This is a genomic window from Xanthomonas sp. LF07-6 (assembly GCF_034105445.1).
Taxonomy (GTDB): domain Bacteria; phylum Pseudomonadota; class Gammaproteobacteria; order Xanthomonadales; family Xanthomonadaceae; genus Xanthomonas_A; species Xanthomonas_A sontii.
Genome location: NZ_JAXGGI010000002.1, coordinates 225,647 through 339,254 on the forward strand (window position 1 = coordinate 225,647; position 113,608 = coordinate 339,254).

At 70.3% G+C, this 113,608-nt stretch carries 99 protein-coding genes and 2 tRNA genes (1 of these 101 only partly in view); 48 read left to right on the forward strand and 53 right to left on the reverse strand.

What is annotated here, in order from left to right; all coding sequences use genetic code 11:
- From SLW56_RS05535 to SLW56_RS05545, 3 genes are all read right to left on the reverse strand, one after another.
- Nucleotides 1–183 carry the beginning of an HlyD family secretion protein gene (locus SLW56_RS05535; protein WP_295943954.1) on the reverse strand. Its footprint begins 1,086 nt before the window's first position, so 183 of the gene's 1,269 nt are visible here — the first part of the coding sequence; it begins with the start codon at nt 181–183; its stop codon lies beyond the left edge, outside the window.
- Between the two features lie 559 nt (nt 184–742).
- The gene (locus tag SLW56_RS05540; protein ID WP_152236413.1) at nt 743–1,864 is read right to left on the reverse strand and encodes a polyamine ABC transporter substrate-binding protein; all 1,122 of its coding nucleotides are present in this window, start codon (nt 1,862–1,864) and stop codon (nt 743–745) included.
- Nucleotides 1,865–1,955: 91 nt separating this feature from the next.
- On the reverse strand, nt 1,956–3,320 hold the full coding sequence (locus SLW56_RS05545; protein ID WP_267116917.1) for an aspartate aminotransferase family protein: 1,365 nt from the start codon (nt 3,318–3,320) through the stop codon (nt 1,956–1,958).
- Here SLW56_RS05545 and SLW56_RS05550 point away from each other — a divergent pair.
- Nucleotides 3,304–3,831 (forward strand): hypothetical protein, encoded by a 528-nt coding sequence (locus SLW56_RS05550; RefSeq protein ID WP_320694463.1) that lies wholly within the window; start codon nt 3,304–3,306, stop codon nt 3,829–3,831. The two genes, SLW56_RS05545 and SLW56_RS05550, sit on opposite strands and share 17 nt — an antisense overlap.
- A 447-nt stretch (nt 3,832–4,278) precedes the next feature.
- Here the strand turns inward: SLW56_RS05550 and SLW56_RS05555 are convergent, their stop codons facing one another.
- Both SLW56_RS05555 and SLW56_RS05560 read right to left on the reverse strand, forming a co-directional pair.
- Nucleotides 4,279–5,661 (reverse strand): glutamine synthetase family protein, encoded by a 1,383-nt coding sequence (locus tag SLW56_RS05555; protein ID WP_017908479.1) that lies wholly within the window; start codon nt 5,659–5,661, stop codon nt 4,279–4,281.
- A 5-nt stretch (nt 5,662–5,666) separates the two neighbouring features.
- A complete protein-coding gene (locus tag SLW56_RS05560) occupies nt 5,667–6,422 on the reverse strand; it encodes a gamma-glutamyl-gamma-aminobutyrate hydrolase family protein (protein ID WP_152237556.1) in 756 nt (251 codons plus the stop codon).
- Nucleotides 6,423–6,690: 268 nt separating this feature from the next.
- Between SLW56_RS05560 and SLW56_RS05565 the strand changes: the two genes are divergently transcribed.
- The 3 genes from SLW56_RS05565 to SLW56_RS05575 all read left to right on the forward strand — a co-directional run bounded on the left by SLW56_RS05565 (nt 6,691) and on the right by SLW56_RS05575 (nt 10,909).
- Nucleotides 6,691–8,070: a glutamine synthetase family protein gene (locus SLW56_RS05565; RefSeq protein WP_320694464.1), complete on the forward strand. Its 1,380-nt coding sequence runs from the start codon at nt 6,691–6,693 to the stop codon at nt 8,068–8,070.
- A gap of 105 nt (nt 8,071–8,175) precedes the next feature.
- Nucleotides 8,176–9,483, forward strand: a complete 1,308-nt coding sequence (locus SLW56_RS05570) for an FAD-binding oxidoreductase (protein WP_320694465.1) — start codon at nt 8,176–8,178, stop codon at nt 9,481–9,483.
- Between the two features lie 88 nt (nt 9,484–9,571).
- On the forward strand, nt 9,572–10,909 hold the full coding sequence (locus SLW56_RS05575; protein ID WP_267103133.1) for a diguanylate cyclase: 1,338 nt from the start codon (nt 9,572–9,574) through the stop codon (nt 10,907–10,909).
- Here the strand turns inward: SLW56_RS05575 and SLW56_RS05580 are convergent.
- The 4 genes from SLW56_RS05580 to fdhD form a co-directional block, all read right to left on the reverse strand.
- Complete coding sequence (locus tag SLW56_RS05580) at nt 10,890–12,170, reverse strand: MFS transporter (protein ID WP_320694466.1); 1,281 nt, start codon at nt 12,168–12,170, stop codon at nt 10,890–10,892. The two genes, SLW56_RS05575 and SLW56_RS05580, sit on opposite strands and share 20 nt — an antisense overlap.
- A 76-nt stretch (nt 12,171–12,246) precedes the next feature.
- On the reverse strand, nt 12,247–12,495 hold the full coding sequence (locus SLW56_RS05585) for a hypothetical protein (protein WP_320694467.1): 249 nt from the start codon (nt 12,493–12,495) through the stop codon (nt 12,247–12,249).
- Nucleotides 12,485–14,833, reverse strand: a complete 2,349-nt coding sequence (locus tag SLW56_RS05590) for an FdhF/YdeP family oxidoreductase (RefSeq protein WP_017908411.1) — start codon at nt 14,831–14,833, stop codon at nt 12,485–12,487. Before SLW56_RS05590 ends, SLW56_RS05585 begins: the two co-directional genes overlap by 11 nt.
- Entirely contained in the window at nt 14,830–15,669 is an 840-nt protein-coding gene (gene fdhD, locus SLW56_RS05595; protein ID WP_320694468.1) for a formate dehydrogenase accessory sulfurtransferase FdhD, read from the reverse strand. The genes SLW56_RS05590 and fdhD overlap by 4 nt, the downstream gene beginning before the upstream one ends.
- 624 nt (nt 15,670–16,293) lie before the next feature.
- Between fdhD and SLW56_RS05600 the strand changes: the two genes are divergently transcribed.
- Nucleotides 16,294–16,887 (forward strand): hypothetical protein, encoded by a 594-nt coding sequence (locus SLW56_RS05600; protein WP_320694469.1) that lies wholly within the window; start codon nt 16,294–16,296, stop codon nt 16,885–16,887.
- Between the two features lie 170 nt (nt 16,888–17,057).
- Nucleotides 17,058–17,555 (forward strand): DUF1203 domain-containing protein, encoded by a 498-nt coding sequence (locus SLW56_RS05605; protein ID WP_267101391.1) that lies wholly within the window; start codon nt 17,058–17,060, stop codon nt 17,553–17,555.
- Nucleotides 17,556–17,716: 161 nt separating this feature from the next.
- Here the strand turns inward: SLW56_RS05605 and SLW56_RS05610 are convergent, their stop codons facing one another.
- Together SLW56_RS05610 and SLW56_RS05615 are read right to left on the reverse strand one after the other, a co-directional pair.
- Complete coding sequence (locus SLW56_RS05610; RefSeq protein ID WP_320694470.1) at nt 17,717–19,219, reverse strand: aldehyde dehydrogenase; 1,503 nt, start codon at nt 19,217–19,219, stop codon at nt 17,717–17,719.
- Nucleotides 19,220–19,286: 67 nt separating this feature from the next.
- A complete protein-coding gene (locus SLW56_RS05615; protein WP_267111551.1) occupies nt 19,287–19,835 on the reverse strand; it encodes a cupin domain-containing protein in 549 nt (182 codons plus the stop codon).
- A 199-nt stretch (nt 19,836–20,034) separates the two neighbouring features.
- On the opposite strand from SLW56_RS05615, the gene SLW56_RS05620 reads away from it, so the two are divergent.
- From SLW56_RS05620 to SLW56_RS05660, 9 genes are all read left to right on the forward strand, one after another.
- On the forward strand, nt 20,035–21,411 hold the full coding sequence (locus tag SLW56_RS05620; RefSeq protein WP_267103415.1) for an aspartate aminotransferase family protein: 1,377 nt from the start codon (nt 20,035–20,037) through the stop codon (nt 21,409–21,411).
- Nucleotides 21,412–21,475: 64 nt separating this feature from the next.
- Nucleotides 21,476–22,588 carry an alanine dehydrogenase gene (gene ald, locus SLW56_RS05625; protein WP_295967669.1) on the forward strand — a complete coding sequence of 371 codons (1,113 nt, stop codon included), beginning with the start codon at nt 21,476–21,478 and terminating at the stop codon, nt 22,586–22,588.
- 26 nt (nt 22,589–22,614) lie between these two features.
- The gene (locus tag SLW56_RS05630) at nt 22,615–24,123 is read left to right on the forward strand and encodes a CoA-acylating methylmalonate-semialdehyde dehydrogenase (RefSeq protein WP_320694471.1); all 1,509 of its coding nucleotides are present in this window, start codon (nt 22,615–22,617) and stop codon (nt 24,121–24,123) included.
- Between the two features lie 75 nt (nt 24,124–24,198).
- Entirely contained in the window at nt 24,199–24,429 is a 231-nt protein-coding gene (locus SLW56_RS05635) for a hypothetical protein (RefSeq protein ID WP_320694472.1), read from the forward strand.
- Nucleotides 24,426–24,740 (forward strand): EthD family reductase, encoded by a 315-nt coding sequence (locus SLW56_RS05640; RefSeq protein WP_017908811.1) that lies wholly within the window; start codon nt 24,426–24,428, stop codon nt 24,738–24,740. Before SLW56_RS05635 ends, SLW56_RS05640 begins: the two co-directional genes overlap by 4 nt.
- A 162-nt stretch (nt 24,741–24,902) precedes the next feature.
- Nucleotides 24,903–25,748: a plasmid replication/partition related protein gene (locus tag SLW56_RS05645; protein ID WP_152236404.1), complete on the forward strand. Its 846-nt coding sequence runs from the start codon at nt 24,903–24,905 to the stop codon at nt 25,746–25,748.
- A gap of 151 nt (nt 25,749–25,899) precedes the next feature.
- Nucleotides 25,900–27,141 carry a DUF445 family protein gene (locus SLW56_RS05650; protein ID WP_295941721.1) on the forward strand — a complete coding sequence of 414 codons (1,242 nt, stop codon included), beginning with the start codon at nt 25,900–25,902 and terminating at the stop codon, nt 27,139–27,141.
- A 297-nt stretch (nt 27,142–27,438) separates the two neighbouring features.
- On the forward strand, nt 27,439–31,515 hold the full coding sequence (locus SLW56_RS05655; protein WP_320694473.1) for a CHASE domain-containing protein: 4,077 nt from the start codon (nt 27,439–27,441) through the stop codon (nt 31,513–31,515).
- A 45-nt stretch (nt 31,516–31,560) separates the two neighbouring features.
- The gene (locus SLW56_RS05660; protein WP_267117261.1) at nt 31,561–32,604 is read left to right on the forward strand and encodes an HD domain-containing phosphohydrolase; all 1,044 of its coding nucleotides are present in this window, start codon (nt 31,561–31,563) and stop codon (nt 32,602–32,604) included.
- A 226-nt stretch (nt 32,605–32,830) separates the two neighbouring features.
- Here SLW56_RS05660 and rlmKL read toward each other — a convergent pair whose 3' ends face one another.
- The 5 genes from rlmKL to SLW56_RS05685 form a co-directional block, all read right to left on the reverse strand.
- A complete protein-coding gene (gene rlmKL / locus SLW56_RS05665; RefSeq protein WP_320694474.1) occupies nt 32,831–35,005 on the reverse strand; it encodes a bifunctional 23S rRNA (guanine(2069)-N(7))-methyltransferase RlmK/23S rRNA (guanine(2445)-N(2))-methyltransferase RlmL in 2,175 nt (724 codons plus the stop codon).
- Between the two features lie 411 nt (nt 35,006–35,416).
- Nucleotides 35,417–37,030 carry an ABC-F family ATP-binding cassette domain-containing protein gene (locus SLW56_RS05670; protein WP_320694475.1) on the reverse strand — a complete coding sequence of 538 codons (1,614 nt, stop codon included), beginning with the start codon at nt 37,028–37,030 and terminating at the stop codon, nt 35,417–35,419.
- Nucleotides 37,031–37,201: 171 nt separating this feature from the next.
- Complete coding sequence (locus SLW56_RS05675; RefSeq protein ID WP_320694582.1) at nt 37,202–37,705, reverse strand: N-acetyltransferase; 504 nt, start codon at nt 37,703–37,705, stop codon at nt 37,202–37,204.
- 14 nt (nt 37,706–37,719) lie between these two features.
- Nucleotides 37,720–38,247, reverse strand: coding sequence for an alpha/beta fold hydrolase (locus SLW56_RS05680; protein WP_017916756.1), 528 nt, complete (start codon nt 38,245–38,247; stop codon nt 37,720–37,722).
- A complete protein-coding gene (locus SLW56_RS05685; RefSeq protein ID WP_320694476.1) occupies nt 38,244–38,735 on the reverse strand; it encodes an MOSC domain-containing protein in 492 nt (163 codons plus the stop codon). Before SLW56_RS05685 ends, SLW56_RS05680 begins: the two co-directional genes overlap by 4 nt.
- A gap of 22 nt (nt 38,736–38,757) precedes the next feature.
- Here SLW56_RS05685 and SLW56_RS05690 point away from each other — a divergent pair, with 22 nt between their 5' ends.
- Nucleotides 38,758–39,333, forward strand: coding sequence for an N-acetylmuramoyl-L-alanine amidase (locus tag SLW56_RS05690; RefSeq protein ID WP_320694477.1), 576 nt, complete (start codon nt 38,758–38,760; stop codon nt 39,331–39,333).
- Between the two features lie 166 nt (nt 39,334–39,499).
- Here SLW56_RS05690 and SLW56_RS05695 read toward each other — a convergent pair whose 3' ends face one another.
- From SLW56_RS05695 to SLW56_RS05710, 4 genes are all read right to left on the reverse strand, one after another.
- Nucleotides 39,500–40,435 (reverse strand): DUF1684 domain-containing protein, encoded by a 936-nt coding sequence (locus SLW56_RS05695; protein WP_320694583.1) that lies wholly within the window; start codon nt 40,433–40,435, stop codon nt 39,500–39,502.
- Nucleotides 40,436–40,492: 57 nt separating this feature from the next.
- Nucleotides 40,493–41,374: a sulfurtransferase gene (locus SLW56_RS05700; protein ID WP_295945811.1), complete on the reverse strand. Its 882-nt coding sequence runs from the start codon at nt 41,372–41,374 to the stop codon at nt 40,493–40,495.
- Nucleotides 41,371–42,171: a DUF1289 domain-containing protein gene (locus SLW56_RS05705; protein WP_017913753.1), complete on the reverse strand. Its 801-nt coding sequence runs from the start codon at nt 42,169–42,171 to the stop codon at nt 41,371–41,373. Before SLW56_RS05705 ends, SLW56_RS05700 begins: the two co-directional genes overlap by 4 nt.
- A 113-nt stretch (nt 42,172–42,284) precedes the next feature.
- Nucleotides 42,285–42,986 (reverse strand): FKBP-type peptidyl-prolyl cis-trans isomerase, encoded by a 702-nt coding sequence (locus SLW56_RS05710; protein ID WP_017908716.1) that lies wholly within the window; start codon nt 42,984–42,986, stop codon nt 42,285–42,287.
- 160 nt (nt 42,987–43,146) lie between these two features.
- Between SLW56_RS05710 and SLW56_RS05715 the strand changes: the two genes are divergently transcribed.
- From SLW56_RS05715 to nth, 3 genes are read left to right on the forward strand one after another with little or no spacing between them, the layout of a single operon-like run.
- Complete coding sequence (locus SLW56_RS05715) at nt 43,147–43,929, forward strand: enoyl-CoA hydratase-related protein (RefSeq protein ID WP_043095165.1); 783 nt, start codon at nt 43,147–43,149, stop codon at nt 43,927–43,929.
- Between the two features lie 11 nt (nt 43,930–43,940).
- Nucleotides 43,941–44,333, forward strand: a complete 393-nt coding sequence (locus tag SLW56_RS05720; RefSeq protein ID WP_295941876.1) for a hypothetical protein — start codon at nt 43,941–43,943, stop codon at nt 44,331–44,333.
- Entirely contained in the window at nt 44,330–45,019 is a 690-nt protein-coding gene (gene nth / locus SLW56_RS05725) for an endonuclease III (RefSeq protein ID WP_148828067.1), read from the forward strand. The genes SLW56_RS05720 and nth overlap by 4 nt, the downstream gene beginning before the upstream one ends.
- A 287-nt stretch (nt 45,020–45,306) precedes the next feature.
- Here nth and SLW56_RS05730 read toward each other — a convergent pair whose 3' ends face one another.
- Nucleotides 45,307–46,557 carry a porin gene (locus SLW56_RS05730; protein ID WP_017910158.1) on the reverse strand — a complete coding sequence of 417 codons (1,251 nt, stop codon included), beginning with the start codon at nt 46,555–46,557 and terminating at the stop codon, nt 45,307–45,309.
- A 258-nt stretch (nt 46,558–46,815) separates the two neighbouring features.
- Here SLW56_RS05730 and pstS (SLW56_RS05735) point away from each other — a divergent pair, with 258 nt between their 5' ends.
- The 12 genes from pstS (SLW56_RS05735) (at nt 46,816) to SLW56_RS05790 (ending at nt 56,758) form a co-directional block, all read left to right on the forward strand.
- Nucleotides 46,816–47,829: a phosphate ABC transporter substrate-binding protein PstS gene (pstS, locus tag SLW56_RS05735; RefSeq protein ID WP_017910159.1), complete on the forward strand. Its 1,014-nt coding sequence runs from the start codon at nt 46,816–46,818 to the stop codon at nt 47,827–47,829.
- A gap of 283 nt (nt 47,830–48,112) precedes the next feature.
- Nucleotides 48,113–49,210, forward strand: a complete 1,098-nt coding sequence (gene pstS / locus SLW56_RS05740; protein ID WP_043092425.1) for a phosphate ABC transporter substrate-binding protein PstS — start codon at nt 48,113–48,115, stop codon at nt 49,208–49,210.
- A 213-nt stretch (nt 49,211–49,423) separates the two neighbouring features.
- The gene (gene pstC / locus SLW56_RS05745; RefSeq protein WP_267084451.1) at nt 49,424–50,398 is read left to right on the forward strand and encodes a phosphate ABC transporter permease subunit PstC; all 975 of its coding nucleotides are present in this window, start codon (nt 49,424–49,426) and stop codon (nt 50,396–50,398) included.
- Between the two features lies 1 nt (nt 50,399).
- On the forward strand, nt 50,400–51,266 hold the full coding sequence (gene pstA, locus SLW56_RS05750) for a phosphate ABC transporter permease PstA (RefSeq protein ID WP_043092426.1): 867 nt from the start codon (nt 50,400–50,402) through the stop codon (nt 51,264–51,266).
- Between the two features lie 19 nt (nt 51,267–51,285).
- A complete protein-coding gene (pstB, locus tag SLW56_RS05755) occupies nt 51,286–52,113 on the forward strand; it encodes a phosphate ABC transporter ATP-binding protein PstB (protein ID WP_320694478.1) in 828 nt (275 codons plus the stop codon).
- 130 nt (nt 52,114–52,243) lie between these two features.
- Nucleotides 52,244–52,954, forward strand: coding sequence for a phosphate signaling complex protein PhoU (gene phoU, locus SLW56_RS05760; RefSeq protein ID WP_017914020.1), 711 nt, complete (start codon nt 52,244–52,246; stop codon nt 52,952–52,954).
- A 180-nt stretch (nt 52,955–53,134) separates the two neighbouring features.
- Nucleotides 53,135–53,536, forward strand: a complete 402-nt coding sequence (locus tag SLW56_RS05765) for a hypothetical protein (protein WP_320694479.1) — start codon at nt 53,135–53,137, stop codon at nt 53,534–53,536.
- Nucleotides 53,523–54,389 (forward strand): DUF692 domain-containing protein, encoded by an 867-nt coding sequence (locus SLW56_RS05770; protein WP_267099302.1) that lies wholly within the window; start codon nt 53,523–53,525, stop codon nt 54,387–54,389. The genes SLW56_RS05765 and SLW56_RS05770 overlap by 14 nt, the downstream gene beginning before the upstream one ends.
- Entirely contained in the window at nt 54,386–55,132 is a 747-nt protein-coding gene (locus SLW56_RS05775) for a putative DNA-binding domain-containing protein (RefSeq protein WP_267113873.1), read from the forward strand. Before SLW56_RS05770 ends, SLW56_RS05775 begins: the two co-directional genes overlap by 4 nt.
- 41 nt (nt 55,133–55,173) lie before the next feature.
- Nucleotides 55,174–55,827 (forward strand): ribonuclease T, encoded by a 654-nt coding sequence (gene rnt, locus SLW56_RS05780; RefSeq protein ID WP_017911007.1) that lies wholly within the window; start codon nt 55,174–55,176, stop codon nt 55,825–55,827.
- 45 nt (nt 55,828–55,872) lie between these two features.
- On the forward strand, nt 55,873–56,205 hold the full coding sequence (locus tag SLW56_RS05785; RefSeq protein ID WP_267084450.1) for a low molecular weight protein tyrosine phosphatase family protein: 333 nt from the start codon (nt 55,873–55,875) through the stop codon (nt 56,203–56,205).
- Nucleotides 56,206–56,302: 97 nt separating this feature from the next.
- A complete protein-coding gene (locus SLW56_RS05790; protein WP_226980663.1) occupies nt 56,303–56,758 on the forward strand; it encodes a hypothetical protein in 456 nt (151 codons plus the stop codon).
- Nucleotides 56,759–56,824: 66 nt separating this feature from the next.
- Here SLW56_RS05790 and SLW56_RS05795 read toward each other — a convergent pair whose 3' ends face one another.
- The 5 genes from SLW56_RS05795 to SLW56_RS05815 form a co-directional block, all read right to left on the reverse strand.
- Nucleotides 56,825–59,737, reverse strand: a complete 2,913-nt coding sequence (locus SLW56_RS05795) for a ligand-binding sensor domain-containing diguanylate cyclase (protein WP_244150096.1) — start codon at nt 59,735–59,737, stop codon at nt 56,825–56,827.
- Nucleotides 59,738–60,902: 1,165 nt separating this feature from the next.
- Nucleotides 60,903–61,649: a 23S rRNA (guanosine(2251)-2'-O)-methyltransferase RlmB gene (rlmB, locus tag SLW56_RS05800; RefSeq protein WP_017913459.1), complete on the reverse strand. Its 747-nt coding sequence runs from the start codon at nt 61,647–61,649 to the stop codon at nt 60,903–60,905.
- Between the two features lie 340 nt (nt 61,650–61,989).
- On the reverse strand, nt 61,990–62,463 hold the full coding sequence (locus tag SLW56_RS05805; protein WP_320694480.1) for a GFA family protein: 474 nt from the start codon (nt 62,461–62,463) through the stop codon (nt 61,990–61,992).
- Nucleotides 62,464–62,567: 104 nt separating this feature from the next.
- Nucleotides 62,568–64,994 (reverse strand): ribonuclease R, encoded by a 2,427-nt coding sequence (gene rnr / locus SLW56_RS05810; RefSeq protein ID WP_295915600.1) that lies wholly within the window; start codon nt 64,992–64,994, stop codon nt 62,568–62,570.
- A 139-nt stretch (nt 64,995–65,133) separates the two neighbouring features.
- Nucleotides 65,134–65,218 (reverse strand) — tRNA-Leu (locus SLW56_RS05815).
- Between the two features lie 352 nt (nt 65,219–65,570).
- Between SLW56_RS05815 and SLW56_RS05820 the strand changes: the two genes are divergently transcribed.
- On the forward strand, nt 65,571–66,020 hold the full coding sequence (locus SLW56_RS05820; protein WP_043092440.1) for a VirK family protein: 450 nt from the start codon (nt 65,571–65,573) through the stop codon (nt 66,018–66,020).
- A 96-nt stretch (nt 66,021–66,116) separates the two neighbouring features.
- A tRNA-Leu gene (locus SLW56_RS05825) sits at nt 66,117–66,201 on the forward strand.
- A gap of 74 nt (nt 66,202–66,275) precedes the next feature.
- On the opposite strand, the gene SLW56_RS05830 is transcribed toward SLW56_RS05825, so the two are convergent.
- A complete protein-coding gene (locus tag SLW56_RS05830; RefSeq protein ID WP_010343993.1) occupies nt 66,276–66,473 on the reverse strand; it encodes a hypothetical protein in 198 nt (65 codons plus the stop codon).
- Between the two features lie 251 nt (nt 66,474–66,724).
- On the opposite strand from SLW56_RS05830, the gene SLW56_RS05835 reads away from it, so the two are divergent.
- Nucleotides 66,725–67,072 (forward strand): helix-turn-helix transcriptional regulator, encoded by a 348-nt coding sequence (locus SLW56_RS05835; protein WP_017910998.1) that lies wholly within the window; start codon nt 66,725–66,727, stop codon nt 67,070–67,072.
- A 179-nt stretch (nt 67,073–67,251) separates the two neighbouring features.
- On the opposite strand, the gene SLW56_RS05840 is transcribed toward SLW56_RS05835, so the two are convergent.
- From SLW56_RS05840 to SLW56_RS05860, 5 genes are all read right to left on the reverse strand, one after another.
- The gene (locus SLW56_RS05840) at nt 67,252–68,784 is read right to left on the reverse strand and encodes a GDSL-type esterase/lipase family protein (RefSeq protein ID WP_320694481.1); all 1,533 of its coding nucleotides are present in this window, start codon (nt 68,782–68,784) and stop codon (nt 67,252–67,254) included.
- 242 nt (nt 68,785–69,026) lie between these two features.
- Complete coding sequence (locus tag SLW56_RS05845; RefSeq protein WP_320694482.1) at nt 69,027–70,604, reverse strand: DHA2 family efflux MFS transporter permease subunit; 1,578 nt, start codon at nt 70,602–70,604, stop codon at nt 69,027–69,029.
- An 8-nt stretch (nt 70,605–70,612) separates the two neighbouring features.
- Nucleotides 70,613–71,794, reverse strand: a complete 1,182-nt coding sequence (locus SLW56_RS05850) for an efflux RND transporter periplasmic adaptor subunit (protein ID WP_150410789.1) — start codon at nt 71,792–71,794, stop codon at nt 70,613–70,615.
- 10 nt (nt 71,795–71,804) lie between these two features.
- On the reverse strand, nt 71,805–73,292 hold the full coding sequence (locus SLW56_RS05855) for an efflux transporter outer membrane subunit (protein WP_150410788.1): 1,488 nt from the start codon (nt 73,290–73,292) through the stop codon (nt 71,805–71,807).
- 10 nt (nt 73,293–73,302) lie between these two features.
- The gene (locus SLW56_RS05860) at nt 73,303–73,752 is read right to left on the reverse strand and encodes a MarR family transcriptional regulator (protein WP_026144760.1); all 450 of its coding nucleotides are present in this window, start codon (nt 73,750–73,752) and stop codon (nt 73,303–73,305) included.
- Nucleotides 73,753–73,893: 141 nt separating this feature from the next.
- Here SLW56_RS05860 and SLW56_RS05865 point away from each other — a divergent pair, with 141 nt between their 5' ends.
- The 3 genes from SLW56_RS05865 to SLW56_RS05875 all read left to right on the forward strand — a co-directional run bounded on the left by SLW56_RS05865 (nt 73,894) and on the right by SLW56_RS05875 (nt 78,037).
- Nucleotides 73,894–74,778, forward strand: coding sequence for a helix-turn-helix transcriptional regulator (locus SLW56_RS05865; protein WP_295961686.1), 885 nt, complete (start codon nt 73,894–73,896; stop codon nt 74,776–74,778).
- A 57-nt stretch (nt 74,779–74,835) separates the two neighbouring features.
- The gene (parC, locus tag SLW56_RS05870) at nt 74,836–77,079 is read left to right on the forward strand and encodes a DNA topoisomerase IV subunit A (RefSeq protein ID WP_295860881.1); all 2,244 of its coding nucleotides are present in this window, start codon (nt 74,836–74,838) and stop codon (nt 77,077–77,079) included.
- Nucleotides 77,080–77,143: 64 nt separating this feature from the next.
- Nucleotides 77,144–78,037 carry a hypothetical protein gene (locus SLW56_RS05875; RefSeq protein WP_320694483.1) on the forward strand — a complete coding sequence of 298 codons (894 nt, stop codon included), beginning with the start codon at nt 77,144–77,146 and terminating at the stop codon, nt 78,035–78,037.
- Between the two features lie 166 nt (nt 78,038–78,203).
- Here SLW56_RS05875 and SLW56_RS05880 read toward each other — a convergent pair whose 3' ends face one another.
- The 11 genes from SLW56_RS05880 to bfr form a co-directional block, all read right to left on the reverse strand.
- Nucleotides 78,204–78,866, reverse strand: coding sequence for a TetR/AcrR family transcriptional regulator (locus SLW56_RS05880; protein WP_153752875.1), 663 nt, complete (start codon nt 78,864–78,866; stop codon nt 78,204–78,206).
- A gap of 165 nt (nt 78,867–79,031) precedes the next feature.
- Nucleotides 79,032–80,474 carry an aldehyde dehydrogenase family protein gene (locus SLW56_RS05885; RefSeq protein WP_320694484.1) on the reverse strand — a complete coding sequence of 481 codons (1,443 nt, stop codon included), beginning with the start codon at nt 80,472–80,474 and terminating at the stop codon, nt 79,032–79,034.
- A gap of 125 nt (nt 80,475–80,599) precedes the next feature.
- Nucleotides 80,600–81,751: an MFS transporter gene (locus tag SLW56_RS05890; RefSeq protein ID WP_320694485.1), complete on the reverse strand. Its 1,152-nt coding sequence runs from the start codon at nt 81,749–81,751 to the stop codon at nt 80,600–80,602.
- Between the two features lie 84 nt (nt 81,752–81,835).
- Nucleotides 81,836–82,474 carry a hypothetical protein gene (locus tag SLW56_RS05895; protein WP_320694486.1) on the reverse strand — a complete coding sequence of 213 codons (639 nt, stop codon included), beginning with the start codon at nt 82,472–82,474 and terminating at the stop codon, nt 81,836–81,838.
- Nucleotides 82,475–82,477: 3 nt separating this feature from the next.
- Nucleotides 82,478–83,926, reverse strand: coding sequence for an aminotransferase class III-fold pyridoxal phosphate-dependent enzyme (locus tag SLW56_RS05900; protein WP_152237640.1), 1,449 nt, complete (start codon nt 83,924–83,926; stop codon nt 82,478–82,480).
- A gap of 49 nt (nt 83,927–83,975) precedes the next feature.
- Nucleotides 83,976–84,617 carry a class II aldolase/adducin family protein gene (locus SLW56_RS05905; RefSeq protein WP_320694487.1) on the reverse strand — a complete coding sequence of 214 codons (642 nt, stop codon included), beginning with the start codon at nt 84,615–84,617 and terminating at the stop codon, nt 83,976–83,978.
- Entirely contained in the window at nt 84,604–86,247 is a 1,644-nt protein-coding gene (locus SLW56_RS05910) for an FGGY-family carbohydrate kinase (protein ID WP_320694488.1), read from the reverse strand. Before SLW56_RS05910 ends, SLW56_RS05905 begins: the two co-directional genes overlap by 14 nt.
- Before the next feature lie 3 nt (nt 86,248–86,250).
- Nucleotides 86,251–87,144 carry a TorF family putative porin gene (locus tag SLW56_RS05915; RefSeq protein WP_320694584.1) on the reverse strand — a complete coding sequence of 298 codons (894 nt, stop codon included), beginning with the start codon at nt 87,142–87,144 and terminating at the stop codon, nt 86,251–86,253.
- 116 nt (nt 87,145–87,260) lie between these two features.
- Nucleotides 87,261–87,686, reverse strand: a complete 426-nt coding sequence (locus tag SLW56_RS05920; RefSeq protein WP_320694585.1) for a DUF2147 domain-containing protein — start codon at nt 87,684–87,686, stop codon at nt 87,261–87,263.
- A gap of 74 nt (nt 87,687–87,760) precedes the next feature.
- On the reverse strand, nt 87,761–88,105 hold the full coding sequence (locus SLW56_RS05925; protein ID WP_320694489.1) for a hypothetical protein: 345 nt from the start codon (nt 88,103–88,105) through the stop codon (nt 87,761–87,763).
- Nucleotides 88,106–88,269: 164 nt separating this feature from the next.
- Nucleotides 88,270–88,761 (reverse strand): bacterioferritin, encoded by a 492-nt coding sequence (gene bfr / locus SLW56_RS05930; protein WP_026143459.1) that lies wholly within the window; start codon nt 88,759–88,761, stop codon nt 88,270–88,272.
- A 191-nt stretch (nt 88,762–88,952) separates the two neighbouring features.
- On the opposite strand from bfr, the gene SLW56_RS05935 reads away from it, so the two are divergent.
- The 4 genes from SLW56_RS05935 to SLW56_RS05950 all read left to right on the forward strand — a co-directional run bounded on the left by SLW56_RS05935 (nt 88,953) and on the right by SLW56_RS05950 (nt 95,190).
- Nucleotides 88,953–91,337 (forward strand): penicillin acylase family protein, encoded by a 2,385-nt coding sequence (locus tag SLW56_RS05935; protein ID WP_320694490.1) that lies wholly within the window; start codon nt 88,953–88,955, stop codon nt 91,335–91,337.
- 82 nt (nt 91,338–91,419) lie between these two features.
- Entirely contained in the window at nt 91,420–92,466 is a 1,047-nt protein-coding gene (locus tag SLW56_RS05940; RefSeq protein ID WP_295941901.1) for a right-handed parallel beta-helix repeat-containing protein, read from the forward strand.
- Nucleotides 92,467–92,756: 290 nt separating this feature from the next.
- The gene (locus SLW56_RS05945) at nt 92,757–93,833 is read left to right on the forward strand and encodes a GGDEF domain-containing protein (protein ID WP_295941903.1); all 1,077 of its coding nucleotides are present in this window, start codon (nt 92,757–92,759) and stop codon (nt 93,831–93,833) included.
- A gap of 271 nt (nt 93,834–94,104) precedes the next feature.
- Complete coding sequence (locus SLW56_RS05950; RefSeq protein WP_320694491.1) at nt 94,105–95,190, forward strand: GGDEF domain-containing protein; 1,086 nt, start codon at nt 94,105–94,107, stop codon at nt 95,188–95,190.
- Between the two features lie 76 nt (nt 95,191–95,266).
- Here SLW56_RS05950 and SLW56_RS05955 read toward each other — a convergent pair whose 3' ends face one another.
- The 10 genes from SLW56_RS05955 to map all read right to left on the reverse strand — a co-directional run bounded on the left by SLW56_RS05955 (nt 95,267) and on the right by map (nt 106,490).
- Complete coding sequence (locus tag SLW56_RS05955) at nt 95,267–95,830, reverse strand: LysE family transporter (protein ID WP_320694492.1); 564 nt, start codon at nt 95,828–95,830, stop codon at nt 95,267–95,269.
- The gene (gene asnB, locus SLW56_RS05960) at nt 95,827–97,518 is read right to left on the reverse strand and encodes an asparagine synthase B (protein WP_320694493.1); all 1,692 of its coding nucleotides are present in this window, start codon (nt 97,516–97,518) and stop codon (nt 95,827–95,829) included. Before asnB ends, SLW56_RS05955 begins: the two co-directional genes overlap by 4 nt.
- 250 nt (nt 97,519–97,768) lie before the next feature.
- Nucleotides 97,769–98,899, reverse strand: a complete 1,131-nt coding sequence (gene dapE, locus SLW56_RS05965; protein ID WP_320694494.1) for a succinyl-diaminopimelate desuccinylase — start codon at nt 98,897–98,899, stop codon at nt 97,769–97,771.
- 162 nt (nt 98,900–99,061) lie between these two features.
- Entirely contained in the window at nt 99,062–99,520 is a 459-nt protein-coding gene (locus SLW56_RS05970) for a GNAT family N-acetyltransferase (RefSeq protein WP_152245942.1), read from the reverse strand.
- The gene (locus tag SLW56_RS05975) at nt 99,517–99,873 is read right to left on the reverse strand and encodes an arsenate reductase (protein ID WP_150408990.1); all 357 of its coding nucleotides are present in this window, start codon (nt 99,871–99,873) and stop codon (nt 99,517–99,519) included. Before SLW56_RS05975 ends, SLW56_RS05970 begins: the two co-directional genes overlap by 4 nt.
- Nucleotides 99,874–100,104: 231 nt before the next feature.
- Nucleotides 100,105–100,881, reverse strand: coding sequence for a hypothetical protein (locus SLW56_RS05980; protein ID WP_320694495.1), 777 nt, complete (start codon nt 100,879–100,881; stop codon nt 100,105–100,107).
- A gap of 336 nt (nt 100,882–101,217) precedes the next feature.
- A complete protein-coding gene (locus tag SLW56_RS05985) occupies nt 101,218–102,087 on the reverse strand; it encodes a hypothetical protein (protein WP_320694496.1) in 870 nt (289 codons plus the stop codon).
- 1 nt (nt 102,088) lies between these two features.
- Nucleotides 102,089–103,084, reverse strand: coding sequence for a 2,3,4,5-tetrahydropyridine-2,6-dicarboxylate N-succinyltransferase (gene dapD, locus SLW56_RS05990; RefSeq protein WP_320694497.1), 996 nt, complete (start codon nt 103,082–103,084; stop codon nt 102,089–102,091).
- The gene (locus SLW56_RS05995) at nt 103,084–105,684 is read right to left on the reverse strand and encodes a [protein-PII] uridylyltransferase (RefSeq protein WP_295927948.1); all 2,601 of its coding nucleotides are present in this window, start codon (nt 105,682–105,684) and stop codon (nt 103,084–103,086) included. The genes dapD and SLW56_RS05995 overlap by 1 nt, the downstream gene beginning before the upstream one ends.
- A 29-nt stretch (nt 105,685–105,713) precedes the next feature.
- Nucleotides 105,714–106,490 carry a type I methionyl aminopeptidase gene (map, locus tag SLW56_RS06000; RefSeq protein ID WP_017911155.1) on the reverse strand — a complete coding sequence of 259 codons (777 nt, stop codon included), beginning with the start codon at nt 106,488–106,490 and terminating at the stop codon, nt 105,714–105,716.
- A gap of 226 nt (nt 106,491–106,716) precedes the next feature.
- Here map and SLW56_RS06005 point away from each other — a divergent pair, with 226 nt between their 5' ends.
- The 7 genes from SLW56_RS06005 (at nt 106,717) to rpsB (ending at nt 113,511) form a co-directional block, all read left to right on the forward strand.
- Entirely contained in the window at nt 106,717–107,220 is a 504-nt protein-coding gene (locus tag SLW56_RS06005) for a spore coat U domain-containing protein (RefSeq protein ID WP_017912102.1), read from the forward strand.
- 14 nt (nt 107,221–107,234) lie between these two features.
- Nucleotides 107,235–107,975 (forward strand): molecular chaperone, encoded by a 741-nt coding sequence (locus SLW56_RS06010; protein ID WP_320694498.1) that lies wholly within the window; start codon nt 107,235–107,237, stop codon nt 107,973–107,975.
- The gene (locus SLW56_RS06015; RefSeq protein ID WP_320694499.1) at nt 107,926–110,295 is read left to right on the forward strand and encodes a fimbria/pilus outer membrane usher protein; all 2,370 of its coding nucleotides are present in this window, start codon (nt 107,926–107,928) and stop codon (nt 110,293–110,295) included. Before SLW56_RS06010 ends, SLW56_RS06015 begins: the two co-directional genes overlap by 50 nt.
- Nucleotides 110,292–111,314 (forward strand): spore coat U domain-containing protein, encoded by a 1,023-nt coding sequence (locus SLW56_RS06020; RefSeq protein ID WP_320694500.1) that lies wholly within the window; start codon nt 110,292–110,294, stop codon nt 111,312–111,314. Before SLW56_RS06015 ends, SLW56_RS06020 begins: the two co-directional genes overlap by 4 nt.
- Nucleotides 111,315–111,395: 81 nt before the next feature.
- Nucleotides 111,396–111,716: a hypothetical protein gene (locus SLW56_RS06025; RefSeq protein ID WP_017916088.1), complete on the forward strand. Its 321-nt coding sequence runs from the start codon at nt 111,396–111,398 to the stop codon at nt 111,714–111,716.
- Complete coding sequence (locus tag SLW56_RS06030) at nt 111,716–112,438, forward strand: fimbria/pilus periplasmic chaperone (protein WP_320694501.1); 723 nt, start codon at nt 111,716–111,718, stop codon at nt 112,436–112,438. Before SLW56_RS06025 ends, SLW56_RS06030 begins: the two co-directional genes overlap by 1 nt.
- 275 nt (nt 112,439–112,713) lie before the next feature.
- A complete protein-coding gene (gene rpsB, locus SLW56_RS06035) occupies nt 112,714–113,511 on the forward strand; it encodes a 30S ribosomal protein S2 (RefSeq protein WP_017908839.1) in 798 nt (265 codons plus the stop codon).
- Nucleotides 113,512–113,608 lie beyond the last annotated feature (97 nt).

Consider the following 113,608-nt stretch of genomic DNA (forward strand, 5'->3'; position numbering starts at 1 on the left):
GGTCCATTTGACCTTGGGGTTCTTCAGCGGCGACGGCGTGTCGGACTTGCCGTCGTCCTCTTGGCCCTTGCCGTCATGGCCCTTGTCGTCCCGGGGCGAGCCGGACTGGCCCTGGCCGGCATGGGCGTCGCGCGCGGCGGCCTGCCGCGGCGCCTGTGAGGAGTCTGGGTCGTGGTTGCTCAAGTCGCTGATTCCTGGGGAGAGGAAGAACGTCGCCGGGTCGGAACGGCGACGCCACCAAACGGTAGCGTACGCCAGCCGGCGCATTATTTGTACCGGTGAGTACAGAGTGTGTGAGCATCGCGTGGCGGTGGCGCTGCAGCGTCGCCGCGATGGCGGGCGCTGTGCGGCGCCCGACCCGGCCGCTTGGGTCGAGGGAGCGATGTCCCCGGTCTCTCATCCCGATGGGGAAAGCGATGTATCGGGGCGCCCTTCGGCCGCGCGACGGGGCGCGATCGGGAAGGCCCGTCGCGGCTGAAGCCGCTCCTGCGGGAAAAGGTGTTGCCCGCTCCGATCAAACGGGAGAGCGTGCCGGCGCGATACCTGCGTGGACAGGCGAAGAGGTAAGAGCGGCTTCAGCCACGACGAGCGAAGACGCGATGCGTCCCAGGCAGCATCGCGTCTGGACTGAAGTCCCTCCCACAACAGCCGCTTACGCTCCCCCTGGTCGCTCGGGCAAGCGCAGCGCGATAGCGGTCCGGGGGAACCCGCAAAGCCTTACCCTGACCGCAACGCCGGCGGCTCAACGGCCGGTCTTGATCTCCGTCCACAGGCGGGTGTACAGCTTGTCCACTTCGGGCGGGTTGATCGAATAGGTGAACATCTTCGCGGCCACGTCCGGCGGCGGATAGATGGTGGGATCGTTGCGGATCGCCGCGTCCACCAGCGGGGTCGCCTGCGGCACCGGATTGGCGTAGTGGATGAAGTCGGTATTGGCCGCGGCCACCTTGGGCGTCAGCAGGTAGTTGATGAACGCGTAGGCGTTCTCCGGATGCTTGGCGTCCTTGGGAATGGCCAGCATGTCGAACCACTGCGGCGCGCCTTCCTTGGGAATCGAATAGGCCACGTGCACGCCGTTCTTGGCTTCCTCGGCGCGGTCGCGCGCCTGGATGATGTCGCCGGACCAGCCCACCGCCAGGCAGGTACTGCCGTTGGCCAGCGAGGTCACGTACTGCGAGGAGTGGAAGTTCTGCACGTACGGGCGGATGCGCTTGATCAGCGCCGCGGCCTGCTCGATCTTGGCCGGGTCGGTGCTGTGCGGATCCTCGCCCAGGTAGTGCAGCGCGATCGGGATCAGGTCCGAGGGCGTATCCAGCAGGGTCACGCCGCAGTCCTTGAGCTTGGACAAGTTCTCCGGCTTGAACACCAGGTCCCAGCTGTTGGCGATGTCGGTGCTGCCGAACGCGGCCTTGACCTTGTCCACGTTGTAGCCGATGCCGGTGGTGCCGACCATGTACGGCACGCCGTACTTGTTGCCCGGATCCTGCTGCGCGATGCGCTGCATGATCTGCGGATCGAGATTGGCCAGGTTCGGGATCTTGCTCTTGTCCAGCGGCAGGAACACGCCGGCCTGGATCTGCCGGCCGAAGAAGTTCAGCGTCGGCACCACCACGTCGTAGCCGCTGCCACCGGCCAGCAGCTTGGTCTCCACCATCTCGTCGCTGTCGAAGACGTCGTAGGTGACCTTGATCCCGCTCTGCTTCTCGAAGTCGGGAATCGTGTTCTCGGCGATGTAGTCCGAGTAGTTGTACACGTTGAGCACCTTCGCCTCGCCCTGCCCCGCCTTGTCCGCGTCGCCGCCGGAGCCGCCGCAGCCGGCGAGCAGCGCCGTGGCCAGGGAAAGAGTGAGCAGTCGCAAGGTCATGGCAGGTCTCCGCAGGTCCATGGGCAAGAGGGGGAAGATCGGCGCCGCGCGCCGGATCCGGGGTGGACGTTCCAGACTACCCAGCGCCGGGCTATTTGCCCAGCGCCTGGGCCGTATCCTCCAGCGCCAGCCAGGCCTTGTCGAACAGTTCGTCGACCTGGGCACGGCTGAGGATCAGCGGCGGCGACAGCAGCATCGCGTCGTTGGTGGCGCGCAGGATCAGGCCGCGGCGCAGCGCATTGTCGCGGCACAATGCGCCGACCTTGCCGCGCTCGGGGAAGTACTGCCGGCGCGGCTTGTCCGGCACCAGTTCCAGCGCGCCGATCATGCCGACGATGCGCGCCTCGCCCACCAGCCGGTGCTCGCCCAGCTCGGCCCAGCGTTGCGCCAGGTACGGCGCGATCTCGTTGCGCGCGCGTTCGACGATGCCCTCTTCCTGCAGCAGGCGCAGGTTCTCCAGCGCCACCGCCGCGCACACCGGGTGCCCGGAATAGGTGCAGCCATGCGCCAACTCGCCGCCCTGCTCCTTCAGCACCGTGGCCACGCGCGTGCCGAACATCGCCGCGCCGAGCGGGATGTAGCCGGAGGTGATGCCCTTGGCGATGGTCATCACGTCCGGCTGGAAGCCGAAGTGTTGCGACCCGAACCATTCGCCGGTGCGGCCGAAGCCGCAGATCACCTCGTCGGCGACCAGCAGCACGTCGTAGCGGCGGCAGATGCGCTCGATCTCCGGCCAGTAGCTGCGCGGCGGAATGTACACGCCGATCGCGCCCATGATCGGCTCGCCGATGAACGCGGCGACCCGTTCCGGCCCCAGTTCCAGGATCTTGTCTTCGAGCCGGCGTGCGGCAAGCAGCCCGTATTCCTCCGGATCCATGTCGCCGCCGTCGCCAAACCAGTACGGCGGATCGATGTGGTGGATGTCGGGGATCGGCAGGCCGCCCTGGCGGTGCATGCCCTTCATCCCGCCGAGGCTGGCGCCGGCCATGGTGGTGCCGTGGTAGCCGTCGTGGCGGCCGATGAAGATGGTCTTCTGCGGCTGGTCCTGCACGGCCCAGAAGTGCCGCACCAGGCGCAGGATGGTGTCGTTGGCCTCGGAGCCGGAATTGGTGAAGAAGGCATGATCGAGGTCGCCCGGCGCCAGTTCGGCGAGCTTGGCGGCCAGGCGGATGGTGGGTTCGGTGGTGCACTGGAAGAAGCTGTTGTAGTACGCCAGCTGTTCCATCTGCCGCGCGGCGGCCTGGCCGAGTTCCTTGCGCCCGTAACCGACGTTGACGCACCACAGGCCGGCGAAGGCGTCCAGCAACTGGTTGCCGTCGGCATCCCAGACGTAGGCGCCATCGCCGCGGGTGAGGATGCGGGTGCCTTTCTGCGCCAGGGCGGCGTTGTCGTTGAACGGGTGCAGGTGGTGCGCGGCATCCAAGTCCTGCAGGGCGCGCGTGTCGATCGGGTCCATATCCACTCCAATGTCGGTACCAAGGCCGCTACCGCGGCCAGGCTTTGCTGTTGCTGTTGCTCTTGCTCTTGCTCTTGCTGTCTTTGCCCTTGCCCTTGCCCTTGCCTTTGCCCTTGCCTTTGCCCTTGCCCTTGCCCTTGCCCTTGCCTTTGCCTTTGCCTTTGCCGTTGCCGTTGCCGTTGCCGTTGCTTTTGCCTTTGCCGTTGCTTTTGCTTTAACGGGTTCCCTTCCGAAGCGGCGGCCGGCCCGGGGAAAAACCCCGAAGGGGCGGCGCACATGGACGTGCGCCGTTCGCGGCAGGGGCAGGATGCCCCTTCCGCGAATCCCCGGGTTGGACGCGGACCCGGAGCGCGTTAGCGCGGAGGGCGCGAGGCAGGGTGTGCTTTCTTTTGGTTACTTTTCTTTGCACAAGCAAAGAAGTGCTTCTCAGCAGCCGAAGGCTGATCAAAGTGACTCGCCGCCAGGCGAAAGCTTTGCTCTTGAAGATGCTTCCGCCGTGGCTGAACTGTAGGAGCGGCGTCAGCCGCGACCGAGGCGATCAGCCGTGTCTGTCGCGGCTGACGCCGCTCCTACAGTTCTTCTCGTCTGACACTCAAGCTTGAAGCAACAGCAAAAGCTTTAAAGGCTTTCGCCCTTTCGGGCGAGTTACTTTTCTTTGCTCGCGCAAAGAAAAGGTAACCAAAAGAAAGCGCGCCCTGCCTTCGCGCCCTCCGCGCTGCGCGCTCCGGGTCCGCGTCCATCACGGGGATCCGCGGAAGGGGCATCCTGCCCCTGCCGCGGACGGCGTACATCCATGTACGCCGCCCTTCGGGTGTTTCCCCGCGATGGCCGCCGCTACGGAAGGGAACCCGGTAAGTCAAAAGCAACAACCGAAGCAACAGCAAAAGCAACGGCAACGGCAAGATCGAATCTGCTGCAGAGCGTAGGCATCACGCGAGCCACGAAAGGCACCAGGAACTCACACGTTCAACAACAAAAACTCCCGCTCCCACGAACTGATCACCCGGAAGAACGTCTCGTACTCCTTGCGCTTGACCGAAATGTACGCCCGCACGAAACGCGGCCCCAGCAACTCCTGCAACGGCGCACAACGCTCCAGCTCGTCCAGCGCCTCGCCCAGCGAACGCGGCAACTGATAGCCCATCTCCTTGCCGCTACCCGTGGTCGGCTCGGTCGGCTCGAGCTTCTCGCGGATTCCGAGCAAGCCGCAGGCCAGCGTCGCCGCCATCGCCAAGTAGGGATTGGCGTCGGAACCGGCGAAACGACTCTCCACGCGCATGTTCTCGATCGTGTCGATCGGTACGCGCAGGCCGCAGGTGCGGTTGTCGAAGCCCCACAGCACATTGCTCGGCGACACCTCGCCGAACATCAGCCGGCGGTAGGAATTGACGTTGGGCGCGAAGAACGCCATCGCCATCGGCACGTACTTCTGCAGGCCCGCCAGGTAATGGGCGAAGGTGCGGCTGTACTCGCCGGCGCGGCGGCCGCTGAAGACGTTCTTGCCGTGCTTGTCCACCAGGCTCTGGTGGATGTGCATCGCACTGCCCGGCTCGTTCTCCATCGGCTTGGCCAGGAAGGTGGCGTAGACGCCGTGGCGCAGCGCCGCCTCGCGCATGGTGCGCTTGAACAGGAACACCTGGTCGGCGCGCGACAGCGCGTCATCGTGGGTGAAGTTGACCTCCAGCTGCGCCGCGCCGGATTCGTGGATCAGCGTGTCCACGTCCAGCTCCATCGCGTCGCAATAGTCGTACATCAGGTCCAGGATCGGATCGAACTCGTTGACCGCGTCGATCGAGTACGACTGCCGTGCCGTCTCCGGCCGCCCCGAGCGGCCGGCCGGCGGCAGCAACGGAAAGTCCGGGTCGGTGTTCTTCTGCACCAGGAAGAACTCCAGCTCCGGCGCCACCACCGGCTTGCAGCCGATCGCCGCATACGCCTCCAGCACCCCGCGCAGCACGTTGCGCGGCGCCAGTTCGTGCGGCTGACCTTCCTTGGTATAGCAATCGTGGATCACCTGCGCGGTGGGATCGGCGGCCCACGGCACCATGCGCACCGTGTCCGGGTCCGGGCGCAGCTGCATGTCCGAATCCGACGGCGACGTCAGGTCGTAGTAGTCGTCCGGGTAGTCGCCGGTGACGGTGGTGGCGAAGATGCCCTCGGGCAGGCGCGTGCCGTAGTCGTGCGAGAACTTGGCGGCGGGAATGATCTTGCCGCGCGCGTTGCCGGTGATGTCCGGCACCAGGCACTCGACCTCGGTGATGTGGCGTTCCTTGAGCCAGCGCCGCAGCGAGCTTTCCTGCTGTTCCGGGGTGTGCTTGCGCGATCGGGGTCGACTGGCCATGGGAATCAGTGCCTGCGGCTGGCCGCATAGTGGCGACAGGCGTCGCCGAAGGATTGGAAGATACCGAGATAGAACGGGTCGTCGAGGACCCGCCACTCCGGATGCCATTGCACACCGAGCAGGAAACCGGGGCCGATGCCGCGGAAGGCCTCGATCAGCCCGTCCGGCGCCAGCGCCTCGACGATCAGGTCGCCGCCGAGCCGGGCCACGCCCTGGCCGTGCAGCGAGTTGACCCGCACCCGCCCGCGGCCGGCGATCTCCTCCAGCCAGCCGCCTTCGCTCAGCGCCACCTCGTGCGCCGGCGCGTACTGCGCTTCCAGTGGCGCCTGCGGATCCTCGCGGTGATCGGACAGCCCCGGCTGCGCGTGCACCTTCTGGTGCAGGGTGCCGCCGAGGGCGACGTTGACTTCCTGGAAGCCGCGGCAGATCGCCAGGATCGGCAGGCCCAGCGAGATCGCCTGCGGAATCAGGTCCAGCGTGTTGGCGTCGCGCGCCGGGTCATGCAGGTTGCCGAGCCAGCTCGGCTCGTCGCTGTAATGGTGCGGCTCGATATTGCTGACCGCGCCGGTCAGCAGCAGGCCGTCGAGCCGCGTCAGCCAGGCGCGGGCGTCGACCGGCGGTTGCAGCGACGGCAGCAGCACCGGGGTCACCCCGGCCCCATCGACGGCGGCACGCAGATACTTTTCGCCCGCGGCCAGGAACGGATGATGGCCGATGAGCTTGCGGTCGGTCGGCACACCGACCAGGGGCGATACGGCCATGCGAAGAACTCGTGTGGCGTCCTCGCAAGTTACCGCGAGCGTTTTATTTTTACAACACGACACGCAGTGGGACACGGCGCACAACGCACCTGCAGAGGCGCTGACCGGCCTGCACGATGCCGCAAAATCTCCTTCGTCATGCCGCAAAAGCGCAACACGGCCAGCGTGCAGCGCGAGCGAGCGTCGGCACGTCGCCTCCTGCCGCTGTTGAGTATTCTTGACGCCATGGCGCTCTGCTAAGCTCCAAGCACTCCCGCCGTCCGCCGCGATGACCCGCATGCACGACGCCCCGCTGCTGCCCCCGGACGATGCCCAGACCCTGCAGCGTATCGCCGGCTGCGAGCAGATCGACCTGCTGCTGCCGGACTGCAACGGCCTGCTGCGCGGCAAGCGCATCGCCCGCGACGCGTTGTACAAGGTCTACCGCGAAGGGGTGTGCCTGCCGATGTCGCTGATCGCCACCGACATCACCGGCAATACCGTCGAGGAAACCGGGCTGGGCTACGACATCGGCGACGAGGATCGGCTGTGTTTCCCGGTGCCGGGCAGTCTGCGACCGGTGCCGTGGGCGCCGGTGCCCTCGGCGCAACTGCTGCTGGCGATGCAGGACGGCGCCGGCGGCGCGCTCGACTTCGCCCCGCGCCAGGTGCTGGCGCAGGTGCTGGCGCGCCTGCAGGCACGCGGGCTGACCCCGGTGATCGCGGTGGAGCTGGAGTTCTACCTGTTCGATCCGCACGCCGACGCGCACGGCCGCCCGCAGCCGCCGCTGCACGCCCACAGTGGACTGCGCAACGACAGCACCCAGGTCTATTACATGCAGGAACTGGACGACCAGCGCGGCTTCACCGACGCGGTCGCGCAGGCCTGCCGCGCGCAGGGCATCCCGGCCGACACCGCGGTCGCCGAATACGCGCCCGGCCAGTTCGAGATCAACCTCAAGCACCGCGCCGATGCGCTGGCCGCCTGCGACGATGCGGTGCTGCTCAAGCGCGCGATCAAGGCGATCGCGCAGCAGCAGGGCCTGCTCGCCAGCTTCATGGCCAAGCCGTTCGCCGCGCAATCCGGCAGCGGTCTGCACGTGCACGTGAGCCTGCTCGACGATGGCGGCCACAACGTGTTCGCTTGCACCCCGCAGGCGCCGGCTGCGCCGCTGCGCCATGCCATCGGCGGATTGCAGCACAGCGCCGAGGACTGCCTGCTGCTGTTCTCCCCGCACGCCAACAGCTACCGGCGCTTCGTCGCCAATGCCTTCGTCCCGCTCAACGACAGCTGGGGCTTCAACAACCGCACCGTGGCGATGCGGGTGCCGCACAGCGACCCGGCCAACACCCGCATCGAGCACCGCATCGCCGGCGCCGACGCCAACCCCTACCTGGTCGTCGCGGCGGTGCTGGCCGGCATCGAACACGGCCTGGCGCAGGGCCTAGACCCCGGCCCGCCGACCCAGGGCAACGCCTACGCGCAACACGCCGCACGCGAACCGGACTGGCGCAGCGCGATCGCCCGCTTCCTGGACAGCGACTTCGCCGCCACCGCGTTCGGCACGCGCTTCCGGCATATCTACGGCCAGCAGAAGCGCCGCGAGCTGCTGGACTTCCAGGCGCAGGTCAGCGATGTGGACTATCGCTGGTATTTGCGCACGGTTTGAAGGCTGGGAATCGGGCATGGTGAATCGGGAATCGAAAGCAGCGAGCGCGAAAGCGTCTGGAGCCCAGGATACGGTGCGCCTGGGCCATCACTGCAGTTCGCCGCCATGACCGGCGCTTCCCCCATTCCCCATTCCCGAGTCCCCATTCCCGGCGCGTCCTGGTACCTCGACAGCGCCGCACCATTCCCGGAACAGGAACCATTACGAAGCAAGGTACGCGCCGACGTATGCATCCTCGGCGCCGGCTATACCGGACTGAGTGCGGCGCTGGCCCTGGCCGAGGCCGGGTATCGGGTGGTGGTGCTGGAGGCGCAGCGGGTCGGCTGGGGTGCATCCGGGCGCAACGGCGGCCAGGCCATCGTCGGCTACGGCTGCGAGCAGCACACCCTGGAAGCCCTGCTCGGCCAGGACGATGCGCGGCTGCTGTTCGATTTCTCCCGCGACGGCATGCAGTTGCTGCGTACCCGCATCGCCCGCCATGGCATCGCCTGCGACTGGCGCGACGGCCATGCGCACGTGGCGATCAAGCCGCGCCAGGAACGCGCGTTGCGCGCCGGCATCATCGAGATGGCGCAGCGCTACGACTATCCGCTGCAATGGTGGGACCGCGCGCAGTTGCAGTCGCAGTTGCGCAGCCCACGCTACCTGGGGGCGATGTATGACGCGGCCAGCGGCCACCTGCATCCGCTGGACTACGCGCGTGGCCTGGCGCGGGCGGCGCTGGCGGCCGGGGTGCGCATTTACGAGCAGACGCCGGTCACGCAACTGGTTCGCGGCGCGCGACCGATCCTGCGCAGCGCGCACGGCGAGGTCGAGGGCGAGTTCGCCATCCTCGCCGGCAATGCCTGGCTGCGCGGCATCGCCCCGGAGCTGGAATCGCGGATCATGCCGGTCGGCACCTACATCGGCGCAAGCGCGCCGCTGGGCGAGGCGCTGGCGCGCGAACTGATCGGCAACGACATGGCAGTGGCCGACGTCAACTGGGCGCTGGACTACTTCCGCCTCAGCCGCGACCACCGGCTGCTGTTCGGCGGCCGCGCCAGCTATTCGTCGCTGCCGCCGCCCGGCCTGCGCGGGGTGATGACGCGGCGCATGCGCCGGGTGTTCCCGCAACTCCGCCAGGTCGAGATGGACTCGGTGTGGGGCGGCTACGTCGACATCACCCGCAACCGCGCCCCGCATTGGGGCCGGCTGACCCCGAACGTGTACTTCGCGCAGGGCTTCTCCGGCCACGGGGTGGCCGCCACCGGCCTGGCCGGGGCGGTCATCGCCGCGGCAATCGCCGGGCAGGCGCAGCGGCTGGACGTGTTCGCGCGGATCCCGCACGCGCCCTTTCCCGGCGGCCGCCTGCTGCGCACGCCGCTGCTGGTGGCGGCGATGTCCTGGTACAAGCTGCGCGACGCGCTCTGGTAGCCAGCGACGCACCCACGCCGCCCTCAAGTTTGCGCGCGCACGGCCGCTAACCGGGTTCCATTCCTGGATTGCCGCCCGCGAGGCATGCATGTCGCACCCGTTGTCGATCGCCCCGATCGCCCCCGACGGCAGCCCCGCACAGCAGCGCATCCTGCTGGTGGAAAACTCGCGCACCTTCACCGACCTGCTGCGCGCGGCGATCGAGCAACGGGTCGAACTGCCGGTCGTGGTGGTCTCCACCCTGGCCGAGGCCGCCGCCGCCCTGGATGACGGCGGTCCCTGGTTCCTGGCGCTGACCGGGCTGGTGCTGGCCGATGGCGACCGCGACACCGTCGTGGACTTCTTCGTCGCGCGCGGGCTGCCCACCGTGGTGGTCAGCGGGGTCTACGACGAGAGCCTGCGCAAGCGCATCCTGACCCAGCAGATCATCGACTTCGTCCTGAAGAACGCGCCGGACAGCATCGACTACCTGGCCTGGCTGGTGCAGCGACTGGCGCGCAACCGCTCCATCACCGCGCTGGTGGTGGACGACTCGCCGTCGGCGCGCGCCTACGCCGCCTCCCTGCTGTCGATGTACGGCTACCGCGTGGTCGAGGCCGCCGACGGTGCCGCCGGGCTGCGCGCGATCGAGGCCAATCCGTCCATCCGCCTGGCGGTGGTGGACCAGGAAATGCCGGGCATGGAAGGCGTGGAATTCACCCGCCGGCTGCGCGCATTGCGCGCGCGCGACATGCTGGCGGTGATCGGCCTGTCCGGCAACAACGACCCGTCGCTGGTACCGCGCTTCCTCAAGAACGGCGCCAACGACTTCCTGCGCAAGCCCTTCTCGCGCGAGGAGTTCTTCTGCCGGGTCTCGCAGAACGTGGATCAGCTGGAGCTGATCGGCACCCTGCAGGACCTGGCGACACGCGACTTCCTCACCAGCCTGCCCAACCGCCGGCACTTCCTCGAACAGAGCCAGCGCGTGCTGGCGAAGTGGCTGGCGCGGCAGGAGCCGGTCGGCGTGGCGATGCTCGACATCGACCACTTCAAGCACATCAACGACACCTTCGGCCACGAGGCCGGCGACGAAGCGCTGCGCGCGGTGGCGGCGACCCTGGCCGCGCACGCGCGCCCGCAGGACATGGTGGCGCGCTTCGGCGGCGAGGAATTCTGCATGCTGGTGCCGGGCCTGGCCCCCGCCGCGGCCGCCGATTACTTCGAAAGCCTGCGCGCGCGCATCGCCGACCTCGCGATTCCGCTGGGCATGCAGACCCTGCGTCTCACCATCAGCATCGGCGTCAGCAGCAGCGGCCCGCAGCGGCAGACCCTGCATCCGCTGCTGACCGAGGCCGACAAGTACCTGTACCTGGCCAAGGCCGGCGGCCGCAACCGGGTCGAACACGCGCCGCCGGCGGAGCCGGCGCTCAGCGACGCGGCCGCCTGATCGCCAGCAGGGCCAGCAAGGTCAGCAGCGCCGCCGCGCTGAGGTAGTAGCCCACCCACGGCAGGCCGTACTGCTTGGCCAGCCACACCGCGACATACGGCGCCGGCGCCGCACCGACGATGCCGGCCAGGTTGAACGCCAGCGAGGCGCCTGTGTAGCGCACCGGCACCGGATACAGTTCGGCCAGCAGCGTGCCGCAGGGGCCGTAGGTCAGGCCCATGAAGAAGAACCCCAGCGCCAGGAAGCCCAGCACCTGCCAGGGCTGCCCGGCCTGGAACAGCGGCGCGAAGAGCAGCCCGAACGCGACGATGGCCACACTGGCCACCAGCATCGCCGGGCGCGTGCCGCGGCGGTCGCCGTACCAGGCCGACAAGGGGATGCCGGCGGCGAAGAACAGGATGCCGACCATCTGCAGCAGCAGGAACTGCTCGCGGCTGTAGTGCAGCGTGGTGGTGCCGTAGCCCAGCGCGAACACCGTCATCAGGTAGAACAGCACGAAGGTCGCCAGCACGGCGAACGTGCCCAGCGCCGTCGCGCCGATGTGCTGCGAGAGCACCGTCTGCATCGGCAGGCGCACGCGCTCGTTGCGGTCCAGGGCGCGCTGGAAGTCCGGGGTCTCGTGGATGCGCAGGCGCACCCACAGCCCGGTGATCACCAGCAGGGCGCTGGCGACGAACGGAATGCGCCAGCCCCAGCGCAGGAACTGCGCCTCGTCCAGCAGCGCGCCCAGCAGCAGGAAGATGCCCGAACACAGCAGGAAGCCCAGCGGCGCGCCCAACTGCGGGAACATGCCGTACCAGGCGCGCTTGCCCGGCGGCGCGTTCTCGGTGGCCAGCAGCACCGCCCCGCCCCACTCCCCGCCCAGGCCCAGGCCCTGGCCGAAGCGGCACAGCACCAGCAGCGCCGGCGCCCACAGGCCGATCCGGTCGTAGCCGGGGAGCAGGCCGATCAGCACGGTGGACAGGCCCATGGTCAGCAGCGCCGCCACCAGCGTGGCCTTGCGGCCGATGCGGTCGCCGAAATGGCCGAACAGCGCCGATCCCAACGGCCGCGCGACGAAGGCCACGGCGAAGGTCGCCAGCGACTGCAACTGCGCCGCATCGGCATCGCCTTCGGGGAAGAACAGCTTGGGGAACACCAGCACCGCGGCGGTGGCGTAGATGTAAAAGTCGAAGAACTCGATGGTGGTGCCGACCAGGCTGGCCAGCAGCACGCGACGCGGCGAGTTGACGGGCGGAACGGGAGACGCGGCAACGGTCATGGAGGCGACATCGACGGGAAAGCCGGCAGATCATGGCAGCCCGGTCACGGCTTGTCTTCCGCCGCCACGCCGCCACTCAGGAAGGCAACTGCGCGCGACCGGCAGCGGTCAGCACTGCCAGCTCGCGTTCGCCGCGACGCTCCACCCGCACCCAGCCCGGCCCCGGCTGCCCGGCGAGTTCGGCATCGCCCAGCCAGGCCAGCGTGCGCAGCAGCACGCTCATGCGCACGTCCAGGCGCTTGCACACACGCGCCAGCGCCATGCCGTCCGGCGCCTCGGCCAGCAGGTGCAACAACCGCGCGGTCAGCAGCGGATCAGCGGACAAGCGCGACCCCGATGTCGCGCGGGCCGGCCGCTGCGGCGTCGGCCAGATGCGCGGTGACCACCACCGGAATCGATTTGGAGGTCGGCGTGCGCGCCTCGTCGGCGAAGCTGGACAAGGGCACCAGCGCATTGGTTTCGGGGTAATAGGCCGCCAGGCAGCCACGCGGGATGTTGTACTCGACCAGCAGGAAGCGCTTGGCCTGGCGCGGCACGCCGTCCTCGCAGAGGCTGTGCAGGTCCACCCAGTCGCCGGCGCGCATGCCCAGGTCGGCGATGTCGGCGGCGTTGATGAACAGCACGCGGCGCTCGCCGAACACGCCGCGGTAGCGGTCGTCCAGGCCGTAGATGGTGGTGTTGTACTGGTCGTGCGAGCGCGTGGTCGCCAGGGTGAACACCAGTTGCCCGGGGTGCTGACGGCGCGCGCGGTGGATCGGATTGTCGGTGGGCACCGCATGCACCTTGAACACCGCGCGGCCCTCCGGCGTGTCCCATTCGCGGTCGCGCGCGCCGTTGGACAGGCGGAAGCCGCCCGGCACGCGCACCCGCGCGTTGAAGTCGGCGAAGTCGTCGAACATCTGCCCGATCAGGTCGCGGATGCGGTCGTAGTCGGCCACCAGCCAGCGCCAGCGTATCGCGCTGCGCGCCCCCAGCGTGGCCTCGGCCAGCCGCGCCACGATCGCCGGCTCGGACAGCAACTGCGGCGAGGCCGGTGGATTGATGCCGCCGGACAGGTGCACCATGCTCATCGAATCCTCGACGCTGACGTGCTGCGGCCCGCCCTCCTGGATGTCGATCTCGGTGCGGCCCAGGCATGGCAGGATCAGCGCGTCGCGGCCGTGCACCAGATGGCTGCGGTTGAGCTTGGTGGTGACGTGCACAGTGAGGTCGCAGCGACGCAGCGCGCGGTGGGTGGCATCGGTGTCGGGCGTGGCGGTGGCGAAGTTGCCACCCATGGCGAAGAACACCTTGGCGCGGCCGTCGGCCATCGCCTCGATCGCACCGACCGTGTCGTAACCGGGCGCGCGCGGCGGGGCGAAGCCGAACACCGCCTGCAGCCGGTCCAGGAACGCTTCCGGCGGCTTCTCGTAGATCATCATCGTGCGGTCGCCCTGCACGTTGCTGTGGCCGCGCACCGGGCAGGCGCCGGCGCCGGGACGGCCGAGATGGCCGCGCAGCAGGAGCAGGTTGGCGATCATCTGGATGGTCGCCACCGAATGCTTGTGCTGGGTGATGCCCATGCCCCAGCAGGCGATCAGCCGCTCGGCCTTGAGGTAGATCTCGCCGGCCTTGCGCAGTTCGGCCTCGCTCAGCCCGGACTCCTCGACGATGGTGTCCCACGGCTCGGCCGCGACCTCGGCGGCGAAGGCCTCGAAGCCGACGGTATGGCCGGCGATGAACTCCAGGTCCAGCAGCCGCGGCTGGCCACTGCTGGCCGCCTCGGCGTCGCGCTCCAGCACATGTTTGATGATGCCCTTCACCGCCGCCAGATCGCCGCCGATCTTGAGCTGGAAGTAGTCCGAGGAGATGCGCGTAGAACCGTTGTGCAGCATCTGCAGCTTGTCCTGCGGATCGGCGAACTTCTCCAGGCCGCGTTCGCGCAGCGGATTGAACGAGACGATCGCCGCGCCGCGCTTGGCCGCCTGGCGCAGTTCGCCGAGCATGCGCGGGTGGTTGGTGCCGGGGTTCTGGCCGAAGATGAAGATCGCATCGGCCAGTTCGAAATCCTGCAGCGACACCGTGCCCTTGCCGACCCCGATCTGCGCCTTGAGCGCGGTGCCGGACGGCTCGTGACACATGTTGGAGCAGTCCGGGAAGTTGTTGGTGCCGAACTCGCGCACGAACAGCTGGTACAGGAACGCGGCCTCGTTGCTGGTGCGGCCGGAAGTGTAGAAGATCGCCTCGTTCGGCGAGGCCAGGCCATTGAGGTGCCGGGCGATCAGCGCGAACGCGTCGTCCCAGTCGATCGGCACGTAGTGGTCGGTGTCGGCGTCGTAGCGCAGCGGCTGGGTCAGCCGGCCCTGCCCTTCCAGCCAGTAGTCGCTGTAGCGGGCCAGTTGCGCGACGCTGTGCTGGGCGAACAGCTCGGGGGTGGCGCGGCGTGCGGTGGATTCGGCGGCCACCGCCTTGGCGCCGTTCTCGCAGAACTCGAAGGTGGAGGTGTGGTCGCGGTCGGGCCAGGCGCAGCCGGGGCAGTCGAAGCCGTCGGGCTGGTTGACGTGCAGCAGGGTCTTGGCGCCCTGCACCGCCACGTCCTGCTCCATCAGGTGCTTGGCCACCGCGCGCAACGCCCCCCAACCGCCGGCCGGTTGCGTGTAGGGCTGGATGGTCTTCTTGCTCATGCGGGCTCTCCGGCGGGTTCTGTGTGCGCTAGGCGCTGCGGATGGCTGTAGACGACGTAATCGTGATCGCGGGCGAAGCCGATCAGGGTGAGGCCGGCGCTGTCGGCGAGCGCGATGGCCAGCGCGGTGGGCGCGGAAATGGCGGCCAGCAACGGGATACCGGCCTGCGTGGCCTTCATCGCCATTTCGTAGCTGGCACGGCTGGTGACCACCGCGAAGCCGGCGCCCGGGTCGAGGCCGGCGCCGGCCAGCGCGCCGATCAGCTTGTCCAGCGCGTTGTGGCGGCCGACGTCCTCGCGGATCAGCTGCAGCTGGCCCTGCGCATCGGCCCAGGCCGCGGCATGGGTCGCGCCGGTCAGCGCGTTGAGGGTCTGCTGCGCGCGCAGCGCGCGAAGCGCCTGGGCCAGCGCCGCGGGCGCGATCGGGGTGCCGGCCGGCACCGGCCGCGGCGCGCGCAACACCGCCTCCAGCGATTCGCTGCCGCACACGCCGCAGCCGCTGCGCCCGTCCAGGTTGCGGCGCCGCGCCTGTAAGGCCGCCGCCTGCGCTGGCGGAACCTGCAGGCGCAGCGACACGCCTTCCAGATACGTTTCCACCGCCTCGATGCGCAACTGCGCCGGCACCTCGACGATGCCCTCGCTGAGCGAGAAGCCCAGCGCGAAATCCTCCAGGTCTTCCGGCGTGGCCATCATCACCACGAACGGCGTGTCGTTGTAGACGAACGCCACCGGCACCTCGGCCGCGACCAGGTCCTGGGCGACGGCCGTGCGCCCGTCGCGGTGGCGACGCACGCCGCGCGCGACCGCACCTGGCCTGGATGACGCACCCGAATACATCGCGACCCTCCGGACTCAGTGGAACAGCACGAACGCATTCTGCCGTGCGACGGGGATGCCGGGGCACTCCCGTCGCTCGGCCGCACCATGGGCAGCGGTGGCCGCCGTCGGCGACCGTGCCGCACGCCGGAAGGCCTTCCGCGGCTGCCGCCTCCCCGCGTCAGCCCACGACCAGCTTCATGCGGGCGCCCAATCGGACACGCCTTGCTACCTACCAAGGATGCTACAGCGTCGTGTTGTACACCTGTGAGGGCGGCAGGCCAATCGCCACTGGCAACGCGGGTCACGCCCTGCCAACCCGACCCGCGCACGTGCGGGCTGAAGCGCCGGCCAGCGCCTGGCCGAGCCACCCGGTCCCCCGCGCGTGTGGGCACGCTGCCGTTTCCAAGCGCCCGCGCAGGCACACCCAGCGACCTGCGACGGATGCCGCCCCCTTTCAACAGCCGCGTCCCCAACCCGGCTGCGATCAGCACCGCGGCGCACGGCAGGCGCCTTTCCTTGTGCGCTGCAAGAAGCCCCAGCGCAAGGCGCGTCGTGGCGACGCACGCCGCCACCACATCGCGCGCCCGCCATCACCCGCCGGTCGGGTAGGCTGGCGGCCCCACGTTTGCGAAACCGTCCCCCATGCCCATCCCGTTCCGCCTCTGCCTTGCCGCCGGCCTTGTGCTGCTCGACACCCACACCGCCAACGCCGCCGATCTTCCCGCCGATGTGCTGCGCCAGGTGCCGGCCGGCTACCAGCCGCTGGCGCAGCTGCAGGCCGATCTCGATGGCGACGGCCGCGCCGATTACCTGGTCGCGCTGCAGCAGCGCGGCGAGGCGCAGCGCGATCCGGCCCCGGCGCGACCGCTGCTGATCTTCGTGCAGCAGGCCGACGGCAACTACCGGCTGGCGGCGCGCAACGACCGGGTGATCCTCAAGCGCGACGAGGGCGGCCAGTGCGATCCGTTCACCGATGGCGACGAACCGTTCGCCGCCAAGGGTCGCTACTTCACCGTGCAGAACGGGGTCTCCTGCGGCCAGCACTGGACCGACTTCATCACCTTCCGCTACGACACGCAGCGCAAGCAGTGGTTGTTCCACAAGCGCATCCAGCAGCGCTGGGAGATGAACCCCAATCCTTCGCCCGACGCCGAGGCGCTGGTCAAGGACGGCGACCAGGTGCAGTCGGCCGATCCGCGGCACCCAGTCGCCTTCGCCGATTACCTGCCGCGCTGAGGCGCGGACGCGCCGCGGCGGCGGCACGGCATTGCTACCGAGACACACCGCCCGGCCCGGCGCTGCGCGCATGCCGGACCGGGCACCGGTCGAATGCCGGGTCCGAATACGGCCAGCGCGGGATCGCGGCGAGCGGCACGCTGCGCGCTCCATTCGTTACTGGAGCGCCCATGTCCAGCTTCCGCTGCGTCGGCCTGCCGGCCGCCGCGTTCGACCCGCTGTTCGATCTCGACGACGCACAGCTGCAGGCACGTCACGCGCGGCGCCTCCGCGCCGACAGCGCGCTCGGCTATCCCTGCCGGATCAGCCTGGAGGACGCTCGGCCCGGCGAGGAACTGCTGTTGCTGCACTACCTGCACCAACCCGCGCAGACCCCGTACCGCGCCGCCGGCCCGATCTACGTGCGCCGCCACGTCGCCACCGCCACACCGGCGCCGGGCGAAGTACCCGATGCCATCGTCCGCCGCCTGATCTCGCTGCGCGGTTACGACGCCGGCGACATGCTGATCGCCGCCGACGTGCAGCCCGGCGAACGCATCGCCACCGCGATCGCCTGCGCCTTCGCCGACCCGCAGGTGCGTTACCTGCACCTGCATCATGCGCGGCAGGGCTGTTTCGCGTGCCGGGTGGAGCGGGAGCCGGGATTGGGGAGTCGGGATCGGGGATGAGTGGCTGCGCCGCGACCTGGAACGCCCCCGGCGTTGCAGGAGCGGCTTCAGCCGCGATGAGCACTACCGGAAACGCCAATCGCCGCTGAAGACGCTCCTACGACATCCGCAGCCGCAACCCCGCTTTTCACCAATCCCGAATCCCCAATCCCGAATCCCCGCTACTCACCCAGATTGATCCACGTCGCCTTCATCTCCGTGTACTTGTCGAAGGCGTGCAGCGACTTGTCGCGGCCGTTGCCCGATTGCTTGTAGCCGCCGAACGGGGCGGTCATATCGCCGCCATCCCAGTAGTTCACCCACACGCTGCCGGCGCGCAGCTTGCGCGCCACGCGGTGCGCGCGGCCGATGTCGCGGGTCCACACGCCCGCCGCCAGGCCGTAGTCGCTGTCGTTGGCCATGCGCAGGGCGTGCGCCTCGTCGTCGAAGGCGATCACCGACAGCACCGGGCCGAAGATCTCCTCGCGGGCGATGGTGTGTTCGTGGCCGACCTCGTCGAAGATGGTCGGCTCCACGTAGCAGCCGCCGGGCACCACTTCCACGCGCTTGCCGCCGAGCAGCAGGCGCGCGCCTTCGGCGTTGCCGCGGGCGATGTAGTCGAGCACGCGGTGGGTCTGGGTCTCGTCCACCAGCGCGCCCATCGCCGCGTCGTCGTCGAACGGATGCCGCGGCTGCAGCGCGCGGCCGGCGGCGACCACGCGCTCGACGAAGGCATCTTTGATCGAACGCTCCACCAGCAGCCGCGAGGCGGCGGTGCAGACTTCGCCCTGGTTGTAGAAGATCGCCGCGGCGGCCGCCTGCGCCGCCTGTTCCAGGTCCAGCGCATCGGCGAACACCAGGTTCGGGCTCTTGCCGCCGCATTCCATGTACGCGCGTTTCATATTCGACAACCCGGCGCACTGCAGCAGGCGCCGGCCGACCGCGGTGGAGCCGGTGAACACCAGCCCGTCCACGTCCATGTGCAGCGCCAGCGGCTCGCCGGCACCCTTGCCGAAGCCCGGCACCACGTTGAATACGCCGTCGGGAATGCCCGCCTCGGCGACCAGTTCGGCCAGGCGCAACGCGCTCAGCGGCGATTTCTCCGACGGTTTCAGCACCACCGAGTTGCCGGCGGCCAGCGCCGGGGCGATCTTCCATGCGGCCATCAGCAGCGGGAAATTCCACGGCACGATCGCGCCGACCACGCCCAGCGGCTCGCGGGTGATCAGGCCCAGTTCGTCCTGTCCGGTCGGCGCCACTTCGCCGTACAGCTTGTCCACCGCCTCGGCGGTCCAGGACAGGCAGCGCACCGTCGCCGCCAGGTCCACCGCGCGCGCATCGCGCACCGGCTTGCCCATGTCCAGCGATTCCAGCAACGCCAGTTCGTCGGCATGGCGTTCGACCAACTGGGCCAACGCCAGCAGGGTCTTCTTGCGCTGCGCGGGCTTGGCCTGCGACCAGTGCCCGGCCTCGAAACTACGCCGCGCCGCGGCCACCGCGCGGTCGATGTCCGCGGCCTCGCCCTCGGCCACGCGGCCGAGCAGGCGGCCATCGATCGGGCTGATGCAGTCGAAGGTCTTGCCACTGGCGGCATCGACGTAGCGGCCGTCGATGAAGGCCTGGGTCCGCGGACGCAGCGTGTCGGCCAGCGCCTGCCAGGCGTCGCGGGTGCGGGGTGCGGTCATCGGAAACTCCTGCTGCGGCGGAAGGATCGGAAGCACGCGACGGCGGGCGGCGCGGCGTGCATGCGAGTCAGAAGGTGGCCGGCGTATTGGCGCTGACCAGCACCGCGGTGTCGCGGCCGACGTTGCGGAACCGGTGCGGCACCCGGCTTTCGAAATAGTAGCCCTCGCCCGCGCGCAGCACCCGCACCTGGCTGCCGACGGTGATCTCCACCTCACCGGCCACCACCACCCCGCCCTCTTCGCCGTCGTGCACCAGCATCGCGCTGCCGGTGTCGCTGCCGGGCGGCATCACCTCGCGCAGGATGCACATCTGCCGCTGCGGGCGATGCCGGCCGACCAGGTAGTAATGGATGCCGTCGCTGCCGACGTCGGGCAGTTCGTCGGCGCGGTAGAACGGCGCATCGGCCTCGCCCGGGTCCAGGTCCTGGGTGAAGAATTCGGCCAGCGAGATCGGGATGCCATCCAGCACCTTCTTCAGCGAACTGACCGACGGGCTGACCTTGTTCTGCTCGATCAGCGAGATGGTGCTGTTGGTCACGCCCACCCGCTTGGCCAACTCGCGCTGGCTCAGGCCGTGGGCGGTGCGAACCCGATGCAGGCGGGCGCCGATATCCATCGCGAATGGGAACGCCGGTGGCGGTGTTGCCGGATACTTTACACGCCCGCCCCGGACGGTCAATTTCGGGCGGCGCGCCCGTGTTGCGGCGCAACCAGGAAAAGCCCGCCCGATTCGCGCGAATTGCGACACCCCGGGTCACACCCGGCGCAGCGCCATGGTGTAAAGTTTTTTCAACATCCCTCGCGTGGAGCCTGCGATGCGCCCTCAGCCGCCCCTCTCGTCCCAGGCGCTGTCCGACCATTACGCCGCGCAGGCCACCCGCGCGCCGGACACGCTGGAGGCGTTCTGGATGCCGTTCACCGCCAACCGCCAGTTCAAGGCGCGGCCGCGGCTGCTGGCCTCGGCCGAGGGCATGCACTATCGCAGCGTGGACGGGCGCCAGATCCTCGACGGCACCGCCGGGCTGTGGTGCTGCAACGCCGGCCACGCGCGGCCGCGCATCGTCGAGGCGGTGGCACGGCAGATCGCCACGCTGGATTTCGCGCCGACCTTCCAGATGGGCTCGCCGTTGCCGTTCGTGCTGGCCGAGCGGCTGGTGGAACTGGCGCCGCCGGGCCTGGACCACGTGTTCTACACCAACTCCGGCTCCGAGTCGGTGGACACCGCGCTGAAGATCGCACTCGCCTACCACCGCGCCCGCGGCGAGGGCCAGCGCACGCGCTTCATCGGCCGCGAGAAGGGCTACCACGGGGTCGGCTTCGGCGGCATTTCGGTCGGCGGCCTGCCGAACAACCGCAAGGCGTTCGGCCCGCTGCTGCCGGGCGTGGACCATCTGCGGCACACGCTCGACCTGGAGCGCAATGCGTTCTCGCGCGGCCTGCCGACGCATGGCGCGGAACTGGCCGAGGACCTGGAGCGGCTGGTGACGCTGCACGACGCCTCCACCATCGCCGCGGTGATCATCGAGCCGATCTCCGGCTCGGCCGGGGTCGTGCTGCCGCCGCACGGCTATTTGCAGCGCATCCGCGAACTGTGCGACAAGCACGGCATCCTGCTGATCTTCGACGAGGTCATCACCGGCTACGGACGCGTCGGCCACGCCTTCGCCGCGCAGCGCTTCGGGGTGACCCCGGACATGATCACCACCGCCAAGGGCCTGACCAACGGCTGCGTGCCGATGGGCGCGGTGTTCGTGTCCCACGCCATCCACGAGGCCTTCGCGCACGGTGCGGCCAACGCCATCGACCTGTTCCACGGCTATACCTACTCCGGCCATCCGCTGGCCTGCGCCGCCGCGCTGGCGACGCTGGACACCTATGCCGAGGAACAGTTGTTCGACAAGGCGATCGAACTGGGCCCGGTGTGGGAGGAGGCGATCCACCGGCTGCGCGATCTGCCGCACGTCATCGACATCCGCAACTTCGGCCTGATCGGCGCGATCGAACTGGCGCCGCGCAAGGGCGCGCCCGGCGCGCGCGCCTACGAGATCTTCGAGCGCTGCTTCCACGAAGGCGACCTGCTGATTCGCGTCACCGGCGACACCATCGCGCTGTCGCCGCCGCTGATCGTGGAAGCCACGCACATCGAGCGCATCTTCGCGGTGCTGGCGGACATGATCCGCAGCACGCCCTGACCCCTCCCTCACCCAACCCACCGCCCGCGCTCCCCACGCGCCGCGTCTGCCTGGAGAACCGCTCATGCTGGTCGGCGTTCCGAAAGAGATCAAGAACCACGAGTACCGGATCGGGCTGACCCCGTCCGGAGTGCGCGAACTGGTGCTGCACGGCCACCAGGTGCTGGTGCAGCGCGGCGGCGGCCAGTCCATCGGCCTCACCGATGCCGAGTACGAGCGCGCCGGCGCACGCATCGCCGAGGATGCGGCCAGCGTGTTCGCGCAGGCCGAGATGATCGTCAAGGTCAAGGAGCCGCAGCCGGAGGAATGCGCGATGCTGCGCCCCGGGCAACTGCTGTTCACCTATCTGCACCTGGCGCCGGATCCGCAGCAGGCCGCGGCACTGCAGCGCTCCGGCTGCACCGCCATCGCCTACGAGACCGTCACAGATGGCCACGGCGGCCTGCCGCTGCTGGCGCCGATGAGCGAGGTCGCCGGGCGCATGGCGATCCAGGCAGGCGCGCATGCGCTGGAGAAGGCGCAGGGCGGCTCGGGCGTGCTGCTCGGCGGCGTGCCCGGGGTCAAGCCGGCGCAGGTGCTGGTGATCGGCGGCGGCGTGGTCGGCATCAACGCCGCGCGCATGGCGATGGGCCTGCACGCGCGGGTGACGGTGCTGGACCGCTCGCTGGAGCGGCTCAAGTACCTGGACGAGCTCTACGGCCAGCAGCTGACCACGCTGTACTCCACCCGCGATGCGATCGAGCAGTGCCTGCCGCACACCGACCTGGTGATCGGCGCGGTGCTGATCCCCGGCGCGGCCGCGCCCAAGCTGGTGTCGCGCGACCAACTGGCGCTGCTGCGGCCCGGCTCGGTGCTGGTGGACGTGGCGATCGACCAGGGCGGCTGCTTCGAGACCAGCCACCCGACCACGCACCAGCAGCCGACCTACGAGGTCGACGGCATCGTGCATTACTGCGTGGCCAACATGCCCGGCGGCGTCGCCCGCACCTCCACCTTCGCCCTGACCAACGCCACCCTGCCGTTCGTGCTGCTGCTGGCCGAACACGGGCTGCAGGCGCTGCGCGACGACCAGGACCTGCGCAACGGCCTCAACGTGCACGCCGGCAAGCTCACCCACCGCGCGGTGGCGCAGGCGTTGGGCCAGGAGTTCGTGCGGCCGCTGGACGCGCTGGGCTGACGCAGTCCATCCGAGGATCGAGCACGATGCGCGACACCCTGTCCCACTACATCGACGGCCAGCCCGTCGCCTTCCGCGGCGACGAGCACGCCGAGGTCTTCGACCCGGCCACAGGCGCCGTCCAGCGCCATGTGCCGCTGGGCGCCGCGCATGCGGTGGAGATGGCGGTGCGTGCCGCCAGTGCGGCCTTTCCCGGCTGGGCGGCGACGACGCCGCTGCAGCGCGCGCGGGTGCTGTTCCGCTTCCGCGAGCTGCTGGAACGCAATGCTGATGCACTGGCACGCTGCATCAGCGCCGAGCACGGCAAGACCGTGACCGATGCGCGCGGCGAAGTGGTCCGCGGCATGGAGGTGGTGGAGTTCGCCTGCGGCATCCCGCACCTGCTCAAGGGCGAGCATTCGCACGACGTCGGCCGCGGCGTGGACGCCTGGAGCGAATACGCGCCGCTGGGCGTGGTGGCCGGCGTCACCCCGTTCAACTTCCCGGCGATGGTGCCGCTGTGGATGCTGCCGGTGGCATTGGCCTGCGGCAACAGCTTCGTGCTCAAGCCCTCCGAACACGCACCCTCGGCGTCGCTGCGCCTGGCCGAATGGCTGCACGAGGCCGGATTGCCGGCCGGCGTGTGCAACGTGGTGCACGGTGCCAAGCCGGCGGTGGACGCGCTGCTGGCGCACCCGCAGGTGCAGGCGCTGAGCTTCGTCGGCTCCACCGCGGTGGCGGCCGACCTGTACGCGCGCGGCAGTGCGCTGGGCAAGCGCGTGCAGGCGCTGGGCGGGGCCAAGAATCACCTGGTGGTGCTGCCGGATGCCGACCTGGACGATGTCGCCGACGCCCTGCTCGGGGCCGGCTACGGCTCGGCCGGCGAACGTTGCATGGCGATCTCGGTGGCAGTGTGCGTGGGCGACGCGCTGGCCGATGCGCTGGTGGCCAGACTGGCGCCGCGCGTGGCCGCGCTGCGCCTGGGCGCGGGCCAGGCCGACGCCGGCCGCGACGAGCCGGACATGGGCCCGCTGGTCAGCGCCGCGCACCGCGAGCGCGTGCTCGGCTACATCCACAGCGGCGTGGCCGAGGGCGCACGCCTGGTGGTCGACGGCCGCCCGGCGGGCGCGGCCGACCACCCGGACGGCTTCTTCCTCGGCGGCAGCCTGTTCGACCACGTGCGCAGCGACATGCGCATCTACCGCGAAGAGATCTTCGGCCCGGTGCTGTGCGTGGTGCGGGTGGCCGACGCCGCCGCCGCGCTGCGCCTGATCGCCGACCACGACTACGGCAACGGCGCGGCGGTGTTCACCCGCGACGGCGGCGCGGCGCGTGCGTTTGCGCGGCAGGTGCAGGCCGGCATGGTCGGCATCAACGTGCCGATCCCGGTGCCGATGGCCTTCCACAGCTTCGGCGGCTGGAAGCGCTCGCTGTTCGGTCCGCTGCATGTGCACGGCCCGGACGGAGTGCGCTTCTACACCCGGCTCAAGACCGTCACCGCGCGCTGGCCCGAGGCCGCGGCCGGCGCCGAGTTCGCGATGCCGACGATGCGGTAGAGGGGAATGGAGAATCGGGAATAGGGAATCGCAAAAGCATCGCGGCGCGCACCGGTCAACGGGCAGGCGCATCCCTTGCTGTTGCTGTTGCTGTTGCTGTTGCTGTTGCTGTTGCTGTTGCTGTTGCTGTTGCTGTTGCTGTTGCTGTTGCCATTCCCCATTCCCGACTCCCCATTCCCGGCCAAGCGCCAAGCGCCAAGCGCTTGGCTCGCCGCAGCGCAACACGCGCCGACCATGCCCGGGTGTAGCCTTGCGCCACCCGGCGCCCGGCCGGGACCCACCGCCGCCACAGGAGCCGCTCCATGATCAAGGTCAGCGTGATGTACCCGTACACGCCAGGCGCCCGTTTCGACCATGCCTACTACCGCGACACGCACATGCCGCTGCTGCAGGCGCGCATGGGCGCCGCCTGCCTGCGCTACACCGTGGACAAGGGCCTGTCCGGCGGCACCCCCGGCAGCGACCCGACCTACGTCGGCATGTGCCACATCTTCAGCGAGTCGGTGGAGGCCTTCCAGGCCGGCTTCGGCCCGCATGCGGAGGAGATCCTCGGCGACATCAAGAACTACACCGACCTGACGCCGGTGATGCAGATCAGTGAGGTGGTGGTGGGGTGAAGCCGGGAATGGGGAATCGGGAGTAGGGAATCGGAAAGCGCCGCATGCGCGAACGACTCAGGCCATGCAGCCGCGACACACGCTGTTGCCATTCCCGATTCCCCACTCCCGATTCCCGGCCTCTACAATGCCGCCCCCGTCGCCACGCCGCACCGCCCGTTGATGAACATCGTTGTCAAAGAAGACCTCAAGGCCTATATCGATCCGCTGACCGCCGACGAATACGCTGCCCTGGAACGCAGCCTGCTGGCCGAGGGCTGCCGCGACGCGCTGGTGCTGTGGGGCGACATCCTGGTCGACGGGCACAACCGCTACGGCATCTGCCAGAAGCACGGCCTGCCGTTCCAGACCGTGCAGAACACCCGCTTCCAGTCGCTGCAGGACGTGCACCTGTGGATGATCGACCAGCACCTGGGCCGGCGCAGCGTCTCCGACTTCCAGCGCGGCGTGCTGGCGCTGCGCAAGCGCGAGATCCTCGCCGAGCGGCGCGCCAGCGCGGCTGCCGCAGAGGCGCCCGCAGCCGACGCCACTGACCCGGACGCGGCTGGCGAGACCGCCAACGACACCGACACCGACACGCCACCCTGGGCCGACGCACCGGCACCGCTCAGCCGCGCCGAACTGGCGCGCGTGGCGCGGCTCAGCAACAGCCAGGTGGTGCAGATCGAGAAGATCCAGAAGCAGGCCGCGGCCGAGGTGGTGGAAGCGGTCAAGTCCGGTGCGATCTCGATCAATGCCGCCGCGGCAGTGGCCAGCCTGCCCGAGGAGGAACAGCGCGCCGCGGCGATGGCCGGCAAGGACGAGCTGAAGCAGGCCGCCAAGCGCGCCCGCGAGTCCAAGCGCAAGCCCAAACCGGCGCCTGCGGACGCCGCCGAGGACGCGGCCCCGGCGGCGGATGCCGAGGGCGACACGGCGGCCACGCTGCGCCAGCGCGTGGCCGAACTCGAGGCCGAGAACCAGGCGCTGCGCGAGGAAGTGGCGGCGCTGCGCGCGCAGTTGCCGGGCTGATCCACGCGCACCGGCCATCCGTGCCGCGGCCGGATGACCTCGCCGCCGCGCGTGCAACCGCGCTCACCGCGCACTGCGTAGACTCGGCCGCATGAGCGTGTCTTCCGCCCCTGCCCTGCCCCCCGATCCGCGCCGCGCGCAGCTGCGGCGCATGAAGCTGCTGGCGGCGCTGTTGCTGCTGGCGATGCTGTGCGGCTTCCTGCTCAGCCATGCCATGGGCCTGCACGGGGTGTGGGCCTGGGTCGGCGCCTTCTGCGAAGCGGCCACGGTCGGCGCGCTGGCGGACTGGTTCGCGGTGGTGGCGCTGTTCCGGCATCCGCTGGGCCTGCCGATTCCGCACACCGCGATCATCCCGCACGGCAAGGCGCGCATCGCCGACAGCCTGGCGGTGTTCGTGCGCGATCAGTTCCTGGAACCGGGCGCGCTACTGGCCAAGCTCAGCGCGTTCGATCCCGCGGCGCGGCTGGGCCAGTGGCTGGCCGAACCGGCGCAGTCCGCACGGCTGGCCGATCTGGCCCGCGGCTGGGCGTTGCAGGCGCTGGACCTGCTGGACGAAGCCGCGGTGCGGCGCCGCATCCATGGTTTCGTGGTGACGCGGCTGCGCGACTGGGACGCCGCCGCCACCGCCGGCGAACTGCTCGGCCTGCTCACCGCCGACGGCCGCCACCACGCACTGCTCGACGAAGCGCTGACCCGGCTCGGCCGGCACCTGGACGATGCCGCGGTCAAGCAGCGGGTGTCGGCGATGATCGTCAAGTACGCGCGGCGCGAATGGCCCAAGCTGGTCGGCACCGTGGAATGGGTGAAGCCGGTGGAAGGCATCGCCGACACCCTCGCCGAGCGCCTGGCGCACGCGCTGCTGGACGAACTGCAGGAGGTGCTGTCGCAGCCGCAGCATCCGTTGCGCCAGGACTACGAGCGCTGGCTCGGCGGCTACGTGCAACGGCTGCGCGCCGATCCCGCCACCGCCGAGAAAGTGCAGGCGCTGAAGCAGCGGCTGATCGACCACCCCGGCGTACAGGCGTACGTGCAGGGCCTGTGGGATCAGATCCACAGCGCGCTGCGCGAGGACCTGTCGCGCCAGGACGGCGCGCTGGTGCAGCACCTGCAGCGCGCCCTCGGCGCGCTCGGCCAGTCGCTGGCGCAGGATCCCGCCCTGCGCGAGGCGCTCAACCAGCACCTGCTCGGCGGCGCCGAGCGGCTGACCCAGCGCCTGCGCAGCGGCGTCACCGAGCACATCGCGCAGACCGTGAAGGGCTGGGACGAACGCCACCTGGTCGAGCAACTGGAACTGAGCGTGGGCCGCGACCTGCAGTACATCCGCTTCAACGGCACCCTGGTCGGCGGATTGATCGGGCTGGCGCTGCACGCTGCCGTCACGCTGCTTGGCTGAGCGTGCATGACAAGGATGCACTGCGCCGCTGGAGCGGCCGGCCCGCTGCCGACGCACGATGCGACGCACGCACCCCACGACGGACCGCCGACCCGCGGCACCCGGTGCCATCCACGCAGCAAGGTGTAGACACGCCTCGACTCTTTGGACCGAAGGGCTGGCGCGACCGCCACGCCCGCGCTAGCGTTGGGGGACGACCTGCGGGGCCTGCGTCGCCGCTGTGAACGCCATCCCGCAACCGGTCGGGGGGAAGCCGATGCGCGTGCCGAACGCGCGTTCGCCAGAGGAAAGGGGAGCATGTCGAAGAAACGCCGGACACCCATCGCCGGCCCTGCGCGGCTTGCGCGGCTCGCCGCCCTGGCCGTGCTGGCCGTCGGGCTGCTCGCCGCGCTGCTGATCGCGCATGGCGTGCAGCAGCGCAACCGCGCGCAGGCGCAGGCGCGCTTCCAGCAACTGGTCTCGCACGTGGCCGGCGATCTGCGGCAGCGCCTGGACATGTACGAGCATGGCCTGCGCGGCGCGCGCGGTGCGGTGATCGCGGCCGGCGGCGACCGCATCTCGCGCGAGCGCTTCTCCCGCTACAGCGCCTCGCGCGACTATCTGCGCGAGTTTCCCGGGGTGCGCGGCTTCGGCTACATCCAGCGGGTGCCGCGCGCCGACGAGGCAGCGTTCCTGCAGCAGGCCCGCGCCGACGGCGCACCGTCGCTGCAGATCCGCGAACTGGCCCCGCACGACGGCGATCGCTTCGTCATCGTCTACATCCAGCCGACGCAGTCCAACACGCCGGCACAGGGCTTCGACATCGCCTCCGAACCGGCGCGACGCGACGCGGCGATCGCCGCCGCGCACTCGGGCAAGCCCACCATCACCGCGCCGATCCGCCTGGTGCAGCGGCCGGGTCTGGGCAAGAGCGGCTTTCTGCTGTTGTTGCCGGTGTATCGCGAAGGCCTGCCGCTGCAGACCCCGGAACAGCGCTGGCAGGCCACCAGCGGCTGGGCATACGCCCCATTGAGCATCGCCGAGGTACTGGCCTCCTCCGACGACCACCGCAACGAACTGCAGCTGAGCCTGGCCGACAGCCTGAACCCTGGGCAGCCGTTCTATCGCGACGACGCCACACCGATCCTGGCCGGAGGCCCCACCGCCGAGCGCACCCTGGCGGTCTATGGACGCCAGTGGCGTATCGGTGCACGCGCCACGCCGGGCTTCGTGCGCTCGCTCGACCAGACCTCGCCGCTGTTCGCCGGCGCGCTGGCCGCCGGTATCGCGCTGCTGCTCGCCACCCTGCTGTACGTGTTCCTGACCAGCCTGCGCCGCCGCGACCTGATCCTCAGCGAGCAGAGCCAACTGGCCGCCCTGGTCGCCGGCACCAGCGAAGCGATCGTCGCCGAAGACCTGAACGGCCGCGTGACCCACTGGAATCCCGCGGCCACGCGCATCTTCGGCTACACCCCGGAGCAGGCCATCGGCCAGCCGCTGCAGCGGTTGCTGGGCGCGCACGTCCGCGATCCCATCGACAGCGGCGACGGCGTCCGCGAGCTGCGCCACCGCGATGGTCACACCGTCAGCGTCCTGGCCAGCGTCTCGCCGATCGCCGGCACCCGCGGCGGCACCATCGGCCATTCGCACCTGCTGCACGACGTCACCGAACAGGTGCGCGCGCAGGCGCGGGTGCTGGAGCTCAACGCCACGCTGGAGCAGCAGGTGGCCGAGCGCACCAGCGAACTGGTGACCTATTCGGCGCTGCAGCGCGCGATCCTGGCCAATGCCGGCTACGCGATCGTCGCCACCGACCCGGACGGCGTCATCACCCTGTTCAACCCGGCCGCCGAACTGCTGCTCGGCTACGCCGCGCACGAGCTGATCGGGCGCAAGGCCACCGGCCTGTTCCTGGATCCGGAACAGCTGAGCGCACGCGCCGAGCGCATGGCCGCGCAATCGGGCATGCCGGTGCAGCCCTCGTTCGAGTCGGTGGCCGCACTGTCCACGCTGGGACGCAGCGACACCCGCGAGTGGACCTACCTGAGCAAGGATGGCCACGCCTTCCCCGTCTTGCTCACCCTGAGCACGCTGCGCGACGACGACGACCGGGTGATCGGCTACCTCGGCATCGCGGTCGATCTGACCGAGCAGAAGCGGCGCGAGCGCGAGCTGCGCCTGGCGATCGACGCGGCCGAAAGCGCCAACCAGTCCAAGAGCGATTTCCTGGCCAACATGAGCCACGAGATCCGCACGCCGATGAACGCGATCCTGGGCATGCTGTACCTGCTGCGGCACAGCGCGCTGTCGCAGGCGGCGCAGGACATGATCCAGAAGATCGAGCTGTCCGCACGCAACCTGCTGGAGATCATCAACGACATCCTCGACTTCTCCAAGATCGAGTCCGGACGCATCGACCTGGAATCGGCGCCGTTCGATCTCAACGAGTTGCTGGAGAACATCGCCGCGCTGATGACCTCGGCGACCAGCGCCAAGCCGGTGGAGATGATCGTCGAGCCGCTGCCGCCGGGCTGCCGCTGGCTGCGCGGCGACGCGCTGCGCCTGAACCAGGTGCTGATCAACCTGGTGGGCAACGCCATCAAGTTCACCGAACAGGGCGAGGTGGTGCTGTCGGTGCGCGCCTTCCCCGGCGCCGAACCCGGCAAGCTCAAGCTGCTGTTCTCGGTGCGCGACACCGGCATCGGCATCCCGCGCGAGAAGCAGAGCCTGATCTTCTCGCCGTTCCTGCAGGCCGACACCTCCACCAGCCGCCGCTACGGCGGCAGCGGCCTGGGCCTGACCATCAGCCGGCGCCTGGTGGAGCTGATGGGCGGGCAACTGGAAGTGCAGAGCGCCCCCGGCCAGGGCAGCGATTTCTACTTCGTCATTCCGTTCGCGGTGGCGCCGGCACCGGCCGACGACGCCGAACCGGCGCAGGCGCGGCGGGTGCTGATCGCCGACGACCACGACCTGGTGCGGCGCAGCCTGACCGACATCGCCAACGGCTTCGGCTGGCAGGTGGAAGCGGTGTCCAGCGGCACCGCCGCGTTGGCCGCGGCCGCGCCGGAACGGGCCGAGTTCGACGTGATCCTGCTGGACTGGCGCATGCCCGACCTGGACGGGTTGAGCGTGGCCCAGCGCATCCGCGCGCAATCGGCGCCGGACCGGCAGCCCATCATCGTCATGGTCACCGCCTACGAGCGGCGCATGATCCAGGAGCAGCAGCCTGGCGTCGCCGACGTGGATGCGGTGATGACCAAGCCGGTCACCGCCTCGGCCCTGCAGCGCACCATCGCCATGCTGCTGGCGCGCCGCAACGGGGAGCTGCCCGCGGCAGCGCCCGGCGACGGCGTCGCACGCCTGGCCGGGGCCCGCTTGCTGGTGGTCGACGACAGCGACATCAACCGCGAGGTCGCGCAGCGCATCCTCGAAGGCGAAGGCGCGCTGGTCGAGCTGGCGCAGGACGGCGCCCAGGCGCTGCAGCGGCTACGCCGCGATCCCGGCCGCTTCCACGTCGTGCTGATGGACGTGCAGATGCCGACCATGGACGGCTACGAAGCCACCCGGCAACTGCGTGCCGATCCGGACCTGGCCGCCGTGCCGGTGATCGCCCTCACCGCCGGCGCCTATCGCCAGCAGCAGGAGATGGCGCTGTCCAGCGGCATGAACGGCTTCATCGCCAAACCGTTCCAAGTCGAGGACCTGATCGCGATCATCCGCCGGTTCCTGCCGCCGAACCTGACCGCGCTGCCGCTGCTGCCGCTGGCGGCGCCACCGTCGGTGCTGCCGGCGGACGACTGGCCGGCCAGCGACCCCGCGCTGCTCGATACCGTCCAGGCGCAGCGGCTCTGGGGCGAACGCGAGCCATATCGGCGCTATCTGCTGAAGCTGTTGCAGGAACATCCCGACCCGGCGGCCAGCGTCCGCACCCTGCTGGAAGCGCAACGGCCCGCCGAGGCCGTCTCGCTGGTGCACAAGTTGCGCGGCTCGGCCGGATCGCTGGCCTTGCCGGCATTGAGCATCGCCAGCGCCGCCTTGGAAGAACGCTTGAGCACGGCGCCGACGCAGGCCGATGCCGAGATCGCCGCGCTGGCCGCGGCGATGGCCGACACCGCTGCCGAAGTGCTGCGCTTCGCCGACGCCACCCAGGGTGCGACGCCACCTGCGGCAGCGAACATCGCCGCGGTCGATCCGGCGACGCTGCAGGCCTCCTGGTATCAGGTGCTGCAGGTGCTGGACAGCGACGATCCGGACCGCATCGACCGCACGCTGCGGCAACTGGCGCCGGTCCTGCCGGCGGCGCAGGCCGCCGAGCTGCAACAGTTGCTGGAGAATTTTTCCTTCCGCGAAGCCGAGGCTCAAGTCAGGCGATGGCTGGCCGATGCACGCGATTGAGAGAGCGCCGCCCGCGCGGCGGCGCGTGTCCGACGGGAACCCACCATGACCCAGCCTTGCATCCTCTGTGTCGATGACGAACCCAGCAACCTGGCGCTGATCCGCCAGCTCCTGCGCGAGGACTACGCGCTGGTGTTTGCCAAGAACGGCGCCGAAGCCCTGCGCGGGGTGGCCAAGCACCGCCCGGCGCTGATCCTGCTGGATGTCGACCTGCCCGACATCGACGGTTACACCCTCGCCCGCACCCTGAAGGAAGATGCGCGCAGCGCGGCGATCCCGATCATCTTCGTCACCGCCAAGGACAAGGACACTGACGAGAGCATCGGGTTCGACGCCGGCGGCGTGGACTACATCACCAAGCCCTACTCGCCGAGCATCCTGCGCGCGCGGGTGCGCACCCACCTGTCGCTGGTCAGCGCCACCAGCCTGGCCGACAGCCATCGCGACGCGATCCAGATGCTGGGCATGGCCGGCCACTACAGCGACTCGGACACCGGCACGCATATCTGGCGCATGGCCGCCTACGCCCGCGCGCTCGCGCTGGCCGCCGGCTGGTCGTGCGAGGACGCCGATCTGCTGGAACAGGCCGCGCCGATGCACGACACCGGCAAGATCGGCATCCCCGATGCGGTGCTGAAGAAGCCCGGGCCGCTGGACGCCGACGAGTGGCAGGTCATGAAGCGGCACCCGCGGATCGGCTACGACATCCTCAGCCGCAGCAGCGCGCCGCTGTTCCGGCTCGCCGCCGAGGTCTCCCTGTACCACCACGAGCACTGGGACGGCGGCGGTTACCCGGCCGGCGTTTCAGGCACGCAGATTCCCGAATCGGCACGGATCGTGGCGCTGGCCGACGTGTTCGATGCGCTCACCTCACCGCGTCCGTACAAGGACGCATGGCCGCTGGAACAGGCGATGGCGCTGTTCCGCGACAAGGCCGGCAGCCAGTTCGAGCCGCGTCTGGTCGAGTTGTTCGAGGCGATCCTGCCGCAGATCCTGCAGATCCAGGCGTACTGGAACGAGCGCGAGACCGAGGATGACCCGCCGCCACGCGGCAAGGCGCAGGCCGCGCTGGGGCATCACGGCAGTTGATACAAGCCCCTCTCCCCCCGGGACAGGGGTTGGGGTGAGGGGACGGCGCGAAGCGACGCGCAGAGATCGAGGACACGCGGCTTCGCCCGTCCCCTCACCCGCCCCTTCGGGGCCCCTTCTCCCAGATGGAGAAGGAACAGCGCACTACGCTCCGCGATGGGCGTGACCGGTCACGCCCATCGCGGCTGAAGCCGCTCCTGCAGAAAGACACACGAGGCACCGCTTCTCAGCGCCGCTGCAGACGCCAGGCGCGGTGGATGCGCGGGTTGCGCTCGAAATCCACGTCGATGGTCTGCGCGCTGATCTCCTCGCACACCGCGAATTCGGCCAGCGCGTTCTCGTCCAGCTTGAAGCGGCGGAAGTTGTTGGAGAAGTACAGCACGCCCTCGGGCATCAGCCGCGCCACCGCCGCGCGCAACAGCCGCACGTGCTCGCGCTGGATGTCGAAATCCTCGGCGCGCGCGGAGTTGGAGAAGGTCGGCGGGTCGCAGAAGATCACGTCGTAGCGGTTCTTCTCCGCTTCCAGCCAGCTCAGCGCGTCGGCCTGCACCAGCCGGTGCTGGGCGCCGCCCTTGCCGTTGAAGGCCAGGTTGTCGGCGCACCACTGCAGGTAGGTGCCGGACAGGTCGACGCTGGTGGTGGAATCGGCGCCGGCCACCGCCGCCTGCACGCTGGCCACGCCGGTGTAGCAGAACAGGTTGAGGAAACGCTTGCCGCGCGCCTGCTGCGCCATCACCCCGCGCAGCGGGCGGTGGTCGAGGAACAGCCCGGTATCCAGGTAGTCGAACAGGTTCACCCGCAGCAGCGCGTCGTGCTCGCGCACCACCAGGAACTCGCCGCGCTGCTCGAAGCGACCGTACTTGCTGCCGCCCTTGCCGCGTTCGCGGGTCTTCAGCGCCACCTGCTCGGCCGGCACCGCGAACACCTCGCGCGCGGCCGCCAGCAGTTCGTTGCGGCGGCGGCGCACGTCCGCGTCGGGAATGCTGTCCGGCGCCGCGTATTCCTGCACGTGCAGGAAGGTGCGCGCCTGGCCGCCGTCTTCCTGGTACACGTCGATCGCCGCCGCGTACTCGGGCAGGTCGGCGTCGTAGGCGCGGTAGCAACCGATCCGCGCGCGCGCGCGCCAGGTCTTGAACTTGCGCAGGTTCTTGCGCAGGCGGTTGGCGACCATCTGCGCACCGTCGCTGAGCGCGCGCGGCTCCTCGCTGGCGCCCGCGCGCGGCGCGACCGCGATCGGGTCGCAGACGATCAACGGGCATTCCAGCGCGCCGTTGAACATCTGGTATTTCTTGGCCGCGCGCAGGCCGGTGGCATAGGCCAGTTCGTCGCTGCCGCACAGCAGGCTGGCGCGCCACTGCGGCACCGCGCGCTTGAGCGCATCGCCCAGGCGCCGGTACAGCGCCGCGTCGGCGGCCAGGCGCTCGTCGTAGGGGGGATTGCACACCACCGTGCCCAACGCCTGCGCCGGCGCGGGCAACGCCGCGACGTCGTGCGCGGCGAAGGCGATCGCCTCGACCACGCCGGCCGCCAGCGCGTTCTCGCGCGCCGCGCGCAGCGCATGCGGGTCAATGTCGCTGCCGTACAGCACCGGCCGCAACGCGGCGCGACCGGCCTGGGCGCGCTGCCGTGCCTCGGCCAGCAGCGAACGCCAGGACGCCACGTCGAACCCCAGCCAGCGACTCGGCGCGGCATCGGCAGCAGTGTCGCCGCGCTGCTGCGCCGCCAGTTCGCCGCGCAGCAGGCCCGGCGCGACATCGGCGGCCATCAGCGCGCCTTCGATCAGCAGTGTGCCGCTGCCGCACATCGGATCCAGCAGCCCGCCACCCTGCGCATACAGGGCCGGCCACTGCCCGCGCAGCAGCACCGCCGCAGCCAGGTTCTCCTTCAGCGGCGCCTCGTTCTGCGCCTGGCGCCAGCCGCGCCGGTGCAGCGAGCCGCCGCCCAGGTCCACCGACAGCGTCGCGCGGCCCTTGCGCAGCGACAGGTTCAGGCGCAGGTCCGGGTGCTCCACGTCCACCGACGGCCGCTCCAGGCCCTCGCCGCGCAGCGTGTCCACCACCGCATCCTTGACCCGCTGCGCCGCGAAGCGCGCATGGGTGATGCCCGTGCCGGACACATGCGCATCCACCGCGAGGGTGTGCTGCGGCGCCAGATGGCTGCGCCACGGCAGCGCGGCCACGCCGGCGTACAGCGCCGCCTCGTCGGGGCAGTCGAAGGACTGCAACGGCCACAGCACACGGCTGGCCAGGCGCGACCACAGCACCGCGCGCTGCGCGTCCTGCAGGCTGCCTTCGGCATTGACCCCGGCGACGGTGGCGGTGGCCTGCGCCACGCCGAGCGCGAGCAGCTCATCGACGAGCAGGTATTCCAGGCCCTTGGCGCAGGAGACGAAGAATTTCACGGAAGGCGGACCAGGACGGACGGGAGGGAGGCACGGCGGGCGCCGCGCGCGTGGCGCATCGCAGCGCCGGATCCGGCGTTACCGCGGCCGCGGCCGCGGATCGAGGGATGGGCACGCGCACGCACCGCATCGGAACGGCGCGCAGAATACCACAGGGTCCGTGCGCCCCTGCCTGCTGCGCGGTGCCCTGGCGCAGGGTGCGCCGCGGCCGTCACTGGCCTCGTGTGACGGGCACAGCGACGTCGCCCGCCGGCGTTCGCTTCGCGACCACCCCGCGCCGTGGCAGATGAAGCTGGCGCTGCAGACGCGCTCTCCTGCCGCCTGGTGCGCGACGCATCGCGCAATGCGAGACCACGAATCCGGCGCCGGGCAGGCCCGGCGGCAGACCCCGTCGACGGCAGCGTACGCCGCTCACCACGGCGTCAGCCGCCACGCCTCGGGATCGGCCTGCAAGCGCTGCTGCAGGCGCAGTGTGTCCAGGAACTCCGCATCGTGCGAGACCACCAGCAGCGCGCCGGGGTACTGCAGCAGCACCGCGCGCAAGGCGTCGCGGGCTTCGCGGTCCAGGTGGTTGTCCGGCTCGTCCAGCAACAGCAGTTCGGCCGGCGGCGTGCGGTAGAAGGCGCAGGCCAGCGCAGTCTTCAGCCGCTCGCCGCCGCTGAGCTGGCCGCAGGGCACGCCGATGCGCTGCGCGTCCAGGCCGAGCAAGGCCAGCCGCGTGCGCAGGTCGGCGAGTGCGATGCCGGGCGCGGCGGCCTGCACCTGCGCCAGCGCGGTGGCGTCCGGGTCCAGCGACACCAGCGACTGATCCAGGTAGGCGCTGGCGGCGCGCACCCGGCAGCTGCCGGACAGCGCCGCCACCTGCCCGGCCAGCAGCCGCAACAGGGTGGACTTGCCGCTGCCGTTGGCCCCGACCACGCCGATGCGTGCGCCGCCCTGCACCACCAGATCCAGCGGCTGCCGCGTCGCCGGCGCGAACGGCAGCCGCAGCGCCTGCAGTTCGACCAGGCGCCGGGTGGCCGCATCGGCCGGCGGCGGCGCGAACAGCGCCACCGGTGCGTCGGGCTGTACCTGACGCGCAGCCTCGGCGATGCGCTCCAGGCTGCGCGCCTGCGTGGCCTGATGATCGCGCACCCGCTTGCCGGCACTGTCCTGGCTGCGCTGCTTCTGCCGGCCGAGCAGGATCGGCGCCTGGTTGGCCGTGCCGGCCTGCTGCCGCCCGCGCGCACTGCGCCGCTGCTGTCGATCGTGCTGTGCCTGCCAGGCAGCGTTGTCGCGCGCGTGCTGCATCTTGTGCTGCGCCAGTTCGGCCTGCGCGGCCTCGCGCTCGCGCGCCCGGCACTGCAGGTAGAACGCGTAGTCGCCGCCGTAGTCGCGCAGCCCGCCTGGCGACAGTTCCAGCGTGCGCTGCATGTCCTGCAGCAGCAGCGCATCGTGGCTGATCACCAGCAGGCCGCCCGGCCAGCGCTGCAGCGCCTCGCGCAGGCGCTGCCGCTGCGCCGCGTCCAGGTGCAGGGTCGGCTCGTCCAGGATCAGCGCATCGGCCTCGGCCAGCCAGGCGCCGATCAGCGCCACCCGCATCGCCTCGCCGCCGCTGAGCGTGGCCGCCAGGCGGTGCGGCTCCAGCGCGCCCAGGTCGTGCGCGTGCAGTTGCGCCTGCAGGCGCTGGGCGATGTCCCAGCGTTCGCCCAGCGCGTCGAAATCCGCCACGTCGGCACTGCCGGCCTCGATCCGCGCCAGCGCCCGCAACGCCGTGCCCACGCCGGCCAGGTCGGCGACGGTGGCGTGCGGCGCCGGCGCGATCTGCTGCGGCACGTAATGCAGGCGGCCGTGGCGCACGCAGCGTCCGGCGCTGGGCGTCAGTTCGCCGGCAAGCAGGCGCGCGAACACGCTCTTGCCGACGCCGTTGCGGCCGACCAGGCCAGTGCGGCGCGTATCGAGCGCGAAGTGCAGATCGGAGAACAGGATCCTGCCGTCGGGCAGAACATGGGTCGCGCTGTCCAGCGCAAGCAGCGGATGCGTCATGGGAACCTCCATGGATGCCGGTCGTGCCCGCCGATGGCTCGGCAGGTGGGACGAGGGCCGTCGCGAAGACGGCGGCATCAATGGCGCATCGGCGTGGGTCCTCGATCAGGGTGAACGCGGGACGATGCTAACGCACCCCGGCCGTGAGGGGCCACGGTGCGCCGCGCTGGCTCAGGTCGCGGACAGGAACGCCGGGTGGTAGGCCACCTCGCCCATCGGCGGCAGGCGCTCGCCGAAGGCCAGCGCCTGGAAGGCCTCCACCGGCGCGCCAGGCAGGGTCAACCCGGGTTCCGGGCGGAAGCCGAAGCGCGCGTAGTAGGCCGGGTCGCCCAGCACCACGCACCCGGCCGCGCCCTGCGCCTGCAACTGCGCCAGCGCCTCGCGCACCAGCCGCGTGCCCAGGCCCTGGCGCTGGTGGCCCGGCCCCACCGACAGCGGTCCCAGCCCGTACCAGCCGCGGCTGTCGTCGGACAGGCTCACTGGCGACACCGCGACGTGGCCGACGATGTAGCCCTCGTGCTCGATCACCAGCGACAGGGTCAGCGCGCCGTCCGCGCGCAGCCGTTCGATGATGTCCTGCTCGTCGTGGCGGCTGTGCGCGACGCGGAAGAAGGCGACCAGGGTCAGCGCCTCGATCGCCGCCGTGTCGGCCGGCCGCTCGGCGCGCAACAGCATGTCGTCGGCTGCGCTCACAGGCGCTCCAGCAGCTCGGCGAAGGCCTGCGCCGAGGTCGCCACGTGCTCGCCCAGGCGATGCGTGTCGTCGACCAGCAGCAGCCGCGCCGCGCGCGCCTGCGCCCAGGCGATCACTTCACTGGCGGGAATCAGTTCGTCGCGCCAGGCATGCACCACCGAGGTCGGCACCGGTGCCGCATCCAGCGCCGGCATGTGCCCCATCCGCGTCGGCGGCACCATCAGGAACAGGCCGCGCACCGGCACGTGCAGCGACACCTGCGCGGCGATGTAGGCGCCGAGGCTGGAACCGGCCAGCACCAGCGGCCCGCGCTGCGCCGCCGCCTGCGCCAGCTCCAGCAGGCGCTGCAGGCGGGTCGGCACGTCGCCCAGCGGGCTGATGTCGCGGCGCGCATCCAGGTCGGTGTAGTCCGGGCGCGAATGGCTCCAGCCCAGGCGTTCCGCCACCTCGGCCAATGCGGTCACCTTGATCGCGTCCGGCCCGCTCTCGAAGCCGTGCGAGAGGATGCAGTGGCCGCGGCTCACAGCGCCACCACCGCATCGCCCAGCCGCAGCGTGCCGCCGTGCACGATGCGTGCGCACAGGCCGCCGTGGCCACGCATGGCGTTGTACCCGCCGGGCCCCAACGCCTGCTCCATGCGCGAGCACGGGTCGCACGGCGCGATGCCTTCCAGCTCGACCTCGCCGATGCGGAAACGGCGCCCCTTCAGCGCGATCAGCGGAATGCCCGACACCACCACGTTGCGCCGCAGGGTCGCCGGCGCCACCCCCGCATGGCCGGCCAGCGCCGCGATCGCCTGCAGGTGTTCGGCCTGGATCAGGGTCACGCCGCGCTTGCCGTTGCGGCCAGCGTAGCGGTCGCCGTGCAGGCCGCCATCGGTCTGCGCCTCAGCGGCGTCGACCTCGTGCATCGGCACGTCGCGCGCCGGGCGCAGGCCGATCCATTCCACGCGTCCGGCGCGCGGCAGTGTGGCCAGCAGGGTCGCCAGCGGGCTTTCGGAATTCAGGGTCATCGGCGAATGCTAGCATCCGCGCATGCCGCCCACCCCGCCGTTGCCGATCCACGATGCGCCCCTGCCCTACGTCGGCCTGCTGCAGGAGCGCGCGCCGGACAGCATCACGCTGGCGGTGATCCACTGCACCGAGTTGCCGGACCTGGCCAGCGCGCGCCTGTACGGCGAGCGTGTGCTGTATCCGTCGGGCACCGGCAACAGCGGCCACTTCTACATCGACCGCGACGGCAGCGTGCATCGCTACGTGCCCGCGGAGCGCATCGCGCACCACGTGCGCGGCTACAACCCGCAGTCGCTCGGCATCGAACTGATCAACCGCGGACGCTATCCGCTGTGGCTGGATTCGCGCCACCAGGCGATGTGCGAGGACTACCCGCCGGCGCAAGTGCAGGCGCTGATCCGGCTGCTGCAGCAGTTGCGCGCGGAACTGCCGCAGCTGCGCCACATCGCCGGACACGACGCGCTGGACCGCAGCCTGGAACCGGCCAGCGACGATCCGACGCGGCAGGTGCAGCGCAAGCTGGATCCGGGACCGCGTTTCCCCTGGCCGCAGGTGCTGGAGGCGGTGACGCTGGCGCCGTATGCGCCGCCTGTGTGACCGCCTTGGAGGCGGTGGATTGGAACGGCTGATTCGGGCCGCGATGGAGTATCAGACAGGGTCGCATTCGCAGGCTCCCGCAGGAGCGGCTTCAGCCGCGCCCCGGCTTCACCGGGAACGGCCCGGTCGCGGCTGAAGCCGCTCCTGCGCGATTTTCCACGCGCGCTCAGTGCACGCCGACGTAGTTCTTCTCGCCGGCGGTCACCGCCACGTCCAGGCGATTGCCGACCGGCGCCAGCGGGCACACCACGTGCGGGGTGAACGCGCATGGCGGGTTCTGCGCCAGGTTGAAATCCAGCACGATGCGGTCGCCCTGCGGCGCCGGCACGAACAGATAACGGGCGCCGCCATAGCTCTCGCGGCCGCTGGTGCGGTCGGAGAACGGCAGGAACAGGCGCTGGCTGGCGCCGTCGCGCAGGATCTGCAGCTTGTAGCGCCGCCCCCGCAGCACGAACTCAGCGCTGCCGACCAGGGCCAGCGGCTGCGGCGTGCCGATCGAGGTGAGCAGCACCATCGCCTGCGGCGCCGGCACCGGATGCCAGTCGGCCACCACCCGCCACTGCGGATCGATCGGGAAGTAATCGATGCTGCGGAAGCGCGCGCGCGCCGGCGCCTGCGGATCGCGGAAACGCCAGCCGAACAGGTTGCCGGTGCGCACCACGTAGAACTCCTGCGCCCCCAGCGCAAGGCGGGTCTGGGTGTCGTGCGCCGCGTCGGTCTCCAGGCGGCCACCGGCGAACGGCTGGCCGTTCACCTGCACCGCCGCGTCCGCGGCGGGCTGGAACTGCACGCCCTCCTGCAGATCCACCTGCAGCATGCCCAGATGCGCCGGGCCGGCCGGCAACTGCACATCGTTGTCGGGTGCGCTGCCGACCCGGTGCAGGCCACTGTGCAGACGCCCGGAGCCGGTGAAACTCAACCAGCCCGACGGCGCGCGCAATGTCGCCAGGCGCTGCGCACGATTGCGCTCCACCGCCTCGCGATAATGCGTGGCAGATTGCGCGCGTGGCGAGGCGTCGGCGCCATCGGCCGACGCGCGGCGGTCGCCGCAGGCGGCCAAGCCCAGCAGCATCGCCAGCCCGCAGGCCTCACGCCAGCGCATGGTGCCGCCCCTGTCGCGTGCCATCGTGCATGCGTTCCGTGTGGACCGGCGCCGGCCCTAGCCGATGGCGCGCGGCCGTGCCGGATCGGCGATCCAGCCGCTCCAGGAGCCGGCGTAAACGCGCGCACCGTGCAGGCCGGCATGCTCCAGCGCCAGCAGCAGATGGCAGGCGGTGACGCCCGATCCGCACATCAACACCACCTCGCGCGGATCGCGTCCCTGCAGCAGCGGCTGCAGTTCCGCGCGCAGTTCCTGCGCCGGACGCAGGCGGCCGTCGCGCAGGTTCTGCGCCAGCGGCCGGTTGAGCGCGCCGGGCACATGCCCGGGCAGCGGGTCGATCGGCTCCACCTCGCCACGGAAGCGTTCGCCGGGGCGCGCATCCAGCAACCAGCCCGGCGCCTCGTGCAGGCGTGCGGCGACCTCCTCGGCGGAGACGATGCGCGTCGCATCGAACGCCTGCGGATACGGCGGCAGCGGCGACGGCGCGGAGGCCGCGTCGGTTTCCGGCAGGCCGAGCCGGCGCCATTCGGCCAGGCCGCCGTCGAGCACGGCGACACGGCGATGGCCGAGCAGGCCCAGCATCCACCACAGGCGGGCAGCGGCCATGCTGCCGTCGCCGGCGTCGTACACCACCACTTGGTGCTGCGGGCCGATGCCCCACTGCCCCAGAGTGCGCGCGAAGGCCGCGTCGTCCGGCAACGGATGCCGGCCCAGGCCTGGACGGCCGAGATCGGACAGATCCGCGTTCAGATCGGCGTAGACCGCGCCGGGCAGGTGCGATTGCGCATAGGCCTCGCGCGCGGCCGCCGCGGCGGCAGGATCGAGCAGCGCCGCCGGCACGAACCGCGCATCGACCAGGCGCAGCGCGGGATCGTCGAGCGCGGCGGCCAGCGTCGGCGCCTCGACCAGGGTGTGCCATGCGGGGGACGTTGCGGTCATGCGGCTTGCTCCAGTCGGCGGCGCAGGTTGAGCAGGATCGCCGCGGTCGCGCCCCAGATCCGCTGGCCAGGCCAGCCGTACTCCAGCACGACGCGCGGGCGTCCACGGTAATCGGTCTCGATGCTGCGCAGGTTGTCCGGCGCCATCAGATAGGCCAGCGGCACCTCGAACACCTCGGCCACCTCGCCCGGATGCGGCTGCGGCACGAAGCGCGGATCGATCGCCGCGACCACCGGCATCACCCGGAAGCCGCTGATGGTGACGAACGGATCCAGGTAGCCCAATGGCTCGGCCTGCGACGCCGCCAGTGCGATCTCCTCCTCGCTCTCGCGCAGCGCCGCGGCCACCGCATCGGCGTCGCTGGCCTCGATGCGGCCGCCGGGAAAACTGACCTGGCCGCCGTGGTGACGCAGGCTGTCGGTGCGCCGGGTCAACAGCACATGGGTGCCGTCGGCGCGCGGCACCAGGCCAGCCAGCACCGCCGCTTCCACCGGCGCGCCGTCCGGCAGCAGATCCTGCAGTTCGTGGTGGTTCCAGCCCGGCCCCGCCGGCGGCTGCTGCAGCGGGTGCAGTGCGCGCAGCAGATGCGCACGTTCGGCCAGGCGCTGCCCCGGCGACGGCGACCAGCCGCGGCCCGGCAGCACCTCGTCCATGTAGCGGCGGCGTTCGGCGTCGCTCATGCCGCGCCAGCGTGCGATCTCGTCGCCGCTGCGCAGGCAGCCGGCGCAATAACCCTGCGCATCGAGACGGCAGAGACCGATGCAGGGCGTGAGCAGGGCATGCGGAACGGGATCCATCGGATTCGACACCTTGCCAGCCTAGCGCGATTCGTCGGCGCCGTCGTCGCCTGCCAAAAAAAATTGCGCCGGCATCGCTGCCGGCGCAATCGTCGTGCACTGAAACAGCGTGCTTACTTGACGCTGACCAGCTTGATCTCGAACTGCACCGCCACGTTCGGCGGGAACGGCGTACGCGGGTCGGCACCGTAGGCCTTGTCCGGCGGCAGGGTCACTTCCCACTTGGAGCCGGCCGGCATCTGCAGCAGCGTGTCGCGCATGGCCTGCATCTCGACTTCGCTGACCTTGATCGCCGGGATCTGCTGCGCCGGACGCGCCTGCGCCGGACGCTGACCGAACGGGTACGGACCGGCCACTTCCAGCTGCACGGTGCTGGCCTGGGTCGGCTTGGCACCCTTGCCGGCCTCGATCACGCGGTACTGCACGCCGCTGGGCAGCACCTGCACGCCAGGCTTGGCCTTGTTCTGGGCCATGAACTGGTCGCTCTTGGTCTTGTTCTCGGCAGCGGCCTTCTCGTAGTCGGCCTTGGCCTGCTGGGCGCGGGCCTGCTCGCGCTTCTGGAACGCTTCCACCGCCGGCTTCAGCTGGTCGGCGCTGACCGCCGGCTGCTTCTTGGCGTAGGCGTCCTGCAAGCCTTTCACCACCGCATTGATATCGAGCTGCTCGCCGCGGCCGGTGAGTTCGGCAAGGTTGTTGCCGTAGTCGTAGCCGAAGTAATAGCTCAGCTTGCCCTTCTCGGACGAGGTGTCCTGGGCGAACGCATTGCCGCTCAGGGCGAGGGCCGCGACAGCGACCGCAATAGAACGCAACTTCATCAAACAATTCTCCAGGGTGGTGGCACAGGGCGGCCCGTGCCGCCTGAGATGACGCGTTAGGATAGCCGCCGCGGCGCGTAACCGCTACCGACGACGCTGCTCTGACTGGTGCGGCCCGCCCAGAGTTCCCATTACCTTTTTTTAACAACCAGGAATGCACATGTCCGGCACGCCGGTCCTCGCCGATACCCAGGGTGCGATCCGCATCCTCACCGTGAATCGAGCCGACAAGCTCAACGCCTTGAATCGCCAGGTTTTGCAGGCGCTGGATGCGGCCTTCGCCGCGGCCGCGGACGACCCGCAGATCCGCGTGGTGGTGCTGACCGGCGCCGGCGAGAAAGCCTTCGTGGCCGGCGCCGACATCGCCGAGATGAACGAACTGACACCGGTGCAGGGCCGCGACTTCTCGCAATTGGGCCAGCGCCTGATGCGCCGGATCGAGCGCATGCCCAAGCCGGTGCTGGCGATGGTCAACGGCTTCGCCCTCGGCGGCGGGCTGGAACTGGCGATGGCCTGCCACCTGCGCGTGGCCGCCGAAGGCGCGCGCCTGGGCCAGCCGGAGATCAATCTCGGGCTGATTCCCGGCTTCGGCGGCACCCAGCGCCTGCTGCGGCTGGTCGGCCGCGCCGCGGCGCTGGAACTGTGCCTGCTCGGCGTGCCGATCGACGCGGCGCGCGCACTGCAACTGGGCCTGGTCAACCGCGTGGTCGCCGCCGGCGAACTGCAGGCGACCACGCTGAAATTGGCGCAGCAACTGGCCGATGCCGCACCGCTGGCGCTGCGCGGCATCCTCGACGCGATCCAGATCGGTGGCGAAAGCGCGATCGAACAGGGGCTGGAATACGAGACTGCGCAGTTCGGCCTGCTGTTCTCCAGCGAGGACATGCGCGAAGGCACCCGCGCCTTCCTGGAGCGGCGCCCGCCGCAGTTCCGTAACCGCTGAGCCCGCACACGATGTCGCACGCCCCCGCTCCCGCCACGCCGCTGCAGTTGCTGCGCTGGATCCTGGACGACGATCTGGATGCCGCGATCGACGGCGGCCTGATGGACTACCGCGGCACCGATCCGGAGGACGATCGCCTGGATCCGGCGCATCCGCAGTTGCGCGCGCAGGTGCTGGCCGCGCAGCAGCGCCTGCGCGATGCGTGGGACGCGCGTGCGCGCTACCGGGCGCGCAGCGCGCGCCTGGAGCGACGTGCCAATGCGCGCCAGGCGCGACGTGCGGCAGCGACACCGATCGCCTCGACGTCGACCACGGCCGCACCGAGTGCGCCGGCCCTGCCGGCGGCCGCCGCGGCGATCCTGGCCCGCGCCAAGGCCAAGGCCGCGCAGCGAGGCGGCCAATGAGCGCGACCGCGAGCACGGGCGCAAGCGCGCCTGCACGGCGTGGACGCCTGCTGAGCAAGGACGAGATCCATGAGCTGTTCTCGCGCCTGTCCGAACTCAACCCCAGCCCGACCACCGAGCTGGAATACGACAGCCCGTTCGAACTGCTGATCGCAGTGATCCTCTCGGCGCAGGCCACCGACGTCGGCGTCAACAAGGCTACGCGGCGCCTGTATCCGGTGGCGAACACGCCGGCCGCGATCCTGGCGCTGGGCGAGGACGGTCTCAAGCGCTACATCTCCACCATCGGCCTGTTCAACGCCAAGGCCAAGAACGTCATCGCCACCTGCCGCATCCTGGTCGAGCAGCACGGCGGCGAGGTGCCGCGCTCGCGCGCCGCGCTGGAAGCGCTGCCCGGGGTCGGCCGCAAGACCGCCAACGTGGTGCTCAACACCGCCTTCGGCGAACCGACCATGGCGGTGGACACGCACATCTTCCGCGTCGCCAACCGCACCGGGCTGGCCCCGGGCAAGGACGTGCGCGCGGTCGAAGATTCGCTGCTCAAGCGGGTGCCGCCGCAGTTCCTGCACGACGCGCACCACTGGCTGATCCTGCACGGCCGCTACGTGTGCAAGGCGCGCAAGCCCGACTGTCCGCAGTGCGCGATCCGCGACCTGTGCCGGTACAAGGACAAGACGCCGGGTTGAGCGGCGTGCCGCGGCGCCGGCCGGTACAGCGCCGGGGATGTCGGCTTGGGCAACTTACGCGGCGCATGTCGTCCGCCGCTGCGCCCGTCGCGGTTGAAACCGCTTCTACAGTTCTCCACGAGAGGCCACCTGGCCGCTGTAGCAGCGACTATCGTCCACGGTCGTCGACGCGAACCGTGAAAGGCGCCCCGGCCCGCGCCCCGTCGCGCGCCTCGGCGATCGCGCCGTAAAAAAGAAAGGCGGCGCAATGCGCCGCCTTTCGTCCCACGTGCGGGAATCTCCGCGAATCAGAACGACAGGTCGCCCCAGACGCCGAATTCCTTGGTTTCCACGTCGGTCTTCTTGCTGGCGTTGTCCTGGTGCGTGTACTTGTACACGGTGGCCAGCTTCAGGTTCTTCAGCACCGGGAACTCGACGCCGACGTTCCAGTACTTGTCGGCCAGGGTCGGGTCGATGGTCTTGCTCAGGTCGGTCTTGTCGTAGCGGGCGAAGGCGTTGATGCCGCCGTCGGTCAGCGCCACGCTGCCCCACACCGACCAGCCGCTGGACTTGTCGGTGGCCGGGGTCAGCACGTTGTTGAGGTTCTTGGCCTGGAAGTACTCGCCGCCCAGACGGAAGTTGGAATCGGCGTAGGCGACCATCGCATCGGCGCGGGTGTAGTCGTGCTGCGCGTCGAGGATGTCGGTTTCCTTGCCCAGCTTGCCCGAGTAGGCGCCGACGGCGATGGCCAGGTTCTGCATCGGCATGTAGGCGACGCGGCCTTCCACGTCCATGCCCTTGCCACGGGTCGGGTTCTTGTAGCCGGCGCCGTTGACCACCGACATCGCGTAGTTGACCTGCGAGCCCAGGTCGCCGAAGGCGTGCAGGCCCCAGTCGGAGGAGTTGGCGTACTTCAGGCGGTCGGTCAGGGTGTTCTCGACGTAGCGGTAGCCGTAGAACTTCTCGACGAACGGCACCCACGGCATGTCGGCGGCACCGATGCGCAGGGCGAAGGCGTCGTCGAACTTGCCCTGCACGTAGGCCTTCTTGACGAACAGCTGAGTGTTGGACAGCGCCGAGCTGTACTGGAAGTCGGTGGTCAGGTTGGCCGACCAGATCTCGTTGAAGCTGTGGTCGACGGTCAGGTAGAAGCGCTTGACGTCCAGACCGGTGCCGCTGGCGGCGGTCTTGGCGCCGCCGCTGGTGCGGTCGATGTTGGTCAGGTCGAAGAACATGCGGCCGCCGATCTTGTTGTCGTTGACCAGCTTGGCGAGCTTGTCGACCTTGGCGGCGCTGGCCTGCGCCGTTTCGGTCGCCTGGGCCTGCACGACATTCACTTCCGACTGCGCGTCGGACTGCGCCTGCAGGGCTTCCGACTGCGCCTGCAGTTGCTGGACCTGGGTCTGCAGCGCTTCGATCTGGGCCTGCAGCTGCTGCAGCTGGGCAGCGCTGACGGCGGGCGGGTTGCTGCTGGCCTTGGCCTTCGCCGCGAACGCCTGCGGCGCCGACGCGAGGCCGAGGCTGGCGAGGATCGCCGTGGCGAGAAGATGGGAACGCATTAGAATCTCTCCGATGGGTGGTGGCAGGGTGGTATGGGTGCGGTGCGGCCCCAGTGCGATGGCCCGACCATTTGTAAAGATTCCGTCAAAGACATGACGGTTTTGAGTCAGATTCGTTTCGAAACGAAGGCAACCCCGTCCGGGAAGGCTGTCACCGGACTGACATCTGATTTTCTTCAGACGTTCATGAAAAAGTCTTGGAATGCAGCCGATGCCGGCCGGGGTGCCGGCATTCCACCTATTTCAGGAGTTCTCCCGATGCGTTCCCTCAAGCTCCGACTGCTGGCAGCCGCCGCGGTCGCTACGTTTTCGCTCGCGGCGCAAGCCACCGATGTCACTGGCGCAGGCTCCAGCTTCGTCTACCCGGTGCTGTCGAAGTGGTCGGCTGCCTATGCTGAGAAAAGCGGCAACCGCGTCAACTACCAGTCGATCGGTTCCGGCGGCGGCATCGCGCAGATCCAGGCGGCCACGGTCGATTTCGGCGCCTCCGACAAGCCGCTGAGCGGCGCGGATCTGGAAAAGTTCGGCCTGGGCCAGTTCCCGGTCGTGATCGGCGGCATCGTGCCGGTGTTCAACGTGGCGGGCGTGGCCCCGGGTGCGATGAAGCTCGACGGCACCGTGCTGGCCAACATCTTCCTCGGCAAGATCACCAAGTGGAACGACCCGGCGATCGCCGCACTGAACCCGGGCCTGACCCTGCCCGACCTGAAGATCACCATCGTGCACCGCTCCGACGGTTCGGGCACCAGCTTCAACTTCACCAACTACCTGTCCAAGGTCAGCCCGGAGTGGAAGAGCAAGGTCGGCGAAGGCACCGCCGTGCAGTGGCCGGCCGGCATCGGCGGCAAGGGCAACGAAGGCGTGGCCGCCTACGTCAAGCAGATCCGCGGCGGCATCGGCTACGTCGAGTACGCCTACGCGCTGCAGAACAAGCTCAGCTACGCCGGCATGAAGAACGCCGCCGGCCGTTTCGTGATGCCGGACGACAAGACCTTCTCCGCTGCCGCCGCCACCGCGGACTGGAAGTCGGCCAAGGACTTCAACCTGATCATGACCAACGCGCCGGGCCAGGACGCGTGGCCGATCACCGCCACCACCTGGGCCATCATGTACAAGAAGGCCAAGAAGCCGGCGTCGTCGAAGGCCGCGCTGGACTTCTTCAAGTGGTCGTTCGAGCAGGGCCAGCCGCAGGCCAAGGCGCTGGACTACGTGCCGCTGCCGGAGCCGCTGGTCAAGCAGATCGAAGCCTACTGGGCGCAGAACATGAAGTAAGCCGGCGTCTCGCCCGTCCGGCGCTCGCGCGCCGGCACGGCGATGTCCCGAAGGCGCGGACCGCAGGGTCCGCGTCTTTTTTTGTCCCCGCTGGCGGAGCCGTGCGCAGGCCAGGGGGGCACGCTGCCCTGCCCTGCCACGGTTCCGGAAGGCGGCGCGAGCGCCGCATCCGGTGAGGGCGTCCGCCAACCAGTCCGCAAGTCATCTCGCTGTAACAAAAATATCATTTCATAGCGAGCATCCGCCGGATGTCCCGGCGCTCTTCGCTACGGAGTGACCCCCCATGAAACTGCAGCCGGCGCGCATTGCCGTCCTGTCCCTCGCCCTGGCCTTCGCCGTCACCGCCTGCCAGCCCGGCAACGGCGACAAGCAGGGTGCCGCCGATGCGGCAGGCGGGACGCCCGCTGCCGCGCCGGCCGCCGGCGCCAAGACCGCGGCGGAGATTTCCGGCGCCGGTGCCTCCTTCATCTACCCGCTGATCTCCAAGTGGTCGGCCGACTACAACGCGGCCACCGGCAACAAGATCAACTACCAGTCGATCGGTTCCGGCGGCGGCATCGCCCAGATCAAGGCCGGCACGGTCGATTTCGGCTCTTCCGACAAGCCGCTGGACAGCGCCGAGCTGGCCGCGGCCGGCCTCGGCCAGTTCCCCTCGGCGATTGGGGGGGTGGTGCCGGTGGTCAACCTGGACGGCATGGACGCGGGCAAGCTGCGGCTGACCGGCCCGGTGCTGGCGGACATCTTCCTGGGCAAGATCAGCAAGTGGAACGACCCGGCGCTGACCGCGCTGAACCCGGGCGTGACCCTGCCCGACACCAAGATCAACCTGGTGCACCGCTCCGACGGCTCGGGCACCAGCTTCAACTTCACCAACTACCTGTCCAAGGTCAGCCCGGAGTGGAAGGGCAAGGTCGGCGAAGGCACCTCGGTGCAGTGGCCGGGCGGCGTCGGCGGCAAGGGCAACGAAGGCGTGGCCTCGTACGTGCAGCAGATCAAGGGCTCGATCGGCTACGTCGAACTGGCCTACGCGCTGCAGAACAAGATGCCGTACGCGTCGATGCAGAACGCCGCCGGCAACTGGGTGCAGCCCAATGCCGAGAGCTTCGCCGCGGCCGCCGCGTCGGCCGACTGGGCCAACGCCAAGGACTTCAACCTGGTCATCACCAACGCCGCAGGCGCGCAGGCGTGGCCGATCACCGCCACCAACTTCATGCTGATGCACAAGCAGGCCAAGGACCCGGCGCGCAGCAAGGCGACCCTGGACTTCTTCAAGTGGGCCTTCGAGAAGGGCCAGCCGCAGGCCGACGCCCTGCACTACGTGCCGCTGCCGCCGGAACTGGTGCAGCAGATCGAGTCCTACTGGAGCAAGGAATTCAAGTAAGCGCCACCGCGGTGCGCACTGCGCGCAGCGCGGCGGCAACCGGCGACCGGCGGTGCAGTCCAGGCGCCGCCGGTCGCCGTCTCGGCAACTTGTGATCCGGACTTTCGGGTTCCCGCCTGTGCGGGAGCGATGCAACCACCCACCGCGCGCGGTCATCCCCGCCGCGGCCACGATCGGAGCGCGCAGGCGCGTGCTCCGGCGACGACCGAGCCCATGAACAGCACTGTCCTTCCCGAAGCGATGTCGGCGCCACGCGGACGCGACCTGCGTGACGCCCGCGCCGACCGATTGTTCCGCTGGATCCTCACCGCCACCGTCGTTTTGGTACTCGTCGCCCTGGGCAGCGCTGCGCTGTCGATGCTGTGGGGCGGCCGCCATGCCCTGCAGCTGCAGGGCCTGAGCTTCTTCTACTCCAGCGAGTGGAACCCGGTCGAGAACAAATACGGCGCACTGGCGCCGATCTACGGCACCCTGGTGACTGCCTTGATCGCGATGCTGATCGCGGTGCCGGTGAGCTTCGGCATCGCCTTCTTCCTGACCGAAGTGGCGCCACGCTGGCTACGCGGCCCGGTCGGGACCGCGATCGAACTGCTGGCCGGCATCCCGTCGATCATCTACGGCATGTGGGGTCTGTTCGTGCTGATCCCGATCATGTCCGAGTACGTCACGCCCTGGCTCAACGACCACCTCGGCACGTTGCCGCTGATCGGCCCGATCTTCCAGGGCCCCCCGATCGGCATCGGCCTGCTCACCGCCGGCTTCGTGCTGGCGATCATGGTGATTCCCTTCATCTCGTCGGTGATGCGCGAAGTGTTCCTGACCGTGCCCACCCGACTCAAGGAGTCGGCCTACGCGCTCGGCTCCACGCGCTGGGAGGTGAGCTGGGACATCGTGCTGCCCTACACCCGCTCGGCGGTGATCGGCGGCATCTTCCTGGGCCTGGGCCGCGCGCTCGGCGAGACCATGGCGGTGGCCTTCGTGGTCGGCAACACGGTGCGCCTGTCGCCCTCGCTGCTGGAGCCGGGCACCACCATCGCCGCGCTGATCGCCAACGACTTCGGCGAAGCCACCGGCGATTACCGCTCGGCACTGCTGCTGCTGGGCTTCGTCCTGTTCCTGGTGACCTTCGTCGTGCTGGCGATCGCCCGCCTGATGCTGGCGCAACTGTCGCGCAAGGAGGGCAACTGAGATGGCCGCCGACATCGCACACCGCCTGTACAACCGCCGCCGCGTGGTCAACTTCGTGGCGCTCACCCTGTCCTGCCTGACCGCGCTGTTCGGGCTGGTGTTCCTGGCCTGGATCCTGTGGACCCTGCTGGCCAAGGGCATCGCCGGCATCAACCTGGACCTGTTCACGCGCATGACCCCGCCGCCCGGCGAGGACGGCGGCCTGGCCAACGCGTTCTTCGGCAGCGCGGTGATGTGCGGCCTGGCGCTGCTGATCGGCACGCCGCTGGGCGTGGCCGCCGGCACCTGGCTGGCCGAGTACGGCAACGCGCGCAAGACCGGCCAGGTGGTGCGCTTCGTCAACGACATCCTGCTGTCGGCGCCGTCGATCGTGCTCGGCCTGTTCGTCTACACCCTGTACGTGATGCAGACCGGCGGCAATTTCTCGGCGCTGGCCGGCGCGCTGTCGCTGGCCTTCATCGTGCTGCCGGTGGTGGTCCGCACCACCGACGAGATGCTGCGGCTGGTGCCGGCGCAGATGCGCGAGGCCGCGCTGTCGCTGGGCATCCCGCAATGGAAGGTGACCATCCAGGTGCTGTACCGCAGCGCCTCGGCCGGCATCGTCACCGGCGTGATGCTGGCGCTGGCGCGCATCAGCGGCGAGACCGCACCGCTGCTGTTCACCTCCTTCGGCAACCTGTACTGGAACAACAACATCCTCAAGCCGATGGCCAGCGTGCCGGTGGTGATGAACAACTTCGCCGGCAGCCCCTACCCGACCTGGCAGCAACTGGCCTGGTCCGGCGCGCTGGTGCTCACCGTCTTCGTCCTGCTGGTCAGCCTCGGCGCGCGCGCCCTGCTGGTGCGCAACAAGATCTCCAACGATTGATTCCCCTATGGACCCGGCCATGAACGATCACCACAACGCCGCCCCGATGCACCGCATCGCCATGCCCAACGGGCACACCGCGCTGGCGCCGTCGCCGGTCAAGATCGCCGCGCGCGGCCTGGACTTCTACTACGACAAGTACCACGCGCTGAAGGGCATCAACCTGGAAGTGCCGGAGAAGCGCGTCACCGCACTGATCGGCCCCTCCGGCTGCGGCAAGTCCACCCTGCTGCGCATCTTCAACCGCATCTACGCGCTGTACTCGAAGCTGGAAGCGCGCGGCGAGGTGCTGCTGGACGGCGAGAACATCCTCTCGCCGAAGTACCCGATGAACCGCCTGCGCAGCAAGGTCGGCATGGTGTTCCAGAAGCCGGTGCCGTTCCCGATGACCATCTTCGAGAACGTCGCCTACGGCATCCGCCACCACGAGAAGCTGTCCAAGGCCGACATGGCCGACCGCGTCGAGCACGCGCTGCGCCAGGGCGCGCTGTGGGACGAGGTCAAGGACAAGCTCGGGCAGAGCGCGCTGGGCCTGTCCGGCGGCCAGCAGCAGCGCCTGTGCATCGCCCGCGCGGTGGCGCTGCGTCCGGACGTGCTGCTGCTCGACGAGCCGACCTCGGCGCTGGACCCGATCTCGACCAGCCGCATCGAGCAGCTGGTGGAAGAGCTGAAGAACGACTACACCATCGTCATCGTCACCCACAACATGCAACAGGCCGCGCGCGTGTCCGACTACACCGCCTTCATGTACCTGGGCGACCTGATCGAGCACGACCGCACCGAAATCATCTTCTCGCAGCCGAACAAGCAGCAGACCGAAGACTACATCACCGGCCGTTTCGGCTGAGCCGCTGCGGCCGCCGCTGCCTCGTCGCAGCGGCCGCGCCCGCCGCCCCTCGGGCGGGCGCCCGGCGACGCCAGCACCGCACCGCCAGGCATGGCCGCGGCGACACCAACGCACCTATTGGACCTACGACATGAACACTCAGCCCAACGAGCACATCGTGAAGAGCTACGACGAAGAACAGCATCGCCTCGCCGCCGAGATCGTGCGCATGGGCGAAACCGCGGTGGCGCAGTTGGAAGCGGCGCTGGACGTGGTCGAACGCCGCGACGACAACGCCGCGCTGCGCATCGTCGTCAACGACGAAGCGATCGACGCGCTCGAGCACTCCATCAGCCACGACGTCATGCGCCTGGCGCTGCGCGGACCGATGGCGCGCGACCTGCGCGAGATCCTGGCCGGCCTGCGCATTCCCGCCGACGTCGAACGCATCGGCGACTACGCCGCCAACGTCGCCAAGCGCTCGATCGCGCTGAACATGTCGCCGCCGATGCCGCAGACCCTGGGCCTGCGCCAGCTCGGCAAGCTCGCCGCCGAACAGGTGCGCGCGGCGCTGGCCGCCTACCAGAACAACGACGCCGACGCCGCGCTGCTGGTGCGCCAGGGCGATGCGCAGCTCGATGCGCAGTACACCGCGCTGTTCCGCGAGCTGCTGACCTACATGATGGAAGACCCGCGCAACATCACCCCGTGCACGCATCTGCTGTTCATGGCCAAGAACCTGGAGCGGATCGGCGACCACGCCACCAACATCGCCGAGAACGTGTGGTTCCTGGTGCACGGCGACGAGCCGCTGCCGCCGCGCGACAAGCGCGACGAGACCAGCTCCACCAGCGGCATCTGACCCCCGGCGTGCGGACCGGCCATGCGCCGCTCCGCCGCCGCTGGCGTCCCCGGGCTCCGTGCGCAACGGAGCCTTTTTTGTCGCCACGCACCGCCGCATGCAGCGCGGTGCGGCAGCGGGTAGGCTTGGCGCACTGCCGGCCACCCCGACCGGCCCCCGTCCATCGCCAGGAGCCTGCGCATGTCCACGTCGTCCCGTCCGTCCTCTGCCCTCGCCGGTGCGGTCCTGCTTGGCGGGATCGGCCTGTCCGCCTCCGCGCTGGCGATGACCGACCTCGCCCAGGGCTATGCGCTGGGCGCGCAGGCTGCCGTCACCCCGCCGCAAAGCACCGAGGCGAGCGCGCCAGCAACGCCGACGCCCGCGCCGCCGGCGCAGGCCAGGCAGGCCGCCGATCCGGCCAAGGCCAGCGAAGGCGGCTGCGGCGCCAAGGCCGGCGAAGGCAGTTGCGGCGCGCACGCCCCGGCGGCGGCGCCGGCCAAGCCCGCGGCGGCCGGTGGCGCCGCCACGCCCCAGGCCAAGCACGACGACAAGGCCATGGCCGAAGGCAAGTGCGGCGAGGGCAAATGCGGTGGCAGCCTCTGAACCACCCCGGTACGACGCCCGGCCGCTGGCCGCGGCCAGCGCCGGCCTCGGGCTGCGCCGCGGCCTGCTGCAGGACCTGCTGCAGGCGCCGGCGGACGCGTTCGACTTCCTCGAATGCGCACCGGACAACTGGATCGGCGTCGGTGGCCGCCCCGGGGAACTGCTGCAGACGCTGAGCGCGCGGCATCCGCTCAGCTGCCACGGCCTGTCGCTGTCGCTGGGCGGCGTGGCGGCGCTGGACACCACCCTGCTGCAGCAGACCCGACAGTTCCTCGACCGGCACCGGGTCGCGCTGTACAGCGAGCACCTCAGCTACAGCGCCGACGACGGCCACCTCTACGAACTGCTGCCGCTGCCGTTTACCGACGAAGCGGTGCGCCAAGTCGGCGCGCGCATCGCCCAGGTGCAGGACGCGCTGGGCCGGCGCATCGCGGTGGAAAACGTCTCCTACTACGCCGCACCTAGCCAGACGATGAGCGAAGCCGCCTTCGTGACCGCGGTGCTGGCCGAGGCCGACTGCGACCTGCTGCTGGACGTCAACAACGTGCACGTCAACGCCAGCAACCACGGCGACGACGCGCTGGCCTTCCTCGCCGCTCTGCCCAGCGCACGCATCGCCTCGTACCACGTCGCCGGCCACCGCGACGACCAAGCCAGCGGGCTGAAGATCGACACCCACGCCGCGCCGGTGGCCGACCCGGTGTGGACCCTGCTCGCCGCCGCCTACCGCCTGCACGGCGTGCGTCCCACCGTGCTCGAGCGCGACGGCCAGTTCCCGCCGCTGGGCGAACTGCTGGACGAGGTGCAACGCATCCGCATCGCGCAGGCACACGCGCCGTCTTCGCCCGCATGAGCGAGACGCTGCGCGCGCAGCAGTTCGCGCTGACCCTGCATCTGCGCGATCCGCAGCGACACCCGCCGCCGGCCGACATCCCGCCGCAGCGCCTGGCGGTGTACCGCGCCCTGTTCTTCGACAATCTGGCGCAGCTGCTGAGCGGCCAGTTCCCGGTGCTGCGCGCCACCCTCGGCGACGCCGACTGGGAGGCGCTGCTGCGTGCGTTCTGCGCCGAACACCGCGCTCGCACGCCACTGTTCCCGCGCCTGGGCGAGGAACTGGTGGCGTTCCTGGCGCAGCGCGCACCCGATCCGCAGCATCCCTGGCTGGCCGAACTGGCGCACTACGAGACCGTGGAACTGCAGGTGCAGATCGACGATGCGGCGCTGCCGCCGCACGATCCGCGCGGCGACCTGCTCGACGGCATCCCGCTGCTGTCGCCGTGGCTGCGCCTGTTGCGCTACCGCTGGCCGGTGCAGCGCATCGGCCCGGCCTGGCAGCCGGACACGGCGCCGGCGCAGCCGACCTGTCTGCTGGCGCGGCGCGAGGCCGACGGCCAGGTGCGCTTCGCCGAACTGGCGCCGCTGGCCTACGCCGTGCTGGCGGCGCTGCAGCCAGGCACGCGCAGCGGACGCGCACTGCTGCTGGATCTGGCCGCCGCGCACGGCCTTGCGTCTGGCGCCCTGCTGGACGAGGGCGCGGCCCTGCTGGAACGGCTGCGCGCGCAGGGCAGCGTGCTCGGCACGCGTTTGCCGGAGTGACGCCGCGGCGGCCGGAGGCCGCGCTCTGCTAACCTTGGCGGATGAACGATTCGGTCGACAGTCCCTCGCAACCCCTGGTCATCACCCCGATGTCGCGGCGTTTCCGCGGCTACCTGCCCGTGGTGGTGGACGTGGAAACCGGCGGTTTCGACTGGAACAAGCATGCGCTGCTGGAGATCGCGGTGGTGCCGATCGAGATGGACGATTTCGGCCAGCTCTATCCCGGCGTCACCGCCAGCGCGCACGTGGTGCCGGCGCCCGGCACCCTGATCGATCCGAAGTCGCTGGAGGTCACCGGCATCGTCCTGGACCACCCGTTCCGCTTCGCCAAGCCCGAACGCGAGGCGCTGGACCATGTGTTCGCGCCGGTGCGCGCGGCGGTGAAGAAGTACGGATGCCAGCGCGCCATCCTGGTCGGCCACAACGCCCATTTCGATCTCAACTTCCTCAACGCCACGGTCGCCCGCTGCGGCCACAAGCGCAATCCGTTCCATCCCTTCAGCGTGTTCGACACCGTCACCCTGGCCGGCATCGCCTACGGCCAGACCGTGCTGGCGCGCGCGGTGCAGGCCGCCGGCTTCGACTGGAACGCCGCCGACGCGCACAGCGCGGTCTACGACACCGAGCAGACCGCGCGCCTGTTCTGCAAGATCGCCAACGCTTGGCCGGCCCCACCGGTCGGCGCGGCGCCATAGCCGCGGCATGGATTGCAAGGCACGCGCGCGCCGCCAGCCGCTCGCATGACCCGCCACCTGCTGTTCGTCTGCAGCCGCAACCGGCTGCGCAGCCCCACCGCCGAACAGGTGTTCGCCACCTGGCCCGGCGTGGACACCGCCTCGGCCGGCGTCGACCACGACGCGGACACCCCAATCACCCCGGAACTGCTGGAGTGGGCGGACATCGTCTTCGTCATGGAACCGGCGCATCGGAACAAGCTGTCGCGGCGGTTCAAGCGCCATCTCGGCCGCGTACGCATCGTCTGCCTCGACATCCCCGACGACTACGGCTACATGGATCCGGCGCTGGTGCAGCTGCTGACCGCGAAGGTGTCGCGGCACCTGCCTGCGCGCTGATCCTGCGCTCGCCCGCCGCATCCAGCGCGCGGGCATTGGCACTCCGCACGTGTACAAGGCCCCTCGCCTGCACACGACGACGCGCATCATGACGAACATGACCCCACAAACGATCACCCTCCTAGTGAACAAGACCGACGCCCTGACCTTCCTGCGCGCGCAGCAACCGCTGCCCGACGACGACCAGCTCACCCAGGACCTGATCGACGCCTATGACGCGGCGCGACGCCTATTCCTCGCCGCTCCGGACCACGCCGCGCTGCCGCTGTTCCTGCGCTCCTTCGGCAAGGGCGACGGCTGGGGCGTCTATCCGCTGGTCGAAGACCTGTTCCATGCCTGCAGCCGCGGCGAGGCCATCGTCGCAATCCGGGAGGCGCTGGAAGATCCCCTGCTGTCCGACGGCAGCCGCTACTGGGTCACCCAGCTGGCCGCCGCCTTCGCGGATCCGACCATGCGCAGCGGGCTGGCCCTGTCGTTGCGCTCGGAATCTGCGGATACCCGCGAGGCGGCGCAGGTGGCACTGGAGAGTGTGGACGACCAGGACGCGCACTGAAACGCTCGCGTCAACGCTGCACGCCGCCGCCAAGGGCAGCGCCCAACGACAGGCCGCCCGCGTTTCTCAGCCCACGCACACCCGATCGCGCCCCATGCCCTTGGCCCGGTACAGCGCGCCATCGGCGCGCTCCAGCCACTGGCTCGGCGTGTCGTCCGGGCGCAGCGCGACCAGGCCGGCGCTGAAGGTGACGCGCAGCGCCGGCGCCTCGGGCGCCCACTGCAGGCGTGCATGGAACAGGTCGCGCAGGCGCGTGGCCAGGCGCTCGGCGTCGGCCAGCGGCGTGTCGCCGAGCAGCACCGCGAACTCTTCGCCACCCAGCCGCGCCGGCAGGTCGGAGGCGCGGCAGGCGCTCAGCAGCAGTTGCCCGACCTCGCGCAGCACCGCATCGCCGGTGGCATGCGAGTAGCCGTCGTTGATCTGCTTGAAGCGGTCGATGTCCATTACCAACAAGCACAGCGGCGCGCCACTGCGCTGCGCGCGCTGCATGCTGTGCACCAGCACCTCGTCGAAGTGGCGCCGGTTGGGCAACGCGGTCAGCGCATCCTCGTGCGCCAGGCGCTCGAACGCAGTGGCCTGGCGCTGCAGTTCCGCCAGCAACTGGCTCTTTTCGGCATCGGCCTGCAGCAGGCGCTCGGTCTGCAGCCGCAGCGCGCTGGTGCGCCGCGCCACCAACCGCTCCAGGCGCAGGGCGCGACGCTTGTAGCGCGCGATCAGGTAGCGGTACAGCAGCACCAGCGCCAGCAGCAACGCCACCGCGGCCGCTGCATGGACGCTGTGCCGCTGCCACCACAGCGGCGCCACGCTGAAGCGCCACACGGCTTCGCGGGTGCTCCAGGCGCCGTCCGGATGCGCCGCGGCCACGTGCAGGGTGTAGTCGCCCGGCGGCAGCCCGATGAACTCCACGCTGCGCTGGTTGCCGCGATCGATCCAACCGGTGTCCAGGCCGTCGAGCCGGGTGCGGTAGCGGATGCGCTCGGGCAGCAGGTAGCTGAGGCCGACATAGGACACGGTGATGCGCTTGGCGCCGGGCAGTTGCGACGTGTTCTGCCAGGGGAAGGGCTGGCCATCCAGCAACACACTCTCGATCGCCGCCGGCGGCGGCAGGCGATCGCGGAAGCGCGCCAGGCGCCGCGGATCGACCATGCTGACGCCGCCGGCGGTGACCAGCCACACCGTGCCATCGTGGCGCAAGATCATCGACGGCCCGGAGCTGCCATTGCCCTGGGCGTTGGACATGCCGTCGATCTCGTCGTAACGGCTCACCTGCAACCGCGCCTGGCGGCCGTCGGCGACCGCGTCCAGCGCCGCCGCGGTGGTCCGCAGCACGCCGCGGTTGCTGCTGATCCAGACATTGCCGAGGCGATCGCGGACCAGTTGGAACACCGTGTCCACCGGCATGCCCTGCTCCAGCCCCACCCGCGCCAGCTGGCCATCGCGGTCGCGGTGCAGGCCGCGGTCGGTGGAAATCCACACGTCGCGGCCCAGCGCCTGGAATCCGAACACGGTGCGCGCGCCGCCCAGCGGTTCCAGCGCCAGCTTCCGCACCCGGCCGTCACGCAGCACCGCCGCGCCTTCGACCGAGCCGATCCACAGTGCGCCGTCGACGCTGGCCAGGGCGGTGATCAGGCCGTGCGGCAAGCCAGGCACGTCCGGCACCGACAGCCGATCGCCGTCGATGCGCATCACCCCGCTGCGCGTGCCGATCCAGACGGTGCCGGCGGCATCGACGCTGAGCGCACGCACCTGCCCGCTGGGCAAGCCCTCGTTGGTTCCGTAGTGGCGCACGACGCGGCCGTCGCGCAGGCGGAACACGCCGTCGGCGTAGGTGCCCATCCACAGGTCGCCGTCGCGGCCGCGCGCCAGGCTCAGGACCGATGGCGCGTCGCGCAGCGCAACCGGGGCGATGCGGCCATCCGGCGCCATCCGGTCCAGCCCGGCGGCGCTGCCGATCCACAGCGCGCCGTCCGGCGTCTCCAGCAGCGCGCGCACGTAGTCGCCACTGAGTCCGTCGCGGCGGGTGTAGCCGGCGAACAGCGTCTCGCGCAGCCGGAACAGGCCGCCATTGGCGCCGATCCAGATGCTGCCCTCGGCGTCCTGCAGCAGGCTGACGATGCGCCCGTTGGGCAGCACGTCGCCCGGCAGCATGCGCTCGATGCCGTGCACACTGATCCGCAGCAGTCCCTGGTTCTCGGTGCCCAGCCAGATCGCGCCATCGCGGTCGCGCAGCATCGAGGTGAAATGGCCGTAGCCCGGCAGGTGCTGCACCAGCACCGCCTGCTCGCCCTGCAGTCGGTACAGGTTCTCGCCGGCCACCAGCCACAGCGAGCCGTCCGGTGCCCGATACGGCCAGGCCAGCCCCGGCGGCAGGCCGAACGCGGCCGGCGCGCGCCGCAGCACGCCCTGCGGGTCGCGATACAGCAGGCCATCGAGACTGCCGATCCAGATCCGCCCCTGATCGTCGGCAGCCATGTGCGGGAAGCTCGCCGCCAACGGCAGGTCGCGCGGCGCCGGCTGGTAATCGAAGCGACCGTCCGGCCACAGGCAGCCCAGGCCGTTGCCTTCGAACAGCAGCCACATGCGGCCGTCGCGGTCCTGGGTCATGGCGTGGATCAGCGCATGCGGCCAGCCCGGCGGCTGCCGCCAGAAGCGCCAGTTGCCGGCCGCATCGTGGCGGCCGAGATTGCCGCGCGAATCGCTCAGCCACAGCGCGCCGGCGCGGTCCACGTACAGCGAGCCCACGCCGTTGTCGGGCAGGCCAGGCCGGGTGCTGCGGTCGATGACGGCGAAGTCCAGGCCGTTGTAGCGCACCAGCCCTTCCCAGGTGGCGAACCACAGGCGGCCGTCCGGGGTCTGCGCCAGATCGCGCAGGGAGTTGTGCGGCAGGCCGTTGCGCGAGGTCCAGGAATCGATCGCGTAGTCGCGTAGCGGCGGCACCCCGTCTGCGCCACCATCGGCGGCCACGGCGCGCCAGGCCACGCCCAATGCCAGCAGCAAGAACAGCAGCACCGGCCACGCGCGCCCGCAGTCGCGTGCGAACGCCGTCTCCCCCCTCCCCCTGGCGACGTTCACTGTCCCGACCCGATCCGACGCAGGCGGGGCGCGACAGGACCCTGGCGCGGGGGTCCAGCGTCAAGGGGACGGGGGCGACACAGACTCATTACCGGAGCGGAACACGGGACGAGCGCCCATGGTAGGCAAAAAAGCGTCGCTGCGGGTGGAGGCGGTAACAGGCTGCGGGAAAAGGACGCGTGAAGATTGCGCGGCGGTTAAGCCGGAGCGGCCTTCGCAGAGCGCAGCAGCAACAACATTCCATCGCAGCACCCTCCCTTCTCCCACCGGGAGAAAGTGCCCCGCAGGGGCGGATGAGGGGACGGGCGAAGCCTGGGAAGACATCGATCGCAGCGGCGACAAGCGCGCGGGCGAAGCCTGGTGTCTTCCTGATGCGCGATGGCTCCGCCCCGCACCCTCACCCCAACCCCTCTCCCGGGGGGAGAGGGGCTCCAGGCGCAGCGCGCTCCCTTCTCCCGCCGGGAGAAGGTGCCCCGAAGGGGCGGATGAGGGTACGGGCGAAGCCTGGGAAAACCTCGATCGCAGCGGCGACAAGCGCGTGGGCGAAGCCTAGTGTCGCTCTGATGCGCGAAGGCTTCGCCCCGCACCCTCACCCCAACCCCTCTCCCGGGGGGAGAGGGGCTCCAGGCGCCACGCGCCCCCTTCTCCCGCCGGGAGAAGGTGCCCCGAAGGGGCGGATGAGGGTACGGGCGAAGCCTGGGAAAACATCGATCGCAGCGGCGACAAGCGCGCGCGCGAAGCCTGGTGTCTTCCTGATGCGCGATGGCTCCGCCCCGCACCCTCACCCCAACCCCTCTCCCGAGGGGAGAGGGGCTCCAGGCGCTGCGCGCTCCCCTTCTCCCGCCGGGAGAAGGTGCCCCGAAGGGGCGGATGAGGGTACGGGCGAAGCCTGGGGAGACATCGATCGCGGCGGCGACAAGCGCGCGGGCGAAGCCTGGTGTCGTCTGATGCGCGAAGGCTTCGCCCCGTACCCTCACCCCAACCCCTCTCCCGGGGGGAGAGGGGCTTTGCTTGCTCCAGGCATGAAGATGCGCTGACGGCTTCACAACCGCGGCATCAATGCACCGCGCGCTCAGCCCAGGCGCTGCCGTACCGCTTCGAACAGGGTCACACCGGCGGCGACCGAGACGTTGAGGCTCTCGATCTCGCCCGGCATCGGGATCCGCACCAGGCCGTCGCAATGCTCGCGGGTCAGCCGGCGCAGGCCGTCGGACTCGCCGCCCAGCACCAGCGCCACGTTGCCGCGCAGGTCCTGCGCGTACAGCGAGGTCTCGGCCTCGCCGGCCAGGCCGTAGATCCACACGCCCTGCTTCTGCAGCTCGCGCAGGCAGCGCGCCAGGTTGGTCACCGCCACGATCGGCAGGCGGTCGGCGGCGCCGGCCGAGGTCTTGCGCACGGTGGCGTTGACCGGCGCCGATTTGTCCTTGGGAATCACCACCGCGGTCACCCCGGCCGCGGCGGCACTGCGCAGGCAGGCGCCGAGGTTGTGCGGATCCTGCACACCGTCCAGCACCAGCAGCAGCGCACGGCCCTCGGCGGCGCTGACCAGGCCTTCCAGCTCGCTTTCGGCCCAGGTCCGCGCCGCGGCATAACGCGCGGCCACGCCCTGGTGCCGCACCGAGCCGCCGACGCCGTCCAGCGCCTGCGTGTTCACCCGCCGCACGTCGATGCCCTTGCGCCGCGCGTTCTCCTCGATCTCCTGCAGACGCGGATTCTTGCTGCCCGCTTCCACCAGCACCTCGCGCACGTTGTCCGCGTCGTTCTCGATCGACGAGGCCACGGCATTGACGCCGACGATCCACTGGTTCTGCTTGCTCATGAGGCGGGACTACGCGTAAGGAAAGCGGGCATGGTAGGGGTTGTGGCCGCTGGCGTCATGCCTGGGGGCTGGGAATGGGGAATGGGGAATTGGGAATGGTAGAAGCGGCTTGGCCGTGACGTCGCACTTTCCTGCGATGCCCGGGGCCTGCGTGTCGCGACAGCAAGACCAACGACGCAGCGCCATCCAGACAAGGCGCGGCGCAGCCTTGTGGGAGGGACTTCAGTCCCGACGCGATGACGTCGGGAACACCGGCCAGCTGCCTGGCGCGACCGATTCCCGAGGTCGCCAGCTATCTCCCGACAACGCGCCGCGCGAGGTCGGCACTGTCAGTCACTGCTCAAGCCGGCCAGCGCTCGGTGTCGTGGTCCGGATGCTGGCGCGAGACGACATCGGCCAGGAACGGCGCGGCGGCCAGATCGCCTTCGGTGCGGATCGCCGCCAGGCGATGCAGGGCGTCGACGAATGGCAGCTTCGCCTCAATGCCGTACTGGATGGTCGGCGGCACGGCCTCCGGATGGTCGAAAGCGCCGGCCGCGATGGCGACACCATCCGGGGCCTCGTAGGTCAGAGGCGTGCCGCAGTCGGCGCAGAAGCCGCGTTGCACCAGGTTGGACGAGGCGAAGCGCCTGGGCGCGCCGCGGGTCCAGGTCAGGTCCGCACCACGGGTGGAGACCAGCGGCGCGTAGTAGGCGCCGAACGCCTTCTGGCACATCCGGCAATGGCAGATCGAGGCGTCGTGCAGCCGCCCGCGCACGCGGAAACGCACCGCACCGCACTGGCAACCGCCGCTGTACTCCTGCTCCTGCTCCATATCCGCTCTCCGCTGCGAACCGCATCGCGCAGGTGACCTCCCGCACGACGCACGGGAAGCGCGATCGCGGCGGCCGCCAGGCGGTTCGCCGCGACGCTGCGCCGTCAGTACTTCTTTTTCTTGCGCTTGGCCGGCTGCCCACGCGGTGGCGGCGGCGGCAACTCGTCATGCGCCGACGAGCCTTCCTCGACCAGCCGGAAGTCGATCTTGCGCTCTTCCATGCTCGCCTTCAGCACCAGGATGCGTACGCGGTCGCCAAGGCGGAACTCGCGCCCGCGGCGCTCGCCGGTCAGGGTCTTGCGGGTGGCGTCGAACTGGTAATAGTCCTGCGGCAACTGGGTCACGTGGATCAGGCCGTTGACCTTGGACTGGTCCAGTTCGACGAACAGGCCGAAGCTGGTGACGCCGCTGACCACGCCGTCGAACTGCCCGCCGACGTGCTTCTCCATCCACGCGGCGCGGTAGCGCTCGTCGACCTCGCGCTCGGCCTCGTCGGCGCGGCGCTCGCGCTCGGAGCACTGCAGCGCCAGCGCCGCCATCGCGCGCGGCGCGTACAGGTACTTGTCCGGCGCGCCGCGGGTCAGCGCGTACTTGATCGCGCGGTGCACCAGCAGGTCCGGATAGCGGCGGATCGGCGAGGTGAAGTGCGCGTACGCCTCCAGCGCCAGGCCGAAGTGGCCGGCGTTGTCGGGCGAGTACACCGCCATGCTCTGGCTGCGCAGCAGCACCGATTCCAGCAGCGCCGCGTCCGGGCGCTCGCGCACCTTCTTCAGCAGCTTGGTGTAGTCGCCCGGCACCACCTTGCTCCACGCCGGCAGGCTCAGCTTGAACTCCTTGAGGAACTCCAGCAGGTCGGCGTACTTGGATTCCGGCGGGCGCTCGTGCACGCGGAACGGCGCCGGAATGTGCGTTTCCAGCAGGTAGCGCGCCGCGGCCACGTTGGCGGCGATCATGCATTCCTCGATCAGCTTGTGCGCGTCGTTGCGCACCAGCATGCCGGCCTGGGTCACCTCGCCGGTGTTGTCGAGCACGAAGCGCACTTCCGCGGTCTCGAACTCGATCGCGCCGCGGCGCGCGCGCGCCTTGGCCAGGATCTGGTACAGCTGATGCAGCCGCTCCAGCTGCGGCAGCACCGCCGCCACGTCCTTGCGCACCTGCTCGTCTTTTTCGCCGACCGCCTGCCACACCTGTTCGTAGGTGAGCCGCGCGTGCGAGTTCATCACCGCCTCGTAGAAGCGCGCACCGGCCACCTCGCCCTGGCGGTCGATCTGCATGTCGCAGACGAAGCACATGCGGTCGACCTTGGGGTTGAGCGAGCAGATGCCGTTGGACAGCGTCTCCGGCAGCATCGGCACCACGAAACCGGGGAAATATACCGAGGTCGCGCGCTTGACCGCTTCGGTATCCAGCGGCGTGCCCGGACGCACGTAGTGCGACACGTCGGCGATCGCCACCACCAGGCGGAACCCGTCGGCGTTGGACTCGCAGAACACCGCGTCGTCGAAGTCCTTGGCATCGGCGCCGTCGATGGTCACCAGCGGCGTCTGCCGCAGGTCCACGCGGCCCTTGATCGCCGCCGGCTCCACCGTCAGCGGCACCGCTGCGGCTTCGTCCAGCACCTCTTGCGGGAACTCGTAGGGCAGCTCGTGGCCGTGGATCGCCGCTTCCACCAGCAGCGACGGGGTCAGCTTGTCGCCCAGCACGGCGATGATCTTGCCGATCGGCGGGCGCCGCGCATCCGGCGCGGAGGTGAGTTCGCACACCACCAGTTGCCCGTCGCGGGCCTCGCCGACGGCGTCGGCGGGGATCTGCACATTACGCTGGATGCGCTTGTCGTCGGGCACCACGAAGGCGATGCCGGCTTCCAGGCTGAAGCGGCCGATCATCCGGGTCAGGCCGCGCTCGAGCACGCGCGCGATGCTGCCTTCGCGGCGGCCGCGGCGGTCGATGCCGGTGACGTTGGCCAGGGCGCGGTCGCCGTGCAGCACCTTGCGCATCTCGTAGGGTGGCAGGAACAGGTCGTCGCCGCCCTCGTCCGGGCGCAGGAAGCCGAATCCGTCCGGATTGGCGATCACCACGCCGGGGATCAGGTTGGTCTGCTGCAGCGGCGCGTAGCCGCCGCGGCGGTTCTGCACGACCTGGGCTTCGCGCAGCATCGCACCCAGGCGCTTGCTCAGCGCTTCCTTGCGGGTCGGCTCGGTCAGACCGAGCTGTTCGGCCAGTTCGTCCAGGGTCTGCGGACCGTCGCAGCGTTCGAGCAGTTGCAGGATCGCCTCGCGGCTGGCGATCGGCTGCGCATAGCGCTCGGCCTCGCGTGCGGCATAGGGGTCGTGGATCGGCGCGGCAGTGTCGGGCGCGGCCGCCGGCGGTGGCGACGGAGGGTGCAGCGGTTGCAGCGGCGGCTTGGGGCCACGGCGCAGGAAGCTGGGCATCCAGGCGGGCAGACGCGATTTCTTCGGCGTATCGGAGGTGGGCGCGTCGCCGGACGCGGATTTGCCGGGCTTGCCGGACTTGCTTTTGCGAGTTGTCATCCGCGCATGGTACTCCCATGCAGGTGGCCGTCACCCGAACCGGGCGGCGCGCCGCGGCGAACGTGCGCCCCAGAAACGACGAAGCCCGCGTCAGCGGGCCGGTCGGTGCGAGAGTTCAGCGCTCTCGCGATCTTGCATGTGGTGCCCAGGAGAGGACTCGAACCTCCACGGTTTTACCCGCTAGTACCTGAAACTAGTGCGTCTACCAATTCCGCCACCTGGGCGCTGAAGGCCGCGAATTCTGCGGTGCCGCCGCGACCTTGTCAACGCCTATTTTTGCGCCGCTCTCGATTGCCGGCATCGATGACGCGATCCGACCGCGGCACGCAGCGGTGCGGCGCACGTGCCAACCGCCGCGCGGCTGTGCGCGCGCGCACGCTTCGGCGGTGCGCGGATTCGGCGGAAAACCGCATGCGCGATGCCGATTCCGACACAGCGTTGTCACAAGCGGACCCGCTTCGAAGATCCGGCGTGACCGCGGCGGGAGTTCGCGATTTTGTCGGTTGACCCGGATCGGCGCCTCGCTAGTTTGCATCCGGCAATCCGTCGCCCTCCCCCACGCTCCGGAGCATCCCCATGCACAGCCTGTCCGCTTCCCTGCTCGCCGCCGCCCTGTTCGCCAGCGCCACCAGCGCCTCCGCCGCCGGCGCCGACGACGCCACGCTCAATTCCCTCACCGAGATCCAGCGCGCCCTGGACAGCGGCGCCTCGGTCGCCGTGGCGATCGACCTGAGCCAGTGCACGCCCACCTCCGGCGGCGCCACGCCCAGCCAGACCCGCGGCGGCCTGCGCATCGGCGCCTACCGCGTCACCGCCGACGGCACCCTGTCCTTCGCCGACGAGCACGTGACCGTCGGCCGCGACGGCAAGCCGATCCAGCAGTTCCTGCGCTACCAGGTACATCCGGACAACAGCATCGACTTCACCATGTTCGTGTTCGCCCTGCCCAGCTACCAGCAGACCGGCAGCACCCTCGGCTACCGCTGCGCGATCAACCAGGGCCTGCGCTTCAACGTCGGCTACTGAGGTCGCCACCGACGCGTCCGCGACGGCGCTGCACTGCCGCCGTCGCAAAACGCTTGACAGCGTCTGCTGCCACGCGCACAATTCTCGTTCTGAGTTGCCCAGGTGGCGGAATTGGTAGACGCACTAGTTTCAGGTACTAGCGGGTAAAACCGTGGAGGTTCGAGTCCTCTCCTGGGCACCACGACCGACAGGTCGAGCAAGATCTCAAAACCCGCTTCGGCGGGTTTTTTGTTGGCTGCGCGCAGGCCGCGGCGCTCAGCGCTGCGGCGGACGCAACGGACCGATGTCCACGCGCACGCCCTTCACCCACACCGCCACCTTGTAGGCACGGTAGCCCGGGTTGTGGCGTTCGGCCGCACGCGCGGCCAGGTAGGCATTGGCGGCATGCACCAGCACCTGCAAGGACGGCTCCAGTTGCGCGACGCGCCGGAGTCTCACTTCGTAGGTGGCCATGCGCCCTCCCCCATGTACCGGCAGGCGCCGCGTCGTGCCGCGATCGGCCAATGCATGGCGGCGGCGCACCGCGGCGCCGACACCCTCGTGTCCACAACATCCATGTCCTGCATGCGCATCCTCGCGCGTCCGTGCATTCCGCACCGCACGAGTATTGAATCTCCGAACAATTGGAGTCAAGCGTGACTGTACGACAAGCCGGCGGATGCTCCATATCTTGGTAGGCCCGCCGTCCCCCAAGGCCCACCGCGATGAATAGCTTCGGCGAGCGTTTGCGCGAAGCCAGAAAAGCCGCCGGGCTCACCCAGGAGCAGTTGGGCTTCGCGCTGGACGTCACCAAGTCCTCGGTGTCGGCCTGGGAGAACGACCGCGAAACGCCGAGCTTCCGCCTGCTGCCGACGCTGCGCAGCGTGCTGAACCGCTCGCTCGACGAACTGGTGTGCGGAGTCGGTCCCGGCAAGCGTGTGCAGGACCTGCCCGCCGACTATCCGTTGCTGGCACAGGACGCACAGGAGCGCGCCCTGCTCGCGCGCTATCGCAACGCCTCGGTGCGGCGCCGCGAAGCCGTGCTGGAATTGCTCAAGCCGGACAACGGCTGAGTCACACTGGCGGCGCGTGTGGCGTTCGGGCATCGCCAGTAGCGACGGAATGCCATTCGCAGGAGCGGCTTCAGCCGCGACCAAACCCTACCGGTATGCCCGTCGCGGCTGAAGCCGCTCTTACGAGGACGACCACGCTTCCCGCTGAGTCGCGGCACGCGTGATGTTCGAGACGCTCTTCAGCCGCCGACGCCGAGCGTGCGCAGCGCCTCGCCCCAGATCGCGTAGCCCGCTTCGCTGGGATGGGTGCCATCGGGCATCAGCGCCGCCGGCAGCGTGCCGTCCGGCTGCAGGAAGCGCGCGCCGATGTCGAGCCAGCGCACCTGCGGGTCGTGGGCGAAGCGCGCGGCCAGCAGGCGGTTGGTCTCCAGGATCGGCGCACGCTGCGGCGCATCGGCGGCGAAGCCGCGCGGGAAGATGCCCATCAGCACGATCCGGCTGCGCGGCAGGCGCCGCTGGATCTCGGCGACCACCGCCGCCACGCCGTCGGCGGTCTCCTGCGGCGTGTTGGTGCGCGCATGCTCGGTGCCGGCGAGGTTGTTGGTGCCGAGGTTGATCACCACCCAGCGCGGCGCCAGACCGTCGACCTCGCCCTGGCGCAGCCGCCACAGCACGTTCTGGGTGCGGTCCCAGCCGAAGCCCAGGTTCAGCACCCGCGCGTCGCCGAAGGTGCGTTGCCAGGCCTGCGCGCCATTCACCCGGATCGCCTGCGGCGCGCCCGCCCAGAAATGGGTGATCGAGTCGCCGAGCATCACCACCTGCGGCTGCAACTGCCGCGCGGCGTCCAGCGCGGCATGGTGGCGGCCGTACCAGTCGTAGGAATCCTGCTCCAGCCAGGGCACCGCGATGCGCGCGGTGTCGACGTCGGTCATCGCGTCCAGCGGCACCCGCGGCGCCTCGTCGAGCAGGCGCGCCAGGGTCGGCTCGATGGCCTCGGCCATGCGCCGCTGCCCACGCGTGTCCGGATGCAGCGCGCCACTGCCGGGACGCTGCCGCGGATCGTAGAACAGGCTCGGGTCCAGCGTGCCGTCGACGCGCTGGAACACGGTGCCGATGTCCAGGTAGGCCACACGCGGATTGTCGCCGTAGCGCACCGCCAGTGCGCGATTGACCTCGGCATCGCGTGCGCTCTTCTGCGCCGAAAGCGCACTGGGCAGCAGGCCCAGCAACAGGATGCGGGTGCGCGGCAGGCGCTGCTCCAGCGTGGCGACCACCGCATCGATCCCGCGCACCGTGTCCGCCGCGCTCTGCCCTTGGTGGCCGGTGTTGTTGGTGCCGATCAGCAGCAGCGCGACCTTGGGCCGCAGGCCGTCGACCTCGCCGTGCTGCAGGCGCCACAGCACGTGTTCGGTGGCGTCGCCGCTGAAGCCGAGGTTGAGCGCGCCGCGGCTGCCGTAGAAGGTCTGCCAGGTCGACTGGAAGTCTTCGTCCGGTGCCTGCGCCTTCTCGTAGTTCTGGGTGATCGAATCGCCGATCAGCAGCAGCGGCGCATCCGGGTGCGCACGCACCTGCGCCAGCACCTGCTGGTGGCGCTCGGCCCACCAGGCCTCATGCAGGCGGTCGGCCGGGGTCACCGGCACCGGCGAAGCCGCCGGCGGCGGCGCGGCCTGCGCATGGTCCGGGTGCGCACCAAGACATAGCAGTACGAGGACAGCCGCGCGCGGAAGCGATGCGGCGAAGCGGGCGCCGAAGGCGCGAAGAAAGCGCTGCATGTGCGGGGCTGCCGAAGCCTGCGAAGAGCCGCATTCTGGTGCGCAGGCCGCGGCAGCGGCAAGTGTCCCCGCGCCGGAGCGCGACGCCGGGCATGCATGTCACTTGGCATGCCCGGGTGCGGCGCGCCGGACGGCACGCCATCAGGCAATGGCGTGCAAGCGCCGCTTGCGCACCACCATTGCAGCGGCACGGAACGGCACGGGTCGTGGTGCCGCCCGTGCCAACATGCCGCCGTCGAGGCTCAGTGGCCGCCAGCCGCCGCCGCGCCACCACCACCGCCGAACGGCGGCTTGGCCAGCCACAGGAAGAAGATGATCCCGAGGAAGGTCCAGCCCAGCAGGTAGAAGATGTCGTTGAAGCCCATCTGCGAGGCCTGGTGGTTGATGGTGTTGTTGAGCAGCGCCGCGCCGTTCTGCAGGCTGCCGTTGCCCATCATCTGCACCTGTTCCTGCATGCCCGGCGTGTAGGTGGAGATGTGCTCGGTCAGGTGCGCATGGTGCAGCTGCGTGCGCTTGGCCCACAGGTAGGTGGTCAGCGAGGCGGCGAAGCTGCCGCCCAGCGTGCGCAGGAACGTGGCCAGGCCGGAACCGGCCGCGATCTCGCGCCCGTCCAGGTCCGACAGCAGGATCTGCAGCACCGGCATGAAGAACAGCGCCACGCCCACGCCCATCAGCAACTGCACCCCGGCCACGTGCGGGAAATCCACCTGCAGGTTGAAGTCCGAGCGCATGAAGCTGGTGATGGCCAAGAAGATGAAGGCGATGCTGGCCAGCAGCCGAAGGTCGAAGCGCGAGGCGTACTTGCCGACGAACGGGGTCATGATCACCGGCAGGATACCGATCGGCGCGGTGGCCAGGCCGGCCCAGATCGCGGTGTAGCCCATGTCGCGCTGCAGCCACTGCGGAATCAGCAGCGACACGCTGAAGAACGCCGCATAGGCGACGATCAGCGCCATGGTGCCGGCGCGGAAGTTGCGGTGGCGGAACAGCCGCAGGTCGACGATCGGATCCTTGTCGGTCAGCTCCCAGATCAGGAACACCGCCAGCGCCACCGCCGAGATCGCGGCCAGCACGACGATCTTGGTCGAACTGAACCAGTCCTCGTCGTTGCCCAGATCCAGCACCACCTGCAGGCAGCCGACGCCGATGATCAGGGTGATCAGGCCGACGTAATCCATGCGCGGGCGCTCGATCGGCTCGGGACGGTCGCGCAGCTGTGAGCCGACCACGGTCGCGGCGATGATGCCCAGCGGCACGTTGATCAGGAAGATCCATTCCCAGCTGTAGTTGTCGGTGATCCAGCCGCCGAGGATCGGCCCGGCGATGGGCGCGACCACGGTGATCATCGCCAGCAAGGCCAGCGCCTGGCCGCGTTTCTCGCGCGGGTAGATGGACACCAGCAGGCTCTGGGTGATCGGGTACATCGGGCCGCAGACGAAGCCCTGCAGCGCGCGCGACACCACCAGCATGCCCATGCTCTGGGCCAGGCCGCACAGCAGCGAGGCGGCGGTGAAGGCCAGCGTGGCCCACACGAACAGCTTGGTCTCGCCGAAACGGCGGCTGAGGAAGCCGGTCAGCGGCAGCGCGATGGCGTTGCTGACCGCGAACGAGGTGATGACCCAGGTCGCCTGCTGCGAACTGGCGCCGAGGTTGCCGGCGATAGTGGGCAGCGAGACGTTGGCAATGGTGGTGTCGAGCACCTGCATGAACGAGGCCATCGCCAGGCCCACCGTGCACAACGCCACACTGGCCGGGCGGAACCCGGCGGCCGGTGCGCCCGGAACCCCGGGCGCGGCGGGAGCGGCAGCTTGGTTGGACATGACCGGGCTCAGTTCGCCTTGGCGGCGTCGGGCAGGTTGGCGTGGATGATCTGCTTCACGGCCGCATCGGCCTGCTGCAGCTGCTGCGCATACACATCGGTATCCAGCAGCGTGCCGCTGGCCGGCTTGGTCGGCAGCACCGCGCCGTTCTGGTCATGCAGGTTGACGTCGGCCTTCATCGACAGGCCGATGCGCAGCGGATGCTGCTCCAGCTGCTTGGCGTCGATGGCGATGCGCACCGGCACGCGCTGCACGATCTTGATCCAGTTGCCGCTGGCGTTCTGCGCCGGCAGCAGCGAGAACGCACTGCCGGTGCCGATGCCCAGGCTCTGCACGGTGCCGTGGTAGGTCACCGCGCTGCCGTACACGTCCGACTCCAGTTCCACCGGCTGGCCCAGGCGCATGTGCTTGAGCTGGGTTTCCTTGAAGTTGGCGTCCACCCACACCTGGTTCAGCGGCACCACCGCCATCAACGCGGTGCCGGGCTGCACGCGCTGACCGACCTGCACCGAGCGCCGTGCCACGTAGCCGGACACCGGCGCGACGATGGCGCTGCGGGCGTTGTTGAGGAAGGCCTGGCGCACCTGCGCGGCGGCGCCCTGCACGTCGGGCTGGTCGGCCACGCCGTTCTCGTCGATCAACGCGCGGTTGCGCGCCAGGGTCTCGCGCGAGCCGCTGACCGCGGCCTCGGCGGCGGCCAGCTGATCGCGGGCATGCGCCAGCTCTTCGGCGGAGATCGCACCGGTGGCGACCAGGCTGGCGCGGCGGGCGACGTCGGCGCGGGCGCGCTGCAGGGTCACCTGCTGCGCGGACAGCTCGGCCTGGGCGCCCTCGACCGAGCGGTACAGACCGCGCACCTGGCGCACGGTCCGCGCCAGATTGGCCTCGGCCTGCTGCAGGGCGACCTCGGTGTCGGCCGGGTCGAGCTTGACCAGCGGCTGGCCGCGCTCCACGCGCATGCCGTCGTCGGCGTCGATGCGCACCACGGTGCCGGCCACCATCGGGGTGATCTGCACCAGGTTGCCCTGCACATAGGCGTCGTCGGTGTCCTCGTGCCAGCGGCCGACCAGGAAATACCAGATCGCCAGCGCGATCAGCACCAGCACCACTACCACGGCCAGGCCGCGCAGCAGCTTGCCGCGCCGGCTGGGGGCGGGAGCGGAGGAAGCGGGGGTCGTTGTCTGATTCATTGCAGCGATCTCAGGAATGCGAAGGTGCGGAAGAAGAAGAGCTCGGCGCATCGGCGGCGGAGGTGGCGTCGTAGCCGCCGCCCAGCGCCTGATTCAGGCGCACCGAGACCAGGATCTGATTGGATTGCAGCGACGCCAGGCGCTGCTGCGCGTCCAGCAACTGCTGTTGCGCGCTGAGCACGTCCAGGTAGTTGCCGATGCCGGCGCGGTAGCGCTGCTGCGACAGGTCGAAGGCGGCTTGTGCCGTCTCCAGCGCCTGCGCCTGCTGCTGCGCCTGCTCGGCCAGCGAACGCGCGGCGTTGACCTGATCGGCCACCTCGCGCAACGCCGCCACCAGGGTCTGGTTGTAGTTGGCCACCGCCAGGTCGTACTGCGCATCGCGCTCGGCCAGCTGACTGCGCAGCCGCCCGCTGTCGAACAGCGGCAGGCTCACGCCCGGGCTGAGCAGACCCAGCACCGACGAACTCTTGAACAGGTCGCCCGGATTGGTGGCGGCGACGCCGCCCAGCAGGGTCAGATTGATGCTGGGATAGAACTGCGCCTTGGCCGCATGGATGCCCTGCGAGGCGGCTTCCACGCGCCAGCGCGCGGCGACCACGTCGGGCCGGCGGCCGAGCAGGTCGCTGGGCAGCACCGACGGCACCCGCGCGGCCTGCGGGTCGAGCAGGCGCGGGCGCTCGATCTGCAGCCCGCGATCCGGGCCGCGCCCGAGCAAGGCCGCCAGGGCGGTGCGCGCTTCGTCGATCTGCTGCTGCGCCGCCGCCTGCTGCTGGCGCGCCGCCGGCACCCGCGCCTCGGCCTGGCGCAGTTGCAGGTTGTTGTCGATGCCGGCATCGCGGCGCTGCCGCACCAGCTTCAGGCTGTTCTCCGAGCGCGCCAGTTCGGCGCCGGCCAGGTCGTACAGATGCCAGGCGTAACCCAGTTGCGCATAGGCCCGGGCGACGCCGGCCGACAGGTCCAGGCGCGCGGCCTGCGCGTCGACCTCGGCCGCATGCGCCTGGTCCACCGCCGCCTCCCACGAGGCGCGCTTGCCGCCCCACAGGTCGAAGCCGTAGCTGAAGTTCAGCAGCGCCTGCTCGTTGTGGATGTACTTGCCGCCGATCTCGTCGCCGGCCAGGCCCTTGGGCAGTTGCAGGCCGGTGTAGCCGGCCGACAGCGACAGCTTGGCGCCGCGGTCGGCATCGGCCGCGCCGGCCTGCGCCTGCGCCAGGCGCAGCCGCGCATCGGCGGCGTCCAGGCTGGGCGTGCCCTGCAGGGCCTCGGCGATCAGCGCGTCGAGCTGCGGATCGCCCAGCGCCTTCCACCAGTCCTGCTGCGGCCACGGCGCCGGCGCCAGCGCGTCGGCGGCCAGGGTCTTGCCGATGTGCAGCTGGCGGTCGGCATCGAGCCGGCGCCCCTGCGGTTCCAGGCCACGGCTGCTGGCGCAGGCCGCCAGTGCCAGGGTGAGGGCCGCGACCGCGAACGGGCGCAGGCGGGAGGGAGAAGAAGACAGAGTCATGTGGGCGGGTTCAGGGCGAATTGAGGGAATCGCGGACGCGGACCAACAGCGAAAACAAGTGCTCGCGCTCGTCGGCGGACAAATCGCGCAAGGCATCGGCGATGACGTCGTCGCCGCGCTGCTTGAGCTGCTGCCACAGCGCCTGGCCTTCGTCGGTCAGCACCAGGCGCAACGCGCGGCGGTCCTGCGCGTGCGCCTCGCGGCGCACCCAGCCCAGGTCTTCCAGCTTGTCCAGCAGGCGCGTCACCGCGCTGGGGTTCTGGTCGATGGCCTGGGCCAGTTCGTTGGCGGTGCACGGCGCCATGTGGGCCAGGGCCTTCATGCCGATGTAGTGGCTGAAGCCCAGGTCCGGCTCCAGCCCGGCCATGGCGCGGTCGAGGCGGCGCATCAGGCCGTCACGCACCTGGCGCAGCAACAGGCCGAACGAGGGCTGGCCAGGAAAGGAGGGAGCGCAGTTCATGGGCGCCTATTATTTTCATTTAGAAATATATGTCAAGAAAATATCCCCAAGGAAACTAGATGCTGCGTTGCAGCGAAGGAACGCTGACGGCGAGCGCACTGTAGCGGCGCGCGGCCATGGCTCGGTATTACAATCCGGACAATGGATATCGAAATCGCGCCAACCCAGCCGGTCGACGTTCCGGCCACCGTCGGCTCCGACAGCGCGCTGGACCCGCGCGCCATGGAGTGGTTCGAGCGCGCCGATGGCCCGCCCGCGCTGGCCTTCATCGCGCATTCGCCGGTGTCGCTGCGGCGCGAGGTGGACTGGCACCGCCACGTGCGCGGGCAATTGATCTATGTGGAGGACGGCGTGCTGAGCACCCGCACCGCGCACGGCCAGTGGTCGCTGCCGCCGGGCTGTGCCGGCTGGATGCCGCCGCAGGAACTGCACACGGTGCAGGTGTCCGGGCGGGTGCGCAGCTACCTGGTGCTGATCCGCCCCGACGTCTGCGCCGACCTGCCGCCGCGGACCTGCGTGATCGGCATGAACGGCCTGTTCCGGGAGGTGCTGCGGCGGATGAGCCAGTGGGGGGTGCCGCCGGTGCTGGCGGCCGAGCAGCAGCGCCTGTGCGCGGTGCTGCTGGACGAGGTGCGCAACGCCCCGGTCGAGCATCTGCACCTGCCGATGCCGCGCGACCGCCGGCTGCTGCGTATCGCCACCCAGTTGCTGGAAACTCCCGCCGACGACCGCTCGCTGGCGCAGTGGGCGCACTGGGCCGGGCTGTCGGCGCGCAGCCTGAGCCGCCACTTCCGCGACGAGACCGGCTTCGGCTTCGCCGGCTGGCGCCAGCAGGCGCGGCTGGCCGAGGCGCTGCGCCGGCTCAGCGACGGCGCCAGCGTCGCCGACACCGCCTTCCGGCTCGGCTACAGCAGCCCCAGCGCCTTCGTCACCGCCTTTCGCGGCCGCTTCGGCCATCCTCCGGCCCGTTACCTGGCCAGCGCCGGCGGCACGCGCGGCTTGGCATCGCCGGCCGCATCCGGATAATCGACCGGCTGACCTGCGGCGCCTGGCGCCGCGTTCCCCTATAGGTATTTCCTGCGCATGACCGATCTCGCCCGCCCCGCCTTCCATGGCTTCGAACAGCTGCCGCTGCGCGAATACGCCGAACGCGCCTACCTCGACTACTCCATGTACGTGGTGCTGGACCGCGCCCTGCCCTTCCTCGGCGACGGGCTCAAGCCGGTGCAGCGGCGCATCATCTATGCGATGAGCGAGCTGGGCCTGAACGCGACGGCCAAGCCGAAGAAGTCCGCGCGCACCGTCGGCGACGTGATCGGCAAATACCACCCGCACGGCGACAGCGCCTGCTACGAAGCGCTGGTGCTGATGGCGCAGCCGTTCTCCTACCGCTACCCGCTGATCGAAGGCCAGGGCAACTTCGGCTCCACCGACGACCCGAAGTCGTTCGCGGCGATGCGCTACACCGAGTCCAAGCTGACCCCGATCGCCGAAGTGCTGCTGGGCGAACTGGGCCAGGGCACGGTGGACTGGTCGCCGAACTTCGACGGCACCCTGGACGAGCCGACCTGGATGCCGGCGCGGCTGCCGCACCTGCTGCTCAACGGCACCACCGGCATCGCCGTGGGCATGGCCACCGACGTGCCGCCGCACAACCTCAACGAGATCGTCAGCGCGCTGATCCGCCTGCTCGACGATCCCGATGCCAGCGTCGCCGACCTGTGCGAACACGTGCGCGGCCCGGACTACCCGACCACCGCCGAGATCATCACCCCGGCCGCCGACCTGCGCACCATCTACGAAACCGGTCATGGCAGCGTGCGCGCCCGCGCCACCTACCAGAAGGAAAACGCCAACATCGTGGTCACGGCGCTGCCCTACCAGGTGTCGCCGTCCAAGGTGATCGAGCAGATCGCGCAGCAGATGCGCGCCAAGAAGCTGCCCTGGCTGGAAGACATCCGCGACGAGTCCGACCACGCCAACCCGGTGCGGGTGGTGCTGGTGCCGCGTTCCAACCGGGTCGACGCCGAGCAGTTGATGGGCCACCTGTTCGCCACCACCGACCTGGAGCGCAGCTACCGGGTCAACCTCAACGTGATCGGCCTGGACGGCCGCCCGCAGGTCAAGAACCTCAAGACCCTGCTGGAGGAATGGCTGCGCTTCCGCAGCGACACCGTGGTGCGCCGCCTCAACCATCGGTTGGAGAAGGTCGAGCGCCGTCTGCACCTGTTGGAAGGCCTGCTGACCGCGTTCCTCAACCTGGATGAGGTGATCCGCATCATCCGCACCGAGGACGAGCCGAAGCCGGCGCTGATCGCGCGCTTCGCGCTCAGCGAGGAACAGGCCGACTACATCCTGGAAACGCGCCTGCGCCAGTTGGCGCGGCTGGAAGAGATGAAGATCCGCGGCGAGCAGGACGCGCTGGCCAAGGAACGCGAGCAGCTGCAGGCGCTGCTGGCCAGCAAGACCAAGCTGAAGAAGCTGATCAAGGACGAACTGACGGCCGACGCCAAGAAGTTCGGCGATGCGCGGCGTTCGCCGCTGGTGCAGCGCGGCGCGGCCCAGGCCATCGACGAGACCGAGCTGGTGCCGAGCGAGCCGATGACCGTGGTGATGTCGGAGAAGGGCTGGATCCGTGCGGCTAAGGGCCACGACGTGGACCCGGCGGCGCTGTCCTACCGCGACGGCGACGGCCTGCTGGCGGCGGTGCGCGGGCGCAGCACGCAGCAGGTGGCGTTCCTGGATTCGGAAGGCCGTGCCTATTCGACCCTGGTCCACACCCTGCCCTCGGCGCGCGGCAACGGCGAGCCGCTGACCGGACGCTTCTCGCCCGCGGCCGGTGCCTCGTTCCAGGCCATCGCCAGCGGCGAGAACGACAGCCGCCTGGTGCTGGCGTCCTCGCACGGCTACGGCTTCGTCACCCGCTTCGAGAACCTGACCAGCCGCAACAAGGCCGGCAAGGCCATGCTCAACCTGACCCCGAACGCCAAGGTGCTGCCGCCCGCGCCGGTGAGCGGCGCCGGCAGCGACCGCATCGTCGCGGTCACCAGCGCCGGCCACCTGCTGGCGTTCCCGGTCGCCGACCTGCCCGAGCTGGACAAGGGCAAGGGCAACAAGATCATCGACATCCCCAAGGCCAAGCTCAGCACCGAGCGGGTGGTGGCGATCGCCGCGGTGGCGCCGGGCAACACGCTGCTGGTGAAGAGCGGCCAGCGCACCATGTCGCTGTCGTTCAAGGACCTGGACGCCTACCTCGGCGCCCGCGCCAGCCGCGGCGGACTGCTGCCGCGCGGGTGGCAGAAGGTCGACGATCTGGCGGTGGAGTAAGCGCGCCTCGCTGGACATCCGTCCAGCCCCGGCTTGTCAGTCATCTCAACGAAGGAACGCAACGATGAACGAGAACGTGAGCAATGCCGGCAATGACGCTTCCTTGATTGCCAGGGTGGAGCGGCTGGAGCAACAACTCCAGGCCAAGGACCAACGCCTGCGCCGTGCCGTGACGGTCAACCGGGTGCTGCTGTTCGGCGTCGCCGCCCTGGTGATCGCCAGCGCCGGCGCCATCACCAGCGTCGGCGAACAACTGAGCCAGTTCATGGAGTTCTCCAGCACGCCGGTGTCCGCGCCGGCGCTGGACACCTCCGTGCGCTGGGGCCGGCGCGATGCGTCCAATGTTGGCCCCGGCTACACCAACGAGATCCTGTCGCTGATCTCCGAGTCCGACCAGCAGAACTCCTTCAGTTGGCCGCTGTACATCCAGCTCAATGCGACCAAACATCCCAACGCGACCCAGGACAGTTCGCAGAGCGTGGGCGCCACCGTCCGGGCGTTCCAGCGCAGCACCGGTTCGCCGTGGCTGGCGGGTTTCCACACCGAACTGTTCCACGGCTACGACGGTATCGCGGGGCAAAACGTCGCAACGCACGGCACCAGCATCCTGTTCAACGGCGAATTGACCTCCTACACCAACGGCGGGTCGACGATCGGCCTCAATCTGCTCAACACCCCGGGTTCCAGCACCGCCGGCACGCATGCCATCCAGATCCAGCCGGGCACGCGTGGCTGGCAGAACGGCATCCACTTCGACAGCGGCGCGCTCGGCAACATCGGCATCAACTTCGACCAGTCCAACTACAACATGGGCATCGACCTTGGTGACAACAGCCTGAGAATGAATGCCAATCAGCGCATCATCCTCGAGAAGTACGGCAGCGTGTATCTGCGCTACAACAGTACGAGCGACAAGGTGGAAGTGGTCAAGAAGGGCAGCGTCGTCGCTTCCTGGTGAGACATCCGCGGGATCGGAACTTACGGGGATACCGAAGTGGATCCACTCCTATCGTAGGAGCGCCTTCAGCCGCGACACCTCAGCGTGTCGCGGCTAGCGCCGGCCGCTCCGGCGATAAGAAGCACAATGGTCTGCGCGCCCGTTCTCGAGTGCGGGGATATTCTCGCTAGGCCGCATCGCGCAACTGCTCGATATGGCTGGCGATCATCGCCGCCACCGTATCGGCCACCGCGCGGGCGCTCAGGCGGGTGTCGAACAGCAACTCCACGGTCGCATAGATCAGGTCGACCACGATGCGGCTGACCAGGCGCAACTGGCGCGGGTCGGCGTCGGGGAAGGCCTCGCTGAGGAAGCGCACCTGGCCCTTGGTCACCTGCGCATGCGACTCCAGGCGCACCTGCTGCAGCGCCGGCACCGCGCGCAATGCGCGCAGCACCCAGACACCGCCCTCGGTCGCCTTGGTGACGCGGTAGGTATCCAGCACCAGTCCGGCCAGCGCACGCTGCAACTCCTCGCGCGTGCCGCTCATCGCCTGCAGGGTGATCCACTTGGGGATGAGCTGGTTCTGCCGCTCCATCAGCCGCCGGCCCAGTTCCGACAGCAGCGCGTACTTGTTGGGGAAATAGCGGTACAGCGCCGGCGGCGTCAGCCCGGCACGCGCGCACACCAGGTTGGTGGACAGCCGCTCCACGCCGACGTCGCCGAGCAGTTGCGCGGTGACCGAGAGGATCTGTTCGTAGGTCTCGGTGGCGCGATGCTGGGCCGGCACCTTGTTCCCGGTCAGGCGCGGGCGGTGCGGTGCGGAGGGACGCGGCGTGTCGGCGGGCATGGGATCTCGATGGTGGTAAAGCAGCAGGCGCCGCAGTGGCGGCACGTCGCCAGCCTGACGGCACGCATCGCCGCGGCAATGGGTGCGCGGGCTGCGCCGCGACGTCGCGGCACGCGCCGATATCGCATCTTACCGCGCCGGCCGCTGGCACACCGGCAGCGTCGCTCAACGCCGTGCCAGCCAACCGCTGAGGCCGGCCGCCAAGCGCCGCTGCAACGTGGTGTACGGAGGAAAGAACGCCTTGACGATCGGCTGGCGGCCGCCCCGCAGCAGCGCGCGTTCGTGCGAGAAGGTGCGGAAGCCGTGCACGCCGTGCGCGCTGCCGAATCCCGAGGCGCCCACCCCGCCGAACGGCAAACCGCTGTGCACGAACTGCTGCAGGCAGTGGTTGACCACCGCGCTGCCGGAACTGGTGCGCGCCAGCACCTGGGCGATGCCGGCACGGTCTTGGCTCCACAGGTACAGCGCCAGCGGCTTGGGCGCGACGTCGAGCCGATCGAGCACCTCGTCGAGGCGCGCGAACTCGACCACCGGCAGTACCGGACCGAAGATCTCTTCCTGCGCGATCCGCGCCTGCGCCGGCACCTGCGCCAGCAGCGTCGGCGCCACGTAGCAGCGCTCCGCGTCGTGCTCGCCACCGGCCAGCAACTGCGCGCCGCCGGCGCGCGCTTCGTCGATCAGCGCGGCCACCCGCGCGGCATGCGCCGGGTGGATCATGCGCGCCAGGTGCGGGCTGGAGGCGACCGCCTGCGCGTCGGCACCGTAGCGCTGCGCCAGCAGGGCGCGGCAGTGTGCGAGCAGGCGCGCGCTGACGTCGCGATGCACGAACAAGGTATCCGGCGCGATGCAGGTCTGTCCGGCATTGACCAGCTTGGCCCAGACGATCACCTCGGCGGCAAGACGCAGGTCGGCGCTGCGGTCGACGATCACCGGCGACTTGCCCCCCAGTTCCAGGGTCACCGGCGTCAATTGCCGCGCCGCCGCGGCCATCACCTCCCGGCCGACCGACGCCGAACCGGTGAAGAACACATGGTCGAACGGACAGGCCAGCAAGGCCTGCGCAGTGGCCGCACCGCCCTGCACCAGGACCACCTCTTCCGGTGCGAATGCCTCGTCCAGCACCGCCTGCAGCACCGCGTTGACCTGCGGGGTGAATTCGGAGGGCTTGATCAGCGCCGTGTTGCCGGCGGCCAGTGCCGACACCAACGGCGCCAGCACGGTGGCCACCGGGTAGTTCCAGGGCCCGATGATCAGGCAGCGGCCCTTGGGCTGGAACGCGATGCGCGCGCGCGTACCCAGCGCAAGCAAGGTGGGCGAGACCTTGCGCGGACGCATCCAGCGCGGCAGCTGCGCGATGGCGGTGGCGATCTCGTCGACCACCGGCAGCAGCTCGGTCAATTCCACTTCCAGTGCGGGCTTGGCGAAATCGGCGGCGAAGGCGGCGATCAGCGCCTGCCGTCGCGCCAGCAGGGCATCGCGCAGCGCACGCAGATGCGCGCGCCGCGTGTTCGCCGAGGAGCCGCGCCAGGCCAGTGCGGTGGCCTGCTGCGCGGCGAACAGCGCCGCGACCGTCTCCGGTGGGGTGTCCAGCACGGGCTCAGGCGCCATCGCCGCGCTCCTGCTTGGCGGACATCGGCCATCGCCCGGTGCCTGGCAGTCTCCTGCCCTGTACCATGCGCGGCCGACGGAAGCGCGTCATCGCAGCGGCCAGCACGCTCGCACGGCCACCCGCATCAGCCCGCATGCGAGCCCGCCTCCACGACGGCCGGACGGCGCTGCCGCCGGCCGATCCACAGCGCCAGCAGCGCCGCGGTCAGCGCAAAGCCCAGACCGACCAGCGGCACCGGCGCCGGATCGTCGGCGTGCAGCAGCAGCGACGCCAGCAACGGCCCGCAGGCCGACCCGATCAACTGCGCGGCCGGCACCAGCACCGCCACCCGCCCCTGCGCATCGGCGCGCAGCGCCAGGCCGACATGGAACGGCATCAGGAACATCCAGGCGAAGCCGAACGCCACGCACACCGCGGCAAAGCCCAGCGCCGCATTGCCCGGAACCCGGTACATCGCCGCGGCCACCAGGCACAGCGCCACGCTGCCCAGGGTCAGGGTCGCCGTCACCGACAGCCGGCGCACCCAGTAGATCGCTGCCAGGCCACCGACGATCTGCATGCCCAGCACCCACGAGGTCTGCAGTTGCGCCGCATGCGCGTCCAGTCCCGCGCGCAGCGCCAGCGGCTCCAGGTACGCCCACAGCGCGCCGATCGCCGACATCTGCAGGAACGCCACCAGCAATGGCGCCAGCGTCGCCGGCGACCAGCGCAGCCTGGCGGTGGCGGTCGCCGCGCACTGCGCATCGGCGGCGGGAGCCAGGCTTGCCGGCACCGACAGTGCCGCCGCCAGCGGCAGCACCAGCAGGCAGGTCGCGGCCATGGCGACGAAACCGCCCTTCCAGCCGGCCGCCGGCAACACCCACAGCGCCAGCGCCGCCGCCAGCGCGATCTGCGCCAGCGCCTGCAGCACCATGAACACCGCGGTGACCCGGTCCGGGGTGGCCGCGCGCACGATGCTGACCGTTGCCACCCAGACCAATAGGCCCTCGGCCAGGCCGGCGGCCGCACGCAGCGCGACGAACGCCGCGTCGCCCTGCGCCTGCACGGTGGCCAGGTTCAGCGCCGCGGCCAGCAACGCCGCCACGATCGCCGTGGCACGCTGCCAGGACACCGGCAGCAGCGCATCGCCCAGCGCCACGCCGATCCCCAACGCGATGATCTCGCCCATCGCCACCACGCCCACGCCGGGCAGCGTGATCAGGTGCTGCTCGACCAGTGCGCCGAGCACGATCGGCTGCACGCCGAGGATCAGCAGGGCGATGGCGCCGATCGACAAGGCCGCGGCGAGCGGACGTGTCGCGTGGACGGCGGTTGATGCGAGGGAAGACGGGGATGGCGCGGCGGTCATCGCGATGGACCCTCAGTAGCCTTTGCTTTCGGCCGGCAGTTCGCCCGCGGCGAAGGCCGCGGCGGCACGCACCTGGTCCTTGCGCAGCCGCGCGTTGGCGATGCGCCGCACCCACCAGGGCAGCTCCCGCACCTGCCCGCCGGTGGCCGCGGCAAGCACATAGGCCTTGGCGCATTTCTCGAACAACTCCACGTTCAATGCCAGCCGCTGCGCGGTGATGCCAAGACACAGCGGGCGTCCGCCGAACAGCAGGACGCTGCCGACGCCCGGCGCGGCCGTCGCCAACGCGTCGACCGCAGGAAATGGCGCCGGCATCGGCCCGATGTGCCGCGCCTGTTCGTCGAACACCTGCGGCAGCACGCCGCCGACATTGGCCAGAAGGTGGCCGAACGCACCGGCCGACCAGGCGCTGGCGCCGACATCCGGACGCCGCGCGTACACCTGCGCGTGCACCTGCGCCGCGGGCGGCAGTGCCGGGTCGCGCCAGTCCAGCCACTGCGGCCGCTCCGCCTCGAGCGCGCCACAGCACATCGCCGTGCTGCCCGGACAGCGCAGCGCCAGGGCTGCCACGTCGTCGCCGAGCAAACGCTTGGCCACGAGCCGCTCGCGGGTGTGCAGCCAGAGTGCTTCGATCTGCGGGACGGTGGGCATGCGCTACACCAGCTTGAACACGTCGTCGAAGCGGTTCAGCGCCTCGTCGACCACCGCATCGGTATCGGCGCGGCTGGTGTAGATGCGGCTGCCGGCCAGGGTGATCAGCCCGTGCGCGGAATACGCCGCGCCCATCTCCTCCATCATGTGCTTGCGCTCCTTGGCTTCGTTGCGCACGCGCCACAGCTTGTACAGGTTGCCGGTATCCAGCAGCAGCACGCCGGAGGTCTGCAGGTGCACGATCGAGCCCATGTTGTAGACCACGTACGGCAGGCCGAGACGGCGGATGATCGCCTCCAGGCCCTGCCGCAGGCGATCGCCTGCGCGGCCGGCCTGGCCGGCGGCATCGCTGCGCTGCGCTTCCAGCAAGGCGTGGTAACCGGCCACGCAGGACAGCGGATTGGCCGACAGCGTGCCGCCGACGAAGGCGCGCCGCGCGGTGGTGCCGATGCCGCCGACCAGGCTCATCATCACCTCGCGGCGGCCGCCGATCGCGCCGGCCATCGGATAGCCGCCGGCCAGGCACTTGCCGAGCACGGTGATGTCGGGCATGACCCCGAAGTAGCCCTGCGCACCGCCCGGGCCGAGCCGGAAGCCGGTGACCACTTCGTCGAAGATCAGCAGCGCGCCGAACTCGTCGCACAACTTGCGCACCTGCCGGTTGTAGTCGTGATGCACCGGCCGCGTGCCGCTCTCCGGCCCCAGCGGTTCCAGCAGCACCGCCGCGGTGCCGCCGCGCAGGCGATTGAACTGCAGCTTGCGCCGCAATGCCTCCAGATCGTTGGGATGGCATTCCTGGGTGTAGGCGGTGGCGCCGCGCGGGATGCCGATCGCCTCCATGCGCCCGGTGCCCGGCAGGCGCATGCCGTACACCAGCTGGTCGCTCCAGCCGTGGTAGGCGCCGCCGATCTTGATGATCCATTTCTTGCGGGTGTGGGTGCGGGCCAGGCGCACCGCGCCCATCACCGCCTCGGTGCCGGAGCCGAGCAGGCGCAGCATCTCCACCGCCGGCATGCTGGCGCAGACCAGTTCGGCCAGTTTGACCTCGTACGCGTGCAGCAGGCCGGTCACCGGGCCGCACTGGTCCAGCACCGCCTGCACGTGTTCGCGCAGCTCCGGCGGATTGGACCCGAGCAGGGTCGGGCCGCCGGCCTGCAGGAAGTCGATGTAGCGGTTGCCGTCCACGTCGGTCAGGTACGCGCCCTCGGCGCTGTGCATCGCCAGCGGGAACGGATGGTTGAACGCCAGGTTGTGCTGCACGCCACCGGGGATCACCTGCTTGGCCGCCTCGCCCAGGCGCCTGGAGCCCTGGCAACGCGCGTCGAAATAGCGCATCACCTTGGCCATGCCGGCGGCGCCGATCGGCCGCATCGGCTGGTTCACCAGCGTATGGAAGCGCGCGTACAACTGGTCCACATCGGGCCACTGCGAAATGGCGGGGGTCTGGCTCATGGTCGGTGCCGGGCTCGGGGGAACGGAAACGGAAAGCGCGTGCATGGGGTCAGGCCTCCAGGGCGGTGAGGACGGCACGCAACGGCGCGGCCAGGCCGGCGTCGTGCAGCGCGCGGCGTTCGATGCGGCGCGCCAGGTGATCGCGCGCCACCTGCTCCAGCGCATCGACCGCCGCCACCGCCTGCTCCAGGCTGCGGCCGCAGCACAGCACGCCGTGGTTGCGCATCAGGTAGGCGTTGCTCGACGGCCGCAGCTGGCGCGCCAGCAGCCAGGCCAGCAGCCCGGTGCCGGACGGGAAATAACCGACCATCGGCACGCGGGCACCGATCGTTGCCTGCAACGCCGGATCCTCGACCGGCAGCGCCGCACCCAGCAGCGCGCAGGCGCTGGCCACCGGCTGATGGGTGTGGATGCTGCAGGCCACGTCGGGGCGGCGGCGCAGCACCTGCGCATGCAGCCCGGTCTCCACCGACGGCGTGGCCGCGCCATCCAGTTGCCGCAGGTCGGCCAGGCGCACCACGCAGATGTCCTCGGCGCGCATCGCCAGGTAATCGATGGCCGAGGGCGTCACCGCGAAGCGCTCGGCATCCAGGCGCAAGGCGACGTTGCCGCCGGTGCCGGCCAGATAGCCGCGCCGCGACAGGTCCACGCACAGCGCGACCACGCGCGTGCGTTGTTCATGGGCAAACATGCTGGGGAACCTCCGGCACGCATTCGGGAAGGGGATTCATGCGCCGGTAGATCGGCGCCAGGGTGCGCTGCAATTCGCGGAACATCGCATAGCGGTCGTCGTACAGCGCGCGGGTGAGCGGCGACGGCTCGTACACCCGGCGCGCGCGTTGCAGCGCCGGCAGGTCGGCGAAGCGCAGCCGGCCCAGGCCGACGCCGGCGATGAAGGTGGCGCCGATCGCATTGGCCTGGATCGGGTTGTGCAGTTGCCGGATCGGCTGGCCGCTGACGTCGGCGATGATCTGGCACCACAGGTCCGACTGCGCGCCGCCGCCGACCGCGGCGATCACGCCCGGATCGCGGCCGAGCAGCCGCGCGAACGGCTCCATCATCCAACGCGTGTTCAGCGCCACGCCTTCCATGAAGGCACGGATGATGTCCTCGCGGGTGTGCATCAGCGACAGGTTGACCAGCCCGGCGCGCAGGCTGTGATCCTCCACCGGGGTGCGCTCGCCGAACAGCCACGGCATGTACACCAGGCCGTTGGCCCCGGGCGGCACGCGCGCGGCGATGACGTTGAGCACCTCGTACACGTCCGGGCGTTCCTCGTCGCGCAGCAGTTCGTCGGGATGGAACAGGATGCGGTCGCGCAGGAACGACAGGTTGGCGCCGGCGGTGGACTGCAGCGCGGTGGCCAGGTAGCGCCCGCTAACCGCGCACGGCACCGCGGCGATGTTGCTGAACACGTCGGTCTTCATCCGCGGCACGTGCGCGCCCAGCCACGACGAGGTGCCCAGATACAGATGCGCGGCGTAGTCCTCGACCGCCGCGGCCACCGCCACCGCCGAGTTGTCGATGGCGCCGGCGATCACCCGGGTCTGCGGCGACAGGCCCAGTTGCGCGGCCACGCCCGGCAGCAGCGGCCCCAGCACCTCGGTCGAGGCCACCAGATCCGGCAGCTTGTCGCGCTCGATGCCGAGCAGCCGCAGCAGGCCGTCGTCGTAGCGGATGCGCATCGGGTCGCGGTTGTCGGTGACCCAGGTGGTGAGCACCGAATCGGCGGTGGCGCAGAAGCGCCCGGTCAGGCGCAGGTTGAGATAGTCCAGCGCGTTGAGGAACTTGTGCGTGCGCTGGTAGCGCAGCGGCTCGTGGTCGCGCAGGTAGGCGATATGGCCGGCGCAATCCTTGCCGCTGCCGGCCGGCGCGCCGCCGCTCAGGCGCAACCAGCGCAGCAGCTTCAGCGGCGCATAGCCGCGCACGTTGAGCCAACGCCCGCGCAGGCGCCGCGCGATCGCGGCCTGCCCGCGCATGTCCAGCCACAGCATGGCGTTGCCCAGCGCGCGGCCGTCGCGGTCCACGCAGACAGTGCACTCGCCCTGGGTCGAGCAGCACACCGCGGTCACCCGGCGGCGCAGCGCCTCGCCGCCCTGCAGCACCGCCGCGGCGGTGACCAGCAGCGCGTTCCACCAGTCGCGCGGATCCTGCTCGGCGCAGACGCCATGCACGTGCAGCGGCACCGGTTCGAAGGCCCAGGCGATCACCTGACCCTCCAGGGTGACCAGCGCGCACTTGCAGCCGGAGGTTCCCAGGTCCACCGCCAGCACCAGCGGCTGGTCGCCGCCCCGGTCGGCATCGAGCAGTTCGCTGCGCATCGGTCAGAACGTGTAGCCGATCGAGGCTACCAGGGTGTCGCCATCGGTCTTGCGGATGCGCGCGCCGTCCTGCACCCAGTACAGCTCGTGCGCATTGACCCGGGTGCTGACCCAGTCCAGGTTCCAGTCCAGGCCCCAATGCTTGTGGGTGACGCCGATCTGGTAGTCGGCGAAGCTGCCCTCGCTGAAATTGCGCAGCTTCTGGTAGCCGGCGTGCAGGCGCAGCGTGGTCGACGGCAATACCGACGGCAGCAGCGGCGTCTGGTAGTTCAGATCGCCCAGCAGCGTGCCGCGCGAGTCGTGCTCGCCACGGGCGAAGCAGCGCAGCGCCGTCGTCGGGTCGGCGGCGAACTGCAGGATCTGTGCGCACACGCCGCCGGTATCGGCACCGCGGTAGGTCTTGGAGAACACGTACAGCAGGCGGCCCTCGACCGCGCCGTAGCCGAGTTCGAGCACGCCGAAATTGCTGTCGTAGTCGGTGCGGCGAATGTCCTCGGGCGTTCCCGTCTCCAGGTCGATCCGGTGCGGTGCCAGGAAGCTGGCGCCGGGGAAGCGCTCCGTCGCCAGACCGACGCCCGCATGCCAGGCATCGGGATTGCCGAAGCGGTAGCCGGCCGCCGCGGTGATGCCCAGCCCGTCGCCATCGAGGAACTGCTTCTTGCTGACCTTGGCCACCTCCAGCAGCGCGACGAAACCGCTGGCGTGCACGAACTGGGTGGTCCATTTCAGCGATGGGCCCATCAGCGAGTCGGACACGCCGCGCGTGCGCTGCTCGCTCATCAGCTTGATCTGATTCTGGAACTCGTAGTTGACCATGCCATCGGCGTCGGCCTGCTGGGCGTGGGCCCGGGCGCAGCACGCGCCGTGCAGGGCCAGTGCGCCCGCGAAGGTCGCCATGAAGCGGACTGCAGTCATCTCAATCTCCCCTGTTCGCTGAGGAAGGTGGGACGCGCGGCGGCCGTCGCTGGCCCCGCACATCGATGACGCCGGCGCGTTGCGCGCGCGGCGGGTGATTACTTGGCGCAGACCGGCGTGCTGGGCAGCGCCTGCACGCGGGTGAAGCGTTCGGTCTCGCCGAGCACTTCCACGCCGACGAAGGCGCGCAGGTCCAGCGATTTGCCGCTGGCGCGCAGCGTGGCCTTGTAGCGCTTGCCGCTGCGCGGATCGAACGCCCAGCCGTCGCGCCAGGTATCGCCGTCCTCGCGCCCCAGACGTGCGATCTGCACGCCGCAGGTATCGGTGGCGGTGCCGGCGTCCTTGTCCCAGACGATGCGTCCGCACAAGGCCGTGGCCGCATCCATGCAGGGCGCGAACTCCACCACCGCGTCCTTGGCCGCGGTCAGCCACAACCCCTGCGCCGCGGCCGGCGCGGCGCACGCCGGCGCGGTCGCCAGCAGCCATCCCGCGACCACCACACCGACCACGCCGTACCGCCTGATTCCCGGACTCGCCTGCATCGAACGCCCCCTCGCCATCGCGCAATTAAGTAGTGAAAGCTACCGTATAGCGATCACTACCGTTTTGCAAGCATCGTCCATACGGCCTTTGCCGCGGACGTGGCGAGGCGCGCAAACGCCTGGATTTCAAGGGTTCGCGTGTGCAGCGACATGCGTGCGACGGCCGATTTTTGCGGCGTTGCAACAGCCATCGGCGAGGACGGCGACAACAGATCGGCTCGTCCGATCGCCATGGCGTCGCACTGCGAACCGAGCGAATGCGCCAGCCACGCCATCCAGCCACGCGGCCGCGCGCGGCCGAACCCGATCGGCGGCGTCAGGAAACGAGAAGGGCAGAAGGCGTGTCGGCAGTCGCTGCGACCTTGCTGCAGCAGCAACCGCCGCGACACCGCGATGCGCACTGTCGCCCGCGAGGGTCGGCAGCGCCGGCGCGGGCCAGCGAGAGTTGTGGCGACCGGCACGATCGGCGGGTCAGAAGCGGCCGGCGATGGCACGGCCGCGATGGCGGGGATGGGTCCCGCTCAGTGCATCGGCGCCTCCCGCAAGCGGGAGGCGCACGGACGGATCAGGCGTCCTTGCCGGACACGTGCCCGTCGATCTTCGAGGTCTGGTACAGCGCCATGCCGATGCGCTTGATCAGGCCGAGCTGTTGCTCCAGCCACCAGGCATGGTCTTCCTCGGTGTCGCGCAACTGCGCCAGCAGCACGTCGCGGCTGACGTAGTCGCCGTGCTGCTCGCACAGTTTCATGCCCGCGGCCAGGTTGGCGCGCACTTCGTACTCGACCTTCAGGTCCTTCTCCAGCATTTCCTCGACCGTGCGCCCGGGTTCGAAGGCATGCGGGCGCATGTCCGGGTCGCCCTCCAGGAACAGGATGCGCCGCAGCAGCGCATCGGCGTGCTCGGTCTCCTCTTCCATCTCGTGGTTGATGCGTTCGTACAGCGCCAGCAGGCCCTGGTCCTCGTAACGCCGCGAGTGGATGAAATACTGGTCGCGCGCGGCCAGTTCGCCGCGCAGCAGCTCCTTGAGGCATTGCACAACGTCGGGGTGTCCCTTCATGGGGCGGGCTCCGTGGGGTCGACTGAGGGCGCCATAGTGCCCGATGCCGCCGCGCCGCGTTCCAATCGGAATCATTCACATCCCGACTCGCACATCCGTGATGCGTGACCCCGCGCACAGCGCGCCGCGCCTACGCGGGAACGACACGCAGTCGTGTCTAGAATCGGAGACTTGCCCACCGGAGAGAGACGATGCGCGGTCGATGGAAACGCCTGCTGCTGGGGACGCTGCTGCTGACCGCGGCCGTGGCGCTGGGCATCTGGCTGCTGCTGCGCGGCAGCCTGGCCACGCTCGACGGCAAGGCCCCGCTGCAAGGCCTGCGCGCGCCGGCAAGCATCCAGCGCGACGCGCTGGGCGTGGTCACCATCGATGCCGCCGACGAGGCCGATGCGATGCGCGCGCTCGGCTACGTGCACGCGCAGGAACGCTTCTTCGAGATGGACCTGCTGCGCCGCGCCGCCGCCGGCGAACTGTCCGAGCTGGTCGGTCCGCACGCGCTGGACGTGGACAAGGCACGGCGGGCGCATCGCCTGCGCGCGCGCAGTAGCGCGCAACTGGCCGCGTTCGCCGGCACGCACGCGGCGGCCTTGCAGGCCTACAGTGCGGGCGTCAACCAGGGCCTGCACGCGTTGCGGATACGGCCGTGGCCTTACCTGATGCTGTTCGCCGCGCCGCGCGACTGGCAGCCGGTGGATTCGGCGCTGGCCGGCCAGGCGATGTACTTCGACCTGCAGGGCAAGCAACTCGAGCGCAAGCTGGCCCTGTATCGCCTGCAGCAGCGCTTGCCGGCGCCGCTGTACGCCCTGCTGCGCCACGAGGGCAGCAGTTGGGACGCGACACTGGACGGCAGCGTGCGCGGCGACGCGGAGCTGCCCTCCGCCGATCAGGTCGATCTGCGCCGCCTGGCGGGCGCGCCCGCCCCCGCCGCGACCGAGGCGGTCGCCACCAGCGCGCCCGGCAGCAACAACTGGGCGATCGCCGGCAGCCGCACCGCCGACGGCCGCGCCATCGTCGCCAACGACATGCATCTGGGCCTGCGCGCGCCCAGCCTGTGGTTCCGCGTGCGCCTGCGCTATGCCGATGCGCAGGCGCCGGGCGGCCGCGTGGACGTGTCCGGATTCTCGCTGCCCGGCCTGCCGGCGGTGATTGTCGGCAGCAACGGTCACGTCGCCTGGGGGTTCACCAACAGCTATGCCGATACCGCCGACTGGTACCGGCTCACCCCGTGCGCCGCGGTGGCGCAGCCCGGCTGCACGCCGGTCAGCGTGCATCGCGAACGGATCAAGGTCTCGGGCGCCCCCGACACCGAACTGCAGGTCGAAGACACCGCCTATGGCCCGATCCTGCAACACGAACCCGACGGCAGCGCGCTGGCGTTGCGCTGGGCCGCGCAGTTGCCGGGTGCGCTGAATCTGGGGCTGGCCGACTTCGCCCGCGCCACGTCCCTCCCCGACGCCTTCGCCCGCGCGCAACGCATCGCCACGCCGGCGCAGAACCTGGTGCTGGCCGACCGCGACGGCCATATCGGCTGGCGCGTGCTCGGCCCGCTGCCGCTGCGCGGCCCGCATTGCGCAGCCGATGCGGTGATGCACGACGTGCGCGCGTCGGTGCCGGCGGACGCGCGCTGTGCGCCGTGGCCGCTGTCCACGACCCAGTCGCCGCAACGCATCGATCCCGCCGACGGGCAATTGTGGACCGCCAATGCGCGCGTGGTCGGCGGCGCCGAACTGGCGCCGCTCGGCGACGGCGGCTACGCGCTGGGCGCACGCGCACAGCAGATCCGCGACGACCTGCGCCTGCATCCGCACCTCGACGAACGGCAGTTGCTGGCGATCCAGCTCGACGACCGCGCCCTGTTCCTGCAGCGCTGGTGGGCGCTGCTGCAGAAACGCGACGCGGGCGCGGCCACGCCGGCGCTGCACGCCGTGTCGCAGGCGGCCGCGCACTGGGAGGGCCGCGCCAGCACCGGATCGGTGAGCTACACCCTGGTGCGCGCCTGGCGCCTGGCGGTGCTGACCCGGATCCGCGACGGCCTGATCGCGCCGGCACCTACAGGATCGGACGCCGATGCCGCGCCCCCGCCGCTGCCGCAACTGGAAGGCGTGGCCTGGCCGCTGCTGCAGCAACAGCCGCTGCACCTGCTGCCGCGCCGCTACGGCAGCTGGCAGGCGCTGCTGGAAGACGCCGCCGCCGAGGTGCGCACGCACCTGCAGGCCGATGGCCCGCTGGACACACGCCGCTGGGGCCAGGAGAACCGTGCGGCGATCTGCCATCCGCTGGCGCAGGGCCTGCCGGCGCCGCTGCGCGGCTGGCTGTGCATGCCGGACACGCCGCTGCCCGGCGACGACGACATGCCGCGGGTGCAGCGCCCGGCGTTCGGCGCCTCCGAGCGCATGGTGGTGGCACCGGGCCACGAGGCCGAGGGCATCGTGCACATGCCCGGCGGCCAGAGCGGCCACCCGCTGTCGCCGTTCTGGGGCGCCGGCCACGCCGACTGGGTGCAGGGCCGCGCCACAAAGTTCCTGCCCGGCCCGACCCGGCACACGCTGACATTAAGCCCGTCCGCACCACAATGACCCGCGATGAGCTCCGCGCCGGCGTCCGACCGCATACGCCGGCCTGCCTTCCCCCTTCCCCCACTGCCGAGTCTGCCTACCGATGAAGCGCCCTCCCCTGCTCGCCCTGTTGCTGCCGCTCGCCGCGGCCGTGTCGTTTTCCGCCTGTGCCGCGCCGGCTGCCGACGCGCCCGCGGCCGCCTCCGACTGCAGCGTGCGCGCCCAACCCGGCGACGATCTGCAGGCCGCGATCGACCGCGTCCCCAACGACGGCAAACCCGCCACCGTGTGCCTGAGCGCCGGCGAGTTCCCGGTTAGCAAGTTGATCTCGATCCAGCGCGACGGCCTGCGCCTGCGCGGCCAGGGCGACAGCACCGTGCTGCGCATGCGCGACCACGTGCAGCAACCGACCATCGTCATCGGCGACTATCAGAACGAGCGCCCCATGCGGCCGATCCGCGACGTGCGCGTGGAGCAGTTGCAGATCGTCGGCGGCACCATCGACAAGGAGTTCATGCCCGAACGCCCGTACCTGAGCAACAGCCTGGTGGTGGTGCGCAACGGCCAGAACATCCAGCTGACCCACCTGCGAGTGAGCAAGTGCCGCAGCGCCTGCCTGCTGAGCGAGTTCGACAGCCGCGACCTGCTGATCGCGCACAACGACGTGTCCGGCGCGACCTGGGACGGGGTGTCGTTCAACCGCACCGCCAAGGTCAAGCTGATCGACAACGTGATCCACGACAACGTCGCCGCCGGCATCACCACCGAGCATCTGGAAGACAGCGAGATCCGCGACAACCGCCTGGAGCGCAACGGCAGCCAGGGCGTGTACCTGGCCGACGCGCGGCGCAACCTGTTCGCGGGCAACCAGTTCATCGACAACAAGGGCGCCGGGCTCTACCTGACCTGCTCGATCCGCCAGCGCACGCCGCAGATCCTGTGCTGGGACGACAGCATGAGCCAGGACAACACCTTCGAGAACAACACCTTCCGCGGCAACCCCTACACCTACACCATCGGCGTGGACAGCGCGGCCAACTGCACCGGCCCGGAGTTCCGCCCCAATCTGTGGCGCAAGAACAACCAGGCCGATGCCTCGGGCATCGACATCCAGCCCGAACGCTACGGCCACTGCGTGCGCTTCGAGTAAGCGCGCGCGGCCGCGGCGCCTGCGCACGCCACCCGGCCGGCCTTGAACAGGTCGGCCGGGGCGCGCCCGCCCGCGCGTGGCGGCAGAACCGGGGTGATCGGCAGGCCCGGTCGCGTCCAGGCGGGTGTCGCCCCCAAGGCGGGCGACACGCACGCCGCGACACATCCATTAAAGCTCTGCCTGCAGCGGCCGCTAACCGGTGACGACGCCCCAGCGACCGACGGACCGCGCTGGACCACCGACCGGCCGTGCCGCAGACGCTGGAGTGCCGCGGCGCTCTGGGAGAGCAGATGAACTACCACCTTCATGTCCGCCGCACCCTCGACACGCCGATCCTGGCGATCCAGGGCCTGACCCTGTGCGTCTGGCTGGCGCTGCTGCTGTGCAACCCCTACCTGAACCACCCACTGGACGCGCGCTACGCGCTGGCGTTCGCCGCCATGCTCGGCAGCGGCCTGGTCATGCGCATGGCCAGGCGGTCCTGGCAATGGCGGCTGGGCGCCTTCCTGTCGGTGATCGCGTTCGATGCCGCGTTCCGGCTGCAGTTGCACCACATGGGCGGCGCCGGCCTGGCCTGGATGCTGCCGGTGGCGGTGACCCTGAGCCTGGGGTACAGCGTGCTGTTCTGCCACGCGCGCGACTATCTGCTGGCGCTGGCCTGCACCTGGGCGATCATGCTCGGCTGGCACGACAGCCTGGTGCCGGCCTCCGCCGACCTGCCGCTGCTGGAGATCCTGGTGGCGGCGGTGACCATGGTCGGGTTCGCGTTGAACCGCATCTTCGTCACCACCATGCGCAGCAACCACGCACTGAAGGAAGGCTATCGGCGCCTGGCCGCGACCGACGCACTGACCGGCATCCCCAACCGGCGCGCGCTGATGGCCGACCTGCAGGCAGCGGTCGGCACCCAGCACGCCGTGCAGTTGGCCATGCTGGACATCGACGACTTCGAGCGGATCGGCGCCGAGCACGGTCACCACGTCGGCGATGCGGTGCTGCAGGCGCTGGCGACGGAACTGGTGCGGCTGGACCCGCGTTGCCGCGTCGGCCGCCTCGGCGGCGAGGAGTTCGGCCTGCTGTTCGAGGGCGTGTCGCAGGACAAGGCGAGCGCACTGGTGCGGCGCCTGCAGCAGCGCATCCGCGGCCTGCGCGTGGATGGCACCAGCTTCACCTGCAGCGTCGGCATGGCCTCGTTGCCGGCCGGCGGCGAACTGTCCGACCTGCTCGCCCGCGCCGACCGCGCGCTGTCCGCCGCCCGGCAGGCGGGCAACGGCAGCCTTCGCCTGGACGGCGCCACGCCGGTGTCGGCCAGCACGTCCGCGGCGTTCGCGCGCGATCCCGTGCTGCCGGCCGCCACGTCGCTGTAGCAGGCAGCACCAACAGCCCCCCCGCGGGGCGGCGCATGCCGCCGCCCCGCAGCGCACTCGCTCGTGGTGCACGCGCATCAGGCCCGACGCAGACAGCGCAGACGTCCACCCCGCTTCACCGCCGCTGCGTGCGGCACGAACAGGCTGAACCGCAGACGCTGCGGCCACTCAAGCCGCCACGCCGGCATGCCGATAAGCTGCCATCGATCCAGCGCGTGCGCGTCGGCGTCCGCACATCACGAACCGGCCGGGACGCGCCGTTGGGCAGCACATGACGTACCCGGAGTACATCCGCCACCTGCTGGGCCGGTCGACCACCGCCATCCAAGCGCTGACCCTGTCGATCTGGGTCGCGACGCTGCTGTTCAATCCGTATCTGCAGCGACCATGGGGCCTGGTCAATTTGATCCTGCTGGCCGCGCTGCTCGGCGCCGCCGCCTGCACCCTGCTGGTCCGCCGCTTCTGGCACTGGCGCCTGAGCGGCGCGCTGTATGTGCTGCTGCTGTCGTGGGCGTATCAGATCGAGCTGCGGCAGATGGGCGTACATGGCGAATTCTGGTGGCTGCCGACCACGGTCACCCTGTGCCTGGGCATCAATCTGTTGTTCCCGTTCACGCGCGACTACCTGCTGGCGCTGGCATACACCTGGACGATCATGCTGACCGGTCGGGCGCTGCCACCGGCGGCCGCCAGCGACCCGATGCTGCTGGGGCTGCTGGTCGCCGCGGTGTCGCTGATCGGCTTGGCCATGAACCGCACCTTCGCGCGCAGCATGCTGATCACCTATCGCCTGAAGGAAGACTACCGGCGCATCTCCGAGACCGATGCGCTGACCGGGCTGGCCAACCGGCGCGCCCTGATGGCGCAACTGCATGCGCTGGCGGCCGAGCGCGGTCGCCGCGGCACGCTGCAGTTCGCGATGCTGGACATCGACGATTTCAAGCAGGTCAACGACCGCCATGGCCACGATGTCGGCGATGCGGTATTGCTCGCCCTGGCCGCCGAACTGACCCGGCTCGGGCACGGCTGCCGGGTCGGCCGGCTCGGCGGCGAGGAATTCGGCATCGTGCTCGACGGCATGAGCGACACCCAGACCGATGCCCTGCTGCAGCGGCTGCTGGAACGCGTGCGCCAGACCCGCGCCAAGGGCGTGGCCTTCACGTTCAGCGCCGGGGTCGCGCGCATGCACCCCGACGGCGACGTCTCGGATCTGCTCAAGCGTGCCGACCGTGCGCTGTATGCCGCCAAGCGCGACGGCAAGAGCCGGATCTGCCTGGACAGCGCCACAGGGCCAGCCCCCATGGCGGCCGTGCACGGCGCCCTCGACAGCGCGGCGCCGACGGCGGATCCGGCGTAGCGGGAGGCGCGCGGCACGCATCGCCGGCGTCGAACACGCACGCTACCCGGGCAGCGCGACACGCCTGCGCTTGCGGCTACACCGCCCGCCACAGCAGGCGCAGGCCCAGGCCACTCATCAGCACCGCACTGAGCCGGTCCAGCGGCCGCCGCGCGCGCAGCCACCAGCGCCGCGGCGCGGGCGCGGACAGCAACCCGGCCACCAGCGCGAACCAGGCCGCATTGATGGCGAAGGCCAGCGATGGCAGCGCCACGTACTCGGCGGGCACGCGCTGCGCCGGCAGCAGCGCGGCGAACAGGCCGGCGAACACCAGCGCGGTCTGCGGGTTGCCGAGCTGGGTCAACAGGCCCATGACGAAGGCCGAGCGCACCGCCGGCACCTGCTGTTCCGGCGCGGTGGCGGCCAGCGACGCCGGCGTCCGCCACGCCCGCCAGGCCAGCCACAGCAGATAGGCGGCACCGGCGACCGACAGCGCGCGATGCAGCGCCGGCACCCGCTCCAGCAACGCCTGCAGGCCGAACAAGGCCGCCAACGCGAACAGCGCGCAGCCCACGCCCATGCCCAGTGCCGCGGCGAGCCCGGCCGCGCGCGAGCGCCCCGCGGCCAGCCGCGCCACCAGCAGGAAGCTGGCGCCGGTCACCCCAGCGCCTGCGCGTGCACCCCGGCCACCGCACGGCCGGAGGGATCGGCCATCGTCGCGAAGCTGGCATCCCAGGCGATCGCCGCCGGCGAGGAGCAGGCGATCGACTTGCCGCCGGGCACGGTCTCGGCCGCGGCCGGCGTCGGGAACACGCGCTCGAACAGGCTGCGGTAGTAATAGGCTTCCTTGGTCTGCGGCGGGTTCACCGGGAAGCGCTTGTCGGCCGCGGCCAGTTCGCGGTCACTGACCTGGGCCTCGGCATGCGCCTTCAGCCCATCGATCCAGCCGTAGCCGACGCCGTCGCTGAACTGCTCCTTCTGCCGCCACAGGATCGACTCGGGCAGATAGCCCTCGAAGGCTTCGCGCAGCACCGCCTTCTCGATGCGCTTGCTGCCGTCGGCGCGGGTGCCGGCCATCTTGTACTGGGCGTCCATGCGCATGGCCACGTCCAGGAACTCCACGTCCAGGAACGGCACGCGCGGCTCCACGCCCCAGGCCATCATCGACTTGTTGGCGCGCAGGCAGTCGTAGTTGTACAGCGCGTCGAGCTTGCGGATCAGTTCTTCGTGGAATTCGCGCGCGTTCGGCGCCTTGTGGAAGTACAGGTAGCCGCCGAAGATCTCGTCGCTGCCTTCGCCGGAGAGCACCATCTTCACCCCCATCGCCTTGATCCGCCGCGCCAGCAGGAACATCGGCGTGGAGGCGCGGATGGTGGTGACGTCGTAGGTCTCGATGTACCGGATCACCTCCGGCAACGCGTCCAGGCCTTCCTCAAAGGTGTACTCGAAGCCGTGGTGCACCGTGCCCAGCGCCTCGGCGGCGATCGCCGCGGCGGCCAGATCCGGCGAGCCCTTCAGGCCGATCGCGAACGAGTGCAGGCGCGGCCACCATGCCTCGGCCTCGTCGTTCTCCTCGATGCGCTTGCGCGCGAAGCGCGCCGCCACCGCCGCCACCAGCGACGAATCCAGTCCACCGGAGAGCAGCACGCCGTACGGCACGTCGGTCATCAACTGGCGATGCACGGCGCGCTCGAAGGCCTCGCGCAGTTCCTGCATGCTCACCTCCACGCCCTGCACCGCCGCGTAGTCGCGCCACGGCTTGCGGTAGTACTGCACGAGTTCGCCGCTGGCGCTGTCGTAGTAGTGGCCCGGCGGGAACTGGGCGACGTCGGCGCAACTGTCGGCCAGCGACTTCATCTCCGAGGCCACGCGCAGCCGCCCTTGCGCGTCGTGGCCCCAGTACAGCGGGCACACGCCCATCGGATCGCGCGCGATCAGCACGCGGCCGGCGGCCTTGTCCCACAGCGCGAAAGCGAAGATGCCGTTGAGGCGGTTCAGCAGCGCGTCCGGCGTGGTTTCGCGGTACAGCGCGTTGATCACCTCGCAGTCCGAGCCGGTCTGGAAGGCGTATGGCTGCACCAGCTGCTTCTTCAGTTCGCGATGGTTGTAGATCTCGCCGTTGACCGCCAGCGCCAGCTGCCCATCGTCGGAAAGCAGCGGCTGCGAACCGCCGGCCGGGTCGACGATGGCCAGGCGCTCGTGGACCAGGATCGCGCCGTCGTCGACATACACGCCGCTCCAGTCCGGGCCGCGGTGGCGCTGCCGCTGCGAGCAGTCCAGCGCCTGCCGCCGCAGCGCCTGCAGGTCGTCGCCCGGTTGCAGGCCGAAGATGCCGAAGATCGAACACATGGGAAAGCTCCTGATCGTGGGGTGTTGGTTGCGGAGGGGAACACCCAGGCACAAAAAAAACCCGCATCGGCCGATGCGGGTTTTCTGGTGGCTGGGCGTGGTGTTTCTGGTAGCGCCTAGTCGCAGACCCGCATCGGCCGCGCACGATTATTCGCCAGCGCATTATTGCGGCCGTTGGCGTTGCTCGAGCGGAGGGCGGACAGCGAGGTCATGGAACGACCGTAACCCGGCACGCGGGCCGGCGCAACTGTTACCGCAGCAACCGTTCGATCAGGCGCAGGTACAAATCCGGCAACGCCTCCAGGTCGGCCACGCGCACGTGCTCGTCGACCTGGTGGATGCTGGCGTTGACCGGGCCGACTTCGATGCACTGCGCGCCCAGCGGCGCGATGAAGCGTGCATCGGAGGTGCCGCCGCCGGTGCTCTCCTCCGGCGGCGCGCCGGCGACCTCGCCCAGCACCTCGCGTGCCACCCGGCGCAGCATGCCTTCGGGGGTGTAGAACGGCTCGCCGCTGCGGTGCCAGCGCAGGTCGTAATCCAGGCCATGGCGATCGAACAGCGCGGCGATCTCCGCTTCCAGCCGCGGCGCATCCCAGTGCGGGGTGTAGCGCAGGTTGAAGGCGACCTGCAGTTCGCCGGGGATCACGTTGTTGGCGCCGGTACCGCCATGGATGTTGGAGAGTTGCAGGCTGGTCGGCGGGAAGCTTTCGTAGCCGTCGTCCCAGTGCCGCGCGACCAGCTCGGCCAATGCCGGCGCGGCCAGGTGGATTGGGTTGCGCGCCTTGTGCGGATAGGCCACGTGCCCCTGCACGCCGCGCACGCGCAGCGCGCCGGAAAGACTGCCGCGACGGCCGACCCGCAGCAGGTCGCCAAGCCGCTCGGTGGACGAGGGTTCGCCGGTGATGCACCAGTCGATGCGCTCGCCACGCTCGGCGAACACGCGCGCCACATGGCGCACGCCGTCGATCGCATCGCCTTCCTCGTCGCTGGTCAGCAGCAGCGCCAGCGTGCCCGGATGCTGCGGCCGCGCGGCCACGAACCGCTCGGCGGCGACCACGAAGGCGGCCACGCTGCCCTTCATGTCGGCGGCGCCGCGCCCGTACAGCACGCCATCGCGGACCTGCGGCGCGAACGGATCGCTGCTCCAGGCCTCGCGCGGCCCCGGCGGCACCACGTCGGTATGGCCGAGCAGCGCCAGCACCGGACCGTCGCCGCCGCGATGGGTGGCCCACAGGTTGTCGACCTCGCCGCAGCGCAGCCGCTCGATGGCGAAACCGGCGCGCTGCAGCCGCTGCGCGATCAGCGCCTGGCATCCGGCATCGTCGGGGGTGACCGACGGGCGGGCGATCAGGTCGCAGGCGAGTTCAAGGACATCGGACATGCAGGGATACCGTTGGAAAACACGAGGGAGACGCGATGCGGATCGGCGGCGGCAGCGTCGCGTGCCGACGGCGCACGTTGCGCAGTGTACGAGCGGGACTTGCGGATTCGAAGCATCGGCCGGGATCGCCGGACGGGTGCGCGGTCGCGGCGCCGGCCGTCGCTACGGCGCGATGCCGGGCCAGCGCATGTACTGCACGCGCACCGCGAAAGCTTCGTTGCCAGGCATGCGCCCGCCGTGCGTGCCGGTTTCGACGAAACCGCAGGCGCGGTAGAACGCCAGCGCCGCGGCATTGCCCTCCAGCAATTCCAGCGTCAGGCCAGCCGGACTGGCCTGCTGCACCGCGACCACCAGCGCCTGACCGACGCCGCGCCGGCGCGCGGCCGGATCCACGTACAGCCAGGCCAGTTCCTCGCCGTCGTCGGCGACGAAGCCGAGCACCTGGCCGTGCGCTTCTGCGACCTGCACGCGGTAGTCGAACAAGCCTTCGCGCTCGGCCGCGATCGGCAGCGGCAGGAACGCCTCCGGCAGCCCCGCCGCCTGCAGCTCCTCCAGCCGCGCGGCATCGTGGATGGCGCACAGGCGCGCCCAGTCGTCGGCCCGGTACGGGCGGATATTCACGCGATCCCGAACCGCTGCTTGAAGCCGTTGTCGGAGAAGCCCTGGCTGAGCTTGCCGTCGTCGGTTACCACCACCGGGCGGCGGATCAGTTGCGGATACTCGCGCAGCAGCAGCTTCCATTCGGCATCGGAGCCGGGTGTCTTCTTGTTGTCGGGCAACTGCCGCCAGGTGGTGGAGGACTTGTTGACCAGCGCGTCGAACCCACCGGCCTGGCCGGCCCAGTCCAGCAGAGTCTCCGGGGTCGGCTTGTGCTCGCGGTAATCGACGAAGGTGTAGGCCACGCCGAAGCGGTCCAGCCACTTGGTCGCCTTCTTGCAGGTGTCGCAGTTCTTCAATCCGTACAACGTCGTCATCGAAACATCCCTTCAAGCGAATGAAGCCCCTCTCCCAGCGGGAGCGGGGTTGGGGTGAGGGTCGGTCGGCCCAGAACAGATCGCACTCCAAAGCACCGCGCACCGCCTTTCGGCGGGCGATGCCATCAGCAGACGAACCGGGCATGCCGTCATCGACAGGCCGCAGCGCGCGTGATCTTACCCGCCGCGCGCGCCATCGGCCTCCCAGGCGCAAGAAGACGCCGCCAGGCCTCACTGCACCGGCACTTCCTGGAGCTTGGCCGAGTCGATCCGCCAGCGCAGCTGCGCCGCCGAAGCCCCGTCCACACCGTTGACCCGGCGCAGCACGTAGTCGCCGCGGAAGCGTTGCCGCGTGCCGTCGGCCAGCGTCGCCTCCACGGTGACCGGCACCGGCTGGTACACCGAACCGGCGGCGCCATCGCTGGCGCCCAGCGCGCCGATCGTCGCCTTCACCGTACGCGTCTGCGCAAAGCCGGCCTTGAAGGCCGCGTAGGACTGCCCCGGGCGCCCGTCCTCGCCCCACTGCTGCCAGGCCGTGGCGTAGTCGCGCGCATTGATCGCCGCGTAGTAGCGCCGCACCACGTCGGCCGCGGCCTGCGGGCTGTCGGCGGCCGGGCCGCACCCGGCGGTGGCCTGCCCGTCGCGGCCGAGCAGCGCGCAGCTGCGGGCGATCTCGTCGTCGATCATGGCGCAGCTGTTGGCGGCATTGCAGGGCGGGTGCGTGGCCGGCGACACCGAGCGACAGGTGGCCGCACGCGCCGCCGCGGCGTCGGCGCCGATCTCGTCGGCGCAGGACAGCGGCGCGCCCGCCGCACCGGCAGTCCCCGTCGTCGTCGCAGGCGCTTGCGCAGGCGCAGGTGTCGCGGCCGGCGCCGGATTTGGCGCAGCGGCGGCCGCCGCAGGCGTGTCGCCCTGCTTGGGCGTCGTCGACGCCGGCGCGCCCTCACGGCCGCACCCGGACAGCGCGAACGCCGCCGTCATCCAGCAAGCCCACATGATCGTACGCATCGGTCTCTCCTGTTCGTTCGTGGCAGCGCGCCAGGCCTCTTCCGTTCCGCCCCCTGACGTGGCGGCAGTGGCGCAATCGCGTGCGCCAGCGTATCGGGCCACCCATGTACGCCGGGTATGCACAGCGCTCCCGACCGGCCGCGGGATCGCCCGGTTCAACCGACGGCCGGCCGTCCATCTCCTGCAACGTCGATCACCAAGGCGGAGGCGAGCGTCGACGCAACAGGGCACGGCAACGCTGCGGTGCAACCGGCGCGCATGGCCCTGTGCCGCGGGCACGCGACGGAACCGCTCGAACAGGTTGCAAGCTGCCGGCGTTACCCAGGCGCCAGGCGCTCAGAGCAGCCGTTCGGACACCACCCGGAACGCGACACGCGGCAGGCGAAAGGCCAATCCCTCCTCCAGCGCGACACCCAGCGCCTGCAGCCTTGGGCAGTCCAGCGCACCGGTCAACTGCAACGGCTGCAGCGTAGCCGGATCCACCGGCAAGGCGATGCGGGTGCTGGCCCAGCGGCCGTCGCAGGTGCGGGCGATGGCCTCGTCCTGGCAGGTGAGGAAGCGCAGCAGCGCCTCGCGCGTTGCGAACGCCGGCGTCCAGTCGGCATCGTGCCAGGCCTCGGCAGGCTGCCAGTGCAGTTGCAGCGCGGGCGCGCTGCCCTGCCCCGGCTCGATCTGCGTGTGGCCGCTGCCATCGGACTGCAGCGCGTGCACGAAGCGCGCGGCCAGGTGCGGCTGCATGGCGTCGCTGGCGGCACGTGCGCCGGCCACGTAGGCCAATCCATCCATCACGTTGCGGTCGAACAGCACCACCGGCCCGGCGTTCACATCGTCCACGCGACGCAGGTACCACCGCCAGTTGCTCTGCAGCGGCGATGGCAGCAGCTTCCGCAGCGGTCCGGCCAGGGCCGGACCGAAATGGCCGTGGCGATAGCTGAGGATGGTGTACGGCGTGCGCCCCTGGTGGACGACGTGGGCGTAGCCCGGCGGCGGTGGCGGGGCGCGACGCACGTCGACCCACCAGTTCAGATAGACCACCTCGCGCACGTCGCTCACAAGCACCGGCAGCGGCCAGCGTTGCGTCAACGCACGCCGCAGCCGGGTCCAGCCAGGCGCATGCAGCAGGCGCGGCAGCGCGCGCCCGTACCAGGCGGCGGACGGGTGCCGGTAAGCCGCGGCCTCGGCCAGGTCCGGCACCGCCGCCGGCATCTCAGTCGGCCAGGCCGCGCAGCAGGTCGTTGACGCTGGTCTTGCTGCGGGTCTTGGCGTCGACCTGCTTGACGATCACCGCGCAGTACAGCGAGTGCGAGCCGTCCTTGGACGGCAACTGCCCGGACACCACCACGCTGTACGGCGGCACGTAGCCGTAGGAGATCTCGCCGGTGGCGCGGTTGTAGATGCGCGTGCTCTGGCCCAGGAACACACCCATGCCGATCACGCTGTGGTGGCCGACCACCACGCCCTCCACCACTTCCGAGCGCGCGCCGATGAAGCAGTGGTCCTCGATGATGGTGGGGCTGGCCTGCAGCGGCTCGAGCACGCCGCCGATGCCAGCGCCGCCGGACAGGTGGCAGTGCTTGCCGATCTGCGCGCAGGAACCGACCGTGGCCCAGGTGTCGACCATGGTGCCCTCGCCCACGTGCGCGCCGATGTTGGTGAAGCTCGGCATCAGCACCACGTCCTTGCCGAAGTAGCTGCCGCGGCGCGCCACCGCGCCCGGTACCACGCGCACGCCAGCCTTGCGGAACTCGGCTTCGTGATAGCCGGCGAAGCGCGCTTCCACCTTGTCCCAGAACGGCGCCGGCTGCGCTTCCACCACGGCCATCTCGTTGACCCGGAAATACAGCAGCACCGCCTTCTTCAGCCACTCGTTGACCTTCCAGCCGCCGTGCCCGTCCGGCTCGGCGACGCGCAACTCGCCGCTTTCCAGGCCATCGATCACGCGATTGACCACCGGCCGGGTCGAGCCCTCGATCTCGTCGAGCGTCAGCGTGGCACGGCGCTCGAAGGCGCTGTCGATGGTGAACTTCAGCTCGTCGGCGCTGGGCACGGCCACCGGCTTGGCGCGCAGCGGCTTCGGTGCGGGCTTGGCGGGCTTGCTCGCCGCGGTCGGCGCCGCAGGCTTTGCGGCAACCGGCTTGGCCGTCTTCTTGGGGGCCGCCGTCTTGGCAGCGGACTTCTTGGCGGCAGGCTTCTTGGTGGCCATCAGCGGGGGTCTCCAGGCGGGGTATCGGGGTCCAGGCAGGCCTGCAGCGCGGCCTGCAACGCCTGGCGGGCGGCGTCGGGCAACGGCAGGTTGTGCTCGTCGGTGATGTGGAACAGATCCTCGGCGCGCTCGCCGAAGGTGGCGATGCGCGCGTCGTGCACGCGCAGGTGCTGCCGGCGCAGCACCTGGGCCACGTCCGACAGCAGCCCGGGGCGGTCCGGCGCGACCAGGCTGAGCCGGGTCAGGCGGCCGTCGAGGCTTTCGCGGAATTCGATGCGCGGGGCGAAGCGGAAATGCCGCAGCTGGCGCGGCACCACCCGCCGTGCCGGGCGCAGCCGCGCCAGGTCGCCGGCCAGCGCCTCGCGCAGTCCGGCCTGCAACTGCGCGATGTCGCCGCTGGCGAAGGCGTCGGCCGGCATCACCTCGAAGGTGTCGAAGATCGCCCCGTGCGGGGCGTCGAGCACGCGCGCGCGATGGATGCCGTAGCCGAGCCGGTCCAGGGTCATCACGATCGCGGCGAACAGGCCGTCGCGGTCCGGCGAATACACGAACACTTCCAGCGCCGCGTCGTCGGGGGTGACCGGGCGCACCTTGACCAGGGTGCCACCGAGTTCCACCTCCATCAGCGAGGTCGCCTGCCAGGCCAGTTGCTCGGGACGGAAGCGCAGGAAGCTCTCGTCCGGCATGCCGGCGAACTGGCGGTCGATGATGGCGTCGTCGTGGCCCTGGATGTGCATCAGCGCGCGCGTGGCCTCGCGCGCCTCCTGCAGGCGCTCGGCCACCGGCAACGGATGCTCCAGGCCTTCGCGCAGGGCGCGGCGCGCGGCGAAGTACAGGTCGGCCAGCAGCCGGTCCTTCCACGCGTTCCACAGCTTGGGGCTGGTGCCGGCGATGTCGGCGCAGGTCAGCAGGTACAGATAGTCCAGCCGCTCGCGGTCGCCGACCAGGCTGGCGAAGCGATGGATCACCTCCGGATCGGCGATGTCCTGCTTCTGCGCGGTCACCGACATGCGCAGATGCTGCTCGACCAGCCAGGCGACCAGCTCGGTGTCGGCGGCGCTGAGCGCGTGCGCGGCGCAGAACGCGCGCGCATCCACCGCGCCCAGCTCCGAATGGTCGCCGCCGCGGCCCTTGGCGATGTCGTGGAACAGGCCGGCCAGCAGCAGCAGTTCCGGCTTGCGCAGCCGCGGCCAGACTTCGTGGGCGATGGAGAAGCGTTCGTCGGCGCGCGCGTTGGCGAACACCGCCATGTTCTTCAGCACCATCAGCGTGTGCTGGTCGACCGTGTACACGTGGAACAGGTCGAACTGCATGCGCCCGGACACCTGCGCGAACGCCGGGATCCACTGCCCGAGCACGCCCAGCCGCGCCATCCGGGTCAGCGTCTGCACCGCGCGCGGGCCGCGCAACAGCGCCAGGAAGCGCTCGCGCGCGGTCGGGCTGGCGCTGGCGTAGGCCGGCAGATGCGGCAGCGCCTCGGCCAGCGCGCGCGCGGTCAGCGAATGCAGGCCGCGGATCTCGCCGTGCGCGGCCCAGGTGGCGAACAGCGCGAACACCTGCACCGGATCGGCCTGCGGCCAGCGCTCGTCGTCGGCGGCCAGGTAGCCGCGGCGCAGCGAGAAGCCGCCGTGGAGCGGCTGCGGCTGCGCTTCGCCGTCGAACTGTTCCTCGAAGCGCTGCAGCAGCCGGTCGCTGAGCCGGCGCACGATCGCCGCGCTGCGATAGAAGCGCTGCATCATCTTTTCGACGCCCAGGCTCTCGACGTCGTCGGAGAAGCCCAGGCGCTGCGCCAGGGTCTTCTGGTAATCGAAGCGCAGGCGCTCTTCCGGACGGTTGGCGACCAGGTGCAGCCCGTAGCGCAAGCGCGCCAGTTCGCGGCGCTCGCGGCGCAGCGCGGCGGCCTCGTCGCCGCCGACATGGCCCAGCCCGATCAACGGCTCCAGATCGCGCACGCCGAACGCGCGCAGCGCCATCCAGCCCAGCGTATGCAGGTCGCGCAGGCCGCCGGGGCCGTCCTTGATGTCCGGCTCCAGGTTGTCGGCGGTGTCGCCGAAGCGCTGGTGGCGGGCCTGCAGTTCCTCGCGCTTGGCCATGAAGAATTCGCGCGGCGGCCACACCCGCTGCGGGGCGATGGCCGCCGCCAGCGCTGCCTTGGCGGCGGCGTCGGCCTGCAGCGGGCGCGCCTCGATCAGCGCGGTCAGCACGGTCTGGTCGGCGCAGGCCGCGGTGCACTGCGCGGCCGAGCGCACCGCATGGCTCACCGGCACGCCGGCGTCCCACAACAGCGGGAACAGCCGTGCCAGCGCCGGTTCGCAGGCGGGATCGAGGTCGCCGAACACCAGCAGGTCGATGTCCGAGCGCGGGAACAGTTCGCCACGGCCATAGCCGCCAACCGCGAACAACGCCAGCCCGGCCTCGCGCGGCACGCAGCGGCTCCAGGCGTGGCGGATCAACTGGTCGAGCGCGCGCGCGCGCAGCGCCAGCAGGCGATCGATGTCATCGCCCTGGTCGAAACGCTTGCTCAGCCGCGCATCGGTCTGCGCCAGCAGTTGCCGGACCGCAGCCGCCCAACCGGCGTCGTCGACGCCGGCACCGGGCATGCCGGCATCGGCACCGGCCGGCAGCAGGCTCACGGTTCGCCGAGGCCGCCCGGCGACAGGGTCAGGACCTCCACCCCATCCTCGGTGACGGCGACCATGTGTTCCCATTGCGCGGAGAGCTTGCGGTCCTTGGTCACCACGGTCCAGCCGTCCGGCAGCACGCGGGTGTAGCGCGTGCCCTCGTTGATCATCGGCTCGATGGTGAAGGTCATGCCCGGCTTCAGCACCAGGCCGTCGCCCGGCCGGCCGTAGTGCAGCACCTGCGGTTCGTCGTGGTAGACCTTGCCGATGCCGTGGCCGCAGTACTCGCGCACCACGCTGAAGCGCTCGCTCTCGGCGTACTGCTGGATGGCATGGCCGACGTCGCCGAGCGTGGCGCCCGGCTTCACCGCGCGGATGCCGCGCCACATCGCCTCGTAGGTGGCCTCGATCAGGCGCCGCGCCATCACCGACGGCGTGCCCGCGCAGTACATGCGGCTGGTGTCGCCATGCCAGCCGTCCTTGATCACGGTGACGTCGATGTTGACGATGTCGCCGTCCTTCAGGACCTTGCCCTCGCTGGGGATGCCGTGGCAGATGACGTTGTTCACCGACGTGCACACGGTCTTCGGAAAGCCGCGATAGCCGACGTTGGCCGGCACCGCCCCCTGCACCTTGACGATATGGTCGTGGCAGATGCGGTCCAGCTCGGCGGTGGTGACGCCGGGCTTCACGTACGGGCCGATCAGGTCCAGTACCTCGGCGGCCAGGCGGCCGGCCACGCGCATCTTCTCGATGTCCTGCGGAGTTTTCAGATTGACGGTCATGGTCGTCATTATCGCTCATCCCGGCGCTGGCTGAACGCGCCGGACGCGTTGCCGGGTTTTTGGCACGCCGGCGCGGTCGCCGCTGCCTTCATCGCACTGAACACGGCGCCCTGTGGCGGTCATCCCATGTGAAAACTGGATAACGATCCATAAAAATGTGAACTGGCGCGCGTTTTGCACTGGCGGTGGCACCGGCGGTTGTCCGCCCTCACCGAAGAACTCTGCCATGTACCTCTTCCATCGCGTTCTCGCCTTCCTCGTGCTGTTCGCCGCCGGGACCGGCCTGGCCTGGGCCCAGTCCGACTCGCGCACCTTCAACGTCAAGATCCAGATCACCAGCGTCTGCGACATCCAGACCGCGCCCACCGACGTCGATTTCGGCAGCGTCAATTCCACCCAGACCGCGATCAACAGCACCGGCACCTTGAACGTGCGCTGCACCTCCGGAACCCCTTACAACATCGCGCTCAACGCCGGTTCCGGCTCCGGCGCCACGGTCACCACCCGCACCATGGGCAGTGCCGACGCCAGCAATACCGCACGCGTGCCGTACGCGCTGTACCGCAATGCCGCGCGCACCCAGAACTGGGGCTCCACCATCGGCACCGACACCCAGGCCGGCACCGGCAATGGTGCAGTGCAACCGATCACCGTCTACGGCCAGGTCGCCAGCACCAACTACCCTGCCGGTTCGTACAGCGACGTCGTCACCGCCACCGTCACCTGGTAACCGGAGCCGCCTGCATGCGTTCGCGACTGTCTTCCTTCCTGCGCCTGCCGGCGCTCGCCGCGCTGTGGCTGGCGGCGGCCGGCGCGGCTGTCGCCGCGAGCCTGCAGGTGGCGCCGACCTCGGTGTCGCTGCGTGCCGAGGAGACCGCACAGGGCCTGTGGCTGAGCAACAGTGGCGACGTGCCGCTGCGCGCGCAGGTGCGCGTGTTCCGCTGGCAGCAGCGCGACGGCGAGGATGTGCTCGACCCCAGCGACCGCATCGCGCTTAGCCCGCCGATGCTGCAACTGGCGCCGCACGCGCGGCAACTGGTGCGGGTGATCCGCCTGGATCCCGCGCCCACCACCGGCGAGGACGCCTATCGCATCCTGGTCGACGAACTGCCCAGCCAGGATGCCGGCGGCAACGCCAGCGCCGGGCTGCAGTTCGTACTGCGCTATTCGGTGCCGGTGTTCCTCAAGCCGGCCGCGACCACGGCGCCGGCACTGCGCGCGCGGCTGCTCCGCGACGGCGCGGGCGCGGCGCTGGAAGTGCGCAATGAGGGCAACGGCCACGCGCAGCTGGTGGACCTGCAGTTCGTCGCCGGCGACGGCCGCCGCAGCGCGATCGCCGAAGGCCTGGCCGGCTACGTGCTGCCGGGCCAGCGCAAGCGCTGGCCGCTGCCGGCGGCGCTGGCGCAGACCCAGGGAACGTTCGAGGCAAGGATCAATGGCGAGCCGCGCGCGCAGTCGCTGGTCGTGGACGCCGCGGCGCCCTGAACTGCTGCTGGCGCTGTGGGCCGGCAGCGCCGCGCTCGCCGTCGCCCAGCCGCAGCCCCCGCCCCGGCCCGAGGCGACCGCTCCGGCGCAGGAGACCCTGTACCTGGAGGTCACCCTGAACCAGACCCGCCAGCCCGGCCTGTTCCAGTTCCAGCGCGACGGCGAGCAACTGCGCGCCAGCGCCGCCACCCTGCGCCAGCTCGGCCTGCGCGTGGACGGCAGCGACGCCAGCGCGGCGATCGCCCTGGGCGACCTGGACGGCGTGCGCTTCCGCTACGACGCCAGCCTGCAGCAGGTGACGATCGACGCGCCGGTGGCGCTGCTGGACGTCGCCACCACCCGCATCGACGCGCGCGGCGGCGTGCCGTCGCTGCCGGCGACCAGTTCACCCGGCGCATTGCTCGACTACGACCTCTACGCCAGCCGCCAGGGCGGCGCCAGCAATCTCACCGCCAGCGGCGAACTGCGCGTGTTCGGCCTGGGCCAGGGACTGCTGCGGCAGTCCTTCGTCGGCCGCGTGTACCGCGAGCCGCAGCAGGACTGGCGTGCCCAGACGATCCGCCTGGACACGCAATGGCAGTGGTCGCTGCCAGAGCGAATGACCAGCGTGGTGCTGGGCGACACCTTCAGCAGCAGCACCAGTTGGAGCCGCACCGTGCGCCTGGGCGGCGTGCGGGTGGGCAGCGACTTCGGCCTGCAGCCGTATCGCGCGATCACCCCGTTGCCGGAATTCCTCGGCGAAGTGGCGGTGCCGTCCAGCGTGGACCTGTACGTCAACGGCATCCGCCAGTACGGCGCGCAGCTGCCGGCCGGGCCGTTCCAGCTGTCCGCCGCGCCGGGCGTGGACGGCGCCGGCAATGCCCAGGTGGTGATCACCGACGCCTACGGCCGCACCCGCTCGCTGGCCTTTCCGTTCTATGCGACCCAGGATCTGCTGGCCAGCGGCCTGACCGACTGGTCGCTGGCGCTGGGCCGGGTGCGCGAGGAGTACGGCGTCGCCGATTTCGCCTATGCCGGCGACACCGTCGGCAGCGCCAGCTGGCGGCGCGGCCTCGGCCCGCGCTTCACCGCCGAGGCGCATGCCGAGGCCGGCGCCGGCGTGCGCAACGCCGGGGTCGGCGGCCTGTGGCTGTTGCCGCGCGCCGGCGTGTTCGGCGCCTCGCTGGCGCACGGCGGTGCGGCCGGCCAGCAAGGCCTGCAGTACGCGTTGAGCTACCGCTGGAACAACGGCCGCTTCAACCTGGCGATGGACACCCAGCGCGCGCAGGCCGGCTACCGCGACGTGGCCGCGCGCTACGGCGCCGCGCCGCCGCGAATCAGCGAGCGCGCCCTGTTCGGCAGCACCTGGGACGGCGTCGGCAACATCGCCCTGAGCTACGTGCGCCTGGCCTACCCCGACAGCGGCGACCAACGCTACGCCAGCCTGTTCTGGACCCGTGCCCTGCCGCGGCAGTCGTCGTTGAACCTGAGCATCAACCAGAACCTGGACCAGGCCCGCGACCGCAGCGTGTACCTGGGCTGGTCGATCGCGCTGGACGGCCGCCGCCAGGCCGGCGTCGCCGTGCAACGCATCGGCGAACGCACCAGTGCGACGGCCGACCTCAGCCAGGCGGCAGCCGCCGACGGCGGCAGCGGCTGGCGGCTGCAGGCGCGCGGCGGGCAGGACGGCGGCGGCGGCCTGGCCGAGGCCAGCTGGCGTGGCGACAGCGCCCGCTACGCCGGCGGCATCGCCAGCGCCGGCGGCCAGCGCTACGCCTATGCGGAAGCGTCGGGCGGCGTGGCCTGGATCGGCGGCGGCTGGTTCCCTGGCCGCGATCTCGACCAGGCCTTCGCCCTGGTCTCCACCGGCGGCGTCGCCGACGTGCCGGTGCTGCTGGAGAACCGGCCGATCGGCCGCACCGATGCGCGCGGCTTCCTGCTGGTCACGCCGCTGCTGGCCTGGCAGCACAACCGGCTGTCGATCGACCCGATGCGCCTGGCGCCCGAGTTGCGGCCGGAGCAGGTCGACCAGATCGTGGTGCCGCGCGATCGGACCGGGGTGGTGGTGGCGTTCCCGATCCGCCGCAGCGACGGCGTGCTGGTGCAACTGCACGACGCCGCCGACGCGCCGCTGCCGGTCGGCAGCCGGGTGCATGGACCGGGCGTCGACACCGTGGTCGGCTACGATGGCCAGGCCTATGTGGAAGGGCTCGCGCCCGGCCGCAACGACCTGGAGGTGGACATGCAAGGAAGCCGCTGCCGGTTCCGGATCGAGCGCCCGACGCAGGCGCCGCCCACCCGGCTGGGTCCGCTGCGCTGCCTGTCGGGGCGCACGCCGTGAGCGCGCGCGCCTGGCGGATATGGCTGCCGGCGCTGCTGCTGGTGGCCGCGGCGCTGCTGCCGCAGCGCGCTGCCGCGACCACCACCTGTACCGCGCAGGCCACGGCGGTGAGCTTCGGCACCCTCTCCGACACCGCCGCCACCGACGCCACCGCACAGATCCTGGTGACCTGCCAGACCGGCGCGATCAGCGTGCTGGGCACGATCTACGTGCGCATGTGCCTGAACATCGGCGAGGGCGCGCAGGGTGCCGGCCTCGGCATCACCCCGCGGCGCATGCTCAACCCGCTCAACGACAGCCTCGGCTTCCAGCTCTACCGCGACAGCGCGCGCAGCCTGGTCTGGGGCAGCGCGCTGAGCGGTTCCACCCCACTGCAGGTGGACCTGACCTATTCGTCGCTGGCGACCGGCGGCAGCGGCACCGGCACCTACACCATCTATGCGCGCGTCCCGTTGCAGAGCGGTATCGCCACCGGGGCCTACCAGAACAATTTCAGCGGCGTGTACACCAACCTGCAGTATCGCTACGACGAGCCGTTGGTCGGCAACCCCGCGGTGATTCCCACCTCCTGCACCACCGGCGGCAAGGGCGGCGGCACCTCGGTGCAGTTCCCGTTCGTGGCCAGCGCCACCGCCGCACCGACCTGCACCATCGCCAGCATCGCCGACCTGGACTTCGGCACTCAGTCCGGCCTGATCGACAACCCGCTGAACTACACCACCGTGCTCAGCATGAACTGCCGCTACCGCACCGCCTGGCAGGTGAGCCTGGACAATGGCCAGAACGCCAGCGGCAACGTGCGCCGCATGCGCAGCGCCAGCGGCCAGTACCTGACCTATGAGCTGTACCGCGACGCTGCGCGCACCCAACGCTGGGGCAGCACCCTGAATACCGATACCCAGACCGGCACCGGGACCGGCAGCGCACAGGCGCTGACCCTGTACGGGCAGGTCCCGGCCCGGCAGACGCCTGCCCCGGGCAGCTACAGCGACGTGGTCAAGGTCACCGTCACCTACTGAGGCCTGAACAGCGCCAGCGTGCCGGTCAAGTTGTCGTGGCGAGGGCCGCTATTGGCTGTGTCCTCCCCGGAGTTCCGCTCGATGACTGCGCCGTTCCTGCGACCGCTGCTGCTGGCGAGCCTGTGCGTGGCCGGCGTCGACGCGGCGGCGCAACCCGCCGTCGGCACCGGCGGCGCGATGTTGCGGATCGGTATCCGTATCGAACGCAGTTGCGAGATCGGCGCCCCGGCGCGTCCGCAACCCGGAGCACTGCCGACGGTCGCCTGCAACCGCCCGCTGGCCTACCAGGTCAGCATCGACGGCACACCCGCGCCCGGCGCCGGCATGGCGTTGGCCTTGAGCCTGCCCGCCGCCGGCATCACGCCGGGCACGTCGGCGGGCTACGCCACGGTCGCGTTCTGATGGGCAGCGCCCGCGCGCGCCTGCTGCCGGCGCTGCTGCTGGCGCTGGCCGGCAGTGCCGGCGCGGCCGGGGTGCGGATCAGTCCGACCCTGGTGCAACTGGCACCCGGCGAGACCAGCACCGACATCTGGCTGAGCAATACCCAGGACCGCCATTGGCAGGCGCAGGTCACGGTGTACCGCTGGCGGCAGACCGACGGGATGGACGACCTGGAGAGCACCGACGAGGTCCGCGCCAGCCCGCAATCGATCGACATCCCCGCGCAGGGGCGGCAACTGCTGCGGCTGGTGCGTCCCGGACCGGCCAGCGCCGAGGAAAGCGCCTACCGCCTGGTGCTGGAGGAACGCCCCGCCCCAGCCGACCCGGCCGCACCGGCGCCCGCCACGCCGGCCCCACCCTTGCTGCTGCGCTATTCGACCCCGGTGTTCCTGAGCCCGGCGGACCCGGCAGCCGCGCCGCGCCTCAGCGCCCACCTGAGCGCCGGCGCGCGCGGGCCGGAGCTGGTGGTGCACAACCGCGGCAGCGCCCACGCCCGGCTCAGCGACCTGAGCTTCGTCGGCGCCGACGGCCGCACCCTGCCCCTGTTCCCCAGTCTCTCCGGCTATGTCCTGGCCGGCGCCTACAAACGCTGGCCGCTGCCGGCCGCCGCGACCGCGCCCGGCGGCCACTTCGCGGCCAGGCTCGACGACCAGGCGCCGCTGCAGGCGCTGCCCGCCGAGTGAACCGCCCGGCACATTGCGCCAGCGGCCCCCGCCAGGTATAGTGCGCGGCTTCGTCGTGCCCGTCATGGGCCGATGGACCGTCCACGCCGGACGCACCGGCGAATTCACACCTGCCGCCATCGCCCGTGCCGGGGTGCTCCGCAAGGAGTTCGGCCACGGAGGCAGCAGGGAGGCCCAACCCCGGAATCGTCGTGCGGCCCGCAAGGCCGTCGTCATGCGCGCGCTTCACCCATTCCTGCCCGCGCACGGCCGGTTCCCCATCAGGAGTCACTGCAATGCCTCAGGTCACCATGCGTCAGATGCTGGAAGCCGGCGTCCACTTCGGCCACCAGACCCGCTACTGGAACCCCAAGATGGCGCCGTACATCTTCGGCGCGCGCGGCAAGATCCACATCATCAACCTCGAGAAGACGGTTCCGCTGTTCAACGACGCGATGAACTTCATCTCCAGCGTCGCGCAGAAGCGCGGCACCATCCTGTTCCTGGGCACCAAGCGCAGCGCCCGCGACGCGGTGAAGGAAGAAGCCGAGCGTTGCGGCCAGCCGTTCATGACCCAGCGCTGGCTGGGCGGCACGCTGACCAACTTCCGCACCGTCAAGCAGTCGGTGGCGCGTCTGAAGGAGCTGGAAGCGGCCGAAACCGACGGCACCTTCGACAAGCTGGTCAAGCACGAAGTGCTGACCCTGCGCCGCGAGCGCGACAAGCTGGAAGCCTCGCTGGGCGGCATCAAGGAAATGAACCGTCTGCCGGACGCCCTGTTCGTCATCGACATCGGCCATGAAGACATCGCCATCAAGGAAGCCAAGAAGCTCGGCATCCCGGTGATCGCGGTGGTCGACACCAACTACAACCCGGACCTGGTCGACTACGCCATCCCCGGCAACGACGACGCCATCCGCGCCGTGCAGCTGTACGCCCGTGCCGCCGCCGACGCCGTGCTGGAAGGCAAGGCCGCTGCGCCGAACGCCGCCAGCGTGCGCGAGGAAGAGTTCGCCGAGGGCGGCGACGACAAGGGCCGCGGCCCGCGCAAGAACGGCAAGAAGGCCGAAGAGACCGCTCCCGCCGCCGAGTAACCGGCGCGCCATGCGTCTGCGCGATCATGCGCAGCCGCCGCCCGGCGCGTTCGGCGCGCCCGGCTTCGCGAGCGCCGCCTGCGGCGCCCGCTTCCCA

Excerpts from the sequence above, each read along its gene's own strand:
- SLW56_RS05555 (WP_017908479.1), bottom strand. The coding sequence starts at position 5,661 with ATGGCCAGTCGACCCCGATCGCGCAAGCACACCCCGGAACAGCAGGAA.
- SLW56_RS05820 (WP_043092440.1), top strand. The coding sequence starts at position 65,571 with ATGCACAGCCTGTCCGCTTCCCTGCTCGCCGCCGCCCTGTTCGCCAGC.
- SLW56_RS05885 (WP_320694484.1), bottom strand. The coding sequence starts at position 80,474 with ATGGCGCCTGAGCCCGTGCTGGACACCCCACCGGAGACGGTCGCGGCG.
- SLW56_RS05830 (WP_010343993.1), bottom strand. The coding sequence starts at position 66,473 with ATGGCCACCTACGAAGTGAGACTCCGGCGCGTCGCGCAACTGGAGCCG.
- rpsB (WP_017908839.1), top strand. The coding sequence starts at position 112,714 with ATGCCTCAGGTCACCATGCGTCAGATGCTGGAAGCCGGCGTCCACTTC.
- SLW56_RS05905 (WP_320694487.1), bottom strand. The coding sequence starts at position 84,617 with ATGTTTGCCCATGAACAACGCACGCGCGTGGTCGCGCTGTGCGTGGAC.
- SLW56_RS05630 (WP_320694471.1), top strand. The coding sequence starts at position 22,615 with ATGCGCGACACCCTGTCCCACTACATCGACGGCCAGCCCGTCGCCTTC.
- SLW56_RS05655 (WP_320694473.1), top strand. The coding sequence starts at position 27,439 with ATGTCGAAGAAACGCCGGACACCCATCGCCGGCCCTGCGCGGCTTGCG.
- SLW56_RS05560 (WP_152237556.1), bottom strand. The coding sequence starts at position 6,422 with ATGGCCGTATCGCCCCTGGTCGGTGTGCCGACCGACCGCAAGCTCATC.
- SLW56_RS05840 (WP_320694481.1), bottom strand. The coding sequence starts at position 68,784 with ATGCAGCGCTTTCTTCGCGCCTTCGGCGCCCGCTTCGCCGCATCGCTT.
- SLW56_RS05765 (WP_320694479.1), top strand. The coding sequence starts at position 53,135 with ATGTCCACGTCGTCCCGTCCGTCCTCTGCCCTCGCCGGTGCGGTCCTG.
- SLW56_RS05950 (WP_320694491.1), top strand. The coding sequence starts at position 94,105 with ATGACGTACCCGGAGTACATCCGCCACCTGCTGGGCCGGTCGACCACC.
- SLW56_RS05690 (WP_320694477.1), top strand. The coding sequence starts at position 38,758 with ATGCCGCCCACCCCGCCGTTGCCGATCCACGATGCGCCCCTGCCCTAC.
- SLW56_RS05610 (WP_320694470.1), bottom strand. The coding sequence starts at position 19,219 with ATGACCGCACCCCGCACCCGCGACGCCTGGCAGGCGCTGGCCGACACG.
- SLW56_RS05850 (WP_150410789.1), bottom strand. The coding sequence starts at position 71,794 with ATGAATCAGACAACGACCCCCGCTTCCTCCGCTCCCGCCCCCAGCCGG.
- SLW56_RS05710 (WP_017908716.1), bottom strand. The coding sequence starts at position 42,986 with ATGAAGTTGCGTTCTATTGCGGTCGCTGTCGCGGCCCTCGCCCTGAGC.
- ald (WP_295967669.1), top strand. The coding sequence starts at position 21,476 with ATGCTGGTCGGCGTTCCGAAAGAGATCAAGAACCACGAGTACCGGATC.
- SLW56_RS05605 (WP_267101391.1), top strand. The coding sequence starts at position 17,058 with ATGTCCAGCTTCCGCTGCGTCGGCCTGCCGGCCGCCGCGTTCGACCCG.
- SLW56_RS05545 (WP_267116917.1), bottom strand. The coding sequence starts at position 3,320 with ATGGACCCGATCGACACGCGCGCCCTGCAGGACTTGGATGCCGCGCAC.
- SLW56_RS05900 (WP_152237640.1), bottom strand. The coding sequence starts at position 83,926 with ATGAGCCAGACCCCCGCCATTTCGCAGTGGCCCGATGTGGACCAGTTG.
- SLW56_RS05715 (WP_043095165.1), top strand. The coding sequence starts at position 43,147 with ATGTCCGGCACGCCGGTCCTCGCCGATACCCAGGGTGCGATCCGCATC.
- SLW56_RS05935 (WP_320694490.1), top strand. The coding sequence starts at position 88,953 with ATGCGCGGTCGATGGAAACGCCTGCTGCTGGGGACGCTGCTGCTGACC.
- rnr (WP_295915600.1), bottom strand. The coding sequence starts at position 64,994 with ATGACAACTCGCAAAAGCAAGTCCGGCAAGCCCGGCAAATCCGCGTCC.
- SLW56_RS05600 (WP_320694469.1), top strand. The coding sequence starts at position 16,294 with ATGCCCATCCCGTTCCGCCTCTGCCTTGCCGCCGGCCTTGTGCTGCTC.
- rnt (WP_017911007.1), top strand. The coding sequence starts at position 55,174 with ATGAACGATTCGGTCGACAGTCCCTCGCAACCCCTGGTCATCACCCCG.
- SLW56_RS05910 (WP_320694488.1), bottom strand. The coding sequence starts at position 86,247 with ATGCGCAGCGAACTGCTCGATGCCGACCGGGGCGGCGACCAGCCGCTG.
- rlmB (WP_017913459.1), bottom strand. The coding sequence starts at position 61,649 with ATGAGCAAGCAGAACCAGTGGATCGTCGGCGTCAATGCCGTGGCCTCG.
- SLW56_RS05645 (WP_152236404.1), top strand. The coding sequence starts at position 24,903 with ATGAACATCGTTGTCAAAGAAGACCTCAAGGCCTATATCGATCCGCTG.
- SLW56_RS05790 (WP_226980663.1), top strand. The coding sequence starts at position 56,303 with ATGACCCCACAAACGATCACCCTCCTAGTGAACAAGACCGACGCCCTG.
- SLW56_RS05835 (WP_017910998.1), top strand. The coding sequence starts at position 66,725 with ATGAATAGCTTCGGCGAGCGTTTGCGCGAAGCCAGAAAAGCCGCCGGG.
- dapE (WP_320694494.1), bottom strand. The coding sequence starts at position 98,899 with ATGTCCGATGTCCTTGAACTCGCCTGCGACCTGATCGCCCGCCCGTCG.
- parC (WP_295860881.1), top strand. The coding sequence starts at position 74,836 with ATGACCGATCTCGCCCGCCCCGCCTTCCATGGCTTCGAACAGCTGCCG.
- SLW56_RS05720 (WP_295941876.1), top strand. The coding sequence starts at position 43,941 with ATGTCGCACGCCCCCGCTCCCGCCACGCCGCTGCAGTTGCTGCGCTGG.
- SLW56_RS05640 (WP_017908811.1), top strand. The coding sequence starts at position 24,426 with ATGATCAAGGTCAGCGTGATGTACCCGTACACGCCAGGCGCCCGTTTC.
- SLW56_RS05945 (WP_295941903.1), top strand. The coding sequence starts at position 92,757 with ATGAACTACCACCTTCATGTCCGCCGCACCCTCGACACGCCGATCCTG.
- pstB (WP_320694478.1), top strand. The coding sequence starts at position 51,286 with ATGAACGATCACCACAACGCCGCCCCGATGCACCGCATCGCCATGCCC.
- pstA (WP_043092426.1), top strand. The coding sequence starts at position 50,400 with ATGGCCGCCGACATCGCACACCGCCTGTACAACCGCCGCCGCGTGGTC.
- SLW56_RS05880 (WP_153752875.1), bottom strand. The coding sequence starts at position 78,866 with ATGCCCGCCGACACGCCGCGTCCCTCCGCACCGCACCGCCCGCGCCTG.
- SLW56_RS05675 (WP_320694582.1), bottom strand. The coding sequence starts at position 37,705 with ATGCTGTTGCGCGCCGAGCGGCCGGCCGACACGGCGGCGATCGAGGCG.
- fdhD (WP_320694468.1), bottom strand. The coding sequence starts at position 15,669 with ATGTATTCGGGTGCGTCATCCAGGCCAGGTGCGGTCGCGCGCGGCGTG.
- SLW56_RS06025 (WP_017916088.1), top strand. The coding sequence starts at position 111,396 with ATGACTGCGCCGTTCCTGCGACCGCTGCTGCTGGCGAGCCTGTGCGTG.
- SLW56_RS05845 (WP_320694482.1), bottom strand. The coding sequence starts at position 70,604 with ATGTCCAACCAAGCTGCCGCTCCCGCCGCGCCCGGGGTTCCGGGCGCA.
- SLW56_RS05575 (WP_267103133.1), top strand. The coding sequence starts at position 9,572 with ATGTCGCACCCGTTGTCGATCGCCCCGATCGCCCCCGACGGCAGCCCC.
- asnB (WP_320694493.1), bottom strand. The coding sequence starts at position 97,518 with ATGTGTTCGATCTTCGGCATCTTCGGCCTGCAACCGGGCGACGACCTG.
- SLW56_RS05985 (WP_320694496.1), bottom strand. The coding sequence starts at position 102,087 with ATGCCGGCGGCGGTGCCGGACCTGGCCGAGGCCGCGGCTTACCGGCAC.
- SLW56_RS05685 (WP_320694476.1), bottom strand. The coding sequence starts at position 38,735 with ATGACCCTGAATTCCGAAAGCCCGCTGGCGACCCTGCTGGCCACACTG.
- SLW56_RS05980 (WP_320694495.1), bottom strand. The coding sequence starts at position 100,881 with ATGCGTACGATCATGTGGGCTTGCTGGATGACGGCGGCGTTCGCGCTG.
- SLW56_RS05580 (WP_320694466.1), bottom strand. The coding sequence starts at position 12,170 with ATGACCGTTGCCGCGTCTCCCGTTCCGCCCGTCAACTCGCCGCGTCGC.
- SLW56_RS06010 (WP_320694498.1), top strand. The coding sequence starts at position 107,235 with ATGCGTTCGCGACTGTCTTCCTTCCTGCGCCTGCCGGCGCTCGCCGCG.
- SLW56_RS05695 (WP_320694583.1), bottom strand. The coding sequence starts at position 40,435 with ATGCGCTGGCGTGAGGCCTGCGGGCTGGCGATGCTGCTGGGCTTGGCC.
- SLW56_RS05620 (WP_267103415.1), top strand. The coding sequence starts at position 20,035 with ATGCGCCCTCAGCCGCCCCTCTCGTCCCAGGCGCTGTCCGACCATTAC.
- phoU (WP_017914020.1), top strand. The coding sequence starts at position 52,244 with ATGAACACTCAGCCCAACGAGCACATCGTGAAGAGCTACGACGAAGAA.
- SLW56_RS05590 (WP_017908411.1), bottom strand. The coding sequence starts at position 14,833 with ATGAGCAAGAAGACCATCCAGCCCTACACGCAACCGGCCGGCGGTTGG.
- SLW56_RS05875 (WP_320694483.1), top strand. The coding sequence starts at position 77,144 with ATGAACGAGAACGTGAGCAATGCCGGCAATGACGCTTCCTTGATTGCC.
- SLW56_RS05700 (WP_295945811.1), bottom strand. The coding sequence starts at position 41,374 with ATGACCGCAACGTCCCCCGCATGGCACACCCTGGTCGAGGCGCCGACG.
- pstS (WP_043092425.1), top strand. The coding sequence starts at position 48,113 with ATGAAACTGCAGCCGGCGCGCATTGCCGTCCTGTCCCTCGCCCTGGCC.
- SLW56_RS05565 (WP_320694464.1), top strand. The coding sequence starts at position 6,691 with ATGACCCGCATGCACGACGCCCCGCTGCTGCCCCCGGACGATGCCCAG.
- SLW56_RS06030 (WP_320694501.1), top strand. The coding sequence starts at position 111,716 with ATGGGCAGCGCCCGCGCGCGCCTGCTGCCGGCGCTGCTGCTGGCGCTG.
- SLW56_RS05785 (WP_267084450.1), top strand. The coding sequence starts at position 55,873 with ATGACCCGCCACCTGCTGTTCGTCTGCAGCCGCAACCGGCTGCGCAGC.
- SLW56_RS05615 (WP_267111551.1), bottom strand. The coding sequence starts at position 19,835 with ATGGATATCGGCGCCCGCCTGCATCGGGTTCGCACCGCCCACGGCCTG.
- SLW56_RS05855 (WP_150410788.1), bottom strand. The coding sequence starts at position 73,292 with ATGACTCTGTCTTCTTCTCCCTCCCGCCTGCGCCCGTTCGCGGTCGCG.
- nth (WP_148828067.1), top strand. The coding sequence starts at position 44,330 with ATGAGCGCGACCGCGAGCACGGGCGCAAGCGCGCCTGCACGGCGTGGA.
- SLW56_RS05540 (WP_152236413.1), bottom strand. The coding sequence starts at position 1,864 with ATGACCTTGCGACTGCTCACTCTTTCCCTGGCCACGGCGCTGCTCGCC.
- SLW56_RS05730 (WP_017910158.1), bottom strand. The coding sequence starts at position 46,557 with ATGCGTTCCCATCTTCTCGCCACGGCGATCCTCGCCAGCCTCGGCCTC.
- SLW56_RS05915 (WP_320694584.1), bottom strand. The coding sequence starts at position 87,144 with ATGGCGACCTTCGCGGGCGCACTGGCCCTGCACGGCGCGTGCTGCGCC.
- SLW56_RS05705 (WP_017913753.1), bottom strand. The coding sequence starts at position 42,171 with ATGGATCCCGTTCCGCATGCCCTGCTCACGCCCTGCATCGGTCTCTGC.
- dapD (WP_320694497.1), bottom strand. The coding sequence starts at position 103,084 with ATGGCCACCAAGAAGCCTGCCGCCAAGAAGTCCGCTGCCAAGACGGCG.
- SLW56_RS05975 (WP_150408990.1), bottom strand. The coding sequence starts at position 99,873 with ATGACGACGTTGTACGGATTGAAGAACTGCGACACCTGCAAGAAGGCG.
- SLW56_RS05865 (WP_295961686.1), top strand. The coding sequence starts at position 73,894 with ATGGATATCGAAATCGCGCCAACCCAGCCGGTCGACGTTCCGGCCACC.
- map (WP_017911155.1), bottom strand. The coding sequence starts at position 106,490 with ATGACCGTCAATCTGAAAACTCCGCAGGACATCGAGAAGATGCGCGTG.
- SLW56_RS06005 (WP_017912102.1), top strand. The coding sequence starts at position 106,717 with ATGTACCTCTTCCATCGCGTTCTCGCCTTCCTCGTGCTGTTCGCCGCC.
- SLW56_RS05650 (WP_295941721.1), top strand. The coding sequence starts at position 25,900 with ATGAAGCTGCTGGCGGCGCTGTTGCTGCTGGCGATGCTGTGCGGCTTC.
- SLW56_RS06015 (WP_320694499.1), top strand. The coding sequence starts at position 107,926 with ATGGCGAGCCGCGCGCGCAGTCGCTGGTCGTGGACGCCGCGGCGCCCT.
- SLW56_RS05895 (WP_320694486.1), bottom strand. The coding sequence starts at position 82,474 with ATGCCCACCGTCCCGCAGATCGAAGCACTCTGGCTGCACACCCGCGAG.
- SLW56_RS05775 (WP_267113873.1), top strand. The coding sequence starts at position 54,386 with ATGAGCGAGACGCTGCGCGCGCAGCAGTTCGCGCTGACCCTGCATCTG.
- SLW56_RS05995 (WP_295927948.1), bottom strand. The coding sequence starts at position 105,684 with ATGCCCGGTGCCGGCGTCGACGACGCCGGTTGGGCGGCTGCGGTCCGG.
- SLW56_RS05570 (WP_320694465.1), top strand. The coding sequence starts at position 8,176 with ATGACCGGCGCTTCCCCCATTCCCCATTCCCGAGTCCCCATTCCCGGC.
- pstC (WP_267084451.1), top strand. The coding sequence starts at position 49,424 with ATGAACAGCACTGTCCTTCCCGAAGCGATGTCGGCGCCACGCGGACGC.
- SLW56_RS05670 (WP_320694475.1), bottom strand. The coding sequence starts at position 37,030 with ATGACGCATCCGCTGCTTGCGCTGGACAGCGCGACCCATGTTCTGCCC.
- pstS (WP_017910159.1), top strand. The coding sequence starts at position 46,816 with ATGCGTTCCCTCAAGCTCCGACTGCTGGCAGCCGCCGCGGTCGCTACG.
- SLW56_RS05860 (WP_026144760.1), bottom strand. The coding sequence starts at position 73,752 with ATGAACTGCGCTCCCTCCTTTCCTGGCCAGCCCTCGTTCGGCCTGTTG.
- SLW56_RS05660 (WP_267117261.1), top strand. The coding sequence starts at position 31,561 with ATGACCCAGCCTTGCATCCTCTGTGTCGATGACGAACCCAGCAACCTG.
- SLW56_RS05940 (WP_295941901.1), top strand. The coding sequence starts at position 91,420 with ATGAAGCGCCCTCCCCTGCTCGCCCTGTTGCTGCCGCTCGCCGCGGCC.
- bfr (WP_026143459.1), bottom strand. The coding sequence starts at position 88,761 with ATGAAGGGACACCCCGACGTTGTGCAATGCCTCAAGGAGCTGCTGCGC.
- SLW56_RS05805 (WP_320694480.1), bottom strand. The coding sequence starts at position 62,463 with ATGGAGCAGGAGCAGGAGTACAGCGGCGGTTGCCAGTGCGGTGCGGTG.